This window comes from Escherichia sp. WS1118 (genome assembly GCF_046487695.1).
Lineage (GTDB): Bacteria > Pseudomonadota > Gammaproteobacteria > Enterobacterales > Enterobacteriaceae > Escherichia > Escherichia coli.
This window is the reverse complement of record NZ_JBJQIZ010000003.1, coordinates 344,141-459,483: the sequence shown is the minus strand read 5'-3', so window position 1 is coordinate 459,483 and position 115,343 is coordinate 344,141. Positions and strand designations below refer to the sequence as shown.

General features: G+C 47.7%; 97 protein-coding genes, 1 tRNA gene and 12 pseudogenes (2 of these 110 running past the window's edge). 69 read left to right on the top strand and 41 right to left on the bottom strand.

Annotated features, from left to right (window positions below):
- The 10 genes and pseudogenes from ACJHYO_RS08000 to ACJHYO_RS07955 all read left to right on the top strand — a co-directional run.
- Positions 1 to 1,400: the 3' portion of a type VI secretion system Vgr family protein gene (locus ACJHYO_RS08000; protein WP_410232435.1), read on the top strand. Its footprint begins 832 nt before the window's first position; the window shows 1,400 of its 2,232 coding nt (coding positions 833–2,232); the start codon falls outside the window, past its left edge; its stop codon occupies positions 1,398 to 1,400.
- Between the two features lie 12 nt (positions 1,401 to 1,412).
- Positions 1,413 to 2,177 carry a DUF4123 domain-containing protein gene (locus ACJHYO_RS07995; protein WP_001524065.1) on the top strand — a complete coding sequence of 255 codons (765 nt, stop codon included), beginning with the start codon at positions 1,413 to 1,415 and terminating at the stop codon, positions 2,175 to 2,177.
- Positions 2,178 to 2,615: 438 nt separating this feature from the next.
- Positions 2,616 to 3,169 (top strand): annotated as a pseudogene (locus ACJHYO_RS07990) (DUF3304 domain-containing protein).
- A complete protein-coding gene (locus tag ACJHYO_RS07985) occupies positions 3,154 to 3,708 on the top strand; it encodes a DUF3304 domain-containing protein (RefSeq protein WP_000023344.1) in 555 nt (184 codons plus the stop codon). Before ACJHYO_RS07990 ends, ACJHYO_RS07985 begins: the two are co-directional and overlap by 16 nt.
- The gene (locus ACJHYO_RS07980; protein ID WP_001518352.1) at positions 3,693 to 4,235 is read left to right on the top strand and encodes a DUF3304 domain-containing protein; all 543 of its coding nucleotides are present in this window, start codon (positions 3,693 to 3,695) and stop codon (positions 4,233 to 4,235) included. The genes ACJHYO_RS07985 and ACJHYO_RS07980 overlap by 16 nt, the downstream gene beginning before the upstream one ends.
- On the top strand, positions 4,220 to 6,319 hold the full coding sequence (locus tag ACJHYO_RS07975; protein ID WP_033549822.1) for a phospholipase effector Tle1 domain-containing protein: 2,100 nt from the start codon (positions 4,220 to 4,222) through the stop codon (positions 6,317 to 6,319). Before ACJHYO_RS07980 ends, ACJHYO_RS07975 begins: the two co-directional genes overlap by 16 nt.
- A 275-nt stretch (positions 6,320 to 6,594) precedes the next feature.
- A pseudogene (locus tag ACJHYO_RS07970) lies at positions 6,595 to 7,359 on the top strand (ISAs1 family transposase).
- 228 nt (positions 7,360 to 7,587) lie between these two features.
- Positions 7,588 to 8,091, top strand: coding sequence for a hypothetical protein (locus tag ACJHYO_RS07965; RefSeq protein ID WP_033549824.1), 504 nt, complete (start codon positions 7,588 to 7,590; stop codon positions 8,089 to 8,091).
- Between the two features lie 93 nt (positions 8,092 to 8,184).
- Positions 8,185 to 8,673, top strand: coding sequence for an integrating conjugative element protein (locus ACJHYO_RS07960; protein ID WP_001298174.1), 489 nt, complete (start codon positions 8,185 to 8,187; stop codon positions 8,671 to 8,673).
- Between the two features lie 25 nt (positions 8,674 to 8,698).
- Positions 8,699 to 8,893 (top strand): annotated as a pseudogene (locus ACJHYO_RS07955) (ISAs1 family transposase); the annotation flags it as partial.
- 50 nt (positions 8,894 to 8,943) lie between these two features.
- Here ACJHYO_RS07955 and yafV read toward each other — a convergent pair.
- The gene (gene yafV / locus ACJHYO_RS07950; RefSeq protein WP_001118054.1) at positions 8,944 to 9,714 is read right to left on the bottom strand and encodes a 2-oxoglutaramate amidase; all 771 of its coding nucleotides are present in this window, start codon (positions 9,712 to 9,714) and stop codon (positions 8,944 to 8,946) included.
- A gap of 180 nt (positions 9,715 to 9,894) precedes the next feature.
- On the opposite strand from yafV, the gene ivy reads away from it, so the two are divergent.
- Entirely contained in the window at positions 9,895 to 10,341 is a 447-nt protein-coding gene (gene ivy, locus ACJHYO_RS07945) for an Ivy family C-type lysozyme inhibitor (RefSeq protein ID WP_001308392.1), read from the top strand.
- A 42-nt stretch (positions 10,342 to 10,383) separates the two neighbouring features.
- Here ivy and fadE read toward each other — a convergent pair whose 3' ends face one another.
- Positions 10,384 to 12,828, bottom strand: coding sequence for an acyl-CoA dehydrogenase FadE (fadE, locus tag ACJHYO_RS07940; protein ID WP_000973130.1), 2,445 nt, complete (start codon positions 12,826 to 12,828; stop codon positions 10,384 to 10,386).
- Between the two features lie 239 nt (positions 12,829 to 13,067).
- Between fadE and lpcA the strand changes: the two genes are divergently transcribed.
- Entirely contained in the window at positions 13,068 to 13,646 is a 579-nt protein-coding gene (gene lpcA, locus ACJHYO_RS07935) for a D-sedoheptulose 7-phosphate isomerase (RefSeq protein ID WP_000284050.1), read from the top strand.
- Positions 13,647 to 13,850: 204 nt separating this feature from the next.
- Positions 13,851 to 14,618 carry a class II glutamine amidotransferase gene (locus ACJHYO_RS07930; RefSeq protein WP_001468560.1) on the top strand — a complete coding sequence of 256 codons (768 nt, stop codon included), beginning with the start codon at positions 13,851 to 13,853 and terminating at the stop codon, positions 14,616 to 14,618.
- On the opposite strand, the gene dpaA is transcribed toward ACJHYO_RS07930, so the two are convergent.
- Entirely contained in the window at positions 14,589 to 15,329 is a 741-nt protein-coding gene (gene dpaA, locus ACJHYO_RS07925; RefSeq protein WP_001225679.1) for a peptidoglycan meso-diaminopimelic acid protein amidase, read from the bottom strand. The two genes, ACJHYO_RS07930 and dpaA, sit on opposite strands and share 30 nt — an antisense overlap.
- A 311-nt stretch (positions 15,330 to 15,640) precedes the next feature.
- Here dpaA and ACJHYO_RS07920 point away from each other — a divergent pair, with 311 nt between their 5' ends.
- Both ACJHYO_RS07920 and rayT read left to right on the top strand, forming a co-directional pair.
- Complete coding sequence (locus tag ACJHYO_RS07920; protein WP_000093934.1) at positions 15,641 to 16,390, top strand: C40 family peptidase; 750 nt, start codon at positions 15,641 to 15,643, stop codon at positions 16,388 to 16,390.
- Positions 16,391 to 16,565: 175 nt separating this feature from the next.
- Positions 16,566 to 17,063, top strand: a pseudogene (rayT, locus tag ACJHYO_RS07915) (REP-associated tyrosine transposase RayT).
- Positions 17,064 to 17,244: 181 nt separating this feature from the next.
- Here the strand turns inward: rayT and ACJHYO_RS07910 are convergent.
- On the bottom strand, positions 17,245 to 17,403 hold the full coding sequence (locus tag ACJHYO_RS07910; protein WP_153275555.1) for a hypothetical protein: 159 nt from the start codon (positions 17,401 to 17,403) through the stop codon (positions 17,245 to 17,247).
- Positions 17,404 to 17,481: 78 nt separating this feature from the next.
- A pseudogene (locus ACJHYO_RS07905) lies at positions 17,482 to 19,146 on the bottom strand (flagellar biosynthesis protein FlhA); the annotation flags it as partial.
- On the opposite strand from ACJHYO_RS07905, the gene lafU reads away from it, so the two are divergent.
- The 7 genes from lafU to prfH all read left to right on the top strand — a co-directional run bounded on the left by lafU (position 19,140) and on the right by prfH (position 24,199).
- A complete protein-coding gene (gene lafU, locus ACJHYO_RS07900; protein WP_000207542.1) occupies positions 19,140 to 19,925 on the top strand; it encodes a putative lateral flagellar export/assembly protein LafU in 786 nt (261 codons plus the stop codon). The pseudogene ACJHYO_RS07905 and the gene lafU sit on opposite strands and share 7 nt — an antisense overlap.
- A gap of 70 nt (positions 19,926 to 19,995) precedes the next feature.
- The gene (gene dinB, locus ACJHYO_RS07895) at positions 19,996 to 21,051 is read left to right on the top strand and encodes a DNA polymerase IV (protein WP_001226168.1); all 1,056 of its coding nucleotides are present in this window, start codon (positions 19,996 to 19,998) and stop codon (positions 21,049 to 21,051) included.
- Between the two features lie 51 nt (positions 21,052 to 21,102).
- Complete coding sequence (gene yafN / locus ACJHYO_RS07890; RefSeq protein ID WP_000554758.1) at positions 21,103 to 21,396, top strand: type I toxin-antitoxin system antitoxin YafN; 294 nt, start codon at positions 21,103 to 21,105, stop codon at positions 21,394 to 21,396.
- 2 nt (positions 21,397 to 21,398) lie between these two features.
- Positions 21,399 to 21,797 carry a type II toxin-antitoxin system mRNA interferase toxin YafO gene (yafO, locus tag ACJHYO_RS07885; protein WP_001263500.1) on the top strand — a complete coding sequence of 133 codons (399 nt, stop codon included), beginning with the start codon at positions 21,399 to 21,401 and terminating at the stop codon, positions 21,795 to 21,797.
- Between the two features lie 9 nt (positions 21,798 to 21,806).
- Positions 21,807 to 22,259 carry a GNAT family N-acetyltransferase gene (locus tag ACJHYO_RS07880; RefSeq protein WP_001059895.1) on the top strand — a complete coding sequence of 151 codons (453 nt, stop codon included), beginning with the start codon at positions 21,807 to 21,809 and terminating at the stop codon, positions 22,257 to 22,259.
- A gap of 189 nt (positions 22,260 to 22,448) precedes the next feature.
- The gene (locus ACJHYO_RS07875) at positions 22,449 to 23,588 is read left to right on the top strand and encodes an RNA ligase RtcB family protein (RefSeq protein WP_000521577.1); all 1,140 of its coding nucleotides are present in this window, start codon (positions 22,449 to 22,451) and stop codon (positions 23,586 to 23,588) included.
- Positions 23,585 to 24,199 (top strand): peptide chain release factor H, encoded by a 615-nt coding sequence (gene prfH / locus ACJHYO_RS07870; protein WP_000602123.1) that lies wholly within the window; start codon positions 23,585 to 23,587, stop codon positions 24,197 to 24,199. The genes ACJHYO_RS07875 and prfH overlap by 4 nt, the downstream gene beginning before the upstream one ends.
- Positions 24,200 to 24,255: 56 nt before the next feature.
- Here the strand turns inward: prfH and pepD are convergent, their stop codons facing one another.
- A complete protein-coding gene (gene pepD, locus ACJHYO_RS07865) occupies positions 24,256 to 25,713 on the bottom strand; it encodes a cytosol nonspecific dipeptidase (protein WP_001292999.1) in 1,458 nt (485 codons plus the stop codon).
- Between the two features lie 260 nt (positions 25,714 to 25,973).
- Here pepD and gpt point away from each other — a divergent pair, with 260 nt between their 5' ends.
- From gpt to crl, 3 genes are all read left to right on the top strand, one after another.
- Positions 25,974 to 26,432, top strand: coding sequence for a xanthine phosphoribosyltransferase (gene gpt, locus ACJHYO_RS07860; protein WP_001291991.1), 459 nt, complete (start codon positions 25,974 to 25,976; stop codon positions 26,430 to 26,432).
- A 91-nt stretch (positions 26,433 to 26,523) separates the two neighbouring features.
- On the top strand, positions 26,524 to 27,768 hold the full coding sequence (gene frsA / locus ACJHYO_RS07855) for an esterase FrsA (RefSeq protein WP_000189573.1): 1,245 nt from the start codon (positions 26,524 to 26,526) through the stop codon (positions 27,766 to 27,768).
- Positions 27,769 to 27,825: 57 nt separating this feature from the next.
- Positions 27,826 to 28,227, top strand: a complete 402-nt coding sequence (gene crl / locus ACJHYO_RS07850; RefSeq protein ID WP_000174703.1) for a sigma factor-binding protein Crl — start codon at positions 27,826 to 27,828, stop codon at positions 28,225 to 28,227.
- Positions 28,228 to 28,265: 38 nt separating this feature from the next.
- On the opposite strand, the gene phoE is transcribed toward crl, so the two are convergent.
- The gene (gene phoE / locus ACJHYO_RS07845) at positions 28,266 to 29,321 is read right to left on the bottom strand and encodes a phosphoporin PhoE (protein WP_000749899.1); all 1,056 of its coding nucleotides are present in this window, start codon (positions 29,319 to 29,321) and stop codon (positions 28,266 to 28,268) included.
- 288 nt (positions 29,322 to 29,609) lie between these two features.
- Here phoE and proB point away from each other — a divergent pair, with 288 nt between their 5' ends.
- The 16 genes from proB (at position 29,610) to ACJHYO_RS07765 (ending at position 42,918) form a co-directional block, all read left to right on the top strand.
- Positions 29,610 to 30,713, top strand: coding sequence for a glutamate 5-kinase (gene proB / locus ACJHYO_RS07840; protein WP_001285288.1), 1,104 nt, complete (start codon positions 29,610 to 29,612; stop codon positions 30,711 to 30,713).
- An 11-nt stretch (positions 30,714 to 30,724) separates the two neighbouring features.
- A complete protein-coding gene (gene proA, locus ACJHYO_RS07835; RefSeq protein WP_000893309.1) occupies positions 30,725 to 31,978 on the top strand; it encodes a glutamate-5-semialdehyde dehydrogenase in 1,254 nt (417 codons plus the stop codon).
- 114 nt (positions 31,979 to 32,092) lie between these two features.
- Positions 32,093 to 32,168 (top strand) — tRNA-Thr (locus ACJHYO_RS07830).
- A 605-nt stretch (positions 32,169 to 32,773) separates the two neighbouring features.
- Positions 32,774 to 32,932 carry a hypothetical protein gene (locus tag ACJHYO_RS07825; RefSeq protein ID WP_000788777.1) on the top strand — a complete coding sequence of 53 codons (159 nt, stop codon included), beginning with the start codon at positions 32,774 to 32,776 and terminating at the stop codon, positions 32,930 to 32,932.
- A gap of 2,907 nt (positions 32,933 to 35,839) precedes the next feature.
- Complete coding sequence (locus ACJHYO_RS07820) at positions 35,840 to 36,016, top strand: hypothetical protein (protein WP_410232433.1); 177 nt, start codon at positions 35,840 to 35,842, stop codon at positions 36,014 to 36,016.
- A gap of 22 nt (positions 36,017 to 36,038) precedes the next feature.
- Positions 36,039 to 36,206, top strand: a complete 168-nt coding sequence (locus tag ACJHYO_RS07815; RefSeq protein WP_000005056.1) for a hypothetical protein — start codon at positions 36,039 to 36,041, stop codon at positions 36,204 to 36,206.
- Between the two features lie 51 nt (positions 36,207 to 36,257).
- Complete coding sequence (locus tag ACJHYO_RS07810; RefSeq protein ID WP_094323706.1) at positions 36,258 to 36,914, top strand: transcriptional regulator; 657 nt, start codon at positions 36,258 to 36,260, stop codon at positions 36,912 to 36,914.
- Between the two features lie 11 nt (positions 36,915 to 36,925).
- Positions 36,926 to 37,201: a hypothetical protein gene (locus tag ACJHYO_RS07805; protein ID WP_094323705.1), complete on the top strand. Its 276-nt coding sequence runs from the start codon at positions 36,926 to 36,928 to the stop codon at positions 37,199 to 37,201.
- A 132-nt stretch (positions 37,202 to 37,333) separates the two neighbouring features.
- Positions 37,334 to 37,741, top strand: a complete 408-nt coding sequence (locus ACJHYO_RS07800; RefSeq protein WP_028985909.1) for a hypothetical protein — start codon at positions 37,334 to 37,336, stop codon at positions 37,739 to 37,741.
- Positions 37,716 to 38,078, top strand: a complete 363-nt coding sequence (locus ACJHYO_RS07795; RefSeq protein ID WP_410232432.1) for a hypothetical protein — start codon at positions 37,716 to 37,718, stop codon at positions 38,076 to 38,078. Before ACJHYO_RS07800 ends, ACJHYO_RS07795 begins: the two co-directional genes overlap by 26 nt.
- 335 nt (positions 38,079 to 38,413) lie before the next feature.
- On the top strand, positions 38,414 to 38,626 hold the full coding sequence (locus ACJHYO_RS07790) for a hypothetical protein (protein WP_000898166.1): 213 nt from the start codon (positions 38,414 to 38,416) through the stop codon (positions 38,624 to 38,626).
- Entirely contained in the window at positions 38,623 to 38,985 is a 363-nt protein-coding gene (locus tag ACJHYO_RS07785; protein WP_001570993.1) for a hypothetical protein, read from the top strand. Before ACJHYO_RS07790 ends, ACJHYO_RS07785 begins: the two co-directional genes overlap by 4 nt.
- An 18-nt stretch (positions 38,986 to 39,003) precedes the next feature.
- Positions 39,004 to 40,032 (top strand): major capsid protein, encoded by a 1,029-nt coding sequence (locus ACJHYO_RS07780; RefSeq protein WP_410232431.1) that lies wholly within the window; start codon positions 39,004 to 39,006, stop codon positions 40,030 to 40,032.
- A gap of 86 nt (positions 40,033 to 40,118) precedes the next feature.
- On the top strand, positions 40,119 to 40,322 hold the full coding sequence (locus ACJHYO_RS07775; RefSeq protein WP_410232430.1) for a hypothetical protein: 204 nt from the start codon (positions 40,119 to 40,121) through the stop codon (positions 40,320 to 40,322).
- A 15-nt stretch (positions 40,323 to 40,337) separates the two neighbouring features.
- Complete coding sequence (locus ACJHYO_RS07770) at positions 40,338 to 42,170, top strand: hypothetical protein (RefSeq protein WP_410232429.1); 1,833 nt, start codon at positions 40,338 to 40,340, stop codon at positions 42,168 to 42,170.
- A 34-nt stretch (positions 42,171 to 42,204) separates the two neighbouring features.
- Positions 42,205 to 42,918, top strand: coding sequence for a phage baseplate protein (locus ACJHYO_RS07765; RefSeq protein ID WP_410232428.1), 714 nt, complete (start codon positions 42,205 to 42,207; stop codon positions 42,916 to 42,918).
- An 81-nt stretch (positions 42,919 to 42,999) separates the two neighbouring features.
- On the opposite strand, the gene ACJHYO_RS07760 is transcribed toward ACJHYO_RS07765, so the two are convergent.
- Complete coding sequence (locus tag ACJHYO_RS07760) at positions 43,000 to 44,277, bottom strand: tyrosine-type recombinase/integrase (RefSeq protein ID WP_174221758.1); 1,278 nt, start codon at positions 44,275 to 44,277, stop codon at positions 43,000 to 43,002.
- A gap of 315 nt (positions 44,278 to 44,592) precedes the next feature.
- Between ACJHYO_RS07760 and ACJHYO_RS07755 the strand changes: the two are divergent.
- Positions 44,593 to 44,928, top strand: a pseudogene (locus tag ACJHYO_RS07755) (Arm DNA-binding domain-containing protein); the annotation flags it as partial.
- Positions 44,929 to 45,365: 437 nt separating this feature from the next.
- Here ACJHYO_RS07755 and ACJHYO_RS07750 read toward each other — a convergent pair.
- Both ACJHYO_RS07750 and vat read right to left on the bottom strand, forming a co-directional pair.
- On the bottom strand, positions 45,366 to 45,860 hold the full coding sequence (locus ACJHYO_RS07750) for a MarR family winged helix-turn-helix transcriptional regulator (protein WP_001059463.1): 495 nt from the start codon (positions 45,858 to 45,860) through the stop codon (positions 45,366 to 45,368).
- Between the two features lie 155 nt (positions 45,861 to 46,015).
- Positions 46,016 to 50,146: a vacuolating autotransporter toxin Vat gene (vat, locus tag ACJHYO_RS07745; protein ID WP_001034006.1), complete on the bottom strand. Its 4,131-nt coding sequence runs from the start codon at positions 50,144 to 50,146 to the stop codon at positions 46,016 to 46,018.
- A 592-nt stretch (positions 50,147 to 50,738) separates the two neighbouring features.
- Between vat and ACJHYO_RS07740 the strand changes: the two are divergent.
- Positions 50,739 to 51,432: pseudogene (locus tag ACJHYO_RS07740) on the top strand (IS1 family transposase).
- A gap of 216 nt (positions 51,433 to 51,648) precedes the next feature.
- Here the strand turns inward: ACJHYO_RS07740 and ACJHYO_RS07735 are convergent.
- Positions 51,649 to 51,792, bottom strand: a pseudogene (locus ACJHYO_RS07735) (integrase); the annotation flags it as partial.
- 63 nt (positions 51,793 to 51,855) lie between these two features.
- On the opposite strand from ACJHYO_RS07735, the gene ACJHYO_RS07730 reads away from it, so the two are divergent.
- Together ACJHYO_RS07730 and ACJHYO_RS07725 are read left to right on the top strand one after the other, a co-directional pair.
- Positions 51,856 to 52,041: a hypothetical protein gene (locus ACJHYO_RS07730; RefSeq protein WP_000146243.1), complete on the top strand. Its 186-nt coding sequence runs from the start codon at positions 51,856 to 51,858 to the stop codon at positions 52,039 to 52,041.
- A gap of 214 nt (positions 52,042 to 52,255) precedes the next feature.
- Positions 52,256 to 52,870: a YagU family protein gene (locus tag ACJHYO_RS07725; RefSeq protein ID WP_001019923.1), complete on the top strand. Its 615-nt coding sequence runs from the start codon at positions 52,256 to 52,258 to the stop codon at positions 52,868 to 52,870.
- A gap of 248 nt (positions 52,871 to 53,118) precedes the next feature.
- On the opposite strand, the gene ACJHYO_RS07720 is transcribed toward ACJHYO_RS07725, so the two are convergent.
- The 7 genes from ACJHYO_RS07720 to ecpR form a co-directional block, all read right to left on the bottom strand.
- Positions 53,119 to 53,448 (bottom strand): YkgJ family cysteine cluster protein, encoded by a 330-nt coding sequence (locus tag ACJHYO_RS07720; RefSeq protein WP_001295797.1) that lies wholly within the window; start codon positions 53,446 to 53,448, stop codon positions 53,119 to 53,121.
- Positions 53,449 to 53,754: 306 nt separating this feature from the next.
- Positions 53,755 to 54,465, bottom strand: a complete 711-nt coding sequence (ecpE, locus tag ACJHYO_RS07715) for a fimbrial chaperone EcpE (protein ID WP_001339257.1) — start codon at positions 54,463 to 54,465, stop codon at positions 53,755 to 53,757.
- Positions 54,434 to 56,077 carry a fimbrial adhesin EcpD gene (gene ecpD, locus ACJHYO_RS07710; RefSeq protein ID WP_001265646.1) on the bottom strand — a complete coding sequence of 548 codons (1,644 nt, stop codon included), beginning with the start codon at positions 56,075 to 56,077 and terminating at the stop codon, positions 54,434 to 54,436. Before ecpD ends, ecpE begins: the two co-directional genes overlap by 32 nt.
- Complete coding sequence (ecpC, locus tag ACJHYO_RS07705; protein ID WP_085455204.1) at positions 56,067 to 58,592, bottom strand: fimbrial usher EcpC; 2,526 nt, start codon at positions 58,590 to 58,592, stop codon at positions 56,067 to 56,069. Before ecpC ends, ecpD begins: the two co-directional genes overlap by 11 nt.
- A 25-nt stretch (positions 58,593 to 58,617) precedes the next feature.
- Positions 58,618 to 59,286 carry a fimbrial chaperone EcpB gene (gene ecpB, locus ACJHYO_RS07700; RefSeq protein ID WP_000716404.1) on the bottom strand — a complete coding sequence of 223 codons (669 nt, stop codon included), beginning with the start codon at positions 59,284 to 59,286 and terminating at the stop codon, positions 58,618 to 58,620.
- 56 nt (positions 59,287 to 59,342) lie between these two features.
- Entirely contained in the window at positions 59,343 to 59,930 is a 588-nt protein-coding gene (gene ecpA, locus ACJHYO_RS07695) for a common pilus major fimbrillin subunit EcpA (RefSeq protein ID WP_000730982.1), read from the bottom strand.
- A gap of 73 nt (positions 59,931 to 60,003) precedes the next feature.
- Entirely contained in the window at positions 60,004 to 60,546 is a 543-nt protein-coding gene (ecpR, locus tag ACJHYO_RS07690; RefSeq protein WP_000389022.1) for an ECP biosynthesis operon DNA-binding transcriptional regulator EcpR, read from the bottom strand.
- An 823-nt stretch (positions 60,547 to 61,369) separates the two neighbouring features.
- Between ecpR and ACJHYO_RS07685 the strand changes: the two are divergent.
- A pseudogene (locus tag ACJHYO_RS07685) lies at positions 61,370 to 61,560 on the top strand (hypothetical protein).
- A 69-nt stretch (positions 61,561 to 61,629) separates the two neighbouring features.
- On the opposite strand, the gene ykgO reads toward ACJHYO_RS07685, so the two are convergent.
- From ykgO to ACJHYO_RS07660, 5 genes are all read right to left on the bottom strand, one after another.
- Entirely contained in the window at positions 61,630 to 61,770 is a 141-nt protein-coding gene (gene ykgO / locus ACJHYO_RS07680; protein WP_000866436.1) for a type B 50S ribosomal protein L36, read from the bottom strand.
- On the bottom strand, positions 61,770 to 62,033 hold the full coding sequence (locus tag ACJHYO_RS07675; RefSeq protein ID WP_000803998.1) for a type B 50S ribosomal protein L31: 264 nt from the start codon (positions 62,031 to 62,033) through the stop codon (positions 61,770 to 61,772). Before ACJHYO_RS07675 ends, ykgO begins: the two co-directional genes overlap by 1 nt.
- A gap of 364 nt (positions 62,034 to 62,397) precedes the next feature.
- A complete protein-coding gene (gene ykgR / locus ACJHYO_RS07670) occupies positions 62,398 to 62,499 on the bottom strand; it encodes a small membrane protein YkgR (protein ID WP_000662258.1) in 102 nt (33 codons plus the stop codon).
- A 472-nt stretch (positions 62,500 to 62,971) separates the two neighbouring features.
- A complete protein-coding gene (locus ACJHYO_RS07665) occupies positions 62,972 to 64,114 on the bottom strand; it encodes an NADH-dependent flavin oxidoreductase (RefSeq protein WP_000182341.1) in 1,143 nt (380 codons plus the stop codon).
- A 171-nt stretch (positions 64,115 to 64,285) separates the two neighbouring features.
- Entirely contained in the window at positions 64,286 to 65,206 is a 921-nt protein-coding gene (locus tag ACJHYO_RS07660; RefSeq protein WP_085455205.1) for an alpha/beta hydrolase, read from the bottom strand.
- A gap of 156 nt (positions 65,207 to 65,362) precedes the next feature.
- Between ACJHYO_RS07660 and ACJHYO_RS07655 the strand changes: the two are divergent.
- Together ACJHYO_RS07655 and ACJHYO_RS07650 are read left to right on the top strand one after the other, a co-directional pair.
- Positions 65,363 to 66,288, top strand: a pseudogene (locus ACJHYO_RS07655) (LysR family transcriptional regulator).
- Between the two features lie 199 nt (positions 66,289 to 66,487).
- Entirely contained in the window at positions 66,488 to 67,381 is an 894-nt protein-coding gene (locus ACJHYO_RS07650; RefSeq protein ID WP_000910711.1) for a LysR family transcriptional regulator, read from the top strand.
- 30 nt (positions 67,382 to 67,411) lie between these two features.
- Here the strand turns inward: ACJHYO_RS07650 and ACJHYO_RS07645 are convergent, their stop codons facing one another.
- Positions 67,412 to 68,401 carry an aldo/keto reductase gene (locus ACJHYO_RS07645; protein WP_085455206.1) on the bottom strand — a complete coding sequence of 330 codons (990 nt, stop codon included), beginning with the start codon at positions 68,399 to 68,401 and terminating at the stop codon, positions 67,412 to 67,414.
- Between the two features lie 26 nt (positions 68,402 to 68,427).
- Entirely contained in the window at positions 68,428 to 69,279 is an 852-nt protein-coding gene (locus ACJHYO_RS07640; protein ID WP_001174452.1) for an aldo/keto reductase, read from the bottom strand.
- A 565-nt stretch (positions 69,280 to 69,844) separates the two neighbouring features.
- Between ACJHYO_RS07640 and fdeC the strand changes: the two genes are divergently transcribed.
- Entirely contained in the window at positions 69,845 to 74,095 is a 4,251-nt protein-coding gene (fdeC, locus tag ACJHYO_RS07635; RefSeq protein WP_085455207.1) for an inverse autotransporter adhesin FdeC, read from the top strand.
- A gap of 124 nt (positions 74,096 to 74,219) precedes the next feature.
- Here the strand turns inward: fdeC and ACJHYO_RS07630 are convergent, their stop codons facing one another.
- Positions 74,220 to 75,077, bottom strand: coding sequence for a helix-turn-helix domain-containing protein (locus tag ACJHYO_RS07630; protein WP_000620995.1), 858 nt, complete (start codon positions 75,075 to 75,077; stop codon positions 74,220 to 74,222).
- A gap of 247 nt (positions 75,078 to 75,324) precedes the next feature.
- Between ACJHYO_RS07630 and ACJHYO_RS07625 the strand changes: the two genes are divergently transcribed.
- Positions 75,325 to 76,194, top strand: a complete 870-nt coding sequence (locus tag ACJHYO_RS07625) for an aldo/keto reductase (protein WP_001295799.1) — start codon at positions 75,325 to 75,327, stop codon at positions 76,192 to 76,194.
- A gap of 159 nt (positions 76,195 to 76,353) precedes the next feature.
- Here ACJHYO_RS07625 and rclC read toward each other — a convergent pair whose 3' ends face one another.
- From rclC to rclA, 3 genes are all read right to left on the bottom strand, one after another.
- Positions 76,354 to 76,947 (bottom strand): reactive chlorine species resistance protein RclC, encoded by a 594-nt coding sequence (gene rclC / locus ACJHYO_RS07620; RefSeq protein ID WP_001298546.1) that lies wholly within the window; start codon positions 76,945 to 76,947, stop codon positions 76,354 to 76,356.
- 11 nt (positions 76,948 to 76,958) lie between these two features.
- Positions 76,959 to 77,195, bottom strand: coding sequence for a reactive chlorine resistance periplasmic protein RclB (gene rclB / locus ACJHYO_RS07615; RefSeq protein ID WP_000474088.1), 237 nt, complete (start codon positions 77,193 to 77,195; stop codon positions 76,959 to 76,961).
- Between the two features lie 108 nt (positions 77,196 to 77,303).
- Positions 77,304 to 78,629 carry a reactive chlorine resistance oxidoreductase RclA gene (rclA, locus tag ACJHYO_RS07610; protein ID WP_001046332.1) on the bottom strand — a complete coding sequence of 442 codons (1,326 nt, stop codon included), beginning with the start codon at positions 78,627 to 78,629 and terminating at the stop codon, positions 77,304 to 77,306.
- Positions 78,630 to 78,855: 226 nt separating this feature from the next.
- On the opposite strand from rclA, the gene rclR reads away from it, so the two are divergent.
- From rclR to ACJHYO_RS07590, 4 genes are all read left to right on the top strand, one after another.
- A complete protein-coding gene (gene rclR, locus ACJHYO_RS07605) occupies positions 78,856 to 79,710 on the top strand; it encodes a reactive chlorine-specific transcriptional regulator RclR (RefSeq protein WP_001295801.1) in 855 nt (284 codons plus the stop codon).
- A gap of 526 nt (positions 79,711 to 80,236) precedes the next feature.
- Positions 80,237 to 80,956, top strand: a complete 720-nt coding sequence (locus tag ACJHYO_RS07600; protein ID WP_001102123.1) for a (Fe-S)-binding protein — start codon at positions 80,237 to 80,239, stop codon at positions 80,954 to 80,956.
- A gap of 10 nt (positions 80,957 to 80,966) precedes the next feature.
- A complete protein-coding gene (locus tag ACJHYO_RS07595; protein ID WP_000023913.1) occupies positions 80,967 to 82,394 on the top strand; it encodes a LutB/LldF family L-lactate oxidation iron-sulfur protein in 1,428 nt (475 codons plus the stop codon).
- Complete coding sequence (locus tag ACJHYO_RS07590) at positions 82,387 to 83,082, top strand: lactate utilization protein C (protein ID WP_001298555.1); 696 nt, start codon at positions 82,387 to 82,389, stop codon at positions 83,080 to 83,082. Before ACJHYO_RS07595 ends, ACJHYO_RS07590 begins: the two co-directional genes overlap by 8 nt.
- 242 nt (positions 83,083 to 83,324) lie before the next feature.
- On the opposite strand, the gene ykgH is transcribed toward ACJHYO_RS07590, so the two are convergent.
- The 8 genes from ykgH to betI form a co-directional block, all read right to left on the bottom strand.
- The gene (gene ykgH / locus ACJHYO_RS07585; RefSeq protein ID WP_001005272.1) at positions 83,325 to 83,993 is read right to left on the bottom strand and encodes a protein YkgH; all 669 of its coding nucleotides are present in this window, start codon (positions 83,991 to 83,993) and stop codon (positions 83,325 to 83,327) included.
- Between the two features lie 183 nt (positions 83,994 to 84,176).
- Complete coding sequence (gene hyxB / locus ACJHYO_RS07580; protein WP_000798212.1) at positions 84,177 to 86,474, bottom strand: outer membrane autotransporter HyxB; 2,298 nt, start codon at positions 86,472 to 86,474, stop codon at positions 84,177 to 84,179.
- Between the two features lie 41 nt (positions 86,475 to 86,515).
- On the bottom strand, positions 86,516 to 87,277 hold the full coding sequence (hyxA, locus tag ACJHYO_RS07575; RefSeq protein ID WP_001213046.1) for a protein HyxA: 762 nt from the start codon (positions 87,275 to 87,277) through the stop codon (positions 86,516 to 86,518).
- 153 nt (positions 87,278 to 87,430) lie between these two features.
- Positions 87,431 to 88,225 (bottom strand): LuxR family transcriptional regulator HyxR, encoded by a 795-nt coding sequence (gene hyxR, locus ACJHYO_RS07570; protein ID WP_001304859.1) that lies wholly within the window; start codon positions 88,223 to 88,225, stop codon positions 87,431 to 87,433.
- A gap of 329 nt (positions 88,226 to 88,554) precedes the next feature.
- Positions 88,555 to 89,118, bottom strand: coding sequence for a tyrosine-type DNA invertase IpbA (ipbA, locus tag ACJHYO_RS07565; protein WP_001295805.1), 564 nt, complete (start codon positions 89,116 to 89,118; stop codon positions 88,555 to 88,557).
- A gap of 1,085 nt (positions 89,119 to 90,203) precedes the next feature.
- Entirely contained in the window at positions 90,204 to 91,874 is a 1,671-nt protein-coding gene (gene betA, locus ACJHYO_RS07560) for a choline dehydrogenase (RefSeq protein WP_001159131.1), read from the bottom strand.
- Between the two features lie 13 nt (positions 91,875 to 91,887).
- Complete coding sequence (gene betB, locus ACJHYO_RS07555; protein WP_001443225.1) at positions 91,888 to 93,360, bottom strand: betaine-aldehyde dehydrogenase; 1,473 nt, start codon at positions 93,358 to 93,360, stop codon at positions 91,888 to 91,890.
- Positions 93,361 to 93,373: 13 nt separating this feature from the next.
- A complete protein-coding gene (betI, locus tag ACJHYO_RS07550; protein ID WP_001313612.1) occupies positions 93,374 to 93,961 on the bottom strand; it encodes a transcriptional regulator BetI in 588 nt (195 codons plus the stop codon).
- Positions 93,962 to 94,089: 128 nt separating this feature from the next.
- On the opposite strand from betI, the gene betT reads away from it, so the two are divergent.
- Positions 94,090 to 96,123 carry a choline BCCT transporter BetT gene (betT, locus tag ACJHYO_RS07545; RefSeq protein WP_000131040.1) on the top strand — a complete coding sequence of 678 codons (2,034 nt, stop codon included), beginning with the start codon at positions 94,090 to 94,092 and terminating at the stop codon, positions 96,121 to 96,123.
- 875 nt (positions 96,124 to 96,998) lie between these two features.
- Entirely contained in the window at positions 96,999 to 98,087 is a 1,089-nt protein-coding gene (gene pdeL, locus ACJHYO_RS07540) for a DNA-binding transcriptional activator/c-di-GMP phosphodiesterase PdeL (protein WP_001295808.1), read from the top strand.
- A gap of 41 nt (positions 98,088 to 98,128) precedes the next feature.
- On the opposite strand, the gene ACJHYO_RS07535 is transcribed toward pdeL, so the two are convergent.
- Together ACJHYO_RS07535 and ACJHYO_RS07530 are read right to left on the bottom strand one after the other, a co-directional pair.
- On the bottom strand, positions 98,129 to 99,061 hold the full coding sequence (locus tag ACJHYO_RS07535; RefSeq protein WP_001084388.1) for a LysR substrate-binding domain-containing protein: 933 nt from the start codon (positions 99,059 to 99,061) through the stop codon (positions 98,129 to 98,131).
- A gap of 91 nt (positions 99,062 to 99,152) precedes the next feature.
- Complete coding sequence (locus ACJHYO_RS07530; RefSeq protein ID WP_001013871.1) at positions 99,153 to 99,650, bottom strand: DUF1097 domain-containing protein; 498 nt, start codon at positions 99,648 to 99,650, stop codon at positions 99,153 to 99,155.
- Positions 99,651 to 99,907: 257 nt separating this feature from the next.
- Here ACJHYO_RS07530 and ACJHYO_RS07525 point away from each other — a divergent pair, with 257 nt between their 5' ends.
- The 9 genes and pseudogenes from ACJHYO_RS07525 to yahM all read left to right on the top strand — a co-directional run bounded on the left by ACJHYO_RS07525 (position 99,908) and on the right by yahM (position 109,251).
- Positions 99,908 to 100,513 carry an ankyrin repeat domain-containing protein gene (locus ACJHYO_RS07525; protein ID WP_085455208.1) on the top strand — a complete coding sequence of 202 codons (606 nt, stop codon included), beginning with the start codon at positions 99,908 to 99,910 and terminating at the stop codon, positions 100,511 to 100,513.
- A gap of 39 nt (positions 100,514 to 100,552) precedes the next feature.
- Positions 100,553 to 101,416 (top strand): DUF2877 domain-containing protein, encoded by an 864-nt coding sequence (locus ACJHYO_RS07520; RefSeq protein ID WP_001304856.1) that lies wholly within the window; start codon positions 100,553 to 100,555, stop codon positions 101,414 to 101,416.
- Positions 101,406 to 102,953 (top strand): acyl-CoA synthetase FdrA, encoded by a 1,548-nt coding sequence (fdrA, locus tag ACJHYO_RS07515; RefSeq protein ID WP_000111853.1) that lies wholly within the window; start codon positions 101,406 to 101,408, stop codon positions 102,951 to 102,953. Before ACJHYO_RS07520 ends, fdrA begins: the two co-directional genes overlap by 11 nt.
- Complete coding sequence (locus tag ACJHYO_RS07510; RefSeq protein WP_094259069.1) at positions 102,953 to 104,371, top strand: DUF1116 domain-containing protein; 1,419 nt, start codon at positions 102,953 to 102,955, stop codon at positions 104,369 to 104,371. The genes fdrA and ACJHYO_RS07510 overlap by 1 nt, the downstream gene beginning before the upstream one ends.
- A gap of 246 nt (positions 104,372 to 104,617) precedes the next feature.
- Complete coding sequence (locus ACJHYO_RS07505) at positions 104,618 to 105,568, top strand: carbamate kinase family protein (protein WP_033555987.1); 951 nt, start codon at positions 104,618 to 104,620, stop codon at positions 105,566 to 105,568.
- A gap of 9 nt (positions 105,569 to 105,577) precedes the next feature.
- Positions 105,578 to 106,960: an amidohydrolase family protein gene (locus ACJHYO_RS07500; protein WP_024240629.1), complete on the top strand. Its 1,383-nt coding sequence runs from the start codon at positions 105,578 to 105,580 to the stop codon at positions 106,958 to 106,960.
- A gap of 215 nt (positions 106,961 to 107,175) precedes the next feature.
- Positions 107,176 to 107,250: pseudogene (locus ACJHYO_RS07495) on the top strand (hypothetical protein); the annotation flags it as partial.
- Positions 107,251 to 107,336: 86 nt separating this feature from the next.
- Positions 107,337 to 108,386: an NADPH-dependent aldehyde reductase YahK gene (gene yahK / locus ACJHYO_RS07490; protein WP_000692730.1), complete on the top strand. Its 1,050-nt coding sequence runs from the start codon at positions 107,337 to 107,339 to the stop codon at positions 108,384 to 108,386.
- Positions 108,387 to 109,007: 621 nt separating this feature from the next.
- Positions 109,008 to 109,251: pseudogene (yahM, locus tag ACJHYO_RS07485) on the top strand (protein YahM).
- 16 nt (positions 109,252 to 109,267) lie between these two features.
- On the opposite strand, the gene ACJHYO_RS07480 reads toward yahM, so the two are convergent.
- On the bottom strand, positions 109,268 to 109,939 hold the full coding sequence (locus tag ACJHYO_RS07480; protein WP_085455210.1) for a LysE family transporter: 672 nt from the start codon (positions 109,937 to 109,939) through the stop codon (positions 109,268 to 109,270).
- A 146-nt stretch (positions 109,940 to 110,085) separates the two neighbouring features.
- Between ACJHYO_RS07480 and yahO the strand changes: the two genes are divergently transcribed.
- Positions 110,086 to 110,361 (top strand): DUF1471 family periplasmic protein YahO, encoded by a 276-nt coding sequence (gene yahO, locus ACJHYO_RS07475; protein WP_410232427.1) that lies wholly within the window; start codon positions 110,086 to 110,088, stop codon positions 110,359 to 110,361.
- Between the two features lie 97 nt (positions 110,362 to 110,458).
- Here yahO and prpR read toward each other — a convergent pair whose 3' ends face one another.
- The gene (gene prpR / locus ACJHYO_RS07470) at positions 110,459 to 112,045 is read right to left on the bottom strand and encodes a propionate catabolism operon regulatory protein PrpR (protein ID WP_085455211.1); all 1,587 of its coding nucleotides are present in this window, start codon (positions 112,043 to 112,045) and stop codon (positions 110,459 to 110,461) included.
- Positions 112,046 to 112,283: 238 nt separating this feature from the next.
- Here prpR and prpB point away from each other — a divergent pair, with 238 nt between their 5' ends.
- From prpB to prpD, 3 genes are all read left to right on the top strand, one after another.
- The gene (prpB, locus tag ACJHYO_RS07465; RefSeq protein ID WP_085446377.1) at positions 112,284 to 113,174 is read left to right on the top strand and encodes a methylisocitrate lyase; all 891 of its coding nucleotides are present in this window, start codon (positions 112,284 to 112,286) and stop codon (positions 113,172 to 113,174) included.
- Positions 113,175 to 113,333: 159 nt separating this feature from the next.
- Positions 113,334 to 114,503 (top strand): 2-methylcitrate synthase, encoded by a 1,170-nt coding sequence (gene prpC, locus ACJHYO_RS07460; protein ID WP_021515873.1) that lies wholly within the window; start codon positions 113,334 to 113,336, stop codon positions 114,501 to 114,503.
- A gap of 33 nt (positions 114,504 to 114,536) precedes the next feature.
- On the top strand, positions 114,537 to 115,343 hold the 5' portion of the coding sequence (gene prpD / locus ACJHYO_RS07455; protein WP_001591604.1) for a 2-methylcitrate dehydratase. It continues 645 nt past the right edge of the window; only the first 807 of its 1,452 coding nucleotides appear in the window; the start codon lies at positions 114,537 to 114,539; the stop codon falls past the right edge of the window.

Here is a 115,343-nt window from a genome sequence, read left to right as displayed (position 1 = left end):
TGGAGAGCCTGCGCAGTGATGCGGAAAAGGCCACAGGGCAGAGTAATTCGCCGAAGCTGTGGCCGGGGACGCGGTTTACGCTGACGGGGCATCCGCAGAAGATGCTGAACCGTGAATGGCAGGTGGTACAGAGCATTCTGTCAGGAGACCAGCCGCAGGCGCTTCACGGCAGCCAGGGGAGAGGAACCACGCTGGGAAATCAGTTAGAGGTGATACCGGCAGACCGGACGTGGCGTCCACGGCTGCAAAGCAAACCGAAGGTGGACGGGCCACAGAGCGCCATTGTCACCGGTCCCGCAGGAGAGGAAATCTTCTGCGACGAACACGGACGTGTGCGAGTGCAGTTTCACTGGGACAGGTATAACCCGGCAACGGAGGCGAGTTCGTGCTGGGTGAGGGTGTCACAGGCGTGGGCGGGGCCGGGTTTCGGCAATCTGGCGATACCGCGGGTGGGCCAGGAGGTGATTGTTGATTTCCTGAACGGAGACCCGGACCAGCCGGTGGTCATGGGGCGGACGTACCATGAAGATAACCGCTCCCCGGGTGACCTGCCGGGAACGAAGACGCAGATGACCATCCGGTCAAAAACCTATAAAGGAAGCGGATTTAACGAGCTGCGGTTTGAAGACGCCACCAGTAATGAGCAGGTGTATATCCATGCGCAGAAGAACATGGACACGGAGGTGCTCAACGACCGGACAACGGATGTGAAACATGACCATACGGAAACCATCGGTAACGACCAGAAGATAACGGTGGTGAAGGGGCAGACGGTTCAGGTCGGGACCAGAAAAGAAGGGGGCCACGACCAGAGTATCACGGTGGCGAATGACCGGCGCATAACGGTACGCAACGACCAGACGCTGAAGGTGACGAACGACCGGACGGTGAGCGTGAGTCATGATGACGGCCTGTACGTCAGAAATGACCGTAGGGTGACGGTGAAAGGGAAGCAGGAGCATAAGACGACGGGGAACCATGTCAGCCTGGTGGAGGGAAAGCACAGCCTGGTGGTGAAGGGGGACCTGGCGAGGAAGGTGAGTGGCGCGCTGGGGATAAAGGTGGACGGGGAAATCGTGCTGGAGAGCAGCAGCCGGATAAGCCTGAAAGTGGGTGGTTCGTTTGTGGTCATCCATTCAGGGGGCGTGGACATCGTCGGGCCGAAAATCAATCTCAATAGCGGCGGTAGTCCGGGAACGCCGGTGCCGACGCTGCAACCGACGGTGCTGAAAGCGCTGGCAGATGATAAAAGTTTAGCGGCTGAGCAAAATGATAGTAATGCATCGTCCGATCAGAATGATAACAACGATGAGGGTGAGGAAGCGCCAGAAAAATCGGTGTGTAAGGAGTGCCTGAAAAGGGCGCAGGAAGCCGCCGCCGCTTTTGCGCCTCGTGGATAAGGGAGAAAGACAATGATAACAGTATCGCCACACGCTACCGATCAAGACAAATATATTATCTGGCTGAAGCAGGCTGAATCATTCTGTTCTGCCGCTGGTTTGGATTACATAGATGTGCTTGTTGACCAGGCTGGAACAGACCAACCTTTGCAAAATGATATGCTTCATCTGTGGCCAGCCATTCACTGGTATGCCTTGTTTGAAGGAACGCCTGAAGCTGAGACGATGGAGTATTCCCCTGTAGTGTTACGCCTGTACTTTGCGCTCAGTAGCCATCGCAAATTTCTGGCACAACTGATGGCGTCATTTGCTGATACGCCGCGTCTTACTTTGTTGATATCCCCTCTTACATTCGACCTGCTGGGGCGGCATCTTCAGGTATTGTCACAGGTTCAGTGGGAAGAACAGACCGGATTGCTGCGTTACTATGATAATCGGGTGTTCCCTTTACTGTTCACTCATGTTTTGACCAACGAGCAGCAAGCGACATTTACGGATATTGCATTGTTCTGGAGCTGGTTAGACCGTGATGGAGAGATTAACTGGAAATCAGGAAGTTTTTCACCAGAACGCAGGCTTACTGACAACCCGGAGATGAATCGGGTGGATGATGTACAGGTGGGATTGATGGGCTGTATCTGCGACGCTGAAGCCCTGATGAAGGAGAAAGCAGTCAGTGAACTCAGTCAGGAAAGCTATTTTTCGCACTGTCTTGATATTGCTATCAGGGCCAATGACGCGGGATATTTCGGGGCTTTGCGGGACTTCGAGGGATAATATTGTGGTGATGTACAGGGGTATACACAAAATCATTCAAGTTGCATCAAGGCGGCAAGCGGGCGAATCCCCAGGAGCGTGCATAAGTACGTGACTGGGGTGAGTGAACGCAGCCAACGCAGAGTCAGCTTGAAGGACGATGTGTATATTTATCTTTTTAAAATTCCGTAGCTGTTAATATCAAGAGATAATCGTGAAATAAACGGAAAATCAAGCTCGACATGTAATGGTAGTATCCATCATGTTGCATTTGTGTTCGATCGTAATGTCAGTTCACGTGGTTGCAATATATTTTGCGTAATATCATCAATGCTCTGTCGATATCCCAATGTGTGACAATCGAAAGATATGTGTTTTATTTGCTTCTTTGTCAAAGCTTTGTTGTCGTAGAAATAATACCAATTAATCAAAATCTCGCAAAGTAAAGGAACCAGCAATATGCCCGTCGAAATAAAGAATGGTATTGGTGTGAGAGCGATTTTTAAATATTTTTCGCTAATGGTTTTATTTGCAGTGCCAGGCTGTTCAATGACGAGAAATAGCGGTGATTACACTGCTGGAGATATTAAAGGTATGAACCATACCGATGTTGCTATTAATTATTTCAGTATCAATGGCTATGGCGGGCAAAATATAGTTCCGTTCGGGGAGCGGGGGGGTATTGTTGCGTTATGTTGCCAGATAAGTGGCATTCTGGATTAAAAGCCCGGATTGAGTGGGGAATTACACCAAATACAGTCCCTCTGCCACCACTCTATAAGGATTGGGATAAATATCAGGCCTGGGAGAAAAAACTCAAAGAAAGTTACATTCAACATACCGCAATTGTTGATATCCCGGAATACGGTGCTGAGCGTTGTGGCATGACCGTTCATTTTCTGCCATGCAATCAGATAAAAGTGACAACAGTCTGCCAAGGGTATGGTACACCAAATTATCCCATCAAAGAACCCCGCGAGATGAAGGAACCAGCAACATGTCCATCAAAATAAGGAAAAGTATAAGTATGAGAGCGATTTTCAAATGTTATTCTCTAATGATTTTATTTGCAGTATCAGGCTGTTCAATGGCGAGAAATAGCGGTGATTACACTGCTGTGGATATTAACGGGATAAATCATACGGATAAGGCTATAAATTATATACACATCAATGGTTACGGCGGACCAAATATTGGTCCATTCGGGGACGGTGGAGGATATTGTTGCGTTATGCTGCCAGATAAGTGGCATTCTGGATTAAAAGCCCGAGTTGAGTGGGAGGTTGATCCAAATACAGCTCCTCTGCCTCCAGGCTATAAGGACAGGGAGAAATTTGAAGCATGGAAGAAAGTTGCGCTAAACAGTTTTAGAAAATATTCAACAATTGTTGATATCCCGGAATATGATGCTGAGCTTTGTGGCCTGACCGTTCATTTTCTATCGTGCAATCAGATAAAAGTGACAACCGTCTGCCAGAAATATGGCACACCAAATTATCCTATCAAAGAACCCCGCGAGATGAAGGAACCAGCAACATGTCCAGCAAAATAAGAAATGGAATGAATATAACAAAAGTAGTTAAAGGCTGTCTGGTATTAATTTTGATGGTGATTTCGGGTTGCTCAGCAGCTAATTACGACGATTATACTGCAGGTGATCTCCGGGCAATAAATCATATTAAAGGTATCAGTATTAATTGGTTCACCGTAAATGGTTATCGGGTCCATGGTTTGGGCGGTGGATATTGCTGCATAATGTTACCAGAGAAGTGGCATTCTGGATTAAAAGCCCGGATCGAGTGGGAAGTAGACCCGACCCCCCTTGAACCTATTGCAATGAAAAAAGAAGGTTTTGGCTATGAAGAAGATGCTTATGCTAAACATGCTGCAAATTATCAAAAATATAAAGTAATTGTTGATATCCCGGAATACGGCGCTGAACGTTGTGGCCTGACCGTTCATTTTCTGCCGTGTAATCAGATTAAAGTGACAACCGTCTGCGAGGGCTATGGTACACCGAATTATCCTATCAAAGAACCCCGCGAGATGAAGGAACCTGCAACATGTCCAGCAAAATAAGTGGTCTGGCTTTTCCGTGTTATGCCCCCCCGGTGTTCCCTGAAGATGGGCGATTAATATTATCTGAAGCGCAGGTAAACGCGAACTACCTAAAACAAATCAATAAAACAGAAGAGCACAAAACCAACTGTAGTAAACAGGCTGGATTTAGAATTGGCTTTACGTGTAATCAAAGTCTGCATATTAGTCTGTTTTTTGATGGTACAAATAATAATGAATATAATGACACTCCTGGACACCCAACCAATATTGCCAAACTGTTTCATACGACCTATCAGAACGCAGAAGAACAGGGATATTTTAACTACTATATACCGGGTGTAGGCACACCATTTCCCAAGATAGGTGAAATGGATTACAGCAACAGCGGGCTGGAGTTCGCTACTGGTGGTGAAGATCGAATTAATTGGGCATTATTACGCCTCGTGGATGCCCTGAGCTATTCCATTGACCCTTCCCATAAGCGACTGGATGATAATGTGGCAAAAGAGCACATTCCTCTTATGCGCGCTCCCTGGCCTATGACTGGTGAAGTGAATCGTCGCAATGTGATTAACCCCTACCTGGAAAAATTACAGGGACTGTTAGAGCAAGCCAGTCCGCGCCTGCTAAACGTAAAGCTGTTTATCTACGGATTTTCCCGTGGCGCAGCGGAAGCACGAACTTTTGTTAACTGGTTGACTCAGTTAGCTTGCCCGCAGGAGCAACAGGTGATGCTGGCCGGGTTAGCTGTCAGTATTGAGTTTTTGGGGCTGCTGGATACCGTAGCTTCTGTGGGGGCGGCGCATGTTTTACCGGGCGCTGCCGGTCATATGGGATGGGCCGATAGTACTCAGCAACTCCCTGATGAGAGGCAGTTTCCCGGCCTGATTAAATGCTGCCGCCACTTCGTTGCCGCGCATGAGCAGCGGCTGTGCTTTCCGCTGGATTCAATCCGTCGTCCAGACGGAAATTATCCTTTAAATGCAGAGGAAATTATCTATCCGGGGATGCACTCTGATGTCGGTGGTGGCTATCCCGTTCGCGATCAGGGGAAGTCCTGTGGTGACTCAGGCGACATTCTTTCTCAGATAGCCCTGCATGATATGTATCTTGCTGCATTTGATTCAGGAGCACCACTTGCTGTTTATTCTAAATTTGTTACTCCATTAATAAAAGGTGTGTCGCCTCTGCGAATTATGAGTCCTTCTAGCGTAAAGGAATTTACGATTGCTAATTCATTAACAAAACGCTTCAACATCTGGCGACAAACGCTGCTGAACACCACTTTGCAGGGCACAGAAGAAATGATTGATACGAGGGAAGGTTATCACCCCTATCAACTTGCCCAGGTTCTTGAAAGCGCAATTAGTGACCAGATCGGCTGGATCACCGCCTGGCGTATCGGTCGCTATGCGAATAACAGTCTTCTTGTACAACCTTTTTATATTAAGGCGCCACAACTGGATAAAGATGGACTTGATAAAGAGGCCCAAGCGCGCGAAGAACAAATGGAAAATATCGAAAAAGAGCGGGTGAACAAGCAGAAAGGCAATGGCACACTTGATGAAAGTAATCAGGGCATACCTATCCTTGACCCGACGAACGCTCAGTACCAGTTGCGAGAGGCAGCCCGAGAATTTCAGAGCGATTATAAAGGATGGACGCGCGATATTAACGGCAGCGTCACGGAGAGAGCCATTCAGATTCTTGTGGATGTCATTCCTAAATATCCGGTGTATCTGATTAATGGCGATGATGAAGCAAAAGAATATCAGCAAATTAAGGCTATGGGAGACGGACTCTATCCACAATTTTTTATTGATTCACTGGGAACGGGAACGGGAACGCGAACTCAGCCCTGCGCTGAATTACTGGCTCTCTATGATGACCAGGTTCACGACTCCCGCGCCTGGTTTATGCAAAGTTCGCTGGGTGGACGCGAACCCTGGGGCGGTTATTTTCGCTACCGCATGATTTACTTCGGTGATGAGGCTAATAAAGAGCTGAAGCTAATCTCTGCAGATGGCGAAGTTGTTGGCGATCAGCCCACATCCAACCGGGTCATTTATTGGATGGAATCGAAAACGGTGAGCCGAGGTTAAGTTCATAAGATTGAGGGGTTGGAGACCGGGAAAATGTAGACATGTAGTGCCTAATCACCCCAGTTCAAACCCATCCGCATCCCGCCATGCCGGAAACTTCACTCTGTACTCCCAGGGAAAGGTCAAGTAATCAGGGAAAGATCATCAGGAGTACACTTTTTGTACTAAATAATTCGCATTTTATGTTCAATAATTGAGGTGTTCCTTATTACCTAAAGCTGTTTTTCATTGCTTATGCATGATCAAATACTCATTGCATAATTAAGGGGGGCAAAATGGATCTTAAAAAATTGATGGAACATATTTCTATTATCCCCGATTCCAGGCAAGCCTGGAAAGTGGAACATAAATTGCCAGATATTCTATCTGTTAACTATTTGCGCCGTTATTTTTGGTGCATAAGGCTGGGAAGATATAGAGGATTTGGGAAAACACATCCCGATTTTTTGAAGTGATATGGTGATTTTGAAAATGGTATTCCTGTTCACGATATCATTGCCAGAGTTGTATCCTGTATCAGTCCTGCAAAATTTCATGAGTGCTTTATTAACTGGATGCGTGACTGCCATTCCTCAGATGATAAAGATGTCATGGCAATTGATGGAAAAACGCTTCGGCACTCTTATGACAAGAGTCGCCGCAAGGGAGCGATTTATGTCATTAAAATCCGTCTTCATATTATTTGCGATGTCCCTGATGAACTTATTGATTTCACGTTTGAATGGAAAGAGCTGAAGAAATTATGCATGGCAGTCTCCTTTCGTTCAATAATAACAGAACAAAAGAAAGAGCCAGAAATGACGGACAGATATTATAGCATTTCTGCTGATTTAACCGCAGAGAAGTTCGCCACAGCGAACCGAAATCACTGGTACGTGGAGAATAAGCTGCACTGGCATCTGGATGTGGTAATGAATAAAGACGACTTCAAAATAAGAAGAGGAAATGCAGCATAATTATTTTCAGGGATACGGAAGATCGCTATTAATACTTTAACGAAAGATAAGATACTCAAGGCAGGGGCAAGATGTAAGATGTGAAAAGCAGCTGCGGACAGAGACTACCTCGCGTCAGTCCTTGCGGGGGCGGGCTTTCGTAATCTTGCTCTGCAAGGGATGATAAAAAGTGCAACTTTATTCCACGCAGCTATTTAGACAGCGTACAGTAAACAAATGAAAGTTGTTATTTCAATGGTCAGGGCAAGAGCATGAAGTGTTTACTACACACTATGCTCTTGTCCTGGCGTCAGGTCTTGTTTGGAGGGATAAATGGTAGATATTGTCGAGGCCGATAAAACGGATATTTATTTCATTCAGGAGAGTGTTTATGGCAAAATCGGGTTGCCAGCTTTTGGTAATACAATAGGACCATCCGCACAGCAAGTTGTTAAAAAGGTATTCGCTGTCGTTAAAGAACGAGATAAGACACATGCAAAACAGAGATTATTGTTGGAATATAATGGTAACAAACTCTGGATGAATGCTATTGATGGCAGTGAAGCTATCCTACCAACAGAATTTTCTAAGCGATACGAACTTTCATTATTCAATACTACTAATTTTGGAGAAGATCCTTTTCCTGATGTTAATTTATATAATAATATGAAATCAAGTTTTTTTGTAAGGTTTGGTGGAACATCCCATCCCGAGGCTTGGGCTATTTATAATGCAAGTACGAAAGAGGTTAAATATATAGAAACTGCAAGAGAAATTGATAAAATATTCAGTGATTTTAACTTGCGTGGTACATTGCCAATTCACATTGGTCAATGATTTTTTAAATTGTGTGATTAAATAATTGAACATTAATGATGATTTATAGCATCATTATTATTCTATAACATGAATAAACGGATTGAATGTGTTATGTTAAAAATGAGTTTATACGTAATAATATTGTTATTTTCCCTTCAGTTTAGTGCAGCCATTACTGGCAAGGAAAGTGAGGTTGTTTCACCATTATTAATGGATGTTAATCCTTCACTAACAATGGAAAATATTTCTGAATTATCCACATCATCGGAACCATCGCAACAGGGGGTATTTCCTGTAATATGTACTCGACTTCATCCTGGCTCCGTAATGAAACGTCAGTTATTAACCGGCTGGGGGCCTGTTTTTATAATTGGTGATGATCCTTTTTCTCTGCGCTGGATGAGTGAACATCTGGAGATCCTTAAATCGCTAAATGCCCTTGGTTTGGTTGTTAATGTTGAATCAGTAGAACGAATGGAGGTATTACAGCAGCGGGCTGATGGGTTATTGTTATTGCCAGTTATCTGCGATAATTTTGTGCAAGCTCTGCAATTAAATGCTTATCCGGTATTAATCACAGAGATGGAAATATCACAATGATTAATAACATAATTACTGCTAATAATATGGTGATTTTGAAAATGGTAATCCTGTTCACGACACCATAATCAGAGTTATGTCCTGTATCCGTTCAGTAAAATTTCACGAATGCTTTATTAACCGGATGCGTGAATGTCATTCTTCAGACGACATAGACGTCATTGCGATTGATGGAAAAGCACTTCCACACTCCTGTGATAAAAGTCGTCGCAGGAGAGCGGGCTTTCGTAGTCTTCCCCGACTCTCCCCGGCCCTAAACACAACCCCCACTCACCACAACCTAAACTCATCCGCATCCTGCCATGCCGGAAACTTTTCTCTATATTCCCGCAATGCCATCATCGATAGCTCCGCATCAATGCGCGTTGCCTGATGCGCGTCGGCAGTAGCGATAATCTCGCCTTGTGGATTAATCACCCGGCTGTCACCGCGATAATGGCAGCCGTTGCCATCGCTGCCGACGCGATTACATCCCGCAACATACGCCTGATTCTCAATCGCGCGGGCTGTCAGCAATGCCTGCCAGTGCAGAGAGCGCGGTGCAGGCCAGTTGGCAACGTAGATGGCGAGGTCATAATCGTTGAGATTGCGCGACCACACCGGAAAACGTAAGTCGTAGCACACCAGCGGCAAAATACGCCAGCCGCGCCATTCCACAATCACTCGCTCATTGCCCGCTTTATAATGCAGATGCTCATCTGCCATGCGGAACAGATGACGCTTATCATAAAAATGTACCGTGCCGCCCGGCTCAACCAGCAAAAAGCGGTTAACCGAATCAGACTCCGTTTGTAATGCAACACTGCCTGCAATCAGCGCATTGCACTGCTGCGCTTTAGCGGTCATCCAGCTCACTACGTCATCTTGTGCTAGCGACGAAGCTGCCGCTTCCATGGCAAAGCCGCTGGTAAACATCTCCGGTAGAACGATCACATCGCGCCCGGTAATACCTTCCAGTTGACGATCAAAATGGCGCAGGTTGGCAGGACCATCCATCCACACCAGTGGTTGCTGCAAAAGCGTAATCTTCAAACCAGGCACGGTGTACAACTCCTTTATGCGAAGGGTTTTATAACTCTAACACCTTATCAGGCAGTTGCCTTAGCGCAGAATAAATTGATAACAAATGCTGATATTGGAAATATCTGATTTGCAAATTATCGTGTTATCGCCAGGCTTTAGGGAGTTAATCACATGGGCAGGATAAGCCCGGGAGGAATGATGTTTAAGGCAATAACGACAGTCGCCGCTCTGGTCATCGCCACCAGTGCAATGGCGCAGGATGATTTAACCATTAGCAGTCTTGCAAAGGGCGAAACCACCAAAGCGGCGTTTAATCAGATGGTGCAAGGGCATAAGCTGCCTGCCTGGGTGATGAAAGGCGGTACTTATACTCCCGCACAAACCGTGACATTGGGAGATGAGACGTATCAGGTGATGAGCGCGTGCAAACCGCATGACTGTGGCTCGCAACGTATCGCTGTGATGTGGTCCGAGAAATCTAATCAGATGACGGGGCTGTTCTCGACTATTGATGAGAAAACGTCGCAAGAGAAACTCACCTGGTTGAATGTGAACGATGCGCTTTCGATTGATGGTAAAACGGTGCTGTTCGCGGCGTTGACCGGCAGCCTGGAAAACCATCCGGATGGCTTTAATTTTAAATAATTAGCGGATAAAGAAACGGAGCCTTTCGGCTCCGTTATTCAATTACGCGGCTTCAACTTTCCGCACTTTCTCCGGCAACTTTACCGGCTTCGTCGCCAGCTCTTCCGGATCAAAGTCATCAACGTTAATACTGCGCAGACGGCTTTCTTCAGCTTTCACCAGAATAGCGGCTTCATCTTTATCAATCAGCCCCTTCGCCAGCGCGTTGTGCGCCAGTTCATCCAGACGGGTAAACGGCAGGTTTTTACCCAGCTCTTTACAGATCCGCTGATGAATCGGGTCGGCGGCAATCACATCCACTAGCGCCTCTTCCAGTAAACCAACCGGGTTATGCTCGCTCGGCGTCAGGTACTGACCGCGACCAATGCGGGAACGGGTGGCGTTCGGCACTTGTAAAATCTTCGCCACCTTATGATCCAGCTTGTCAGAAGGTGCCAGATAATGACGTCCGGTCGGGAAGATCACCACATTCAGCAGCCCGGCAACCACGCGGTTCGGGAAGTTTTGCAGTAAATCGTCCATCGCCTGTTCTGCCTGATACAGCGCATCCTGTACGCCCCAGTGCACCAGCGGCAGATCGGCTTCATTACGGCCTTCGTCGTCATAACGCTTCAGAACGGCAGAGGCGAGGTAAAGCTGGCTTAAAATATCCCCCAGACGTGCCGAGATACGCTCGCGACGTTTCAGGCTGCCGCCCAGCACAGCCATCGAGACATCAGAAAGCAGGGCGAGGTTGGCGCTCAGGCGGTTCAGGTGCTGATAGTAGCGTTTAGTGGCATCGCCGGTTGGCGTGCTGCTGGTTAAACCGCGCGTCAGGCCCAGCCAGAAGCTGCGAACTTTGTTGCTACCGACGTGACCGATATGTTTAAACAGGAGTTTATCGAACGCGTTGACGTCATTGTTCTTCGCCGCTTCCATCTCTTCCAGCACGTACGGATGGCAACGAATCGCCCCCTGACCGAAAATCATCATGCTACGGGTCAGAATATTTGCCCCTTCAACGGTGATGGCAATCGGTGCCCCCTGGTAAGCACGGGCCAGGAAGTTGCTTTGCCCGAGCATAATGCCTTTGCCACCAGTGATATCCATCGCATCAATAATCGACTGCTGCCCGCGGTGGGTACAGTGATACTTAACGATAGCCGACAGCACGGCGGGTTTTTCACCGAGCATAATGCCGTAGGTAATCAGCGATGCCGCAGCATCCATTACATAGGCATTACCGGCAATACGCGCCAGCGGCTCTTCAATCCCTTCCATCTTACCAATAGAAATTTTGAACTGACGGCGAATGTGCGCATACGCACCCGTTGCCAGTGCTACCGATTTCACGCCGCCGGTTGAGTTGGAAGGCAGGGTGATGCCGCGGCCTACCGAGAGGCACTCCACCAGCATCCGCCAGCCTTGCCCGGCCATTTTCGGCCCGCCGATGATGTAATCGATCGGCACGAACACATCTTTACCGCGCGTCGGTCCGTTCTGGAACGGTACGTTCAGCGGGAAGTGGCGACGACCAATTTCCACGCCCGGCGTGGTGGTCGGGATCAGCGCACAGGTAATACCTAAATCTTCTGCACCGCCGAGTAATTTCTCCGGGTCGGAGAGTTTAAACGCCAGACCAAGCACGGTCGCAATCGGTGCCAGCGTAATGTAGCGTTTGTTCCAGGTCAGACGCATTCCCAGCACCTGCTGGCCCTGCCATTCGCCCATGCAGACAATCCCGGTATCCGGAATCGCGCCCGCATCGGAACCCGCTTCGGGGCTGGTCAGTGCAAAGCAAGGGATCTCCTGACCACGCGCCAGACGCGGCAGATAGTGATTTTTCTGCTCGTCAGTGCCGTAATGTTGCAGCAGCTCGCCCGGGCCTAATGAGTTCGGCACGCCGACGGTAATCGCCAGGATCCCGCTCACGCCGGAGAGTTTTTGCAGCACGCGAGACTGGGCATAAGCCGAGAACTCCAGCCCGCCGTACTCTTTTTTGATGATCATCGCGAAGAAACGATGCTCTTTAAGGTACGCCCATAACTCCGGCGGCAGGTCCGCCAGCTCATGAGTAATCTGGAAATCATTCGCCATCCGGCAGGCTTCTTCTACCGGACCGTCGAGAAACGCTTGCTCTTCAGCGGTCAGGCGCGGCTGCGGATAGTTATGCAGCTTTTTCCAGTCCGGCTTGCCCTGGAACAAGTCGCCCTCCCACCAGGTGGTGCCCGCATCAATCGCTTCTTTCTCAGTGCGCGACATCGGCGGCATCACCTTACGGAAACCGCGAAATACCGGTGCGGAAATCATCGACTTACGCATAGGCGCAAAGTTAAATGGCACGAGGATAATGGCCAGAGGCACTAGTACCCACGCCGACCACAGACCAGCAACGCCGAGGACGGCTGTCCAGGCGAGCAAAATCAGACTGCTGATAAATAAGCTCACGCGGTGATAGAACAATGCGCCGAGCAGGACAACCGTAGCGAGAATACTCAAAATCATCATAACGAAAAGCCCCTTACTTGTAGGAGGTCTGACCACTTGTGATGATATGGTTGTAGTGGATGTAAAAACATTTAGCAATGTGTTTACAATATAATTACAACAAAGCTCACATTGTTGCTGTTTTTATCCGCACTTCAGGTCAAAAAGTCCTGGTCATAGCACCTGCCCGTACTTCTCGCTTTTGGCGGTATCCGGTACACTGCATTTTGTCTATTACATTTATGCTGAAGGATATCCTCATGTACCAGGATCTTATTCGTAATGAACTGAACGAAGCGGCGGAAACGCTGGCTAACTTTTTAAAAGATGACGCCAATATTCACGCCATTCAGCGCGCGGCGGTCCTGTTAGCAGACAGCTTTAAAGCCGGTGGCAAAGTGCTTTCCTGTGGCAACGGCGGCTCCCATTGCGACGCCATGCACTTTGCCGAAGAGTTGACCGGTCGCTACCGTGAAAACCGTCCGGGCTACCCGGCGATTGCCATTTCTGACGTCAGCCATATTTCCTGCGTCGGTAATGATTTTGGTTTCAATGATATTTTCTCCCGTTACGTTGAAGCGGTAGGTCGCGAAGGCGATGTACTGCTGGGGATCTCCACTTCCGGTAACTCTGCAAACGTGATCAAAGCGATCGCGGCGGCGCGTGAGAAGGGGATGAAAGTGATCACCCTGACCGGTAAAGACGGCGGCAAAATGGCTGGCACGGCGGATATTGAAATTCGCGTTCCGCACTTTGGTTATGCCGACCGCATTCAGGAGATCCACATTAAAGTGATCCATATCCTGATCCAGTTAATTGAAAAAGAGATGGTTAAGTAAGTCTGGCGTAGGCCGGATAAGGCGTTTACGCCGCATCCGGCATTTGTGCTCTGATGCCTGATGCGACGCTGACGCGTCTTATCATGCCTACAATCTGCACCCGAACCGTAGGCCGAATAATGCGTTCACGCCACATCCGACCTGAAAATTCTTAAATCAATCTTCGCCGGGGGCCATGCGCTCCCGCTGTTGTGGAGGTTACCCATGTGCGAATTGCTCGGGATGAGTGCCAACGTCCCTACCGATATCTGCTTTAGTTTCACCGGGCTTGTACAGCGTGGTGGTGGAACCGGGCCACATAAAGATGGCTGGGGCATTACCTTTTACGAAGGTAAAGGCTGTCGCACATTTAAAGATCCGCAACCCAGCTTTAATTCCCCCATCGCCAAACTTGTCCAGGACTACCCGATAAAATCCTGTTCGGTGGTGGCTCATATTCGCCAGGCTAATCGGGGCGAGGTGGCGCTGGAAAATACTCACCCGTTTACCCGCGAGTTATGGGGGCGTAACTGGACTTATGCCCATAATGGACAACTGACGGGCTACAAATCACTGGAAACCGGCAACTTCCGCCCGGTCGGTGAAACCGATAGCGAAAAAGCCTTTTGCTGGCTCCTGCATAAATTAACGCAGCGTTACCCGCGCACACCGGGCAACATGGCGGCAGTGTTTAAATATATCGCCTCACTGGTGGATGAACTGCGGCAGAAGGGCGTTTTCAACATGCTACTTTCGGATGGGCGCTATGTAATGGCGTATTGCTCGACTAATTTACACTGGATCACCCGCCGCGCGCCGTTTGGCGTGGCAACGTTGCTGGATCAGGATGTGGAAATCGACTTCAGCTCGCAGACCACACCGAATGATGTGGTCACGGTGATTGCGACACAGCCGCTGACGGGCAATGAAACCTGGCAAAAGATTATGCCAGGTGAATGGCGCTTATTTTGCCTCGGGGAGCGTGTAGTTTGATGCCAGTTGTGGCTGCACAACTTCGTGGCTTAACGGCTTGCTGACCACGTAACGGCCATTGACCACAGAAACGGTCGGTGGCTTACGGGTTTGCTCAAAGTAGTCGTAGCCTGGCTTCAGTTGCTCCCAGAAGTCCTTAAAGTTGGAATATTTATGGCGCTTCATATTGGCGTCGGTCATACGGAACGGGTAAATACTCACTTGCACGCTCGGCTGACCAAACACCAGCGCACCAGTAACGAACTGGAAGATCTCATCAATACCCTGATTGGTCATCGCGTAGCAGCCGATGGAAACACAATCGCCGTGAATCATCAGGTATTTCCCTTCATAACCATGCGCACGGTCATAGGCGTTTGGGAATCCAATATTAATCGCTTTGTAGTAACGGCTGTCTGGTTTTAACTGATTACGCTGGACGCTATAAAACCCTTCCGGGCTTTTGAAATCGCCCTGACGCTGTTTTGGCCCTAAGCCGCCGGAATATTTACAGATTTTATAGCTGTCGAGCAGTTGATATTGCTCGCCCATTTTGACGTAGAGATCGAGCGTACGTTCTTCCTTGAAGATCTGGATGTAGACAGGGGATCCCATCAACTGCTGCTTATACTCTTTGCTCACTGGCGTGGTCGAGCTACTGCTGCCCAGCAAACCGGCAAACGAAACGCACGGGATCAACAACATCGCAAGAATTAATGCGATTTTACGCATACTGCTTATTCCTTGATAAAACGGTTACACACGCCAGGACGGCAAAATGGATCCCAAATCGGAATAGTCTGGATTGGGAAGGCTCACATTATCACCAAAAGAGTTTTACGCAAGCCTGTCGGCGCAGGGTTTACAAATTTAGCACAGGGGCAGTTTTCAAGAGTCCGAAAAGCGCATGGATTGTAGATTTATTTCTTATTTCCTAAGATTATGAAACCGCAATAGTAATATGCAAATAAGCAATTAATAATCCTGTTTACTCCTCCGGTCTTTTAAAATTCTCACCTTCATTCAGCTGGTTTATGTCCTTCATGTCTTCGTTCTTGCACGGCAGATTTCTGCATCCAGGCGTGTTTTCGTTATGCGTTTTGCTCCCTTTACTCGCCAGCGCCACCACATCACATATCTCTTTTAGCTACGCCGCCCGCCAGCGGATGCAAAACCGTGCGCGTTTATTAAAACAGTACCAAACCCATCTGAAAAAGCAGGCCAGCTATATTGTGGAAGGCAATGCCAAAAGCAGAAGGGCGCTGCGCCAGCATAATCGGGAGCAGATAAAACAGCATCCAGAATGGTTTCCTGCGCCGCTCAAGGCGAGTGACAGACGCTGGCAGGCGTTGGTGGAGAATAATCATTTCTTAAGCAGCGACCATCTACATAACATCACCGAAGTGGCGATTCACCGCCTGGAGCAGCAGCTAGGTAAGCCTTATATCTGGGGGGGCACGCGGCCTGATAAAGGCTTCGACTGTAGCGGGTTGGTTTTTTATGCCTACAACAAGATCCTTGAGGCTAAGCTCCCGCGCACGGCCAATGAGATGTACCACTACCGTCGGGCAACGATTGTGGCAAATAACGACCTGCGCCGGGGAGATTTGCTGTTTTTCCATATCCACAGTCGTGAGATAGCCGACCATATGGGCGTATATCTTGGAGACGGTCAGTTTATCGAGTCACCGCGCACCGGGGAAACCATTCGGGTAAGTCGGTTAGCCGAACCTTTCTGGCAGGACCATTTTTTAGGCGCGCGACGGATTTTGACGGAAGAGACGATTTTGTAGGCCGGATAAGGCGTTCACGCCGCATCCGGCGGTTGTGCGCCGGTGTCTGATGCGACGCTACGCGTCTTATCATGCCTACAAATCTGTGCATTTTTTGCGAGCCGCTTTCCCGATTTAACACAACATCATTGCCGACTTTTCCTTTTCTTCTTACCGTTGAGAAAAAGGAGTCGTTATGTCTGAATATCGTCGTTATTACATCAAGGGGGGAACCTGGTTTTTCACGGTAAATTTACAGAATCGTCGAAACCAACTTTTGACCACCCAGTTTCAGACGCTCCGTAACGCTATTATTAAAGTTAAGCGAGACAGACCTTGTGAAATTAACGCTTAGGTAGTTTTGCCGGAGCATATGCATTGCATATGGACATTACCTGAAGGCGATGATGATTTTTCCTCGCGCTGGCGGGAAATTAAAAAGCAATTTACCCATGCTTGTGGATTGAAAAATATCTGGCAACCACGTTTTTGGGAACATGCTATCCGCAATACCAAAGACTATCGCCATCATGTTGATTATATTTATATAAATCCAGTAAAACATGGTTGGGTAAAACAAGTGAGTGATTGGCCATTCTCAACGTTTCACCGCGATGTTGTGAAAGGGTTATATCCCATCGATTGGGCGGGAGACGTAACGGATTTTAGTGCTGGGGAGCGTATCATTTTATAGCTGTGCGCCGATGCCTGATGCGACGCAGACGCGTCTTATCATGCCTACAAAACCGCGCTCACCCGTAGGCCGGATAAGGCGTTCACGCCGCATCCGGCGGTTGTGCACCGGTGCCAGATGCGCCGCTACGCGTCTTATCATGCCGACAAAACCGCACTCACCCGTAGGCCGGATAAGGCGTTCACGCCGCATCCGGCGGTTGTGCGCCGATGCCTGATGCGACGCAGATGCGTCTTATCATGCCGACAAAACCGCGCTCACCCGTAGGCCGGATAAGGCGTTCACGCCGCATCCGGCGGTTGTGCACCGATGCCAGATGCGACGCCACGCGTCTTATCATGCCGACAAAACCGTGCTCACCCGTAGGCCGGATAAGGCGTTCACGCCGCATCCGGCAATATGCACCGATGCCGGATGCCTACATCAACGCCCCCATTATCTTCAACTCCAGCTCATCCGGCACTTCGTTATACGACAGCACATGCAGCCCCGGTGCAAACAACCTTGCGTAGCGCGCCAGCAAAGGGCGCAGCTGCGGCGGCACCAGCAGCACCGGATCTTTCCCCGCCGCTTTCATCTGCTCCTTCACCTGCGGCATCGTGATCTGAAACTGGTTGAGCATATTCGGGTCCACCGGCACGCTATCAAGCATCACTTTGCCGGCCTGTTGCGCCTGATTCACCACGTTGGTCAGCAGATTTTCCAGCTCATTATTCAGCGTATACACCGTCAGCTCCTGCTTGCGAACGAACGGATGGGTAATGCTGCGCCGCAGCGCCAGACGCACATCGGCCGCCAGCAGAATATGATCTTTAGTCACCGCACTACTGGCGACCAACACGGTGGCGATGGTGACGATATCGCGCAGGGAAACGCCTTCAGTCAGTAGCGCCCGGTACACTTTCAGCAACTGGCTGTAATTGAGCGCCGCGCTCAAATCTTCCGCCAGTCGCGGTGCCATCGACGACAAACGGTTATGCAGCTGAGTAATATCGTCATAGTTAAACAAATCAGGAATATAGCTGCGCACAATCTTATTCACATGGGTGGCAATTACGCTGGCGCTGTCGATCACCTGATACCCCATATTCAGCGCCTTCGCTTTCTGCGCGGGCTGAATCCAGGTGACCGGCATCCCGTACGCCGGGTCGTTCCCCAGCACGCCGTCTATCTCGCCGTAGGTTTCGCTGGAGGGCAGGGCCATCAGTTTATCCGCCGGAATATCCGCTTCATCAGCCTTAATGCCGTTGATGAAAATAGCGTACTGGCTGGGCTTGAGGCGGAAGTTTTCCCGAATACGGATCTCCGGCAGCAGCACGCCGTTGCCGTCGGAAATCACCTGACGTACGCCGCGAATACGCTGGGTGAGCGGGTTGCCCTGCGCTTTATCCACCAGCGCCACCAGTTTGTAGCCGAGGCTTAAACTGATAGGTTCGATCAGCGGAATAGTTTCCCAACTGACCTGTTGCTCGCTGGTTTCTGTCATCGTACGGGTTAGCGTTTCGAGGCTTTTCTCTTCCGCCTCCGCCGCTTGCGGGCGCTTGCTCATCCGCCAGCCGGTAAAACCAAGCAGGGCGCTGAACATCAGGAACGGGAAATGCGGCATTCCCGGCACCACCGCCAGCACGAACATAATTCCAGTGGCGGTGTAGAGAACCGACGGGCTTGCCAGCAACTGATTACGCACGTCATGGGCGATATCACCGTTATCGCTGACGCGGGTGACGATAATCGCCGCCGCGGTGGAGAGCAGCAGGGAAGGGATTTGCGCCACCAGCCCATCGCCGATAGTCATCAGCACATATTGCTGGAAGGCGGCGTCGGCGCTCAGGTTGTATTTGAAGATGCCGATACAGACGCCGCCGATCAGGTTGATCGCCAGAATCATCATCCCGGCGATGGCGTCCCCGCGCACAAATTTTGATGCCCCGTCCATTGCGCCGTAGAAATCGGCCTCGCTGGCGACATCTTTACGCCGGGTCTGCGCCTGCGCCTGATTGATCAACCCGGCGTTAAGGTCGGCGTCAATCGCCATCTGTTTGCCGGGCATCGCGTCCAGGGTAAAGCGGGCACTTGGTGACGACGATAAAGTTGATTGTCAACAGCGTCAGTAAATCCGAGCGTGAAAGCATTATCGCCGCGCTGCACGGGCAGTCGATTTTTAACGGTGGTGGGTTGTCGCCGTTAAATAAAATCAGCCCGTCTCATCTGCCAAAACCTGCCACCGTGGCGGTGCCGGAAGAGACGGAGAAAAAAGCGCGCGACGTCAACGAGAAAACGGCGCTGTTGAAGAAGAAATCCGCCACCGAGCTTGGCGAGCTGGCGACCAGTATCAATACCATCGCCCGTGATGCGCATATGGAAGCGAATCTGGAGATGGAGATTGTTCCCCAGGGATTACGCGTGCTGATTAAAGACGACCAGAACCGCAATATGTTTGAACGCGGCAGCGCGCATATTATGCCGTTCTTTAAAACTTTGCTGGTGGAGCTTGCGCCAGTGTTCGACTCGCTCGATAACAAAATTATTATTACCGGGCATACCGATGCGATGGCCTACAAAAACAATATCTACAACAACTGGAACCTTTCGGGCGATCGCGCGCTTTCGGCTCGTCGGGTGCTGGAAGAGGCCGGAATGCCGGAAAATAAAGTGATGCAGGTAAGCGCAATGGCGGACCAGATGCTGCTGGATGCCAAAAATCCGCAAAGCGCGGGCAACCGGCGCATTGAGATTATGGTGCTGACCAAAAGTGCGTCCGATACGCTGTATCAATACTTTGGTCAGCATGGGGATAAAGTGGTGCAGCCGCTGGTGCAAAAGCTGGATAAGCAGCAGGTGCTTTCGCAGCGAGCGCGTTAAATGCTGAATCTTTACGCATTTCTCAAACCCTGAAATCACTGTATACTTTACCAGTGTTGAGAGGTGAGCAATGCGTAAAATCATTCATGTGGATATGGACTGCTTTTTCGCAGCGGTGGAGATGCGCGACAATCCCGCCCTGCGCGATATCCCTATTGCTATTGGCGGCAGCCGCGAACGACGGGGGGTAATCAGCACCGCCAATTATCCCGCGCGTAAATTTGGCGTACGTAGCGCTATGCCGACAGGGATGGCGCTCAAATTATGCCCGCATCTCACCTTGCTTCCAGGGCGCTTTGACGCCTACAAAGAAGCCTCAAATCATATCCGCGAAATTTTCTCGCGCTATACCTCGCGCATTGAACCGTTATCACTGGATGAAGCCTATCTCGATGTCACCGATAGCGTCCATTGCCACGGTTCTGCGACCCTCATCGCCCAGGAAATCCGCCAGACGATCTTCAACGAGCTGCAACTGACGGCGTCTGCGGGCGTTGCGCCGGTCAAGTTTCTCGCCAAAATCGCCTCCGACATGAATAAACCCAACGGTCAGTTTGTGATTACTCCGGCTGAGGTTCCGGCATTTCTGCAAACCTTACCGCTGGCAAAAATTCCCGGCGTCGGCAAAGTCTCAGCGGCTAAACTGGAAGCGATGGGGCTACGAACCTGCGGTGATGTGCAAAAGTGTGATCTGGTGACTCTGCTCAAACGTTTTGGCAAATTTGGCCGCATTTTGTGGGAGCGTAGTCAGGGCATTGACGAGCGCGACGTTAATAGCGAAAGGTTGCGAAAATCCGTCGGTGTAGAACGTACGATGGCGGAAGATATTCATCACTGGTCTGAATGTGAAGCGATCATCGAGCGGCTTTACCCTGAACTGGAGCGTCGTTTGGCAAAGGTAAAACCTGATTTGCTGATTGCTCGCCAGGGGGTGAAATTAAAGTTCGACGATTTTCAGCAAACCACCCAGGAACACGTCTGGCCGCGGCTGAATAAATCTGATCTAATCGCCACCGCGCGTAAAACCTGGGATGAACGCCGCGGCGGGCGCGGTGTGCGACTGGTGGGGCTGCATGTGACGTTGCTTGACCCGCAAATGGAAAGACAACTGGTGCTGGGATTATGATGTATACTATTTTGTATATTCTGGTGTGCATTATTATGAGGAGATCACTGTATGCATCGAATTCTCGCTGAAAAATCGGTCAATATCACTGAGTTACGTAAAAACCCAGCTAAATACTTTATTGATCAACCTGTTGCGGTTCTTTCTAATAATCGCCCCGCAGGATATCTCTTAAGTGCCAGCGCATTTGAAGCATTAATGGACATGCTTGCAGAACAAGAGGAGAAAAAGCCCATAAAGGCGCGCTTCCGTCCGAGTGCTGCAAGATTAGAGGAAATTACACGCCGCGCTGAACAATATCTTAATGATATGACGGATGATGATTTCAATGACTTTAAGGAATAAGGATGCGGGTATTCAAAACAAAACTTATTCGCCTGCAACTTACAGCAGAGGAACTTGAAGCGTTAACGGCGGATTTTATTTCCTATAAGCGTGACGGTGTTTTGCCAGATATATTTGGTCGTGATGCACTCTACGACGACTCGTTTACCTGGCCATTAATCAAATTTGAGCGAGTTGCTCATATTCATCTGGCAAATGTGAATAATCCATTTCCGCCACAGTTGCGCCAATTCAGCAGAACGAATGACGCAGCGCATTTGGTATATTGTCAGGGCGCGTTTGATGAGCAAGCATGGTTGCTCATTGCCATTCTGAAACCTGAACCTCATAAACTGGCTCGAGATAACAACCAAATGCATAAAATTGGGAAAATGGCAGAAGCGTTTCGCATGCGTTTTTGAATTTATATTATGAATAACATACAAATAAGAAACTATCAGCCTGGTGATTTTCAGCAACTATGCGCTATTTTCCTTCGAGCTGTTACGATGACGGCGAGTCAGCACTATTCTCCACAGCAAATTGCCGCCTGGGCGCAGATTGACGAATCTCGCTGGAAGGAGAAACTCGCGAAATCACAAGTGCGGGTTGCAGTTATTAATGCACAACCGGTTGGTTTTATTACCTGCATTGGACATTATATCGATATGTTATTTGTTGAACCGGAATACACCCGACGCGGGGTTGCCAGCGCTTTGTTAAAACCATTGATTAAGTCTGAATCCGAACTTACGGTGGACGCCAGCATAACCGCAAAACCCTTTTTTGAACGTTATGGTTTTCAGACAGTTAAGCAGCAGCGCGTTGAATGCCGGGGAACGTGGTTTACTAATTTTTATATGCGATATAAACCGCAACATTAAATCCAGCTTGCAATGAAAATAACGCCCGTCTAGTATGTGCGCGTTTTCTTATTCCACAAACTGCAAGGAGGTAAATCATGACAAATCCTTTATCAATGACTCTTTGCAGACCTTTCCAGGATTAATTCTTTTTTCTTGCCCTGGATTCGTCTGCCATTTCCTGATTTTTATTCATAAATGGAATGGTACATGGGCAAATATATTCGTCCCTTATCCGATGCGGTATTTACCATCGCATCTGATGACCTGTGGATCGAAAGTTCAGCGATCCAACAATTACACACCACGGCAAATTTACCCAACATGCAGCGCGTTGTGGGGATGCCAGATTTACATCCCGGACGCGGCTACCCGATTGGCGCAGCGTTCTTCTCTGTTGGTCGTTTTTACCCGGCACTGGTCGGCAATGATATCGGCTGCGGCATGGCGCTATGGCAAACAGATATTCTCGCTCGCAAATACAACGCCGATAAGTTTGAAAAGCGATTATCAGATCTGGATGACGTTGCTGAAGAAAGCTGGCTGGAGGAAAACCTGCCGTCAGCATTTGCACAGCATCCGTGGCGCAACTCGCTTGGCTCCATCGGTGGCGGTAACCACTTCGCAGAACTGCAACAGATTGATCAAATTATCGACGCGGAACTGTTTGCACTGGCTGGTCTGGATGCGCAGCATCTGCAACTGCTGGTTCATAGCGGCTCGAGGGGATTGGGGCAGTCTATTTTACAGCGGCATATTGCCTCGTTTTCGCATCATGGTTTGCCTGAAGGCAGTGACGACGCGCTACGGTATATTGCGGAACATGACGATGCGCTGGCGTTTGCGCGTATTAATCGCCAGCTGATCGCTTTGCGCATAATGCAACAAGTTAAGGCCACCGGAAGTCCGGTTCTGGATGTGGCGCATAACTTTGTTAGCGCGTGCCAAATCGGCGATCAACAGGGCTGGTTGCATCGTAAAGGCGCCACGCCGGATGACAACGGTCTGGTGATTATTCCCGGTTCACGCGGCGATTACTCCTGGCTGGTTAAACCTGTTGCGAACGAAAAAACGCTCCACTCGCTGGCGCATGGGGCGGGGCGTAAATGGGGGCGCACCGAGTGTAAAGGGCGTCTGGCAGCGAAATACACGGCGACGCAACTCTCGCGGACTGAACTTGGCAGTCGGGTAATTTGTCGCGATAAACAACTCATCTTTGAAGAAGCGCCACAAGCCTATAAATCGGCTGAAAGCGTGGTGCAATGTCTGGTGCTGGCTGGGTTAATTATTCCTGTCGCGCGACTGCGCCCGGTGCTGACGCTCAAAAACAGTGGAGGGAAAAAAGGATGATCTTGCTACAACTCTCCTCTGCTCAGGGGCCGGAAGAATGTTGTCTCGCAGTGAAAAAAGCACTGGACAGGCTGATTAAAGAAGCTACCCGACAGGACGTCGCGGTAACGGTGCTGGAAACAGAAACGGGTCGCTACTCTGACACACTGCGTTCGGCGCTGATTTCTCTGGATGGCGATAACGCATGGGCTCTAAGCGAAAGCTGGTGCGGCACTATCCAGTGGATTTGTCCGAGTCCGTATCGGCCTCATCATGGGCGCAAAAACTGGTTTCTGGGCATTGGGCGTTTTACCGCTGATGAGCAGGAACAATCGGATGCAATCCGTTATGAGACGCTGCGTTCGTCGGGGCCGGGCGGTCAACATGTCAATAAAACCGACTCGGCGGTACGCGCCACGCATCTGGCATCCGGTATTAGCGTGAAGGTTCAGTCAGAGCGCAGTCAGCATGCTAACAAACGGCTGGCGCGATTACTGATTGCCTGGAAGCTGGAACAACAGCAACAGGAAAATAGCGCGGCGCTGAAATCGCAGCGGCGAATGTTCCATCACCAGATTGAACGTGGCAACCCGCGACGAACGTTTACAGGGATGGCTTTTATCGAAGGGTAATGAAGGATGAAACTGCCGGAAGGCGATTAAACGCCATCCGGCAGCAAATCAAATAATTACTTCGCCGGAATTTCTTTCAGCAGTTCAGTCAGCAGTGTCCAGTAATGGCCAACGCTTTCGATATGAACTTGCTCATCCGGGGAGTGTGGCCCGGTGATGGTTGGCCCGATAGACACCATGTCCATTTCCGGATACGGTTTTTTGAACAGGCCACATTCGAGGCCCGCGTGGATAATCTGGATGTTCGGCGTTTTGTTGAACAGACGCTGATAGGTTTCACGTACCAGATGCATTACCGGAGAGTTAGCGTCCGGCTGCCAGCCAGGATATGCGCCTTTTGCTTCGGTTTTCGCACCTGCCAGTTTACCCAGCGAATCCAGCATGCTCACTACGTAGTCTTTACCGCTGTCGATCAGAGAACGGATCAGGCAGTGAATTTCTACGTTATTGTCGGTCATGGTCACCACACCGACGTTCAGGGAGGTTTCGACCACACCTTTTGCCACGTCGGAGTTGCGGATCACACCGTTCGGGGTGGCGTTCAGCAGACGAATAAAGGTATCGCGAGATTTCGCAATCAGGGCAGCTTTATCGTTCGCAACAGAGTCCAGCAGCAATGCCAGATTTTTCTCTTTCTCTGCCAGTTCGTTTTTCAGGATCTCCTGATAGGTATCCACCAGAGATTTCAGGGCGTCGACTTTATCAGCTGCGACAGCAATGGTCGCAAAGGCTTCACGCGGGATGGCGTTACGCAGTGTGCCGCCGTTGAAATCAATAAGACGCAGGTCCAGTTCTTCTGCATGACCCGCCAGGAAGCGCACCAACAGTTTGTTGGCATTACCCAGGCCAACGTGGATTTCACCGCCGGAGTGACCGCCTTTCAGACCTTTTAAGGTTAACTTGAAGGTTTCAAAACCAGCTGGAACCGCTTCACGATCTAAATGCAGGTTGGAGGTGAAGTCGATACCTCCCGCACAACCCATGTAGATTTCACCTTCTTCTTCGGAGTCGGTGTTAATCAGAATATCAGCCTGCAACCAGTTGCTCTGTAAGCCAAAAGCACCGTCCATACCGGCTTCTTCGGTCATGGTCAGCAGCACTTCCAGCGGGCCGTGAACCACGTTTTCGTCAGCCAGAACCGCCAGTGCAGAGGCCATACCAATGCCGTTATCCGCACCCAGCGTGGTGCCGCGTGCTTTAACCCATTCGCCATCAATATAAGGCTGGATAGGATCTTTAGTGAAGTCATGCACGGTGTCGTTATTTTTTTGCGGCACCATATCGAGGTGGGCCTGCAAGACGACCGGTTTACGATTTTCCATACCTGCGGTAGCAGGTTTACGAATCAGGATATTACCTACCTGATCGCGTTCGACATGGAAACCTTTCTCTTTTGCCCAACCAACAATGTATTCAGCGAGTTGCTCTTCATGATAGGACGGGTGAGGAATAGAACAGATTTTGGCAAAAATATCCCACAGCGGCTGTGGAGATAATTGAGACAGTTCAGACACGTTAAGTCTCCTTGTCGATCACCCGCAAAACAGTATTGCAGGTCACAGGGTTAGCAGAAAATGTTGTCAACACAAGACAGGCTTGCGAGATATGTTTGAGAATACCACTTTATCCCGCGTCAGGGAGAGGCAGTGCGTAAAAAGACGCGGACTCATGTGAAATACTGGTTTTTAGTGCGCCAGATCTCTATAATCTCGCGCAACCTATTTTCCCCTCGAACACTTTTTAAGCCGTAGATAAACAGGCTGGGACACTTCACATGAGCGAAAAATACATCGTCACCTGGGACATGTTGCAGATCCATGCACGTAAACTCGCAAGCCGACTGATGCCTTCTGAACAATGGAAAGGCATTATTGCCGTAAGCCGTGGCGGTCTGGTACCGGGTGCGTTACTGGCGCGTGAACTGGGTATTCGTCATGTCGATACCGTTTGTATTTCCAGCTACGATCATGACAACCAGCGCGAGCTTAAAGTGCTGAAACGCGCAGAAGGCGATGGCGAAGGCTTCATCGTTATTGATGACCTGGTAGATACCGGTGGTACTGCGGTTGCGATTCGTGAAATGTATCCAAAAGCGCACTTTGTCACCATCTTCGCAAAACCGGCTGGTCGTCCGCTGGTTGATGATTATGTTGTTGATATCCCGCAAAATACCTGGATCGAACAGCCGTGGGATATGGGCGTCGTATTCGTCCCGCCAATCTCCGGTCGCTAATCTTTTCAACGCCTGGCACTGCCGGGCGTTGTTCTTTTTAACTTCAGGCGGGTTACAATAGTTTCCAGTAAGTATTCTGGAGGCTGCATCCATGACACAGGCAAACCTGAGCGAAACCCTGTTCAAACCCCGCTTTAAACATCCTGAAACCTCGACGCTAGTCCGCCGCTTTAGTCACGGCGCACAACTGCCTGTGCAGTCGGCTCTTGATGGTAAAACCATCCCTCACTGGTATCGCATGATTAACCGTCTGATGTGGATCTGGCGCGGCATTGACCCCCGTGAAATCCTCGATGTCCAGGCGCGTATTGTGATGAGCGATGCCGAACGTACCGACGATGATTTATACGATACGGTGATTGGCTACCGCGGCGGCAACTGGATTTATGAGTGGGCTACCCAGGCGATGGTGTGGCAACAAAAAGCCTGTGCGGAAGAAGATCCGCAACTCAGCGGTCGACACTGGCTGCATGCGGCTACGTTGTACAACATTGCTGCCTATCCTCATCTGAAAGGAGATGACCTGGCCGAGCAAGCGCAGGCTTTGTCAAACCGCGCCTATGAAGAGGCCGCTCAGCGTCTGCCGGGCACGATGCGGCAGATGGAGTTTACCGTACCCGGCGGTGCGCCCATCACCGGCTTTTTGCATATGCCGAAAGGCGATGGCCCGTTCCCGACAGTATTAATGTGTGGTGGTCTGGATGCGATGCAGACGGACTATTACAGCCTGTATGAACGTTATTTTGCGCCGCGCGGCATTGCTATGCTGACTATTGATATGCCGTCGGTGGGCTTTTCTTCAAAATGGAAGCTCACCCAGGACTCCAGCCTGTTGCATCAGCACGTTTTAAAGGCGCTGCCTAACGTACCGTGGGTGGATCACACTCGCGTCGCGGCCTTTGGTTTCCGTTTCGGCGCTAACGTTGCCGTGCGTCTGGCATACCTTGAATCGCCGCGTCTGAAAGTGGTTGCCTGTCTTGGTCCGGTAGTTCATACCCTGTTGAGTGATTTTAAGTGCCAGCAACAGGTGCCGGAAATGTATCTTGACGTTCTGGCCAGTCGTTTAGGGATGCATGATGCTTCCGATGAAGCGTTGCGAGTGGAGTTGAATCGCTATTCATTAAAAGTGCAAGGATTGCTGGGACGTCGCTGCCCAACGCCAATGTTATCAGGCTACTGGAAGAACGATCCGTTCAGCCCGGAAGAGGACTCACGCTTAATCACGTCGTCATCTGCTGACGGTAAATTATTAGAGATCCCATTTAACCCGGTGTATCGGAATTTTGACAAAGGCCTTCAGGAAATCACAGACTGGATCGAAAAACGTTTGTGTTAAAAATTTGCTAAATTTTACCAATTTGGTAAAACAGTTGCATCACAACAGGAGATTGCAATGACGTTACCGAGTGGACACCCGAAGAGCAGATTAGTCAAAAAATTTACCGCACTAGGCCCGTATATTCGTGAAGGTAAGTGCGAAGATAATCGATTCTTTTTCGATTGTCTGGCTGTATGCGTCAACGTGAAACCGGCACCGGAAGTGCGTGAGTTCTGGGGCTGGTGGATGGAACTGGAAGCGCAGGAATCCCGTTTTACCTACAGTTACCAGTTTGGTCTGTTCGATAAAGCAGGCGACTGGACGAGTGTTCAGATAAAAGATGCCGAAGTGGTTGAACGACTGGAGCACACCCTGCGTGAATTTCACGAGAAGCTGCGTGAGCTGCTGGCGACGTTGAATCTGAAGCTGGAACCGGCAGATGATTTTCGTGATGAACCGGTGAAGTTAACGGCGTGAATGAAATGTGCCGGATGCATCACATCCGGCAATATCCATTAAAACTGATAGGTCATGCCAACCGCGACAATATCATCATTATTAATATTCAATTTGTTATCGCTATCCAGTTGGTTGATTTTATAATCAACAAACGCTGACATATTTTTGTTGAAATAATACGTAGCACCAACATCGACATAATTGACCAGATCTTCATCACCGATGCCCTCAATATCTTTCCCTTTCGATAAGACATAACCCAGCGATGGACGCAGACCAAAGTCAAACTGGTATTGAGCGACCGCTTCAAAGTTCTGCGTCTTATTGGCAAAGCCGCCAGAGATTGGCGTCATTTTACGTGTTTCAGAATAGAAAGTTGCCAGATAAATATTATTGGCATCGTATTTCAGACCTGTTGCCCATGCTTCTGCACGCTTGCCTGTGCCACGGCTTTGCAGGTTCTGCTCGTTGGTACGATCAGAGTTGGTATAGGCTCCACTGATGGCGAAATCGCTGCCACCAAAGTCATATGTCAATGACGTGCCGAAGCCATCGCCGTTTTGCTTTTTAACGTCGCGGTTTTCGTTTTTCCCTTGATATTGCAGGGTTAAGTTCAGGCCATCGATAACGCCGAAGAAGTCGGTGTTCCGATACGTCGCCAGACCGCTGGCGCGTTTGGTCATAAAGTTGTCGGTCTGCGCCGAGGAGTCGCCACCAAATTCCGGGAACATATCGGTCCAGGCTTCCACGTCATACAACGCGCCCAGGTTACGACCATAATCGAAAGAACCCAAATCTTTATATTTCAACCCGGCAAAAGCGAGACGCGTTTTTTGCTGTGCAGTATCACTCTCCGCTTTATTACCGGCAAACTCAGCTTCCCAACGACCATAACCAGTCAGTTGATCGTTAATTTGTGTTTCGCCTTTAAAACCAAAACGGATATAACTCTGGTCGCCATCTTTACTGTCATTATCACTCATATAATGCATGGCTTTAACTTTGCCATAGACATCCAGTTTATTACCGTCTTTGTTATATATTTCTGCGGCCTGTACGGATACAGATGCCACAATGCCCATCACCACTAATGCCAGAGTGCTCTTTTTCATTTTCATTCCTGATTTTAATTAACGCGCGAATATTCAGCGGGAGAGTCCCGTTGAAAACAGGAAAGTTTTTAACCTGAGATTGTTAAAGATATATTACAGATTAATAATATTCTTAAAATGTGGTAATTTATTAAATCTGTAATAAAAGCGTAAACAACTGCCGCTACGCTTGCTGATCCCGCGCAACAAAACGCCATGCTTTGCTCGCAGATGGTTGGCAACCGACGACAGTCCTGCTAAAACGTTCGTTTGATATCATTTTTTCCTAAAATTGAATGGCAGAGAATCATGAGTGACAGCCAGACGCTGGTGGTAAAACTCGGCACCAGTGTGCTAACAGGCGGATCGCGCCGCCTGAACCGTGCCCATATCGTTGAACTTGTTCGCCAGTGCGCGCAGTTACATGCCGCCGGGCATCGGATTGTTATTGTGACGTCGGGTGCGATTGCCGCCGGACGTGAGCACCTGGGGTACCCGGAATTGCCAGCGACTATCGCTTCAAAACAGCTGCTGGCGGCGGTAGGGCAGAGTCGACTGATTCAACTGTGGGAACAGCTGTTTTCAATTTACGGCATTCATGTCGGGCAGATGTTGCTGACCCGTGCTGATATGGAAGATCGTGAACGCTTCCTGAACGCCCGTGATACCCTGCGTGCGTTGCTCGATAACAATATCGTTCCGGTAATTAATGAGAACGATGCTGTCGCTACGGCAGAGATTAAGGTCGGTGATAACGATAACCTTTCTGCGCTGGCGGCGATTCTGGCGGGTGCCGATAAACTGTTGCTGCTGACCGATCAAAAAGGTTTGTATACCGCTGACCCGCGCAGCAATCCGCAGGCAGAACTGATTAAAGATGTGTACGGCATTGATGACGCACTGCGCGCGATTGCCGGTGATAGCGTTTCAGGCCTCGGAACTGGCGGTATGAGCACCAAATTGCAGGCCGCTGACGTGGCTTGCCGTGCGGGTATCGACACCATTATTGCCGCGGGCAGCAAGCCGGGCGTTATTGGTGATGTGATGGAAGGCATTTCCGTCGGTACGCTGTTCCATGCCCAGGCGACTCCGCTTGAAAACCGTAAACGCTGGATTTTCGGTGCGCCGCCTGCGGGTGAAATCACGGTAGATGAAGGGGCAACTGCCGCCATTCTGGAACGCGGCAGCTCCCTGTTGCCGAAAGGCATTAAAAGCGTGACTGGCAATTTCTCGCGTGGTGAAGTCATCCGTATTTGCAACCTCGAAGGTCGCGATATCGCCCACGGCGTCAGTCGTTACAACAGCGATGCATTACGCCGTATTGCCGGACACCACTCGCAAGAAATTGATGCAATACTGGGATATGAATACGGCCCGGTTGCCGTTCACCGTGATGACATGATTACCCGTTAAGGAGCTGGCCGATGCTGGAACAAATGGGCATTGCCGCGAAGCAAGCCTCGTATAAATTAGCGCAACTCTCCAGCCGCGAAAAAAATCGTGTGCTGGAAAAAATCGCCGATGAACTGGAAGCACAAAGCGAAAGTATCCTCAACGCTAACGCACAGGATGTTGCAGACGCGCGTGCCAATGGCCTTAGCGAAGCGATGCTTGACCGTCTGGCACTGACGCCCGCACGGCTGAAAGGCATTGCCGACGATGTGCGCCAGGTGTGCAATCTCGCCGATCCTGTGGGGCAGGTAATCGATGGCGGCGTACTGGACAGCGGCCTGCGTCTTGAGCGTCGTCGCGTACCGCTGGGGGTGATTGGCGTGATTTATGAAGCGCGCCCGAACGTGACGGTTGATGTTGCTTCCCTGTGCCTGAAAACCGGTAACGCGGTGATCCTGCGCGGCGGCAAAGAAACCTGTCGCACTAACGCTGCAACGGTAGCGGTGATTCAGGACGCCCTGAAATCCTGCGGCTTACCGGCGGGTGCCGTGCAGGCAATTGATAATTCTGACCGTGCGCTGGTCAGTGAAATGCTGCGTATGGATAAATACATCGACATGCTGATCCCGCGCGGTGGGGCTGGTTTGCATAAACTGTGCCGCGAGCAGTCGACAATCCCGGTGATCACAGGCGGTATAGGCGTATGCCATATTTACGTTGATGAAAGTGCAGAGATCGCTGAAGCCCTGAAAGTAATTGTCAACGCGAAAACTCAGCGACCGAGCACATGTAATACGGTAGAAACGTTGCTGGTAAATAAAAACATCGCAGATAGCTTCCTGCCCGCATTAAGCAAACAAATGGCGGAAAGCGGCGTGACGTTACACGCTGATGCAGCCGCGCTGGCGCAGTTGCAGGCAGGCCCCGCGAAGGTGGTGGCTGTTAAAGCCGAAGAGTATGACGATGAGTTTCTGTCATTAGATTTGAACGTCAAAATCGTTAGCGATCTGGATGACGCCATTGCCCATATTCGTGAACACGGCACGCAACACTCCGATGCGATCCTGACCCGCGATATGCGCAACGCCCAGCGTTTTGTTAACGAAGTGGATTCCTCCGCTGTTTACGTTAACGCCTCTACGCGTTTTACCGACGGCGGCCAGTTTGGTCTGGGGGCGGAAGTTGCGGTAAGCACACAAAAACTCCACGCGCGCGGCCCAATGGGGCTGGAAGCTCTGACCACTTACAAGTGGATCGGCATTGGTGATTACACCATTCGTGCGTAAATAAAACCGGGTGATGCAAAAGTAGCCATTTGATTCACAAGGCCATTGACGCATCGCCCGGTTAGTTTTAACCTTGTCCACCGTGATTCACGTTCGTGAACATGTCCTTTCAGGGCCGATATAGCTCAGTTGGTAGAGCAGCGCATTCGTAATGCGAAGGTCGTAGGTTCGACTCCTATTATCGGCACCATCAAGAAAATCAATAACTTAGCTTAACTTCTCTAAGAAATTGTATCTTCTGTTATCACTTACAAACGCCTATACGTTGTTATGGGCTTTGGTAGTGTAACACGTATGGGCGAGTAGTTCCCAGGCTCAACCTCGTAACAAGTTCCTTTGAAGCTGGAAGACGTGCCACCGTCTCTAAACCTTCTACCAAAACTCTTAGCAAGATGTTCCACACCTGGCGCGGTGTCCAATGATGCCACACGTCGTGAGACGTTGCAGAGGATAAACAGGCTAAATGATGGGAAGAGTTTTAAGTGCAATAGTGGATTAAAGCCCACCTCTTCAAAACCTAACTTGATCGGGAAAGAATCAAGCTCTAGCACGGTTTCGTCCACCGGAGTACAACGGGTGCCTGATAAGAGAAGAACTGCTAAGACTTCATAGCTTTTGTGAAAAAGCCCTTTTTAGTGGATACGCCTACGGCGCTTATTTTTTGGTATAACCATCAAAGGCGCTTTATGGCTCCTATTGTCTTGAAAATGTATCTTTACTTGTATTGTGTTTTATGCGTAGTCTCCCTGTGTAGTATGTAACTTGTTAATTTTCATATGAATACAGAGGCACACGATGAAAAACATTGCAGCTATCAAACGTAATAACCGCAAGATTCACGCTCGTAAGTTCCTGTCTACGCCAGAAGGAAAAGCCTGGCTAGAGCGTAAACAGAGAGAGAACGAAGAAAGAAAACTCCTTAGTGAGTTGAAATGGCTTAGAGAGGATTTCTGAAAATCTCCAGAACGCAACAGGACGCATTCTAACGCTGTTTTCATTGCTTGGTATAGGGATGTATAGGTGATGTGTGTTTAATGCGTCTGTGCGCTTGTTTTGTGCCTTATTTTGCATTTTCATAATGCAGAAGAGAACACGAAAAACCTTAAAATTAATTATTGGGGTATTTAAGGCTATTTTCAGGTTATTTAAGGGTATTAAACTTGATTTAATTGTTTAAAATATAAACAGATAGTTCTGTATCTTATTGATTTATAAGGTTATTTTTAAATAAAGGTAAATAAAAAATAAATAGCCATAAATAGCTATAAATACATCTAAATACCTATATCCCTTCCCTTATGGCTAGATTGCGAGAGGTGCTTAACGCGATTTTCAGCGCCCCCCGATCTGGAAAATCCAGAATCCCCAAATATCAGCAAGGAATTTTCTTGCGTAATCAACATCGTTTTTACCTATTAAATCATTACACAGAAAGCCTTTCTGTAATGTCTCTCACTAAACTTTCACTAAACACGAGAATGATCGGTTTTATGTCGGATCAGATGCTAGAAACAGCACCACGTCTCACAAGGGCTGTAAGCGATGAAACCAGTGTTTATGCGGGTACAGGTCAAAATATAGGCCAAAATCCATTTAACATAATAATCGTAATATGCACTAAGGAACACATAGAACGCCTTGAATTGATGTATCAGGGGAAAAGTGATGGATTTTTTACGTAGGAGCACGAGAGGGCTTCTATTGACTTTTGTATACTATGAAATATAATTAAAGGTTTTTTTGTTTTTATTGTGTGATGTAGTGGATTACACAGGGGAATAGATTAAATGGTGTTCTGTTTATACAGGTTTATTTGTTAGATCAACAATTTGGCATTTCTAAACAGATGTTTGAACGTTGCCAAATGTCTTGAAAACACAAGAAAAGGGCTTGCTATGCCACGCATTACACGAAATAAGGCTGTAAAAACAAAATAAATTTTAAAATTTGCACAAACGAGAAACCTCGTTCAGAAACAAGCAGAACAATTTTTAGCCAACAATTTCTGATGGTGCTCTGTAAGCCGCATTACACAAGGGTTTGCGAAAGTGATGTAAAAGTGAAGAAAGTAAGAATTGCACTTTAAGCTACTTTTTTCATTGAATTTTTAGTATGGAATTACACAGGGAATAGAGAGCATTATTCTATGATTTACACAGGGAATATAGGGGATTATGGCACACACATAGAAAGGCATTACACAGAGTGCTATGTGACAAATGGATGTAACGAGAGGTTACATTCAGCTACCCCCACAGAATTCTGTTACCCCTATCAAGTCTGATACCCCTATCAAAACTGATACCCGATAAGTATAAATAACACCTAGGAAATGATTTCCGATCTATTTAGGAAGTAACCTAGGAAGTGGTTTCCTACCTACTTAGGAAATGAGTTCCTACCTACCTAGGAAATGAGTTCCACCAATACTATAATTAAATACTATAATTAAATAATATAAATAATATTCTTTATACTATATAGCTCACAGTGAACTAGGGGTAGGTCATAGTGAACTACCCCCACAGAATTCTGTTAATCTTAACTTTTAAAGAGATTTTTACCCTAACAAAATTCTGTTACCCCACCCTAACAGAATTCTGTTATACACCCCCACAGAAAACTGTTAGACACCCCCACAGAATTCTGTTACCTATTAGATCATTTATTAAATTACTTATTAAATTATAATATTATATATTTATTTATATGATCTTTTTGCCTTCCTGCGTTAGCGTCACTCTCTAGCAAGCAGCCTTACTCCGCTACCTTTCGGGCTTCGTGGCTGGCCCGTTCCGCTCACACCGAAAGCAAAGCGTTACTTTCTTCGTGTAACTATCGTTGGCGGTAACGCCCACGAAGAAATACTATTGCGCTGTGCGCAGAAGAGTAATCACCTAACCAATCATACTGATTGCTTACGTGTTAACTCTCTCTAACTCTTAATTACCCTCCTACATTTAATAACTCTGTTATTCTCTGTAGTTGTGTAATTACTCGAAGAGAGAGCGGCTAAAGCTCAATTACACTCTGCTTTCCTCGTGTAATTTCACTAAGCCTCAATACAATTCCACTTCCTACATTCTGTAGTCGTGTAATTGTTTTCGGTGGAAAAGCCAGAGGCGACACCGAAAGAGAATTCTGATCTTATTAATCTTATCTATCTTAGTTATCTTACTTACTTTATCTACTTTATTATTAATAATAGCTTTATAAGCTCTGTGTAGCTCTTTGACGCAAGAAACAGCATTCAGGAAGGGAATCACCTTAGAAAAGTGTTCTTTGCGTCATAATGTGTTTTATGAAGGATTCAGAGGTGTTTCATAACAAGAGTGTATAGAGGATACTTTAATTAATTAAAAATAAGGGGTCTAAATGCTTCTCTAACAGCATTAAGCAGGGTAGGGAATGGAAACGCATTGCCTACATATAATAAGCTCACTACAGGGCTTTACAGAACGTTTTATAAAGTGACTCTCTATCTTATATCTACCATCACCTTTTCATATGCCTAACAAATACAAAATAAGCCCCTTAAATAAGCCTCTGGCGAGCTAAACAGCCATTAGATAAGGGAATGTATTGCTTTTATCAAAATCTCGTTAGAACGCGTTTTAGAGCGTTTTAGACAATAAGGAGGAATAGCACTACACAGAAGAGCACGAATTGCTAAGAAAAAATGTAAGTGCATGAAAAAGATCAGATTTTTTATGAAAAGGTATTGACAAATGTTTCTTTATATGTAATAATAGGTATTAGAGGGACAGAAAAACATTCTTCTCTAAATAATCAAAATCAATGCACTTTGAAGCCGTCAGGCTTGCAAGGTGTTTTTTCTTTTAACTGAATAAGGAGTTTTTTATGAAATGGTTTACACCGAAACACGTCGTAGAGGCATTTAAAAAAGGTGAGCTTACACGCCACCAAGTAGTAATGAATCGTAATATGGCAAGGAGTCGAGGTTATCCAGAGCGTGAAAAATGTTTTGACGATGCACTGAAAATTATTGATGAACTGCGTAAAGCTGAGAAAGAATAATAGACAAGAGAAGGAGAAAACTATGAGCGAAACTAAGAAACCAATTCCGCGCACTTACCTACACGTTGACCCTGAAATCTTCAAGGTTTTATTTGCTGAAGCCAAGAAAAGGCAAATTATGGTCAGTGATTTGATGTTAGAAATCATTACTGAAGCAGCAGAGAACATCAAACAAAAAAAGGGTAAGTGATCCTCATTCACTTTAGTAGCGCATTAAGCGTGATTTATAAGGAGATTTTTAATGATTAATGAAGAACAATTTGTAAAAGTTCCTATGTGGATTCTAAAAATAAGCCAAGTAAACGGGCATAAATTTACAGATAGTGCTAAAAACCTTTACTGCTATCTGAAAGGGTTTGATCGTGCATTTCCCTCTTACGCTAAGATAGGCGATGTTTTTGGCATAACACCAAGAGCAGCAGAGGAAAGGGTTAAGAAATTGCTCGAAATGGGGTTAATTATAAAAGATGCACGACCAGGAAGTTCTAATGTCTATCAAGTGGTAGATATTCCACAAGAAGAAGCTAGACAAGAAGCCAAGACACAACAAGAAGCTACTGTTAAAGCTGTTCCTGATCAGCTTCCCCCTACGGAAGATAATAAACAGCCTTCTTTTGATGCTCTTGATGATGATTGGGATGCGCCTTTGCCGTGGGAGACGGAAGAAACACCTGTTTCATCAAGTGAAAAGGTAGCTAATGATAATGAGGAGGATGTGTTAGAGAATTTTGCATCTCTTATTATCACGCAGAAGAATACCAGAACAGGAGGGGCATCTTTTATTGAGTTTGCAAATTCACTAGCTTATAGACACGGGCTAAAACGACCAAATGGTATTGAGGCATATTTTTCTAAGCATTACCCAAATGTATACGAAGACTTTGATATTCCATTTTAATAAGGAGGGTTATGATTCAATATTTAGTAAAAAATCAAGTAGACAGAATTCAGTGTAATGACACAGGAAAACGAATCTATGAAACGCTTGCTTACCTCTACAAAGGAAAGCCAACACCGCTAAAATATAGCGATGTGTTACATCGAGCAGGGTGCTCTGAAGATGGTTTAAAATTCTGGCTGAAACAGCTATCAAACTTCGGTGTTATAGAGATTAAAGAATTATCTTTCTCTACATTCAATCTCAAAAGACTAGATAAAGTAGACTTCATCTATTCCACTCTCTAAAATCTCTCTATGTAATTAAAATATAAAAGGAAAACATTATTATGATAGTAGCTATGTATTGGTTATTGTTCTTTCTCACGTTAGAAACATACTTCGGGGTGTTTTCCTTTAAAAGAAAAGGAAAAGTAAATAATGGCAAAAAGAAAAAACAACGTTGTTAAGAAAATCGGTGATTCAGCTTCTCTTCTAAGTAAACCTAAATCTATTCTAAGACGCAAAGACTTTAAAGAGCTAGTTACGCTCACCAAGCAAAATAGCGCCCCTGGCGAATGGAAAACAGAGATCATAGAACATTCTCCCTCTGTGCCTTGTGGAGATGAATTTAACGCATTACAAGAAATCTTATCTTCAACACCTGGCGTATTCTGGAAACCTAGAAAAAGAAAAGAGTATATCGTTGATAGCTCTGATTTACGCAAATACCAGATTTTAGGATTTGAAGATTATAATCACTACGTTGGTTATCTCGCCACAAATGGCCTAAATAACTTAGTTCCTGAATTCCATTTAGATAATGCAGATCACTATGGAGACTTTTAATATGAATAACACGTATGACACAATTTACTCACTAATTAATTATTATGAGGATGATTACCTCCTGCCTTTAAACCGCGCTGAACTTGAAGCATACAAAGAAAACACGCCAGCGGCACTAAATGAGGCGTTTAAACACTGGGATTTAGCTGTGAATGCCTTTGAGCACCTCTCTAAGCGTGTAGAGATGCTCTGTAAGCGTGAGAACGCATATCTGACAGCGGATCAGGTATGGGAGCTATCAAACTGGATAGAAGGTATTGAATCGGACGTTCGCTATGTAGGGGATGGCCTTGTTGAACTAGCTCAACGCTTAGGCGCTACTATCACAGAAGAATAAAAAAAGCAACAAAAAAGTTGTAAAATATCTTGACATTCCATCTATTGTATGTTAATATAATTATATGGGGTGATTATTTTTCCTTTATTGGTTCGATATTAAAAATTCTTCTTGTCGTTAAAGGGGAGTAAAATCTCCGCTCCCCGCCTCCTCCTTAAGTGTCATTATTACCTCTTTCCTTTGTTATGCATACATCTTGGAGTATGCATAACATAGGGTAATTACATAGGTACAAGTTAATAAAAGGCGGCTTTAAATGCTGCCTTTTATTTTGCCCGTTATGCAACTTAAAAGTTGTATTTCTTACTTTAAACAAGGTAACAAGGTTTATATAAATGTTGTTCTTAAATGATAAAGAGCAAATCATCAAGTATCGAGATGAAATGCTGAAAATTAATCCACAAATTACCGAAATGGTAGCTAAATACGCTGGGTGTTCTGTAGAGGAAGTAGAAAGATGTGTTGAAAAATATTTTTCTCCTTCTTCTCCGTCTACACCTTCCCTTAATGAACTAATCAAATTAAAAGCTAAGGAGATTACTAAATGATTATTGATTTAGACACTCTGTTTCCAGTTCGAAAGACTTTCACAGATATTGTAAGTTATTGTACTGATCCGTTTGCCTCTGTAGAAAGCAAGGTTTTTGCTTCTCTTCCTGCTGATGTTGAATGCGGAGACTTGATCACCAGCACGGGCGCTAAATATGAATCAGGAGATGATATCTATGTTGTTATGAGTGAATTTGTAACGGCTGGAGAAAACAAGCCTGTAGATGTTTTACGTAGCAATGCTGGGCTTGTATGCATCAAAGCTGATGCCCTGAATGCTGTAAGTGAAGCAGCAAAAACAGCATTAATTAAAAAAGGCTTCCAGCTTGAAGGGTTCCATTCTGTTTTCACTTCTTAATAAAAGGAATAATAATAAATGATTCTAGGTAATGATTACGTTGATTTAGCTCCTTTGTTCTCTGCGCATAGCACTAGAAACTATCTGCTTTCTACCCTTGATTTTACGGATTCTGTAGGGGTTACATCTCATAAAGTAGCTGTTTCCCAGCTTGTCGAAAGCAACGAATCTCTCTTTAACAAAGAAACCTCTCGTTTCTCTTCTGAGCATAACGTTACTAAGCGAGAACAAGGTAAAGAATGGCTGATCGAGATCCCTTACTTCCTGCGTGAAGATGTGATCCGTCCTTCTGATGTTCAAGGCAAACGTAAACCTGGCACTGATTTTCAGGAAACACTCACTGATATCTACGCGGAATATGTTGCTAAACACAATGTTGCATTCCAGCGTACAAAAGAGAGCGTGTTGGCGGCTTCTTTGTTCTCTGGCAAAACTTACACGCCTAAAACTGATGATGTGTTAATTGAGTGGGGCAAGCTGTTTAACGTATCAGCTATGAAAGCCACTGTGAACGCTTCCAGCACTGACACCACGAAGATTTTTAAAGAATTTGATCAGATTGCTACTGACATTATCGAGAAAGCACAGAGTCAGGCGGCGGCTGTAGAGCGTATTGTTGTTTTCTGTAAGCCGGAAGCCTTCTCTGCAATTCGATTCTCTGCTGGTATGGCAAACGCATTCCAGTATGTAAGCCCACTGGAAGAGGGGAACGTTGTGTATCAGCGTCGTGACCTGCTGCCAGGAGTGACAGCGTTCACTATTCCAGGAACTAACATTGATGTTATTAAACTGGTAGATCCGCTACACCTGGCACATATGACCGCTGACGCTGTAGCTGTGCCTAAATTCGCTAAAGGCTCTAACGTATATCAGAACATCTACGGGGCTGCTTCCAGCACCTTTGAACTGATTAATGCCGCTGCTGCTGAGGTCTATAGCTACAGCTATGAATCTTCTCGTGGTGATGCTGTTAACGTTGTTACAGAGAATAGCCAGATGGTTGTAAACCACGGCGTTGGCTTCTCCGTTCAAATCACTGTTAAATAATATTTAACGTGTAATAGAGGCGTGGCGTGTATTCACGCTTCGCCTTTTTTTATTTATTTTTTTAAATTTTGAGAGGTGATTAAAATATGGAAGTGATTCTGAAATCAAAAGATGGTGTGCACGTTCACTTAGATGCTAATGATTCTAGAGGCTTGTTAAATCTGAAATATCTCTGTTCTCTCTTGGATGTTCCCTATGAAGGCGTAAAATCCCGTATGTTCAGATTAAACGAGAGTATTGATCAGGCTCTACACCATTTCTTAAGTAAAGAAGGTGGTAAGAATGATTAATAAGGGGGATTTTAAATGTTAGAAATTAACACTTCTAAAATTAAGAACACAGTTACATTTAGTGTAGATAAAGACAGCTTGAAAAAAGCGAAAGACTCTATTACAGGCTTAAAGGAATTCACTAATAATATCAAGCCAGCTAAATTACGGTTTGATAGTGTCACTAAAGGCTATAAGAAAGCACAAAGTGAAGTAGATAAGATTGCTCAACAGAAAGCTAAAACCGAAAAACAGAATCAAAGAGCACAAGCTGCCGCAGCAAGAGCACAGGCAAGGCAACAGCAACAAATAGCAGCACGTAAAGAGAAAGCAGAATTAAAACTCCTTGATGTGTCAAGCTCTATCAGTGCAATGCACCGCCTTTCTGTAGCGGAACAATACAAAGCTATCGCACAGGCTAGAGAGATAGCAAAACAATATGAGCAAGGGGCTATCAGCCTGGCACGTATGAATAGCCAGATGAAACGCCTACAACAGCAACAACGTAAGATTAATGGCAACAGAAAAGCTCAATTAGCCCCCGTTAAGGGAGGATCAGGGAATTCCGCCACTATGGGCGCTCTGTTATTTGGAGGCGCTACGGCGGCTGCTGGCGTGATGGCTGTTAGTAAAGCCTCTGAATTTATGGCTAACAGCTTCGCTAATGCTGAAACGCAAGGGGAGCTAATTCAACGCTCAAGGCTGGGCGGTGTAGACGTTAACCAGATGTATAACATTACAGAATGGGCCTATAGAAACGGGATCGATAGCCTCCAGGGTGATCAAGGGGCTAGAAAATACCTGGATCAGATGAAAGATGTTAGGGAACGTGCCGCAAAATCCTACAGTGAAGCTGAATTGGTGAAAGATAAGAAAACCGGAAAATCTGAATGGAAAGGCGGTGATAACGCTATTAATGAACTTCTAAACATCGGAGTTATTAACAAAAGCGACCTTAAAAAATTTGCTGATAATCCAGCCGGATTAATTTCTAAGGCTGTTAATGGAATGATGAAAAAAGGGTTTTCAGACTCCCAAATTGGACAACGTTTAGAAGACCTGGGCGATGATTTGATGCTTACGTCAAAATATTGGCAACGTTCCGTTAAAGATGTACAAGAAAGTATTAATCAGCAAAAAGCCTCTGGAAAATGGCTAACAGAAACACAGCAAGAATCTATTGTTAAATTCAGAGAACTAAACAGACAGCTTTCACAGCTTTCTGATGCAAGACAAGTAGCATTTGTAGACGGCTTTATGAAATCTCTTGATCCAAAAGTAACGGAAGAGTTTATGAAAAACCTTTCTAATCTCACTCCGTATTTTACGAAGCTAGGGGAAGCAACAGGAAGTCTCTTGGAAGCTATTATGAAGATTGTAAACTGGTTTAATCGTAATGATGATAAGACAGATGCTATTCAGAAAAATATGGGTGATGCACCTCCTTTGAGTAATGAAGGAATGAAACAGAATCTTTCTAATCTCGTTCCTGACCAATATAAAGGCGCTGGCACTGCAACAACTACACCTGATAATAGTCATTCTCTCTTTAACACGATTAAGGGATTGCTTTTCGATGATAAGTCTTCTTCTGTGTCAGATGTAAAAATGTCAGTTAGTGAAGCACCGATAACCAATCTCAAACAGGGTGCTTTAAATAATCTTGCAATGACAACTCCGGCTTATAATTTATCTCCTGTGTTTAATCTGAATCCAACGTTTGAAGTGGTAACAGAGGTTCCGCTTACTATTAATTCTGACACATCAAGATTAAGCGATTATGTGGATTTTACAGCGAGAGCAAGTCGGGATAGCTTCTTGAAATCATTAACATTAACCAGCTTATCAGGACAATCCAACGGCGGGTAATTCCCGCCATAACATTACAAGGAAAATTATTATTATGGCGACCGCCGGGATTTTAACCATACGTGCAGCAAATACTCCAGAACAACACGTTCAGGCTGTTTACAAAGCAGAACAAGATATAAACTCTACAAAAAACGAAAATAGCAAAGCCAATAAAACAAAAGGAGAAAATGGTTTTGCTATTGTTACCAGTGGGCTGGCTTCTTCTGGCAATGACGTTTATGAAAATTATATGGCACTGGCCTTTGACAGTGTAGACGATGTGAACGTAAGACGTTCGGCAGATGTCACAAGCTACCCCGTAGAAAATGGTGCTACTGTGTCTGATCACGTTCAAGTGAGGAATAATAAGTTTTCTCTTAAAGGGCGTATCACTGAAACACCGATTAAAAGCGATCCTGGCTTGTTAAAGAGTGCAGGGGTGAACGGGAACAGAAGATCATTAGCTATCGACTACCTGAATCAGATTATGGACAGTAGACAGCCTTTTCTTCTTGTTACAGAAAATAAAACTTTTGAGAACGTTGTTTTAACAGGCATCGAATACACAGAAGAGGCAAGCGAATCCCTGGTATTTGATCTTAGCTTTGAGCAGATCAGGCTCGTTTCGTATGGCACTGTAAACACTGTAGCTATCAAAACACAACCATCTAAGAACATTGGGGCGAATATGAAAAAACGTGTTAACACTGAAAAATCAAGTAGTGAAGGTGAAGACACTATAACTCCTGCCTTTAAACAGGAATAGCCGTAAATGCCTCTAAAACGCTCTGTAACGATGTAATTATAAAAGAGGCTACCAATCTATGTTGAAGCCTCTTTGTTGTGTCTATGGCGTTGTTTTACGCCTTAAATTTGATTTTTTATTGATTGATAAGCCTTTCTCTATTTCAGGGTAGCGTAGAAGCTCAATATATTTTTTAAGCTCTACCGGAGAAGCTGCATTCTTGCTATATGTGCGGAATGTCTCTGTATTGCCGCGTGTATGGCCCAGGAGAAGGGCGATCCTGTCTTCTGGAATTTGATTTCGATCAAGAAGCTGTGCTACTCCGTGTCTCAGAGAATGAAACACCTTCCTTTCTGTTCCCTTTTCCCCTAAAGCCTTTCGTTTAGCTCTTGTAAATCTCTGCGTGTGCCACGTGGAACGCTTGCCGTCTGCACGTTCTGTGATGCTGGCGTGATAGAACAAAAAGCCATTATGAGGCTTTTCACGCAGCGACAACACCAACGGAGTGATAAGGCTATGTACAGGCACAACACGTGCCGCAGCTTTCGTTTTTCCCTGTGTGATTTCAAAACACAGCACACCTTCGATCTCTTTCACATCGTCTATTGTGAGACTTGCTATCTCATTGATCCGCATACCTGTATATAAACCGATAAGACACAAAGCCATCATTTCTTTGTTTTCTGCTGAATTACCGGAAAATACTTGCAACACCTGCAATAGCTCTTTGTTAGAAAATGCCTCGTAGCTCTCTCTACTTTGTGCCACATCAAGCCTATGCCCTCGCCAGGGGGAGAGCGCCCTTTCTGGCGCATCGTGGTAACGTGATGAAGCTAACTCCCATAGCTGGGCCATTGGGCTGATATAATTTGCAATTGATTGTTGTGAAAGGGTTTTTTGCATGTTTTCAATCCAGCCTGTAACAGTGGTGCGGCTCACATCTTGCAATGCAATATCAGGCTTTTTACGGTAGGAGAGAAACATCTCTACCGCTTTTCTTGCCTTAGCTAAAGTGGCTGGCTTCTTCTTCGTGCTGTTAATTGTCAGGTAGATTTCAAGAATTTTAAGCAATGACGGACACGAAGACGCTGTATCTTGCATTCTGGTAGCTGTTTTGGCGTATTTAGCCTTACTGCGTAACAGTTCCAGCGTGTTCTCTATTGTGCTGTTTACAGGGGCGACACTCTCCCGTAGACAATGGTATTCATCTGCAATCTGATCACGCTTTCTACGTGCAACACGAAGACTACTTGTGTGTAGACTTCTGACAAACGTCCTTTTTCCTTCAAAAAAGGGCTGCATATACACAGGCAATGTGATCCTCAAATAGTAGTTACCGTAAGAATCACAGATTATGTATTGATTAGGCTTGTATCTCATAAACTCCCCGGCTAAAGTGTCGGAGCGTTTGTAATGTGAAAATTGATTGTGACGCATAGAAAATGATGATTTTTCTATAAGATTCAATCAATTAGTAATGGTCGTAGGTGATGGCATTAACACGAGATTAATCGAGTGTTTTACTCCTATTATCGGCACCATTCTAACGTCTCCCCAAGTCTACTCAAGTATTTAAAAACCTCTTATAATCAGTATATTAATGCCCCTTTTAGTCTTTTGACGTCTATTTAAGTACCCCAAACTCTACAAGCAATTGAGGGGATTTGCTGTTCAGTTTAGTGGAGATACCCCCAAGTGAAACTCAATGCCCGTCAAATAGACACTGCCAAGCCAAAAGAGAAGGCTTACAAGTTGGCTGATGGTGGTGGTCTGTACCTCCTGGTAAAACCTGGTGGAGGAGAATATTGGCGTCTCAAGTATCGTGTAGCTGGTAAAGAGAAGCTGTTAGCACTAGGTGTGTATCCTGAGGTCACCTTAGCTGATGCTCCTGCAAAACTTGAAGAAGCTAAAAGAGGTATCTCTGGGGGAATCGATCTGATGGAAGTGAAGCGAGAGGAAAAGATTGCCCGGGAAACGCAGTTAAACAACACCTTCAAAGATATTGCCCTTGAGTGGCACAGTAACAAATTATAATCACAATAATAGTGTATATAATTATACATTGTATGCTTGGTAATCATATAATGATAAAAGCTTCCGATAATCAGTATGAGATTTGTCCTTAAACTCCTGGACATGCTTTTCTAAATCTTCCAATGGTATATGTCCATTTATACAAATAAAATTCTAGTGATAAATACCTTCAGGTATGATTAGACAACATCTTTATTCGATGGGGGTTAATCTATATTTGATATCTTTCTTTTAAATAACAACGCCATTAAAAACGCTTTGTTTAATGACGTTTTTTTATTGTTTCCTATATAAAGCCTAACCAGCATAAACATTGGTGGCTCTTATGCTCATTGTAATTAAATGAGAGTGTGATTAATGTCTTTATATATTCTGGTAGTTATTCTCTCCAGAAGAATACATTGTAAGAAGATGACTGTTAGTATGTTTTAACATCAATTAACATTAAGGTTTGATAATAATTTTTTGTTGGCGAGTTCAAATGTTTTCATTTCATCATCTGATAGCCCGCTCCAGATTTTCTTTAGCATTACATTTTGAGTGTTTATTAGTTTTTGAGCAAGTGTAACTCCGTCAGGGGTTAAGCAAATACTTTTGCTTCGACGATCGTTTTTATTATTAATTCTTTTGGCAATATTCTTTTTTTCTAATTTGTCTATGATGTGTGTGATGTTTGTTTTGGAGAATTGTAACTCCTTGTAAATATCAGAAGGGGACTGACAATAATCATCAGACATATATAATGAAACTAACACCATAAATGTTGAAGTGTTTATTCTATACTCGCTCAATTCATTTTCTATAATACTCTGGATTTTGTCATTTACTCTAATATATAAGTGTATTAACAGACTCTCCTGAGCCGGGTATGCCGGATTTTTGATTTTTTTGTAGTTTGTTATAGTTTTTAATAAATCTATATTATTCATAATTCCACCACACGGCAAAAGAAAACTCATGAAGATTACTCAACCTGAGTGTTACATGAAGTATCGTGAACGCCGGAAAATCTAAGTTCCAGCCTGTACCGTAATCAGATAATCGCAGCAAAGGGACAAAGCAATAGTCCCTTTGCTGCACAGCATCAGAATGAATAACGAATATTAGCGTTTATCGCATCATCTGTGTTGTATTTACCGAATGCAGAGCGTTCAACTTCCAGCCCCAGACGCGTATTGTCGCCAAACCGGGCATTTAACCCCACACCGTAAAGCATACGACCGTCTTTTCTGCCATTAATCTGATGTTCTCCCGCTGCATCCTTCAGGTGAACGTCAGCACTGTCCGTCAGATCGAACTCATAATGCAGGCCGGCACGGGCTGTCAGACTCCAGTCCTTACCACTGAAGGTTTTACCGGAAACAACGCCGGTTCTGCCTACCAGAGGATTAACGCTGTTACGACGCATTGAGACATCCATTCCACTGTCGTTCCAGTTAAATGTTTGGCCCTGCAGTCTTCCCCAGACCAGTTCCGCCTGAGGTTCAACAAACGTCGTATCTGTCAGATGATAACGGTATCCGACTTCTGCACCTGCATACAGTGAATGGCTGCGGAAGTTCTGTTTACCAGCTCCGGCAAAGTTCAGGTCATATTTGTTTTCATTGTGAATATATTTGGCAATCAAATCAAAGTAAGCGCCGGACCGGAACAGACCACTGGCATAGAAACCACCACCCCATGATTTTGTTTTACCGCTGTACAGGCCTGCTGACGCATCTGTGTCAGTGTAGGTGGCCATCACGCCGGTAAACAGGTCCATACTTCCCAGTTCGTGCTTACGGTCAGCCCCCATCTGCAGCAGGGTATAGTGGTCAGTGAAACCGCCATCAGCAGAGCCGGAACCGTTCAGCAGACGCACCCACGTACCGGCTTCGCCGTTAATATCCCTCAAATCGCCCATGCGTTTGTTCAGGTTGTTAACTTCAGTGATGAAGTTGTTATAGCTGATGTGCATGAATGTGGCGGCAGCCTTACCCTGGCCGTCGTTACGTGCAACCTGGTAACCATCGAGGACCCACTCTTTTTTCCCGTCCTCTTTTCTGACACTAAGGGTGGGGGTGACATCACTGAATCCCACAACCCGTGTTGATGCCCTGAACAGATTATCAGCTGTCGCTTCAGGTGCGCTGACCAGTGGAATATCAAGCGTGTCCTTGTCAGAGGGTTTTTTCAGGAAGTTAACCCAGATGCTGTTGTCATGACCTGTTGCCGACTTGTTTATCACCAGTTTGTCTGCCTTGTTAAGGTCTGTACGCATGACAAATGCTGACTGAACCGCGTCCAGATTATCTGTTGTCAGTGTCGTGAACGATGATGTTCCCCCGTTAAAACCGACTATTGTCCGGTTAAGTTTCATATTTCCTGCCGTGGAGTTTCCGTTCATCGACCACTGGGTGTCTGTCATGCTGACGGTGGCATCCGGTGCATTCAGGCTCCCGCTCCAGGTATTGCGGTACCCGTTAAACAGGCTGTACAACATCTGATTCTGAAGAGTCAGGTCAGGACTCAGTTCCCCTTCCCCTCCGAGGGTGACAGTCCCTTTATCCTGAACATTGATATTACCTGACAACATACTGTACGGCCCCACGTTCAGGCGGGCATCGTCTCCCTTCAGGTTCCATGAACCGGCATAATCGTATACAGGTAAAAGTGTGTGAGATACCTCATCAGGACGGCTGTTCAGACTCAGGGTGGCATCAGAAATATTCACCGGACCGTCAGAAACAAAACTCTGACTGGCCAGAACATTTGCTCCCTTGTTCAGATTCAGGGCGGTACTGGTCAGCGTTGAGTTCTCCAGAACGGCACTGTCTGAGGAGATATTCACGGTACTGTTGTTCGCCTGTATTCCGCCATTGAATATCTCATTGATATTCAGCACTGACTGATTATCCAGGTTGACGGTGCCGTTGAAGACGCTTTTATCTGCATCTTTAGTTGCAACAGATGTGCCTTCTTCAAGGGTAAATGCTGTTCCCTGGCCATCTTTTTTGTCGATAAATACCCGACTGTCGCCCAGCGTGACGCTGGAGTTATCTGCCTGGATGGTTGTGTTCAGTGTGGCATTGCGGCCCAGACCAAAGTCTGTATCTTTTAACACGAGCGAACCAAAGCTGAACGTCCTGTTCTCCCAGTCATCCTGTGTAAATGAGGTGGGCTGTGTCAGAACGGAATTGTCGCCCAGAGACGAGACTGTATTTGCAATACTCTGAGACGTTGAAGCATGGATAACCGGGTGGCCCTGAATGGTCAGACGACCGTTTTCCTGAGTAAATGTACCGGACATATTCGCTGAGCCGTCCATAACCAATGCGCCGGTTGTACCCGGGGTTGCTTTATTTGAGAAATTAATATTTCCCAGCAACTTGCCATGATACAGATACCCTTTATTATTAATTCTGTTTGCAAGCAGCGCCTGTGCACTGTTCTGGTCATGTCCGACATATTCCCAGTGCTCGTTACTGACCTGACCGGTAGGGAACCAGCCATAACTACTTGTTTTCAGGATAAAATAATCGACGGTATGAGTATAGGGATTATTATAAATATATAATGAACCTACTGTTCCCCTGTTTGATGATGACCATTCATTAACTTTTACGTCTGCCGGACGCGTCTGATAATCCAGAGTGATATTAGCCGTTTTATCACTGCTGTTACCGAGAGTTGCGCCATAATCGGCGGCATTCAGCTTATGAAATGTCAGGTCATTCCCGTTAACATCCAGAACCCCCCCCCGGTAGCCCCAGGATATATTGTCCGGATTAACCTGCTGGTTGTCTGCCAGCACGACTGTCGGGCGGCCGCTGGCAATATTCACGCTACTGAATGCCTGAACGTGTCCTGAACTGTCAGCCTGCTGATTGAGGACAACGGTCCCATCCCCGACTTTCAGGCCGCCCTCATTAACACCGGTTCCCTGTACAACCAGGGTTCCTTCGCCGATTTTATGCAGGTTGTCACCTTTCACACCATTAACCTGCCAGTTTACGGAGGCATCCTTGTCCACAATAATACCGGCCCCGGTCCAGGTACTTCCGTTTGAAGTGGTGACAGTGTAGTCATCAGTAAATGTCAGTGAACCGGCACCCTGCGTGACAGAGTTTTCCAGGTCAATCTGACCATTATGTCCCAGGAATGTCAGATTTTTACCTGCGTTCAGGTCAGAACCTTTTTGCCCGTGCATGGCATATTCATCGGAACCCTGTTTCAGAGAGCCAGTGCCGGTGCTGCTGTCAAATTTCCATTGCAGGGGGGCGCCGGATGAGGCATTAAAAAAGACGGGAGCGTCATTATCCTCTGAATAGATCTGTGAGAGAAAACTCTGAGGAATAAGAGAATATATCAAATTGGTCCCCCCTCCTACTCCCGAGTAAACACCGACCAGTTCCCACTGCCCTTTGGCCGTATTCCAGCCAAATAATGGAGAACCACTGTCGCCGGCCTCTCCAAAAGAGGGCAGGATGCTATGATCATGTATGTTGCCCCCCATATACAGCTGAATGCCGTCTGAGCCGTGATAAAAGAATGATGTCGGGAGTATTCCTCCTGTCAGATAACCATACCCACCTGTTACCCAATGTCGCTTACCCTGACTATCCTGAATATACTGACTTCCCGAACCAGCCCTGTAGAATGCCGAGTATTTTGAAGGGTTCAATATATCAGCTGTTGATGAGCTGGTTACGGTAGCCGGAGCAACCTCAGTTACGAGCTTATCAAGTCTTGGTGTGTGGAGATCAGATGAACTGTGTTCATTACGATCCACAATATGGTAACTGTTCTGACCATCACCGAAGCTGACGCTCTGATATCCTTTATTATGTTTTACACTGGCTATATATTGCGGGTTAATTAATGTTGCAACGCCGGGATTTGAGCTTACATTCACACTGCTAAAATCAACCATGGGCGCTTTATCAAGATGTCCTACTAATTCCCCTTTATTATTAAAAATAGGAATGTTTGTTGCGCCAGCCTGAAACTGCCCTTTGTTTTCTGCAAAGTCGCGGTATGTCTGGTAAGGATTGTTGCCACCAACCGTTGATGCACCAGCAACGGTTGGGAGTAATGCAGATAGTGCCAGAGAGGTAAGTACTGAAAGTCTTTTTCCTCTGCGGGTACTCCCTTTACATACCCTTCGGGCTAGTTCAGAGACAACCTTTACTGTGTTAGTAATATAACAATATTTTAGAGCGTATATTTTATTCATAGTAAATGATTCCGGAACGTATATTCCAAAGTTACATTAATAACCATAGACAATTTCAAACGAAAGCATTGTTGAATTGCGCGCTAATTATTAATTAGCTATATAATTATAAATGTGACATATGTCACATTTATTTTTGCTTAAAACTACAATATTTTGTAGTTGCACGCATTCTTTGTCTGTGGTTTTCATTGGTGGTAATGAAAATGTTGTTTGCTTTTTCTCAGGTGTTTTGACTTATGACTTAAAGTCATAAAATATGCGACGCTAATACAACTACAGAAAAATGGTATATATGGATATCGACGATATTTGTTGATTTTTATTTTAAATTGCGTGGCGGTTCGGAGCGGATATATATATCATCATACCATCATCTGTTTTTCTGAAGTTCAGATTAGTTTTAACACACTGTTTTCCATCTTCGTTGATTACAACAGTCTTTTTAATGTATTTACGAATGGCATCATTCGACGTTCTAACGGATTTAGTCGATGGTGGGGTAATTAATAAAACATTTGCTGTAATCAAAAACGGTAATGTCTTCAATTGATAGAAGTTTCTGGTAATCTACTGGTATTTAAGGTTTTCCATGGCTACCGTTACTGTTCATTGTCCGCGCTGTAATTCCGATAAAGTTTATCGACATGGTCGTAGTTGTTCCCTGCATGAGCGTTTCCGTTGTCGTTCATGTAAACGTGTTTTCCAGCTCACTTACTCTTATGAAGCCAGAAAACCCGGCTTTAAGGAGCTGATCGTTGAAATGGCGCATAATGGCACAGGGGCCGTGATATCGCCAGAACACTGAAAATCAGCATCAATACCGTCATACGGACATTAAAAAGCTCTCGCCCCAGCGGATAACATCTGCGTCAGTCAGCTCACGCTGATGTTGCCCTTATCTGTGAACTTGATGAGCTGTGGAGCTTCGTTGGCAACAAGGCGCAACAACACTGGCTCTGGTATGCGTAGAACACTAAAACTGGCGGTGTGTTGGCTTACACTTTCGGGCCACGGAATGATGAGGCCTGTCGGGAATTGTTAGCCCTGTTGACTCCGTTCTGTATCGGCATGGTGGCCGCGATGACTGGGGCAGCTACGCCAGAGAAGTGCCGAAGGAGAAATACCTGACCGGCAAAATCTTCACGCAACGTATTGAACGTAACAACCTGACCCTCCGCACCCGCATCAAGCGGCTGGTAAGTAAAACAATCTGCTTCTCGCGTTCCGTTGAAATCCACGAAAAAGTCATCGGTTCCTTCATTGAAAAGCACATGTTCTACTGATTGGAAGCACTACCCAACGTTCAACTTATCATCATAAGTATAAAAATCACAAAATGGGAGGTAAGAGTCTTTACCTGGATTGTCTCGAAATGCAAAGTGTGCTTGCTTTACAACTAAATCTGGGGGTATCTAATGATTGCGTAATAGTTTTTTTATATACATATCAATGTCTTGCTTTTTACAATCTGTTTATATTATCCATTTTAAATCAATAGGTTACACATCGTTAATACCTTCCTTATTTTTTGATTGGGACAGATTTGGGACCGATGGGTTCAGGATCGAATCTATTTACCGTGCGTGTTCGGTAAGGTGATTAGGTGCGAGGTGAGCATATCGACGAACCATTTCGAGAGTTTCCTATCCGCTCATTTTTAAGAGCAAGCAGGGAAACACCGGACCAAACCAATCAGCTGTTCGAAAATGGCAAGCGGATTAATATGCCATGGCGGCTTTAAGCCGCACGCATGGGGTGTGGCAAGCCTGATGGATGTTACTGTGCTTGTGGTGGCGTCTTTGCTGGTCTGGTTGTTGGTTAATCGCGAAAATCATTATGCCAGAGGAATACCACAGGACGTTCAGGTTTTGCATAAAAAAGCCCACCATTAAGGTGGGCAAAAGGAATGATTTATATTCTCTGAGAGAAACATTACATTTCTCCTTGTCACTTCTAACATGAAAATATGGAGAAATAATGGAGCTTATATTAATTGGCGATTAGGTAACCATGTGGTTATACAAAACAATACAGTTCTTTACATTTGCCTTGTTTTATGAATACTCCTAAAGAGGTGTATAACATAATGGTACAAGCAGGGTAGATATGAATATATTTGAACAAACTCCACCAAACCGCAGACGTTATGGTCTTGCTGCATTCATTGGGCTGATTGCTGGCGTTGTTTCCGCATTTGTTAAGTGGGGGGCAGAAGTTCCATTGCCACCACGTAGTCCGGTTGATATGTTTAATGCAGCGTGTGGTCCGGAATCATTAATCAGGGCTGCAGGCCAAATTGATTGCTCCCGTAACTTTCTCAATCCTCCGTACATTTTTCTTCGGGATTGGTTGGGACTGACAGATCCAAATTCGGCTGTTTATACCTTCGCCGGGCATGTCTTTAACTGGGTTGGTGTAACGCACATAATCTTTTCGATAGTTTTTGCCGTTGGTTACTGTGTGGTCGCCGAAGTATTTCCGAAAATTAAACTTTGGCAGGGCTTACTGGCAGGTGCTTTAGCGCAACTTTTTGTTCATATGATTTCATTCCCTCTCATGGGACTTACGCCACCTCTCTTTGATCTTCCGTGGTATGAGAATGTCTCTGAAATTTTTGGACATTTAGTCTGGTTCTGGTCTATTGAAATTATTCGCAGAGATTTACGAAACAGAATTACCCATGAGCCAGATCCTGAGATCCCTTTAGGCTCAAATAGATAATGCTTTGAATGATAAAAATGGCGCAAATATAGCGCCATTTTTATAGGTTAAAAACGTTGCTTTTCATATTCTGATGCGGACAGTCAGTGATCATATCGCGCTACTTCAGGATGATGTAGATCCGGAGAACGCTACAGAAAAAGAGGCATTGTTGCTGGAAAATGGAAGAAGTTTCAGGTTTTGTTGTCCCTGAAAAACGAAGCCCCGCTATTACAACTGGCGGGGCAATGCAATTAATTATTGTATATTTATAACGGTGTTAGCCCGTATTTAGCTCTTGCACGATTGCAAGCCTCATTGACTTCTCCGTTCTCACCAGACATGGCGAATTCTCTGCATGTGGACGATCGATTTTCATATATCGTGCAGCAGGCATTTTTGCCCGGTGTTCCTGCAAGGGCAATACATCGGGGATTTTTCTGATTAGTACCGCTCATGCATCGGTGAAAAGGGGATATTTGTTCAGTGAGCCTGGCGGGAATGGTACCGCCAGCATCGTCGGCTTCGGCCCAGTAAAAAGAGACGCGGAAAAATGCACAACAGGCACCACACGTCATGCATGGATTCAGATTGCTCATAATTCACCAGTACAGCTATAAATCGTAAAGAGAACTGCGGTACGTCGTATGCAGGGACGTATCGCGGTTGGCTGGTGTACTTTCGATAGTGTGAGTATTGAATGATTTCCAGCCGTTACCGATTTTACGTCCTAATTAGTGAAGAAACCACTCGTTAGCAGGCCGCCTGGTACCTTTCCGTGTCTCCTGAACACTGTGGTGTGCATATGAGAAAGCTCATCGGTGACATTGACGATCGCTTCCACATCATTTAAACGATTTTTGAGTCTCTGAGGTGGAATTCTTCCCTCGTCCGATGGATAAGTCTTAGTCCGCCGAAGGGGGCTTAGCCGGACAGGAATCGCTAATCTTAATGAATTTGTCGTTATAGACCAGATAGTGATTCCCCGGCTGACGTAACTCAGGCTGATGAACCACGTCTCCCGGACGTAGATACCAGGCATCGCCTTCCTCTTCGGTCGAATCACATCCTGGTTTAATCAGTAGCTTAAACCACGTGTTGCCGGTGTTACTTACCGTTCCGGTCACCTGATCGAAGGACCATTTAAACTGAACCTGACGTGGTCGTACTACCAGAATGGTATCCATCACCACCACCGGCTCCGTGCTGACCTCACCGCCGGTTGGGCTGCGTTTTGTCAGGTTACGAGTGGGGACCTCGCGAAATGAGACCCGGTAGTAGCGCTCGCGGTTATCCCGTGGACCATGATAGTAAAATTTAAAATACTCGCTCTCACCAGCCTGCAACGCCAGCTGGCGGGGGGCGAAAAGTAGTTCACCATCCACCGGTCGGGTGCGCAATTCACTGCTGCCCGGGCTATCAATAGCACTGATGGCAATACGGTATATCCGTGCGCTTTTGTTGTTATTCACGACACGTTTGCTGACAAAGTCAGTCTCGGACGGCAGTGAAAAAGTCAGATTGCCGACCGAAATCGCCTGTGTCAAAGGTGCCGCCAGCATACAGACCACTGTCAGCAGGGCCTTAGTTAATGTTACGCCACGTCGCCTGAACATGAATCTCTCCTGAAGCGCTGACTTCGCCAAACCAGCCGTTATCATCTACCGTACGCAGAGAAATGGCGTTATCCATTGGAATCGAAAATTTGACTGTGGTCTTATCCATCTGCCCCACTTCGCCAGAGATATCAGTCCACGGTGTGGTCAACCACAGCGCATCGGTCATATCCCGCCAGCTATCATCGCACCCGGCATCGTAGGTTTTTGTAGCTCCGTTGCGGGTAATAAAGGAAAGTGTCGCCGGGAACGGTACTTTCGCCTTACCGTCATCGGAGCTGAAGACACAATAGGAGCGCCCGCCAATCACCTGCGCGGGTCCGGTCACCTTGATCAGCACTTCGTCGGCAGCTGTTTTACCGCTGGTGGTTACGATATAGCCGAAATCGAGTGCCGACTCGCCGCTGCCAACATATCCCTCCCGCGACGGTGTCTGAGTATATTCATCGGAGATAATACTGATGCTGAAATCACGGGGTTTGATAATCAGCGTGTTGGAGGTAGAAAATTCATACCAGCCAGACTCCGGTGATGTGGTGTTCTGAAAGCGAAAGTTGAATAGATCTTTGGTGTTGATATCGCTGATCCCGAGGTTCACCATCTGCTTAAAGAAGTTGCTCGAGAAGAAAACATAGATCGAGTCTGCGCTCTTCATCTCGTTGAAGGTGTAGTAATAGGCAGTATTGCTCACCGGTTTCCATGAACTGCCATTCAGACTGAACTGCATATCGTACGCCCCGACGGCCGAGGCTAACGACGAGTTGGCGATCGCCGGGAATATATGGATTGAGGTGTTGCTGAGTCCGTTTGTTTGCAGGGTATAGTTAACCATCTTACAACTTAATCCTGAACGACTGCCGATGGTTTGCGTCCGGCAGTCGGCGTTCCCTTCGCCCAGAGTCGGTACTCCGTCGCTGTTGATAAATACTTCCGCCAGCGAGTGGGTATTTATCAACCGCAGATTTGCTGCTTTCGTATGGGTGACGTTGCGAACATACCAGTTGCCGGAGGCCTGATCCTTACAGCGTGCGCCGCTGCTGGCGTCATAGTTCACAGAGGTCTGGCAGGCATTGATGGTCATTGTAAAGCTGCTGCCGACGGGCATTTGTTGCAGATACTGGTAAAACGCGTCTGACAACATGCCGTGCATCCATTTCGCGCCGCCGCTGGTCACCGTCGCGCCATAAAATCCACTGGCGTCGGTGGTTTGCGGCAGGATAAGACTGGTGGTCATATTACACCCTGCGTACCAGTTGATGCAGCGCAAGCCAGTTAAAGGAGATGAAACTGGTGAATTTTCCAGCCACATATCAAACTTCCAGTTGGTATAAAGGCCGGTGTTGTAACCGTTATCAATGTAGCCGAGGCTTTGCTGATAGATGGTTCCTGAACCATTGTATTTTAAACCGGTCCAGCGGTTGGCACCGGTCAGGCGCGGATCCAGCGCCCCGCCAGGAGTGACGAAAAAGTTGTCGTCTGAGTTGTTTTCGACAAACACAAACTCGCGTGCCGGAGCATCCGCCCAGGTTGTTTTGCTCACTGCCGCTCTGAGCGCGGTTGCAGGCCAGATTAGCGCAAAGATTATCATCGCTATCAGTAGGTTAACTCTCATTCTCTTCTCCTGTCTGCGTCACCGCCGCCCACGATGAGAGGCCGTTGCAGACCACATCACCGACCCAGACGGCACCGCGCGCCTGGTTGAGTTCCAGTGCCACTTCGCAGGTTTTATTGCCACTGTAGCGAAAATCGATAGTGGGGTATTTCTTATCCACGTCCATGACAAACTCGCCGTTTTCATCGGTTCGGGTTCGGCCGATATGGTTGTTAATCCGTGCGTTAGCCAGCAGTGTGCCGTCTTCCGCACGGATACGACCGGAGACGGTAACCATCTGCTTCACCTCTGGCTCAATGACAGCGACATTGCCTGGATAGAGAGTCAGATGACTTTTGCGACCGCTGACGATATCGTAACTGTCGAGTGAGTTTTTGCTGTTCTGCAACTCCACCTCATATCTTCCATAGGGAGAGAGCGGGAGATAGTTACGCTTGCCGTTAAGCGGGAAAATCCGCCCGTTGATTTTGGCGCTGATCTGACCATCGTTCTCCAGGCCAGTGTCGAATATCACCCCAGCGTTGCCATCGGTCCGCCCGCTGGCAGCGATGTTTTTACCCTGCCAGCCGACGCTGCCGTTGGCGGTCAAATTAGTATTGATGTAGCCGTCCGCCGCGCTATTGACGTTCAGCGTTCCGCTGGCGTAACGAGCGTCGAACTGTGCATACGCCCCACCGCTGAGGGTTTTGTCATCACCGGTATCGCCGGAGATGGCTCGTGACAGATTGGCACCAACAGTGCGAATGGTTCCTTCATCAAACTGTTTGCGTGCTGACAGGTTTGCCATGGTGTAGCCGTTTTGATGGGTCATCCCTGCGCTAAACCAGTTGCCCAGTGGTAGCGAGAGATCGAGAGCGATATATTTCCCTGTATTGGCGCTGCTGTCGCCGTTGTTATAGCGCTGAATACCGGCCCGCAGGCCAAGCGAACCAAAGGTACCGCTGTAGACACTTTGATAGTAATCTGCCGTGTAATAATGGCTGTTGTAGCGGCGGTCATCATTGTAGCTGATGCTGAACGTACCCAGCTTCGACCACAGTGAGTTCAGGTTGAGTGTGCCGCCGATTGCACGGTTGTCGGCATCGCTACGTCGCAATTGATTGCCAATGCGGGTTTTTTCCTGGTTAACCCACAGCGAACTGAAGCCTCCAGGTAGAGTGGCGCTGATGCTGGCGATGTTGCTCCATGAGCTGTCACTGGCCAGCATGTTTTGCAGGTTAACGTTGATCGCCCCCCCAAGCGGCAGCGTCAGACGGGTTTCACCCACCGCCTGATTATCGTATCCATATCCTGTTGCCGCCCAGCTAAACGTACTCAGTGAGCCGGAGGTCGAGGCACCTGCCAGCCAACTCTCTTTGGCTGGTCGCGTCTTTTTCCCGTTTTCCGACCAGCGATCCATATGAAAACTGCCGCCCCATATCTGCCACGCCAGCGGTGCACCGACGCCACGCCCCCGGCTAAACAGCTTATTGACCCGCTGGGTGCGTTTGCTGATCACGCGACCGTTAACGATTACCTCAACTTCCACATCGTAAATACCGTACGGTAGACCCCGGGTATCCACTTCATGATTGCCCATGGTGAAGTTCTGAACGCTTAGTAGCCGCCCATCACGGGTGAGATGTACTTCGCCCGCCGCCGGTAAAAAGGCGATCACTGGCGTGGCCGATTGGCTGCTGTCGAAGATGGTGGAGCTGGCCTGGTTTCCCCAGGAAAGGCCGTAAATCTTCCCTGCTGAAATGGCGGTCATCGGCCCTAAGGACTGCAAGTTCCAGGTGTCGAGCATTCCACCGGCAAATCGGTGACCAGCAAAATCGCGTTCATACATCGCTTTATATAATTCACTGTCCTGTTGACCGCTACCAATCCCGTACAGTGAGCCGTCGAGCACCACGTGATGTTCGCGCAGCGCAGTAACGTTATTCAGCGACAGATAGCTGGAGGTGTTGCTCCCGCCGTTACGCAACTGGTTGTTATAGACGCCGAAGTTATAGCTCAGATTACTGCTGAGGGTGTTAACACTGGACTGCCCGATGTCTTCGCTACGTGAGCGTAGTACGGTGCCCAGCGCTTCGCGCTTGACCACCAGCTGCAGCAGCAGTTGGCGCAAGCTGAGATCCAACTGCGCGTTGTCAGTCAGGGGGATGGTAAGGGCCTCATTGAACGGGGCGTTGGCCAGAGTCATCAGTTGCTGTCGAGTTTGTTCGCTGACACTGGCGTTATCTTCACTCTCTTCCAGCTGTATTTTCCGGATGCGTAACTGTCCATCATCCAACCAGATAAAAGCGCTGCCGATTCGCTGATCGTCCTGGCGACCCTGGCTACCGGCGAGATGAATATAGAGCGGGACGCTCATGCCGTCCTGAAGCGCCTGACTGAAGGCCTGCGGAATAATCACCCCACCTATTTGCTGCGCACTTATGTCAGCAGCGCTGGCATCGGGCTGAACGAACAAAAAGACCATGCCGAAGGCAAACTGGGCTTTCAGTCCTGGGGAGAACCGTCGTAAAGGCATTGTCGTTATCCATCTGCACAGCTATCTATTTCACGGGAATGAACTTATCACCCTGCCAAAGTGCAACCCGTCCTTTGTTATCCGCCGTGTCCACGCGGGTAAAACGACGCGACTTGCCCGGCATCAGGTAGTAATTCTCTTTACACTCCTTACCATTGGCGGCTTTCAGGCAGGGGCCGTAGGCGAGGATCCGCAACGTCGCATTTCCTGTATTTGTCAGGGAGCCGTTGGCGTACTGAAAGTGGTAGTTCGCCTGGCGGGGTGCGACGACCAGAATGGTGCCGATGCGGGCGGAAGCAGTGGCCACAGCGCTACGGTTGGCATTATCGCGCTGCGCATCACTGAGGGCCTGATCAAACCAGACAATGCGGTAGTAGCGCTCTTTTTCATCTGCTGGTCCCTTATAGAAGAAGCGGATCACTTCGCTGGCTTGGGCGGGTAGCAGCAAGCTGGCGGGAGTGAGTAGCAACTCATCCGGCTTGTCCATTGCGATAACCTGCCCGTCGTCAAGCGGTGAAGAGAGCCGTTCGAGACGGATATTGATGAGGCGGCCACTGTCGGTACTGTTTTGGATCGTTTTGCTTAGCGTGCTGCTGTCACTGTTCATAAACGATGATATATCGCCGACATCCAGCGCCTGGGCCGGTGATATTCCGGAAAACAGCAGAGCGAGAGGCAGAAGGTGCTTTTTCATAACAATTCCGTCCAGGAATAAAGCAGGGGGGTACCCCTGCTGGTACATCAGAGAGATTAACTGGTCCAGGTAGCGTCGAACTGTACGCTAACGTCGCCGCTCCAGATGCCTTCCGGTAGAGTGCTGTAATCGGTTACTGCGGTGGTACCATTGGTGGTGCCGCTGATGATGGAGAAAGTGAAACCATCCTGTGCGGTGGTACGATTGCTGGCATTGTAACCGTTAGCCAGTGGGCTAAGGTTGCCGCCCAGTACGCCGTTGGCGGTATCGATCATCACGGTATCGCCAGTTTTTTCGACTGCCGCGCCGTTATAATCCACGCCCACATTCAGTGTGGAACCTGAGGTATCCAACTGGGTTAAGGTGTTGGTGATAAGGCGTGAGGTCAGTTTAAAGGCGGTAGCCGTTGAGTCACCCTCGATAGCCACGTCAAATAGACCTTTTTGTGAGTTAAAACCTTTAATGCCTTCGGCATACTGGAACGCCAGGCTACCGAGTGGCGTCACAACCAGCTTACTGGTGGTGTCTTTTTTGGCTGTTGCTGACCAGGTCGCTACAGCCTGAGCTGTTACGTCAGCAGCCTGCGCTACACCTGTACCGGTAAACACCGTTACCAGAGCTATTGCCAGAACCTTTTTTTTCATTGCTTTTCTTCCCGAGTTGAATTGAGGACATGAAGTCCCGGTGAGTCATTTTTAAAACTAACTTGCCTGGAGTTTACTGAACCAACTTATATAATTTTGAGTACAGCTTGGCCTCTGCATTCCGCCGATGGGTATACACTGTCTTCACACTACAATTTTCAATTCTGGCAATCGATTTAGGCAGCATTCCCTGAGCCGTCATGCGGATAATTTCCATTTCCCGGTCAGTGATTTTATCTTTCTTAATATCTTTTCTCAGGAACCTGCCATTAATCACATAGGCCAGTTCTTTTCTAATATCACGACTCAGTCCAGCGTATACCACGCCCCTAATATTGCTGTTGTAATACCAATAATTTGCTAAGGCTTCTGACTTTCTGGCCGCAATCAATACGACCTGTTTCCCCTTTACCGCGGATAACCACTCATTATCACGGTTTATAAACTCAGTTAAAGAATCCGTATTGAGATTGATAAACACGAAATCTTTTCTGATTTTCTCCAGCGATAGATAAATTAATCTGTCGATATCCACAATCAGTTCAGATAGTCCTTTATAGAAGTAGGCGTCATGGGGAGACCAGATGTATTTATCAGAACGGTTTTGACATTCCATATGGTTTTTAACCTCATAGTCCCTGCTGTAATCATTTTGCCATGTCACTACTTTCCAAACCTGTAATTTTTACAGGTACATTCAGTTTCTTTAGTAAATCGGAAGTAAATAAGATACGTAGCACATATCAATATAGGTTAAACGAGATTAAGTTTTAATTATTTCGATTAGGTTTAAATTTATGTTTTTTTCCTGATGAGTGTCAATATGTGAACAGAAAATGAATTCCATGGTTAAGTCAATATTTACAAAAAATGAAAATATTGCTTTTTTGATAAGAAGAAAAAGACATTCAGTTTCATAAGGTTATTGGCAATATAACGTTCAATTCTTACTTGCATTTTATATTAGCCAGGAACTTTGCCCTGAGGTGTTAGGAATAGTCTTAATGTGTTGTGTAATGGACTAGTAAAAAAACAAGTTTAAATGACAAGAAATAGAATATAAAACTATCATAAGTCATAATTAAAGATGATTTGCCAATCAGTAAGGTGTTTTAATGGATTAACATGCCGCACAAAATGGTTATGGGTGTTCATCCCAATAAGTGATGAAAAATTAAACAGGTGTAAGTACGTCATCTGTCCGGTAAGCCCCCCAAGAGCCAAATTAAGTGAAGTTAAACGAAGACTGCCAGTTGTCACAGGAACGATGGCCTCTTTGCCAGGGCACTGCATTCAGTCATCTGTGCGCGTTACTCTAACTGGCACTCGAACGTCGGCGATGGGGTTACCGATGGATCTGGCCGTTCCTGTGGCGTAAACGTTTTTATGTCAGTACCAACAGATTTACCACATTTATCATCTTAACAGTTTGAGTGTAAATGCAGGCTGCGTCGCAAAGGGAGGAAACTGAGTGGCGTGTTCAGTCTAAAATAGAGTTGATGCCAGCATACAGGGCGCAGCTTGTCAACAAGTCAACATTAATATAATGGAATATTCGGAGAGAAACGTCAGGCAGTTGACCTTAAATGAACAGGAAGATACATCCCCAGGAAAATTAATGCTGGTGTAATAAATACACCAACATTAATCCGGTATGATTATTAATCAGACAAATATCGTTAATTCGTCGAATTTTGAATCAACGTTTTTTCTTACGACCCTGAACGGCCTTAAAACGTGGATTAGATTTACAAATCACATACAGCCGTCCTTTTCGCTTCACAATCTGACAGTCTGGATGGCGTTCTTTTGCGGTACGCAGAGAGTTAAGGACTTTCATCATGCCCCCTTTTTCGTGCTAACAAAACGACCAAAACGTTGGGTGAACCGTGCAACATTTCCTTCTGATGCCACTGTTCTCAGCTTCCCTGTATAGAACGGGTGCGATTTCGAAGAGACATCAATTGTTACGTACGGATACGTTACGCCATCCAGCTCAATCTCACGGTCTGTTTTGATAGTCGAGCCGATTTTAAAGTACTCATCAACGCTGGTGTCGTGGAACACCACAGTACGATACTCAGGATGGATATTGGGTTTCATCATTTTTACCTGTTATGTTATAACATAACCGTAAAGATACATGCTCATCCGGATCATTTCAACACCCAATCACTGTGACTATTTGTGGGATGTGGAATTTCCGCAACGGGGAAGTCTGGCATTGTTAGCAGCCATTGGCGACGCTCCCATAAACGCCTGGATGAGTGATTGATGATGGTTTCGCTGAGAGTATGGATTTTTCGAGAATGGAGGCTATCTCCACTTTACTGGCCGATGATTTATTGCAGCATGATTGATTACCTGACAATGTGTATTCCTCTCCCACGGATATAATAATTACTTACAAAAAAGGGAGAGGATGCATATTTTAAATATCACTGAAGTGAACAGTTTATTGCCGTTATTAATAGAAATGGAGAAATAAATAGGCGTATTCTACAATTGCGACAAAAACAACGATATTAATCAGTTTATGACTGATTTGCTGTACTTTATTCTCTTTCATTGGTACTTCCTCGCTTTAAAAAAGAGTGCACTTCGTAAGTGCCCTTATATAAATAACGAGTTTGGTCAACCAATTTTTTGACATGTATCACAAATTTGAATAGATGTATTACATCGGCTATCTTTTATTGCCCCAACGTCATTGATATATGTCGCCTGAAATCAGTTACGGGAATGAGTCTGATCTCAAGACTGGCCCAGTCCTGGCGTTGATTGGCGCTGAGGAGCATATCGCATCTCATCGTAACGTCGTATCTCCTGGGGTGTTATACAAGATATCGTTGTAGGTAACCAGGGAGAGGAATTGAGTCTATTAAACCGTCAACTATGCCGGATACATACTGGATTACACTGCAGGCACGCCTTACGAGAGAACGTGCCGCAGTGACGGGTTAATTATCTGAAAGAATTTGCGAGGCTGTATCGGTTACTCATTGATTTGATAGTTTTACTCTCGGGAGAGTAATCGATATTTAATCCATTAACGGAAACCAGCCAGTTCCTTTCGATGCCTGAATTTGATCCCATAGTTTATCCGGAATGGTTAATTCAGGAACGCGTTGTGGATTAAGGGCTGTTTGAATTTCATGACTTCTACCTGATTCAGCTAAAGTCACCCATTCTGGATTTATCACCAGCCCTTTACCGATCGCAACAAGTGGCAGGCCAGCGGAAATTGCTTCTTGAGCCTGAGACGGTGTGCGTATTTTACCTGCGGCGATTACCGGCACTCTGCCTGCAATATGATTTAAAATCAATTCAATAGTTCGGGGGCCATTTGGCGACTCAACAGGGTAGCTATCGTTAATACTGACCAGCGAGGTATGTATATACGAAATACCGGATGAAATGAGTCGATCAAGGAGTTTATAAGTATCCTCTATCCGCAGCCCCCCTGTTACAGATTCTTCAGGAGATATTCTGTAACCGATAGCAAAGGGCTTTGTCGCATATTCATAGACTACATTTTTTACTTCCTGTAATACGGCCAGCGGGAAGCGCATACGTCCTTCAAGATCTCCTCCCCATCGGTCATTACGCTGGTTAAATAGAGGGGAGAAGAAATTCTGCAGAAGGAATCCGTGCGCACCATGAAGTTCAACGCCATCAAAACCTGCTTTAATCGCCCTTTTTGTGACATCTCCGAATGCTCTAATGGTTTCCTGAATTTCGTTTTCAGTCATTTCCCTGCTTTGTACCACTCTCTTCATAAAGTCACCAGATTTTACGCTTGATGCGCTGGCACTAATAACATCGTTATTTGGCACAAGCTCCGGGATGGCTTTATTACCGGCGTGGAAAATCTGTAAAATAGCCGGAGCACCGCCACTTTTGGCTGCAGCTGCTAACTTTTCAAGGCTGTTAATGAAACGGTCGTCATACGCGGCAAATTCATGAGTAAACCCAATGCCGCTTGGCGTGACATAGGTACATCCTGTTATTACTAAACCAACATTTTGTGAGCGACGTTTATAAAATTCGAGTTCTTGCTCAGAGATGGTTCCATCAGGATTAGCTGACCAGGTTGTCATAGGAGCCATAACGATACGATTACGTAGCTTTATTTTTTCTGTCAGCATAAAAGGAGAAAACAATGATGGGTGTTTATTTGTCATAACAATACCTCAAATGTTTATCTGATTTTAATGCGTATAATCTTAATAAGTTGAGTTGCTACTTTTTGATGCTTTTTTCTTTAATAGAATTCTTTTTGAGTAATTTCATTATTGTCGTGTAGTCAATAAAGGATAAATGTCAGGGAGATAATGAATCTCCCTGCAAAGTTATTACAAATGTGTTTTGTAAAAAGGAATTAATTTATCGAGCGCCTGTTTCACAGATTCTGGCTTATCATACAGGTCGTAATGTGAATAACCTTCAACCACGACCAGTTCTTTATGTTTTGAGGCTGCACGACCAATAATTTCGCAGCCGTCACGATAGGCACCAAAAGCGCCCACTCTATCGCCCACTACAACCATTAGTGGTTGAGTTAACAGGACTTCTGCAAGATGAAAAGCATCCCAGCCCACGGCAACAGTCTGATGTGAAAATAGCGAACGATTTACCCCATTAGGCGCACAGCCTCGTGGCGAACGATAATATTCTGTTGCTTCAAAAAGGTCTATTTCTGTTAATCCCGCTTCAAGAGCTGCTTCCGGAGAAGAAGGGAGCAAATCATCTACGCGAAGTTTTGCGCCGTTAGCTTCGTCTGTTCTTTGTTGCGCCATTGCTTCGAGTGCTCCGATAGGATTAAACGCTGTAAATCCCTCACGCATAAGACGCCCGTAGTTTGCACCCGTGACAGTACCAATGGCTTTAATCCGACGTTCTGTCATTGCGGCATTAATGGCATATCCACCTCCACCACAAATACCCAGTACACCAATACGCCCGGCATCAACGTAAGGTAAGGTGGTAAGGTAATCAACGACAATGCTGAAGTCTTTTACTCGCATTGTTGGATCTTCCAGATAACGCGGTTCTCCACCGCTGCTTCCCTGAAAACTGGCATCAAAAGCAATGACGATAAAGCCAGCTTTTGCCAGGGCGGCACCATACACACTACCCGATGTCTGTTCTTTGCAGCTTCCAATTGGATGGGCACTGATAATGGCAGGATACTTTTTTTCACTATTAAAATCGTCAGGGAAATAGATATCAGCAGCTATATCCCAGTAAGTGTGTTTTATCGAAACAGTTTTCATTTCAAGCTCCAGGGATTTGCCTAAACAGATTTAAATATCATTTCTATTATCCGCAACTGGCATTCGTGTTCATATCGCGAACGGCGTAATAGTATGACTTGTATTGGTTATCATCAATGGTCTAATATCTATCACAGTGTTAAGTTAAGGTTTACAATGATGAAAATAGAGCCTTCAATTTTGCCTTCTCTTGCCTGGTTTGCGCTGATTGTTCGTGCCGGCAGTTTTTCCAGAGCAGCCTCTGAAATGGGTATTACGCGGGCCGCATTGTCCCAGAATTTAAAATCTCTTGAGGAACGTCTTAACACCAAGCTGATATACCGTACGACCCGCAATATGTCGCTTACTGAGGAAGGACAGCATCTGTATGAAGTGCTGGTGTCGGCTTTGGGGCAAATTGATGATGCGTTGAAAGATGTCGGTGACACCCAACTTGAACCTACAGGACTGTTGAGAATAAATTCCTCCCGTGTTGCAGCAAGGATGCTTATTGAGCCTCATATTGGCGAGTTTCTTACTCGTTACCCCAAAACAAAGATAGAACTCATTATGGATGACGGTTTATCTAACATTATTGCGGACGGCTGTGATGTGGGCATACGTCTTGAGCAAGGACTGGATGAGCATATGACTGCCGTTCCTGTTTCTCCGCTTATTAAACTGGTTACTGTGGCATCGCCAGATTATTTAAAAGAACACGGTATTCCTGAAACTCCTCAGGAATTGAGTAACCATAATTGTCTTCGGTTGCGGCATAAAAGTAGCGGTGCACTCTCAGCATGGGAGTTTTCGAATGTTGTGGGGGTAATGAAGAGTTCGAAATAGAGGTGTCAGGTAAGTATATTTCTAATGATGACGAAAGCATGATACGAATGGCGCTGAATGGAACGGGTATCATTCAACATCTGGATTTTGCAATCGCTAAACATATCAATGCGGGCAAGTTACAGCCGATTCTTGAGGATTGGGCCGTTTCATTTCCTGGATTTTATATATATGTTTCATCACGGGTGAGAATGCCCTCTAAAGTTCGTGCTTTTATTGATTTTATGGTGGAGAAAAGAGTAAAAATAGAAAGTTAATGATGTGTGTCAGAATATCGGTAAGAAGAATGGCGCAATCGTGAGGATACGTTTATTCATAATAAATCTCCTGAAAGTTTAGAATTATTTTCGATACAGCCAGATTATCATTGTTACTAATAATGTGGTTAAAATAATAGCATCTATGCCCCCCTTCATGAGTGTGTGTGAAGAGGATGCTTCTACAAGGAAATCGCCAATGCTCAAAGAAAACTTCAACGAACTGCAAATCTTTCTTGTGGTGGCAAGAGAGCGAAGTTTTACCAAAGCAGCGGGCAAACTCGGCGTCTCTCAGTCTGCACTTAGCCATGCAATGAAGGCTCTGGAGGAAAGGCTCAATATCCGCCTCCTGACACGGACTACCCGCAGTGTGGCTCCCACAGAAGCGGGGGAGAGAATCATTGCCTGCCTTGAACCGCGTATTGACGAGCTTGAACAGGAACTGGAATCACTTATTCAATTGAACGGCACGCCCTCCGGGAATATTCGGTTATCTGCCGGGGAACATGCCGCGCGAAGTCTGGTCTGGCCGAAGCTAAAACCTTTTCTCAGAGAGTATCCCGAAATCAATGTCGAACTGGTGGTGGATAACGGTTTTGTCGATATTGTTGAAGGCCGTTTTGATGCCGGGATACGACTGGGTGAAAATGTTGATAAAGATATGGTTGCAGTCAGGATTGGACCAGATATGCGGATGGCTGTGGTGGGAGCTCCGGCGTATTTTGCTGCAAACCCTGCGCCTGAAACGCCTCACGAGCTACAAAATCATCGCTGCATCAACATGCGTTTGCCAACTGCCGGTGGGCTTTACCACTGGGAGTTCGAGCGAGAAGGGAAACCGCTTCGCGTTAAGGTTGATGGGCAACTGACGTGTAGTCCATTGCCAGAAAGAATTGATGCCGCGTTATCAGGGTTTGGGATCGCTTGTGTCCCTGAAGACATGGTTCAGGAGTATATAGAGTCAGGCAAGCTTATTCAGGTGTTACAGGAGTGGTGTCCAACTTTTCCTGGGTATTATCTTTACTACCCCAGCCGCAAGCAGCATCCGCCAGCTTTTGCGTTGTTGATCGATGCGCTTCGCTACACCGAATAACGGGTCCTTTATCCTGGACCCGTTTGGGTATTAGCGGCCTACGCGTGCCTGATGTTCAGGCGAGTAACGTTCACCGACGATTTTAATTGTTTCCAGCGCCTTGCTTATCTGCTGCGTATCTTTCTGCGAAAGAACAATGTCAGCAGCGGCCAGGTTTTCTTCCAGCCGGTGCAGTTTAGTGGTGCCAGGGATGGGAACAATCCACGGCTTTTGTGCTAATAGCCATGCCAGTGCAATTTGTGCAGACGTTACCCCTTTCTCCGCAGCCAGTTCACCTAACAAGGTGACCAGTTTTTCATTGGCTTCAATGGCTTGTGCTGCGAAACGCGGTACGGTGCTGCGGTAATCATCTTTGCCGAAAGTGGTTCCCGGCTTAATCGCCCCTGTCAGGAAACCTTTACCTAGTGGGCTGAAGGGGACAAAACCAATTCCCAGTTCCTCAAGCAACGGCAGAATTTCCTGTTCAGGCTCACGCCACCACATGGAATATTCGCTTTGCAGGGCGGTGACAGGTTGTACCGCATGTGCACGACGAATGGTTTGTGCTCCTGCTTCAGACAGGCCGAAATGTTTGACCTTACCTTCTGCGATGAGGTCTTTCACCGTTCCTGCAACATCTTCAATAGGAACATCTGGATCAACACGGTGTTGATACAGCAGGTCAATAACATCTGTTTTCAGACGACGTAATGATCCTTCAACGGCTTCACGGATATGTTCCGGACGGCTGTTTAAAATCTGCTGCTTATTATCATCGCCGAAGGTAAAACCGAATTTAGTGGCAATTACCACGCGGTCACGAAACGGTTTTAAGGCTTCGCCGACCACTTCTTCATTCAGATACGGACCATACACTTCGGCGGTATCGAAGAAGGTGACACCACGTTCAACCGCAGCACGAATAAGTTCGATAGCCTGACGGGTATCGGTCGCCGGGCCGTAGCCGTGGCTTAAGCCCATGCAACCGAGCCCAAGGGCGGAGACTTCGAGTCCGGATTTACCCAGATAACGTTTTTGCATTGAATGAATACCTCTTTTATCGCGGCTTAAACATCAAGTTTGCGGCCAGTCAGCCATTCCACCATTGCGGGATCGCGGTGAGAGAAGAACGCGCTGGTTGCGGTATCCAGGGCGGTAATTTGCAGCATATCTTCAGGGCTGAGTTCAAAATCGAGAATGTTGATGTTCTCTTCCATGCGTTCTTTTCGCACTGATTTTGCCAGTGAAACAATGCCTCGTTGGTAGATCCAGCGCAGAACAACCTGTCCCACGCTTTTGCCATACTTCTCGCCAATTGCCGTGAGAACAGGATGCTGGAACAGACCATTTTTCCCTTCCGCAAACGGTGCCCAGGCTTCTGGCTGAATGCCACGACTTTGCATCCAGGGAACGGCCTGTAGCTGCTGATTGAAAGGGTTAACTTCAACCTGGTTTACCGCCGGAACGACGTTATTAAAAGCGATAAGGTCTGCCAGTCGGTCAGGATGGAAGTTACTGACGCCAATAGCGCGAATTTTACCGGCCTGTTGCAGCTCTTCCATGGCACGCCAGGCCCCGTGGACATCGCCATATGGCTGGTGAATCAAGTACAGGTCAACGTAATCAAGTTGCAGTCGATTCAGAGAGCGTTCGAACTGGGCTTTGGCCCCTTCGTAACTGGTATCCTGCAACCAGAGTTTCGTGGTGACAAAGAGTTCGTTACGGGCGATACCGCTTTGTTTCAGGGCGTTCCCGACCTGGATTTCATTTTGATAAGAGGCGGCGGTGTCAATCAGTCGATAACCGCTGTTAATAGCGTCAATGACCGCTCTTTCGCATTCGGCGGCATCGGTCATCTGAAATACACCAAAGCCCAACAGGGGCATTTCAATACCGTTGTTCAGTTTTACTTTTTGCATGGTGTTATCCTTCCGTTATCGTTCATGAGAAGCATAACGTAAAGGGAAGAGCTCGATTAGACGGCAGGATTTGTCAGGGGTTATGAACAAAATTCATAAATCTGTTTGAGGGTTGAGATTAGTCGTGCAAGTTCGATATCCCCGGAATTTACAGTCCGATGAATAAAAATGAATGTCCATAAAAAATATATTGGTTTATCCCAGCGTATATACTTACTTCGACGTACTCCCAATAGCAGTTAATTAAAGACGGGTCATTATTATTCACTCTGAATAATGAATTATTCACTGCCCGCAGAGTAAGAAATATAACTTAAGTATCTATTTAATGACTTGCACAAAAAGCTAAATTTTTACCCATAAATAAAAATATAATCCCGCGCCCAACCACCTGATGAGTGGCTACAGACACTGGATATATTAGGTGGCGGTGTACTTTCTTACATAAAGGTATTTCCTTTTCTGTGGAAAAGGAAACCGGGAAATCCCCGGTTTTTCTGACAAGCAGACGCCATTATTTGTGTCTGCCTATGTTCGTTAATTCGTTCATCAGGAAATTATCTCAATGTCACGTTATAAAACAGACAATAAACAGCCACGATTTCGTTATTCAGTTCTGGCCCGCTGCGTGGCGTGGGCAAATATCTCTGTTCAGGTTCTTTTTCCACTCGCAGTCACCTTTACGCCAGTAATGGCAGCACGTGCGCAGCATGCGGTTCAGCCACGGTTGAGCATGGAAAATACTACGGTAACTGCTGATAATAACGTGGAGAAAAATGTCGCGTCGCTTGCCGCTAATGCCGGGACATTTTTAAGCAGTCAGCCAGATAGCGATGCGACACGTAACTTTATTACCGGAATGGCCACCGCTAAAGCTAACCAGGAAATTCAGGAGTGGCTCGGGAAATACGGTACTGCGCGCGTCAAACTGAATGTCGATAAAAATTTCTCGCTGAAGGACTCTTCGCTGGAAATGCTTTATCCGATTTATGATACACCGACAAATATGTTGTTCACTCAGGGGGCAATACATCGTACCGACGATCGTACTCAGTCAAATATTGGTTTTGGCTGGCGTCATTTTTCAGAAAATGACTGGATGGCGGGGGTGAATACTTTTATCGATCATGATTTATCCCGTAGTCATACCCGCATTGGTGTTGGTGCGGAATACTGGCGTGATTATTTGAAACTGAGCGCCAATGGTTATATCCGGGCTTCTGGCTGGAAAAAATCGCCGGATGTTGAGGATTATCAGGAACGCCCGGCGAATGGCTGGGATATTCGTGCTGAGGGCTATTTACCTGCCTGGCCGCAGCTTGGCGCAAGCCTGATGTATGAACAGTATTATGGCGATGAAGTCGGGCTGTTTGGTAAAGATAAACGCCAGAAAGATCCACATGCGATTACCGCTGAAGTGAATTACACGCCAGTGCCTCTTCTGACCCTGAGTGCCGGGCATAAGCAGGGCAAGAGTGGTGAGAATGACACTCGCTTTGGCCTGGAAGTTAATTATCGGATTGGCGAACCTCTGGAAAAACAACTCGATACAGACAGCATTCGCGAGCGTCGAATGCTGGCAGGCAGCCGCTATGACCTGGTTGAGCGTAATAACAATATCGTTCTTGAGTATCGCAAATCTGAAGTGATCCGTATTGCTCTGCCTGAGCGTATTGAAGGCAAGGGCGGCCAGACGGTTTCCCTGGGGCTTGTGGTCAGCAAAGCAACTCACGGTCTGAAAAATGTGCAATGGGAAGCGCCGTCTTTGCTGGCCGCAGGCGGAAAAATTACGGGGCAGGGCAATCAGTGGCAAGTGACGCTCCCGGCTTATCAGGCAGGCAAAGACAATTATTATGCGATTTCAGCGATTGCCTACGATAACAAAGGCAATGCCTCGAAACGTGTGCAGACAGAAGTGGTTATTAGCGGAGCTGGTATGAGCGCCGATCGTACGGCGTTAACGCTTGACGGTCAGAGCCGTATTCAAATGCTTGCTAACGGTAATGAGCAAAAGCCGTTGGTGCTGTCTCTGCGCGACGCCGAGGGGCAGCCAGTCACGGGCATGAAAGATCAGATCAAGACTGAACTAACCTTCAAACCGGCTGGAAATATTGTGACTCGTACCCTGAAGGCCACTAAATCACAGGCAAAGCCAACACTGGGTGAGTTCACCGAAACTGAAGCAGGGGTGTATCAGTCTGTCTTTACTACCGGAACGCAGTCAGGTGAGGCAACGATTACTGTTAGCGTTGATGACATGAGCAAAACTGTCACTGCAGAACTGCGGGCCACGATGATGGATGTGTCAAACTCCACCCTGAGTGCTAACGAGCCGTCAGGTGATGTGGTTGCTGATGGTCAGCAAGCCTACACGCTGACACTGACAGCGGTGGACTCCGAGGGTAATCCGGTGACGGGAGAAGCCAGCCGCCTGCGACTTGTTCCGCAAGACACTAATGGTGTAACCGTTGGTGCCATTTCGGAAATAAAACCAGGGGTTTACAGCGCCACGGTTTCTTCGACCCGTGCCGGAAACGTTGTTGTGCGTGCCTTCAGCGAGCAGTATCAGCTGGGCACATTACAACAAACGCTGAAGTTTGTTGCCGGGCCGCTTGATGCAGCACATTCGTCCATCACACTGAATCCTGATAAACCGGTGGTTGGCGGTACAGTTACGGCAATCTGGACGGCAAAAGATGCTAATGACAACCCTGTAACTGGCCTCAATCCGGATGCACCGTCATTATCGGGCGCAGCTGCTGCTGGTTCTACGGCATCAGGCTGGACGGATAATGGCGACGGGACCTGGACTGCGCAGATTTCTCTCGGCACTACGGCGGGTGAATTAGACGTTATGCCGAAGCTCAATGGGCAGGACGCGGCAGCAAATGCGGCAAAAGTAACCGTGGTGGCTGATGCATTATCTTCAAACCAGTCGAAAGTCTCTGTCGCAGAAGATCACGTAAAAGCCGGTGAAAGCACAACCGTAACGCTGGTGGCGAAAGATGCGCATGGCAACGCTATCAGTGGTCTTTCGTTGTCGGCAAGTTTGACGGGGACCGCCTCTGAAGGGGCGACCGTTTCCAGTTGGACCGAAAAAGGTGACGGTTCCTATGTTGCTACGTTAACTACAGGCAGAAAGACGGGCGAGCTTCGTGTCATGCCGCTCTTCAACGGCCAGCCTGCAGCCACCGAAGCCGCGCAGCTGACTGTTATTGCCGGAGAGATGTCATCAGCGAACTCTACGCTTGTTGCGGACAATAAAACTCCAACGGTTAAAACGACGACGGAACTCACCTTCACCGTGAAGGATGCGTACGGGAATCCGGTCACCGGGCTGAAGCCAGATGCACCAGTGTTTAGTGGTGCCGCCAGCACGGGGAGTGAGCGTCCTTCAGCAGGAAACTGGACAGAGAAAGGTAATGGGGTCTACGTGTCGACCTTAACGCTGGGATCTGCCGCGGGTCAGTTGTCTGTGATGCCGCGAGTGAACGGCCAAAATGCCGTTGCTCAGCCACTGGTGCTGAATGTTGCAGGTGACGCATCTAAGGCTGAGATTCGTGATATGACAGTGAAGGTTAATAACCAACTGGCTAATGGACAGTCTGCTAACCAGATCACCCTGACCGTCGTGGACAGCTATGGTAACCCGTTGCAGGGGCAAGAAGTTACGCTGACTTTACCGCAGGGTGTGACCAGCAAGACGGGGAATACAGTAACAACCAATGCGGCAGGGAAAGTGGACATTGAGCTTATGTCAACGGTTGCAGGGGAACTTGAGATCGAGGCCTCGGTGAAAAACTCTCAGAAGACGGTCAAGGTGAAATTCAAGGCGGATTTCAGTACCGGTCAGGCGAGCCTGGAGGTAGACGCCGCTGCTCAAAAAGTGGCAAACGGCAAAGATGCCTTTACGCTGACGGCAACGGTTAAGGATCAATACGGCAACCTTCTTCCTGGCGCTGTGGTCGTCTTTAATCTGCCTCGGGGCGTCAAACCGCTTGCAGACGGTAATATCATGGTGAACGCCGACAAGGAGGGTAAAGCGGAACTGAAAGTGGTTTCCGTGACTGCCGGAACCTATGAGATCACGGCGTCAGCAGGAAATGACCAGCCTTCGAATGCGCAGTCTGTAACGTTTGTGGCTGATAAGACTACGGCGACCATCTCCAGTATTGAGGTGATTGGCAACCGTGCAGTGGCGGACGGCAAAACCAAACAGACGTATAAAGTTACGGTGACTGATGCCAATAACAACCTGCTGAAAGATAGCGAAGTGACGCTGACTGCCAGCCCGGAAAATTTAGTTCTGACTCCCAATGGGACGGCGACAACGAATGAGCAAGGGCAGGCTATTTTCACCGCCACGACCACTGTCGCAGCGACATATACACTCACGGCGAAAGTGGAACAGGCCGACGGTCAGGAATCGACGAAAACTGCCGAATCTAAATTCGTCGCGGATGATAAAAACGCGGTGCTCGCTGCATCTCCAGAGCGTGTAGATTCTCTGGTGGCGGACGGGAAGACTACTGCAACACTGACGGTTACTCTGATGTCGGGTGTCAACCCCGTAGGAGGAACCATGTGGGTCGACATTGAGGCTCCGGAAGGGGTGACAGAGGCGGATTATCAGTTCCTGCCGTCGAAAAATGACCATTTCGCGAGCGGGAAAATCACGCGTACATTTAGTACCAACAAGCCAGGTACATACACATTCACATTCAACTCTTTGACATATGGAGGGTATGAAATGAAACCAGTGACTGTGACAATTAACGCCGTTCCTGCAGATACTGAAGGCGCTGAGGAGAAATAAAAACGACGATGTAATAAATAATAATGGCGTTGACATGCGCAGCGCCATTATTTACTGAATACCTACCCTGGCACCGATTAGACGGTGGCAGGGTAGGGTAAATCTTATGTGATGGAGTTACAGGCTAAACCGGGCGAACGGGGATAAAAATTTCGCAAACAATGTTATTGCTATCAATTTCGACGAAGTTTTCATTGTAATAAAATCGCTCAATATCACTGCCGTTCACTCTGGCTAACCCCCTGGCAGGTAATTCCATCAGATAGAGGTTTCGCGCCCATTCAGGGTAGTGCTCCCACTCACCTTCATAGCGGAAAGAGGCATACAGTCCTCGGTTAATTGTCCACTCTTTCGGCATCTCTGAATCGGTTTGTTTGCATACCGTACCGGCAAAAGTTTCAACTGTGAGCAAATCGACCGATTTTGTTGATGGTTCGAACGTGGAGACGAAATAGATATCCGTCTTAAAATTCTTCATACATCTGACTAAATGATGACGTCGCAGTTTGACTTCTTCATCCGGTAATTTATTCGACACTTCAATATCATATTTAAATGAATTGCCAAAAATAGGTGTCTCAGGAAAGTTGACTAATCTACACTCCGTCTTTTGCTGTTGACGTATTAAAAAAGAAGGGAAGATATTTGCGAGATCCCAATAATCACGGTGGCGGTATTCACGGGGAGAGCAGCCGAATAACTTTTTAAATTCGCGGCTGAATGACTGCTGTGAATCAAAATGCAAAGAGAGTGCAATATCAAGCATAGATTTCGCGGAGAGCCGGACAAGAATGGCGGCACGACAAAGCCTTCGTTTGCGAATGTATTCTCCCAAAGGCACATGCATGAAATTTCGGAACAGAAGCTGGATGTTGCGTCTGCTGTAGCCAGATTTCTGTGCGATATCTTCGATTGAAATAGGGTGCTCAAGATTGCACTCAATCCACTCCAGGAGCTGCTGTAGAATCTTCTGCCTGATCATCACATACTCCGTTAATTCTTTGTCATATCGCACATTTTCGTTATGTCCTGGGCCCTAAGTGTATCAAAAACAGCAAGTCCCAAGGCAAAAGCACTGATAGCGTCTGCTTCATTGCCCCAAAAATAGAGAGGTTTCAGTCCTACATTATTAATGAATTTTTTGCATAAGTGATATCAAAATCCACATACTAATTTGAGGTTACGTTTTAACGTAGACTCATTGTTCATACCTAATGGAGGGACTGACAGTGGAATTTTCCGTATTAAGTAACAATCTGAAAATGCCGATGATGGGATTTGGTGTTTTTCAGGTTACCGATAAAGACGTGTGCAAACAGTCAGTGTTGAATGCTATCCGCACGGGTTATCGACTCATCGACACTGCAGCGGTATACGGTAATGAAGATGCCGTCGGTGAAGCCGTTCGTGAAGCCATATCTGAAGGTTTATGTACCCGAGAAGAGTTATTTATAACGTCTAAATTGTGGGTGCAGGATATGTTGAATCAGGATATTGCAGCAGCAGGTATTGAAGCATCATTAAAAAAATCGGGGCTAGAATACTTCGATCTCTATTTATTGCACCAGGCCATGCGCGATTATTTTAGTGCGTGGCGTGCACTCGAAGATGCCTATGAAGAGGGCAAATTAAAAGCGATTGGGGTTTCCAATTTCTACCCTCATGTTCTGGCGAACTTTTGTGAAACGGTAAGAGTTAAACCGATGGTCAACCAGGTCGAGTTGCATCCCTATTTTGCCCAACCAGAGGCGCTGGCAACCATGAAGTATTATAACGTGCAGCCTGAAGCATGGGCTCCGTTAGGTGGTGGACGACATAAACCCTTTGAAAATAATCTGCTTCAGAGTATTGCAGATGCCCATCAAAAATCGATTTCTCAGGTCATTCTGCGTTGGAATATTCAACGGGGAGTGGTCGTTATTCCGAAATCGACACATCAACAGCGTATCGAAGAAAATTTTGCTATTTGGGATTTCTCACTGACAGAGAAAGAAATGGCGCAAATTAGTTCGCTTGATTTGGGTTATGTTGGGGAATCGGTAAAACATTTTAATCCTGAGTTTGTTCGTGGTTGTCTTGCTGTAAAAATACATGATTGATATTAATCACTTATTTTACCTGAGACGACAAGAATCTTTTAATAGGGGAGTGATATTGACCTTCACTCTGTCATATCTCCGGTAATATGGCGTCAGGCTTCATCATCAGAAAGGGAGCCTGACGCCTGAAAAAGTGAACAACAGACAGTGTTCGGATTATCAATATTCAGTTTTTAACGTTGAACTGGATTCATTACTGCGTTGTTTAAGAATATCCCGCGCCGAATCTGCCATTATCATGACAGCACCTGCCAGCATCAGAGTATCTTTCAATACCAGACGACCAGCACCGGATAAATAAGGGAAACCATGATGAGCGTCACCCAATGCGGGTACCCATGCCTCCGGGGTGGTGATTAAAAATGAGAGTGTTACCAGCGGCGTGGTAAATGCCATCAGCCCACCCAATAAACCTAACCAGCGATTGACAGGATTAGCCAAAACCAGCAGAGCAATAATCACCTCCACGACGCCAAGACCGTTGGAAAAACCATAGGTATTATTAGCCGTTTGCCATGCTCTTGCTTCTGGTTTGTATTCGCCTTCGTGAGTCAGATGCTGTTTATAGTCTTCCGGGTGTTCATAAAAGAACGACATTAGTGGACTGTTTGCGACGAATGGTGTAATGCTGTCTGCCTCGTAAGGGACAAACTTTAATAACCCAATCCACATAAAAACAATCGCAATACTCAGACGAATCAATGTCAGGCCAATTTTATCTCCCCGACTTAACAGGTGCAGGTATCTTTCCATTGTAAACATCCTTATTTATACAATACTGCTGTTGCGGTTGAATTATTATCAATTCGCATCGATGTAACTTTCCAGGATGAAGCATTATATTTTCTGGCCATATCAGCAATGGCATTCTCAAGAACTGTCGGTGATGCTGATACTGATGAGACGCTGATATGTTTCAGAATTATTTTATCATCTGCATTGGTGGAAAATGCCATAACGCCAGATAATAGTGTTGCAAATAAAACAGATTTTTTAAACATATAAAATACCATCAATGAAGTGATTAAGAAGTTATAAAGTAACAGGGAATTAATAAGATTCTTTTCTCTGAGACGCCAGAATATTTGTTCTGGCGTCTGATTTTGAGTTTATTTGACTAATGAAAATAGATCATTGAGTGATTCGCTCATCGACGGATGAGTAAATATCTGATCGCGTAATATGCTATAAGGCAGCCCGGCATCCATCACCATTTTCACTATATTGATCATCTCGTGGGAGTCAACACACAGCAGTGATGCCCCTAATATACGTTGGGTTTTATTATCAACAATCGCTTTTAATACCCCACGAGTATCATTCATCACTCTGGCACGCGGAATTGCAGCTACAGGCAATGTCACCACCTGAATATCAGCACCACTCTCTCTGGCCTGTTCTTCTGTCATACCAACCCTGGACAGTGGCGGTGTCATGAATACGGAATAAGGCACATTTTTCCGATCATCAGTACTACGTCTGCCTTCTCCCAGCAACTCATCACGCACAATGCGGTAATCATCCAGTGAAATATAAGTAAATTGCAGCCCGCCGGTAACATCTCCCATCGCCCAAATATTGTCTGCGGTGGTATGTAATTGCTTGTCAACGACAATTGCCCCGCGCTCGTTTACTGCGATACCTGCATTTTCTGGATGTAACGAAGCGGTAGCCGGTTGACGACCGGAAGCTATTAACAGTGCATCCACCGCCAGTTGGGCGTGCTCGCTATGCACTTGCACTTGATTTTCATGGTGACTGATTCGCTCCACATGGGCATTGAGGATTATATCGACACCCTGATCGCGTAAAATCGTCGCGATATTATCAGCAATATCCCGATCTTCCCGAGGCAAAAACAGCGAAGCTGCCTCTAAAATGGTTACTTTGCTGCCAAAATTAGCGAACATAGAGGCGAACTCAACGCCAATATATCCGCCGCCCAAAATACCTAAATGCCCAGGCAATTCTTTTAGATTAAGTAATCCGGTGCTGTCATATACACCAGGCGTGGTGGTAATTCCAGGAATTGGCGGAACCACGGCTTGTGCACCGGTATTAATAAAAATTTTCTCGCCATGAATCTCCAGATTTCTCCCAGGCCGATGAACACGCAGGCTATGATTATTGATAAACTCCGCCTGGCCGTCGATCACGTCGATATTGGGCATATCCGCAAGATTATGAAAATTCTTATTACGTAAAAAATTAACCACTTCATTTTTACGCTGTATGGCACGGACAAAATCTGTGTGCTGCTGTGCGTCATGAACCAATGTTTTGGTTGGGATACAGCCGATATTAATACAGGTCCCGCCATACATTGCATTTGATTGTTCGATGAGAGCCACACGCCAACCTGCTTTTGCCAGCGTGACGGCTAATGTTTTTCCAGCCTTGCCAAAACCAATAATAACTGCCTGATATTTATTCATGATGATTTCCTGTCGAAACGCGTTCATTTGACATCATGACTATAGACGCAAAAGAGCAAATAACATTTCTTCACAACGCTTGATATTTTGTCTTATCGTCTGGTATTTTCTTTTTCTTAATCAGAATCACAAAACAAAAATCATGATTAACTATTTGATGGTATTAGATTAATTATTGACTAAGATTGTTGGTGTTTGTAATCAAAAAACCACTCAGGAGTCTGATATGGATGCTCTTAGCCGTTTGTTGATGCTTAACGCTCCACAAGGAACGATCGATAAGAATTGCGTGTTAGGAAGTGACTGGCAACTTCCACATGGTGCCGGGGAATTGTCGGTTATTCGTTGGCATGCGTTAACGCAAGGAGCGGCGAAGCTGGAAATGCCGACGGGAGAGATTTTTACATTACGCCCGGGAAATGTGGTCCTGCTACCACAAAATTCAGCTCATCGCCTGAGTCATGTCGATAATGAATCGACCTGTATTGTCTGTGGCACTCTTCGGCTGCAACATTCGGCGCGTTATTTTTTAACGTCTTTGCCGGAAACGCTGTTTGTAGCACCAGTGAACCATAGCGTGGAATATAACTGGCTGAGGGAGGCGATCCCGTTTTTACAACAGGAATCCAGATCGGCAATGCCGGGAGTGGATGCTCTGTGTAGCCAGATCTGCGCTACATTCTTTACCCTCGCGGTGCGTGAGTGGATTGCACAGGTTAATACAGAGAAAAACATTCTCAGTTTGCTTCTGCATCCACGTCTTGGTGCGGTAATACAGCAAATGATGGAAATGCCTGGACACGCCTGGACCGTCGAATCGCTGGCCAGCATCGCCCACATGTCCCGGGCAAGTTTTGCCCAGCTTTTCCGTGATGTTTCCGGAACCACGCCGCTGGCTGTATTAACAAAGTTGCGTCTACAAATAGCGGCCCAGATGTTTTCCCGGGAAATGCTCCCTGTTGTGGTGATCGCTGAGTCAGTAGGCTATGCCAGCGAATCATCTTTTCACAAGGCGTTTGTCCGCGAGTTTGGTTGTACTCCGGGAGAATATCGGGAAAGGGTCAGACAGCTTGCACCCTGAATAAAACCGCCAGAAATCAGGGCAAAGATAATCCGCATTCCGGGAGTTGTGAGCCTTTCAACTATTTCTATTTCCAACGGTAGTTTTGGGCTTTATATATTTTTTTTGATGGACTCTAGCTCAGTTTTTAAATAAAAATGCAAACTAAATTGCTTCAATTAAATAAAATCCCGACTATTACTTGATACGTGATTATTGTCGGTGATTTTTTTGTGCACCATCAGTGTATATCTCAATAACCCCTGAATAAGTAGCTCTGAATAGGTATAAGGGGTGTAGCCTTTTTAAATGGATTTCTTATGCCAAAAATGATCGTCGATTTCCCCATAAAATGTGAGCGATGCCGAAAGAAATAAAATTAGTTATTGCATTTGAAGTTTAGATGAAAGATTATCATTTGTCATACAAATGAGGGGTGGTATGTTGCTAGCCAATTAAAAAAGAACGCCATATTTATTGATGATTGATCCCCCGGAAGGGGGGAACCATCGGGCATAAATGGGCATGAAGTAATGGAGTATTAGTTGTGAATGTCAATTTCTTTGTCACCTGCATTGGTGACGCCCTGAAATCAAGAATGGCACGAGACTCCGTGCTGCTACTGGAAAAACTCGGCTGTCGCGTAAATTTCCCGGAGAAACAAGGATGCTGCGGTCAGCCTGCGATCAATAGTGGTTATATCAAAGAAGCGATTCCAGGGATGAAAAATCTGATCGCCGCACTGGAGGATAACGACGATCCCATTATTTCACCGGCTGGCTCTTGCACCTATGCCGTAAAAAGTTACCCGACGTATCTGGCGGATGAACCTGAATGGGCATCACGTGCCGAAAAGGTTGCCGCGCGTATGCAGGATCTCACCTCTTTTATTGTTAATACATTAGGGGTAGTCGATGTAGGTGCCAGTTTGCAAGGGAGAGCGGTGTATCACCCATCTTGTAGCCTGGCCCGTAAGCTGGGGGTGAAGGACGAACCACTTACGCTGCTGAAAAATGTGCGTGGACTGGAGCTGTTGACCTTTGCTGAACAGGATACCTGCTGCGGATTTGGCGGCACGTTCTCGGTCAAAATGGCCGAAATATCCGGCGAGATGGTGAAAGAAAAGGTTGCGCACCTGATGGAAGTCCGCCCTGAGTATTTAATTGGTGCTGACGTGAGTTGCCTGCTGAACATCAGTGGACGATTACAACGGGAAGGGCAGAAAGTCAAAGTGATGCATATTGCTGAAGTGCTGATGAGCCGCTGAGGATATAAAGATGTCGATCAAAACCAGTAATACAGATTTTAAGACACGCATTCGTCAGCAAATTGAAGATCCGATCATGCGCAAAGCGGTGGCAAACGCGCAGCAGCGTATTGGGGCAAATCGGCAAAAAATGGTCGATGAATTGGGGCACTGGGAGGAGTGGCGCGATCGGGCCGCCCAGATACGTGATCATGTTCTGAGTAATCTCGACGCTTATCTGTACCAGCTCTCAGAAAAAGTGACGCAAAACGGAGGTCACGTCTATTTTGCAAAAACCAAAGAAGACGCCACCCGCTACATTTTACAGGTTGCCCAACGCAAAAATGCCCGGAAGGTGGTGAAATCTAAATCGATGGTGACCGAAGAGATTGGTGTCAATCATGTGTTGCAGGATGCCGGGATTCAGGTGATTGAAACCGATCTGGGTGAATACATTCTCCAGCTGGATCAAGATCCGCCCTCTCATGTTGTGGTCCCGGCAATTCATAAAGATCGCCATCAGATCCGTCGAGTGCTACACGAACATCTGGGCTATGAGGGGCCGGAAACGCCTGAAGCGATGACCTTATTCATTCGGCAAAAAATCCGCGAAGATTTCCTCAGTGCTGAAATAGGTATTACCGGCTGTAATTTCGCGGTGGCAGAGACCGGTTCGGTATGCCTGGTGACCAATGAAGGTAATGCGCGAATGTGTACCACGCTGCCTAAAACGCATATTGCAGTGATGGGAATGGAGCGTATTGCTCCCACGTTTGCAGAGGTAGATGTATTGATCACCATGCTGGCGCGCAGTGCCGTTGGTGCACGTTTGACGGGATACAACACCTGGCTGACAGGACCGCGCGAAGCGGGGCACGTTGATGGTCCTGAAGAGTTTCATCTGGTTATTGTCGATAACGGGCGTTCTGAGGTGCTGGCCTCTGAATTTCGGGATGTGCTGCGCTGTATTCGTTGCGGGGCTTGTATGAATACTTGTCCGGCATATCGCCATATTGGCGGTCATGGATATGGCTCTATTTATCCAGGGCCAATTGGTGCGGTGATTTCCCCGTTACTTGGCGGCTATAAAGATTTTAAAGATTTACCCTACGCCTGCTCTTTATGCACCGCTTGTGACAGCGTGTGTCCGGTGCGTATTCCGCTGTCAAAACTGATTTTGCGTCATCGTCGGGTGATGGCTGAAAAAGGGATCACCGCAAAAGCAGAGCAACGGGCGATAAAAATGTTCGCTTATGCCAATAGTCATCCAGGATTGTGGAAAGTTGGGATGATGGCTGGTGCTCATGCGGCAAGCTGGTTTATCAATGGCGGCAAAACACCACTCAAATTTGGCGCGATTAGCGACTGGATGGAAGCACGCGATCTTCCTGAAGCTGACGGAGAGAGTTTCCGTAGTTGGTTTAAGAAACATCAGGCGCAGGAGAAAAAGAATGGATAATCGGAGCAAATTTTTGAATAACGTTGCTCAGGCACTGGGGCGCCCGCTGCGACTTGAACCGCAAGCAGAAGATGCGCCGCTTAACAACTATGCTAACGAGCGGCTTACCCAACTTACCCAACAGCAGCGCTGTGACGCGTTTATCCAGTTTGCCAGCGATGTTATGTTGACGCGCTGTGAACTGACCAGCGAGGCGAAGGCGGCAGAAGCTGCAATACGTCTGTGTAAAGAGCTGGGAGATCAGTCGGTCGTGATTAGTGGTGACACGAGGCTGGAGGAATTGGGGATTAGCGAACGTTTGCAGCAGGAATGCAATGCCGTTGTTTGGGATCCGGCGAAAGGTATTGAGAACATATCACAAGCAGAGCAGGCTAAAGTGGGCGTCGTATATGCTGAATATGGTTTAACCGAATCGGGAGGCGTGGTTCTTTTTTCCGCCGCCGGGCGCGGGCGTTCATTGAGCCTGCTCCCGGAATCTTCTCTTTTTATCCTGCGTAAAAGCACAATCCTGCCGCGTGTAGCGCAACTCGCAGAAAAATTGCATCAGAAAGCGCAGGCCGGTGAACGAATGCCGTCATGTATTAACATCATCAGTGGTCCCAGTTCAACGGCGGACATTGAGCTTATCAAAGTCGTCGGGGTTCATGGTCCGGTGAAAGCGGTGTATCTGATTATTGAGGATTGCTGAGAGAGATATGTAGTCTGGACATAAACCTGAAGGCGGTATACGAGGTTGTGAATAGCGTTAAGGACAACCTGACTTAACCCCGTTCCGTCATGGTTATGCAGCTCTTCTGTAAATATCCTGACATTAATAATGCCAGGATATTTACAGTTAAAAAGACAGGAATCCATTCCTGAAGACGGGCTCCCTTCCCGGTCACTGTCACTATAGTTTTATACAGGCACTCTCTGTCAGAATGCTGTTTATTACTGCCCAGAGTTTTGTTGGTATTCATCTACCATTTTTTTGACAAGGCAAAACATCACAGAAATCACAATACTTAGAAAAAATCCCAGAGCCAGGCAAATGGCAGCAGGGTATTTATTTTTTATTTCTGGTGAGCTTATAGTGACACAGCCATCACCGTTCGGATACAGTGACCAGTTCCTGGTCAGGTATATCATTTTTGTATAAAGCTCACTGTTAATTGCTGAAGGCGTTTGTATCTCATCGAGAACTTGCCTGCCATTATGGTATTCTGACGCATACCATTTGATGATAGACGCCTGCACGCGAGATATTTCCGCTTCAGCAGTTGGTAAATCTCTCTTATTTCCTGACCATTCCAGCTTTATTTCTCTGTTCTTGACATCTGGGCTGGTCTGAAAAAATGTAGTAATTCGCTGAATAACATCTTCAGTCATTGTGGTCTGACAGGCAAAGTTATTATTGCTATCACAGCTAACAAGTATGCCTGGTGTTGTCTGGTTTATTTTTAGACTGTAAGTCACTTTTATATTATCTTTATTGATATACAGAAACAACAGCACCATTACCATACAGATAGCTATAATAAAAAGGATAACACGAATCTTTTTCTTCAGATAAAATAAAATCTCAATCAGATCGATATCCTGTTTGATTTGTTCATTCATAATATATCCAGAAAATGAAATCTGTCGCAGATAAGATTGTATTAATAGTCTGTATCAGGAATGTTCAGGGTAAATATCAGCAAAAAGCCAGCATCATGAATACTGGATATTTATAGCCTGCAGGCAGCATACTGCTGCCTGCAGGGGGTATAACAGTCGACAGGGGAACCGACTGCTTTATTCTTACCAGGTCACATTGATACCAACTACACCCTGTAGCGGGTTCTCAATGTCGTCACCTTTGGTGTAGTCAAGGCTTGCATATGCTCCCATGTTTTTGGTGATATCAGCCTGTACACCTGCACCCACGCGGAATGCTGCACCGTCAATGCTGGCATTGACAGACTCATCACCCAGACGGACTTTGTTGCCATCAGAGAATTCGTTCAGTGCGGCCAGATTCAGATAAGGTTTAACGGTCGCGTTGCCCACAGCGAAGTCATAACCCACGCGCGTACCGGCCTCACCCAGCACAGAGTTATAGCTGTCAGAATGAACGTCCACGCCGTTGAGTTGATAATCCACACCTTCCAGAGTCAGAGCAGACAGTTTGGCATATGGCTGAATAAACAGGCCATTACCGTCTTTCCATGTGTAACCGCCTTTAACCATCGCACCAAAACCATTGGTGTTAAAGTCAGCTTTGATGGTACCGCCACCATTCATCAGGCGAACATCTGCCGTGTTGCTGTAGTGACCAAACTGTGCAGCAGTATCAATGAAGATACCGTTGTTATACTGGCGGCTCAGGTAAGCGTGGAAGCTGTAACCTTCAGTGTCACCTTTGCTCTGCATGGTAGTCATGTCACCTTTCGCAGAAGACATCGCCACACCGGCCAGCCAGCTACCATCTTCAGTCATGAAGCGGGTATCACCACCCAGCATTACACCATTTACATCCAGGTCATAGGATGCATTTCCCGCGGTGGTATGTTTCTGTTTACCGCCAAAGTACTGAATCCATACGCCACCCTTGTCATTTTCGCTCAGACGGACAGCATCCTGACGGGCGGAGAGCGTGTCAGCCTGCAGATTAGCGACGTTAGCCGGAGCAGCTGCCATTGCCTGAATCACGGAGCTGGCGTTGGATGCTTTATGCGTGTTTTTTACGAAATAAAAGTTACCATCAGCTCCCTGTGTCAGGTCATATTGATACAGACCACCTTCCGTTGTGCCTGTGGCTTTTAGAGTGCTGTCTTTGCCGGTAGAAATAAATGCCGTTTGTTCATTGATAAGATCCAATGAACCCGCACTGTAAACACGCAAGTCACCGCTCGCTTTACCGCTGATATCCAGAGTGTTTTCAGAAGAGGCATCAACAATCAGAGTGCCGTTTTGAGAAGCAAACGTGCCAGTATTGACTGTAGCCTTCGTGATATTAACCGTACTGTCTTTTACTGCCAGAGCATCAACAGTTGAGGAACCCGTAACATTCCAGACAGACCCGTTTTGCAGAGATACACTGGCATCTCCTGCCCCTGAAACTTTGCCTTTCCAGACTGAACTATCGGAAAGATTTATATCCAGATCACTACCCGCTTTATCGCCGCTATTGAAGGTATAAGCATTACCTTCCCAGTAAGAGCGGGCAACGTTCATATTTACATTTGTTGTGGTACTGGCTGAATTCTCGCTTTCAGAAAGGGCCAGGACATCAGAGTAGATGGTTGAATCAGCAACAGACAAATTTAAATTTTGCGTTGCTGAACCTGCGCCTTGTGCCGAAGCAGAGGCATAAATTGTTTGTTTATTATTAGCCGCCCCAATTACTGAGCCATCCTTAATATTCAGGTTGACTGTATGAATTCCCGTCTTATTCCCGGCAGTAACTATTGTTTCAATCCCGCCATTAATAATATTTGAGTCAGCAAGGGTGATGTTGTCGGTTGCATCACCGTCAAAACCCTGCAACAAATTACCCTTTTGAGCAAAAATTGCCGTAGAGCCGTTGCTGTAACTCTTATTACCTTGAGCATTTATGGTTGTACCATTGAGCGTTAAATTATTTCCCGTGGTCGCTTCCAGAGATATCCCTGTCGCACTACCTTTTTCATTTTTTGCAACGAAATTACCGCCATTAACAACAACATCGCCAGTTGAATCAATGACCATTGCAGTCCGGACATAGGTGCCTTCACCTTGAGCTGTGATGGTGGAGTCTGTAGCATTAATCACAACATTTTTGTTACCACTAACTTTTACACCTTCAACGAAATCTTGGTTTACCGTTGATGCGGCGGTAATATCGTGACCGCCAAAAGTAACATTAAGGTCTTTATCTGAATCTGACGTTTCAATTGTTACGGCTGTAATCTTGTTATCACCGTTAATAACAACATCTTGATCCAGAGTCGTCTTCTCTGTATTCAGCGTAACCGGATCAGTTGATACCGTGCTATCAGTAGCGAATGCTGGTGCAGAAAGAGCCATAACAATAGCTGTCGCTAATGCGCTGCGGTAAAATACCTTACTGTTTTTCATGAAGAAATTCTCCATTCTGGTAACTAATTTCAATTTCCCACTTATTTATATTTATGCAGAGATAAAGCCTGCGTCCCTGCATTTACCACCACGGAATACCTGTTGGTATTTCCGTTTTCACGCAATGTCATGGCATTCGTTGTTTCCAATGCATTTCCATCACCGTGAAAATTATTGCTGCTCAGCAGCAGGGCTTCCCGCAATGACATGCTGTCCGGTATTCCCCAACGCTTTTTTAGCGACTGCTCGGCAAGCCATATCTGTCTTATCCCCGTTTTGAGAAACTGCGCACTGTATTCCCAGCTGTGTCCGGCAAGAAGTAACGACAACACCTTCTTTTGCTTTTCCGGGAAGCGTTCTGACATGACGATTGTCTTTGTGCAGTTATTCACCTCTTTCATAAAGACAGAGTAACTGTCCATAACTGGCAAAATTTCTGCATGCTTCAGCCCTGAAAACCCACCAGAGGCATTTGCAATACTGATGACACGCTCTACTGACATTCCTGGTTTCAGTAACCTCAGGTTTTTGAGAACGCCAGAAATACTCACATCCGGTGGCAGAAAAAAGGGCGCGACGCACAACACCACCACGAATGAGTGATCCCGATAAAATCGGAACCACATTTCAGCGCATTCGGCAGGTCGCCCTGCCGATATCACGACACTCTGTGGCCTGTGCCGCAATTTATTGCGTAACTCCTCTTCTGTTCTGATGCAGGTAACATTGCCGACAGAACCGGTTGATAGAGCTGCGAACTGCGCTGGTACAATTCCTGAGGGACAGAAAAGAACGAAACGCATCCTTCCCTCACAGATGTCAGTACGCCAGCACGCTGTACAGGCTGTACAGCGTGCCTCCCAATCCTGCAGCCCAGAACAGTAGAAATATTTTGGCTCCTACACTGTAGCGAGTCCGTATGCGCCGCAGTGGGTGGTAGTAACAACGCTGCTGTGTCATAACAATCCTGGTCTTTTTTTAGATATATTTTTTCTTTGTCCGGAAAGTACTTTTCCGGAAATGGCGTCAGAATTTATTGATTCACCAACGGCAACTTTCTCTGGATAAAGGATTCCGGATACCATGTTCTGCACATACTGAGTGAGTCGATGAGCGGAATGTTGTCCGATATATTTTGCATGTAGCCGTATATTCCGTTTCACTCTGCTGTCACCGCATCCCGTATAGAGCAGCCTGAAATCGCTCAGTGTTCCCAGTCCAAGTTTCATTAAAGCCCGTGTGGCAATCGCATGCAGGGTCTTTGAACTGCGTTGTTCATAACGGGCAATCTCACTGAAACTCATGCCCTGCATCAGAATCTTAAGCACGCTCAACTCCCGTGCAGTCAGGAGCCAGAAATCGCTCATATCGCCGGGCAAAGGACGTAGTAACCAGCGGATAATTTGATTCTGATAACGACTCGCTGTCAGCATGGTGCCGATGCGTGGGAAGCCGTTATACAGACTTGCAGCAGGAGCATTATCGAACCAGTCGGAGTCACCGGTCAGGCAGACCTGCCATTGCCCGGCATCACTCCGCAAACGGGCGAGACAAGCCAGAAGAACCAACTCCCCCGAAGGAAGCGAAGGGATATCAGCTAACAGGTAGCCACAGGAGGTCTTTAAAACGAATTCAACCTCTGTAGTGACGTTGCTGTACACCCGCACGATATACCTGTCCGTTGGGATGAGAGACTCCAGTGCCAGCCTGGTGAACTGACAGGCACTGATAATAACCAGAGGCTTCTTCATTCAGACTCGTCCACGCCATTGCTACAAAACCTGACATTTTGATTCAAAATGTCAGGTTTGGTTTAATAGTCTGAATATTTAATTTTCTTGGAATATAAATCTAATTTGTTTGGTTTTTATTGTTTTTAATTTTGTGTTATTTAACAATATGGGCGAAAGTTAATCACTGGTATGACCTTTGTGATTAATCATTTTAAATCATGGGGTTATTTTAATTTAGCTAGAAATATCAACATGTTATGTGTTTTATTTAATTGAATGGGCTGTTTTTTTATGGAAGAATTGAGGAAAACGTAGGAATCTGACATTTTGAATCAGAAGGTACTGTTTTAACGAGGCTTTTTTTTCCACACCCCTTTAAAACGAGCAGCATTACTGGCTGTGTATCTGACAGTATGCTGAATATTTCGATGACCCAGATAATCCTGAAGTAGTCGGGTATCGACACCATTGTCAGCCAGAGCAAAACCACAGGCATGACGTAACATATGAGGATGTGCTTTTACAGCTAATCCTGCACGTTTTCCAGCCTCACGAATGATAGAAAAAAAATGTTGTCTGCTGATAGGGCGGCGTTTCCGGGAGAGAAAAAGCCAGTCTCCTTCAACTCCGTTTTCAATTAACTTCCTCTGCTTAAGCCACAACTTGATCAAATTATATTCATCAGGAAGAAGAGGATGTGTTGTCGAGAAACCATTTTTAATACGCCGAATATTAAGTTGTTTTCCAGATGCATCAATATCGGATAAACGTAAATCAAGAAGTTCACTGGCCCTAAAACCGTGAATGAAAGCCATCATAATCAGACAGCGATTTCTTTCAGGAAAGGACATGCTCTGGGCTGCATCCATCAGCCTGTAGACTTCATCCTGTGTGAGATATTTTCTCGTCATACGCCACCGTGTACAGTTGTAAAAAAAAGAGAGGCACACCCAGATAAGTATGCCTGCAATCAGAACGTTATCGATGTAATCTCATTATCTCATTAATAAGATTTTTTGAATAGTAGTTCTACGCAACAGATTAAATATGAACTATTTATTGTGCAGCTTTTCTACAAGTCATTTTTAATGCGTGTTTTTATCTACTATAATGTGAAAAAATAAATATTAAAACTATGAGTGACAGGTCGTGTGGGATGTGTATTACGTCTAACGTTTTAGTAATTTTTTATTAGTTATGAGATATTTAACATCATTTCCTGTGAGATTGTCTTGTTGTGTATCCAATTGATTTTACTTTTGTTTTTTTTGATGCATAAATTTGGAGGATAGAAAGTAAGATTAGCTTAATATCAATGATATGAATTTGTAAATACATATTGTTGCAAGGTGTTCTTTACTTTTTTGGTCGTGAGTAAATCATTGTTAATGGGTTCTACTCATAAATTAAAAATATTCATTTAAATGATTTTTACTTTTTGTATATCTCAATTTGTTTATTTTGCATTCATTTGATGGAGAGTATTCCAACACTTTTTATTTTTCGCAAAAAACTTATTAACAACTTTTTATTATCAATTGAAAATTAATGTAAACTAAAATGTTAGCGAAGCGATAATCTTGTGCTAAAAAATATTTAAGCATGATGATTAATTAAAGAAGAGTAAAAATAAATCACTGCTAATAAATTATACGAATCGTGTTTAAAGCTCCATGTGGTTTTGGTCTGACTTATTTTTGTACTCGTTACAAGAACCCTTTTCGTATATGCTAACCGTGAGCGGGAATGAACAGGTAACCATAGCCAGGAACATTAGCGGCGTAATTCTTAAGCTGAGTGGTATTTCATCTGTAGTTTATCTGTGTATGCATAGCACCTTCATCAGCCAGATTGAGCAAGTCAGCTTAGAATTTGCTGGCGAGATTGTCACGATGAAGCATGAGAGTTACCTCAGTGTTTTATATAAGGATTCGGTCCTCATAGTAGAACGGTAACTCTCAATCTGATCGGTTCCTGAGTCAGTTCACATCACGACTCATTTTTTCGCTCTCACCGGCATCCCATTTGCCACAAAATATCCCGCCGTGCTCCTCGGCAACGCTTCCTTCCCACGAATCATATCCGCTATTTTCTCGCCAATCATAATCGTCGTGGCGTTCAAATTGCCGGTGATAATTTGCGGCATAATTGACGCATCCACCACGCGCAGGCCTTCCAGCCCGTGTACGCGGCCTTCGCCGTCAACCACAGCCATCTCGTCATAACCCATTTTGCAGGTACCGCACGGATGAAACGCGGTTTCGGCGTGGTTACGCACGAACTCATCGAGCTGCTCATCCGTCTGGCATTCGACACCAGGGCTGATTTCGCGGCCACGGTATTGATCCAGCGCGGGTTGATGCATGATCTCGCGGGTGATGCGAATTGCGTCGCGGAACTCCTGCCAGTCCTGCTCGTGCGACATGTAGTTAAACAGAATTCCCGGATGCTGGTGCGGGTCGCGGGATTTAATCCGCACATGCCCACGGCTTGGCGAGCGCATCGATCCGACATGGCATTGGAAGCCGTGCTCTTTCACTGCGTTCGAGCCGTTATAGTTAATCGCCACTGGCAGGAAATGGTACTGAATATTCGGCCACGCAAATTCCTCACGGCTGCGAATAAATCCGCCTGCTTCAAAGTGGTTGCTGGCACCAACGCCGGTGCCGCCAAACAGCCACTCCGCACCGATTCTCGGCTGATTCCACCACTGCAGAGCAGGGTAGAGGGAAACCGGTTCTTTGCACTCGTATTGCAGATACATCTCCAGGTGATCCTGAAGATTTTCGCCGACGCCGGGTAATTCATGCACCAGCGGAATATCAAACTCCGCCAGCAGTTCAGCGTTGCCGACGCCGGAGCGTTGCAGGATCTGCGGTGAAGCAATCGCGCCTGCACATAACAGCACTTCTTTATTCGCCGCCGCGCGGGTCGGAATGGTGCTGTCGCCTTCCAGCCACTCGACGCCCACCGCGCGTTTGCCGTCAAAAATGATGTGATCGGTCATGGCGTGAGTACGAATGGTCAGGTTAGGGCGCGATTTGGCCTGATCGAGATAGCCACGCGCGGTGCTGGCGCGACGGCCATGCGGCGTGACGGTGCGATCCATCGGGCCAAAACCTTCCTGCTGATAGCCGTTGAGATCGTCCGTGCGCGGGTAGCCTGCCTGCATGCCCGCTTCAATCATCGCTTCAAACAGCGGATTGACGCCGGGTTTGGAGGTGGTGACGCTCACCGGGCCATCGCCACCGTGGTAATCGTTCTCGCCCACATCGCGAGTCTCGGCCTTGCGGTAGTAGGGCAGGCAGTCGAGATAACTCCAGTTCTCCAGACCAGGTTCTTGTGCCCAGTTATCGAGATCCAGCGCATTGCCACGGATGTAGCACATACCGTTGATCAGCGATGAACCGCCCAGACCTTTGCCGCGTCCGCACTCCATGCGGCGGTTGTTCATAAACGGTTCGGGTTCCGTCTCATAGGCCCAGTTATAGCGTTTGCCCTGTAGCGGGAACGCCAGCGCGGCGGGCATCTGGGTGCGGAAGTCAAAGCGATAGTCCGGGCCGCCTGCTTCAAGCAGCAGCACGGTTGTGTTCGGATCTTCAGTCAGACGGGTAGCGAGAACGTTGCCGGCTGAGCCGGCACCAATAATGATGTAGTCAAATTGCAAATAAACCTCCTGGTTAGAATATGGACTGGAATTTAGCCATCTCAACCTGGATGGACTTCACCTGGGTGTAACTCTGGAGCGTCATCACGCCGTTCTCGCGACCAATGCCGGAGTGTTTGTAGCCGCCAACGGGTATCTCTGCCGGGGATTCGCCCCAGGTGTTGATCCAGCAAATACCCGCTTCCAGCTGATGAATGACGCGATGCGCGCGGTTCAGGTCCGCCGTCACGATACCCGCCGCCAGACCGTAGTCGGTATCGTTAGCGCGGCGAATGACTTCGTCTTCCGACTCGTAGGTCAGAATGGACATCACCGGCCCGAAAATCTCTTCGCGCACAATGGTCATATCGTCGCTGCAATCGGTGAACACGGTCGGTGCAACCCATGCGCCGTTATCGAAGCTATCCCCCTTCAGTACATTGCCGCCGCACAGTACGCGCGCGCCTTCCTCTTTGCCTTTGGCGATATAGCGCAGCACGTTATCGCGATGCGGGAAGCTGACCAGCGGGCCGAAGTTAGTTTGCGGATCGAAAACGTCGCCCGCGCGAATGCGCTCAACGCGCGCCAGAACCTTTTGTTCAAATGCGGCTTTGCATTTCGTCGGAACGAAGACGCGAGTGCCGTTGGTACACACCTGACCGGAGCTGAAGAAATTCGCCATCATGGCGATATCGGCGGCGAGATCGAGATCCGCATCGTCGAAAACGATCAGCGGTGATTTACCGCCCAGCTCCATGGTCACTTCTTTCAGGGAGGAAGCTGCCGAGTTAGCCATCACTTTTTTGCCGCTGGCGACGCCGCCGGTAAATGACACTTTGGCAATGCCCGGATGATCGGTCAGATATTGCCCGGTCTCCGCGCCCACGCCCGGCAACACGTTAAATACACCGTCCGGCAGGCCCGCTTCGCTGTAAATTTCAGCCAGCTTTAACGCGGTAAGCGGGGTGACTTCGCTCGGTTTGAAGATCATCGCGTTACCCGCCGCCAGCGCGGGGGCGGATTTCCACAAAGCAATCTGGATCGGGTAGTTCCATGCGCCAATCCCCGCCACTACGCCCAGCGGTTCGCGGCGGGTATAAACAAATGACGTCTCACGCAACGGGATCTGGCTGCCTTCCAGCGCCGGGATCAGCCCGGCATAGTACTCCAGCACGTCCGCACCGGTAACGATATCGACGGTTGAGGTTTCCGAATATGCTTTTCCGGTGTCGAGGGTTTCCAGTTTTGCGAGTTCGTCATTGCGTTCACGCAGAATATCAACGGCCCGACGCAGAATACGCGAGCGTTCCATAGCGGTCATCGCCGCCCAGATTTTTTGCCCTTGTTGGGCACTCTTCACGGCGCGATCGACATCCTCACGCCCGGCGGCCTGCACGGTCGCCAGCACGTTACCGTTGGCCGGGTTAATGGTCTCGAAGGTGCGACCGCTGGTGGCGGAGGTATAACCACCATGTATATAAAGCTGCTGTTCTGCCATTCGGGACATCACGTCTCCTCGGTTAATCGGTGGGTAAATGCTGAGTAATAAAGTGACGGGTCAGCGAGTGTGCGAGAGGTTTATCCAGCGGTTTGCCGCTCAGTGCCGCGCGCAGCCATAATCCGTCAATTAGCGCGGCAAGGCCGTAGCCCGCTTCCTGTGCCTGTTGGCGCGGTAACTCGCGGCGAAATTCGCTCACCAGATTCGACAATAAGCGGCGGCTACTGACCTGCTGCAAGCGATAGAGCATCGGCTGATGCATACTGCTGGCCCAGAAGGCCAGCCAGGCTTTCATCGCCGCACTGCTCACCTGGGTTTCATCGAAGTTTCCGCCAACAATCGCCTGTAATCGCCGCTCTGCACTGCCCTGCGGAAGTGCATGTAATCGATTCAAAACCGCGTCACGCAGCTGACTGGTGATATCGCGCATGGTTGCTTCCAGCAGACCATTTTTGTCCCTGAAATAGTGGCTGATGATCCCCGTAGAAACGCCTGCACGGCGGGCGATCTGCGCGATCGTTGCATCGTGCATGCCCACTTCATTTATTGCTTCCAGCGTGGCGTCGATCAGTTGTCTGCGCCGGATCGACTGCATTCCCAATTTGGGCATTTTCGCCACTCCATTCATCAGCGTTGTTTATCTATTAAAGCGGTTATTGATTGGACGTTCAATATAAAATGTGTCTTAATTGTTACTAATTTGATTTTAAATGGTAACAGTAACAGTGGGGATACTGGATGACAGACCTTTCACACAGCAGGGAAAAGGACAAAATCAATCCGGTGGTGTTTTACACTTCCGCCGGACTGATTTTGTTGTTTTCCCTGACAACGATCCTGTTTCGCGACTTCTCGGCCCTGTGGATTGGCCGCACGCTGGACTGGGTTTCTAAAACCTTCGGTTGGTACTATCTGCTGGCGGCAACGCTCTATATTGTCTTTGTGGTCTGTATCGCTTGTTCGCGTTTTGGTTCGGTGAAGCTCGGGCCAGAACAATCAAAACCGGAATTCAGTCTGCTGAGTTGGGCGGCGATGCTGTTTGCTGCCGGGATCGGTATCGACCTGATGTTCTTCTCCGTAGCCGAACCGGTAACGCAGTATATGCAGCCGCCGGAAGGCGCGGGACAGACGATTGAGGCCGCGCGTCAGGCGATGGTCTGGACGCTGTTTCACTACGGCTTAACCGGCTGGTCGATGTATGCGCTGATGGGCATGGCGCTCGGATACTTTAGCTATCGTTATAATTTGCCGCTCACTATCCGCTCGGCGCTGTACCCGATCTTCGGTAAACGGATTAACGGGCCGATAGGTCACTCAGTGGATATTGCTGCGGTGATCGGCACCATCTTCGGTATTGCCACTACGCTCGGTATCGGTGTGGTGCAGCTTAACTATGGCTTGAGCGTGCTGTTTGATATTCCCGATTCGATGGCGGCGAAAGCGGCACTGATCGCCTTGTCGGTGATCATCGCCACTATCTCGGTGACATCCGGTGTTGATAAGGGCATTCGCGTGTTATCGGAACTCAACGTTGCGCTGGCGCTGGGATTGATTCTGTTCGTGTTGTTTATGGGCGACACCTCGTTCCTGCTTAATGCACTGGTGCTGAATGTTGGCGACTATGTGAATCGCTTTATGGGCATGACGCTCAACAGTTTTGCCTTCGACCGTCCGGTTGAGTGGATGAATAACTGGACGCTCTTCTTCTGGGCATGGTGGGTGGCATGGTCGCCGTTTGTCGGCTTGTTCCTGGCGCGTATCTCGCGTGGGCGTACCATTCGCCAGTTCGTGCTGGGCACGTTGATTATTCCGTTTACCTTCACGCTGTTATGGCTCTCGGTATTCGGCAATAGCGCGCTGTATGAAATCATCCACGGCGGCGCGGCATTTGCCGAGGAAGCGATGGTCCATCCGGAGCGCGGCTTCTACAGCCTGCTGGCGCAGTATCCGGCGTTTACCTTTAGCGCCTCCGTCGCCACCATTACTGGCCTGCTATTTTATGTGACCTCGGCGGACTCCGGTGCGCTGGTGCTGGGGAATTTCACCTCGCAGCTTAAAGATATCAACAGCGACGCCCCCGGCTGGCTGCGCGTCTTCTGGTCGGTGGCGATTGGCCTGCTGACGCTAGGCATGCTGATGACCAACGGGATATCCGCGCTGCAAAACACCACGGTGATTATGGGCCTGCCGTTCAGCTTTGTGATCTTCTTCGTGATGGCGGGGTTGTATAAATCTCTGAAGGTAGAAGATTACCGCCGTGAAAGTGCCAACCGCGATACCGCACCGCGACCGCTGGGTCTTCAGGATCGCCTGAGCTGGAAAAAACGTCTCTCGCGCCTGATGAATTATCCGGGCACGCGTTACACTAAACAGATGATGGAGACGGTCTGTTATCCGGCAATGGAAGAAGTGGCGCAGGAACTGCGGTTGCGCGGCGCGTACGTGGAGCTAAAAAACCTGCCGCCGGAAGAGGGACAACAGTTGGGGCATCTGGATTTGTTGGTGCATATGGGCGAAGAGCAGAACTTTGTCTATCAGATTTGGCCGCAGCAATATTCAGTGCCGGGCTTTACCTACCGCGCACGTAGCGGGAAATCGACCTACTACCGGCTGGAAACCTTCCTGTTAGAAGGCAGCCAGGGCAACGACCTGATGGACTACAGCAAAGAGCAGGTGATCACCGATATTCTCGACCAGTACGAGCGGCACCTTAACTTTATCCATCTCCATCGTGAAGCGCCGGGCCATAGCGTGATGTTCCCGGACGCGTGATTGTTATTGCATAAAACCGCGCCATGTCTGCATATGGCGCGGTTTCTCTTACCTCTTGATACGTTATATCTGTACAGTTAAGCCCTTAGTATCGATTGATGATTGCCAGGCAACAGATAATAAAAAAGAAAAGAACTATTGAAGCCCAAAAACTACGTTTGGACTGTTGTGAATGTTCAATAAGCTTAGTCTTATTTAATGTAAATATTGGTGCTAATTTGAAATGACGCTTTATTCATGGGGAACGCGTAGCGCAAATCAACTAAAATCAATGTAACCGTTTGTTGTTTAAGGTTTAATTGTCTGTGTCTGATATTTTATTGATTGTTTTAAATATTGTTTTTATTGTCATTGTTATAATGTTGGCTATCTATTGCTGAATGGATTCAGTCTTAAAAAGCAGGTTGTTAAGGGATAGGCATGGAGTAATGACGTGTATGCATAACCAACATCTTTACTCATTATGTCATTGAATGTTGACGCTATGTGTTTATGAGGTTGAGGTATTTTCAGTTGATCTGGATTGTTAAATTCATATAATGCGCCTTTACTCATGAATGGGCGTCAATACGTAGTGGGAAATTATAAATATCGAAATAGTCCAACTACTTCTTTATTACCAAAAATGAGTATCTGAATTTTAATATTGCATTCTTGCGTGATTATCTCCTGAGTTTGACTTGTGATTACCTTTTTAAGGTATTTAGCGTAACTGTTTTTGAGCGAGCATCAGAGGTAAAGATAATCTTCTTGATAGTGATGTGGGATGTTATACGTATGGCATCGCTAATGTTTATGGTTACCCCTTATGTGTGCTCAGGAATCCACAGGTAATCACTCATACTGAACAGCGATAAAAGATAAAAGGTGTGTTCATGAATTCATGTGATTTTCGTGTTTTTCTGCAAGAGTTCGGTACAACGGTTCATTTGTCATTGCCTGGTAGCGTATCCGAGAAAGAACGACTGCTACTCAAGCTGCTGATGCAGGGAATGTCTGTAACAGAAATATCACAGTACAGAAATCGCAGTGCAAAGACCATTTCACATCAAAAGAAACAGCTCTTTGAGAAACTGGGGATTCAGAGCGATATTACTTTCTGGCGGGATATTTTCTTTCAGTACAATCCGGAGATCATATCCGCCACGGGTAATAATAGTCACAAATATATTAATGATAATCACTATCACCATATCGTCACGCCTGAAGCCATCAGTCTGGCGTTGGAAAACCACGAGTTTAAACCGTGGATCCAACCGGTTTTCTGCGCGCAGACTGGGGTACTGACGGGCTGTGAAGTGCTTGTCCGCTGGGAACATCCACAAACGGGAATGATCCCACCGGATCAGTTTATTCCTCTGGCGGAGTCATCCGGTCTTATTGTCATAATGACTCGCCAGCTGATGAAACAGACTGCGGATATTCTGATGCCGGTAAAACATTTGCTGCCGGACAATTTCCATATTGGTATCAACGTCTCGGCGGGCTGTTTTTTGGCTGCGGGATTTGAAAAAGAGTGTCTGAACCTGGTTAAGAAATTAGGTAACGATAAAATCAAGCTGGTTCTTGAGCTGACGGAACGTAATCCTATTCCGGTAACGCCAGAAGCCAGAGCGATATTTGACAGCCTTCATCAGCACAATATTACTTTTGCGCTGGATGACTTTGGTACGGGTTATGCGACCTATCGTTACTTGCAGGCGTTCCCGGTCGATTTTATTAAAATTGACAAGTCGTTTGTGCAAATGGCGAGTGTCGATGAAATCTCCGGTCATATTGTGGACAATATTGTCGAACTGGCGCGTAAGCCTGGTCTGAGTATCGTGGCGGAAGGGGTAGAAACCCAGGAGCAGGCGGATTTAATGATCGGTAAAGGCGTTCACTTTTTACAGGGCTATTTGTACTCTCCGCCAGTACCGGGTAATAAATTTATCTCTGAATGGGTAATGAAAGCAGGTGGTTGATGTAAACCGCTATTCACAGCGCATCGGGAGGTTGGCAGCGATTAATTCTCCCGATGCAGTAAATCCTGATAGATCCCCGTTAATATGCCATTTGGCGCAAATTGTTTTTTAATCCACTGCGTCACCTGACCGGTGGCAGAGTGCTGGGTTGCGAGTAACATGCGTGAATCCTGGCGCGGGTTATGGATTTGTCGGGTAACCAGCAAGGATTGCGCCATCGCCTCACGGACCATGTAATCCGGCAAAAAACCAATTCCTTCACCTAAAATCTGGCACTGACATTTGGTGTTGAAATCTGGCACCAGAATTGACTCCTGCCCATGCAGCAACCAGCCCACTTTTTTATTAATCGTATGCGCGGTGTCCTCCACCATGATATTAGGGTAGAGACGCAGCTGGCTTTCGGCGATCGGCTCCGGCACAAAGGCTAATGGGTGATCCGGGGCGATGGCAAAAGCCCAGCGAATCGCGCCAATCTCCGTGTAATCAATGCCGCCACCGTCCAGCAGCGTGTCGGGGGCGCCGATAGCGATATTTGCCTGATTATTAATAATCGCATCCCAGACGCCGTTATACACTTCGGTGGTGACGGTAATCTGGCAGGTAGGAAACTGCTTTTTCAGCACCTGTAATAAGCGTGCGGTGTGTTTGGGCGTATAAAGCAGCTGATTAATACAAATGCGCACACGCGCTTCTATGCCCTGCGAAATAGTATCGATACTGCGTTTAATGGCATGAAAATCATTCAGCAGGTCGGTAGCTTTGCGGAAAAAATAACGCCCGGACTCCGTTAACTCAATGCTGCGGGTACTGCGAGTGAACAGCACCACATCCAGCCCCGTCTCCATACGTTTAATGGTGTAGCTAATGGCGGAAGTGGTTAAACCCAACTCTTCTGCGGCTTTACTGAAGCTGCCAAAACGCGCAGCGGTAGTAAATGCCAACAGATTCTCTTCGGTAAAAATTGAGTTCATTGACCCGCTCCCGCCATTTTCGATTCTGAATTTCTCCAGCCATGACTGTAGAGGTATCCATTAAAGATGGATAATCATTTTTGAATAACTTTTAATACCCGTCGCTTTTGGTCGTCGCTTCGCTTAATTTTTGTCCGCCGTATTCTGAAATTATCCCCACGCAGTTACCCGCCAGAAAACCCAGTAATGTCACCGTCCAGTTCATCCCGCTGGCAAAAAATAGCGTCATGCCGAGAAAGCCTCCGGGAATAAAAGACAGTAACCAGAAACGCCCTTGCCAGACCACCACCGCCGAGAAGGGTACAGTCGTAATCACGCTCGCCCAGAACGCGGACAGTCCACTCACCGGGGCCAGCCAACCGGCAGCCAGCGCGGCGAAAAACGCCCACACCATCCCGGAATAATTAACCGCCAGGCTTTTGATAAACCCCGATTTACCGCCGCCTGCGGCATAAAAACTGCAAAAGGCGACGAAGCCAATGGTTCCTAATAATTCCCATCCCTGAGAGAGCCCGACATGTGAAGACACTAACTGCCAAAGCCCTGCACAAATACCGACGGTGACACCCGTTGCCGTGAGTCCGTTCATCTTGTTCCCCTCTGGTTAGACATGGACGAAAGCTACTCTTACATGTGCAGACTATAGAGAAATAAAACCTGATTGAGTGAAAGGGTATCGGGTCAAAGAAACAAATATTGCACTACCGCACACGGCGAAAAGATTGTTGAACATCATTCAACAAAAAGGCGAAATACGGCGAATTAAATTTAAGCGGGTTCTTTTATCAGATTATCGTTGCTATTCTCAATTCATCGAAAACAGCCACAAAAACCAGGGGAATGTGAATGACTATAAAAAATCTACCTGCCGACTATTTATTGGCTGCACAACAGGGCGATATCGATAAAGTAAAAAACTGCCTTGCGCTGGGTGTCGATATTAATACCTGCGATCGCCACGGGAAAACGGCAATTACGCTGGCAAGTTTATATCAGCAATATGCTTGCGTTCAGGCATTAATTGACGCCGGAGCGGATATTAATAAACAAGATCATACCTGTTTAAATCCTTTTTTAATTAGCTGTCTGAACGATGATTTAACGCTACTACGAATTATTTTACCGGCTAAACCCGATCTTAATTGCGTAACCCGTTTTGGCGGTGTCGGCCTGACGCCTGCCTGTGAAAAAGGCCATTTAAGTATTGTAAAAGAGCTTTTGGCAAATACGGAGATTAACGTTAACCAGACTAACCATGTTGGCTGGACACCGTTGCTGGAAGCGATTGTGCTTAACGATGGCGGGATTAAACAGCAGGCGATTGTCCAGTTATTGCTGGAACACGGTGCCAGCCCGAATCTGACCGATAAATATGGCAAAACGCCGCTGGAACTGGCGCGGGAACGGGGCTTTGAAGAGATTGCGCAGTTGCTGATCGCCGCAGGTGCATAAACCGGGAGGCTTGTTATCAACACACCAGAAAAACGGTGTGTGTGGGCGCTAACTGCGGATGCTGATTTTCTGGCGCAGCGGGGGCAAGGACAGGTTGAACAGGTCTTTGCCAGAGCGGTAAATATCGTACTCCCGGCTCGCCAGCAGTTGCTGACGCTGCTTTGTGAAGAGTACGACAATGCGCCTAACAGTTGTCGGTTGGCACTCACTCACTTTAATGGTCTGTTCCGGCATGGTGATAAGGTTCAGTTTGACGATCAAGGCATTACGATTGGTCAACATCATCATATAGAGATGAGTCATTGCCAGCGTTGGCTGTCCCCAACCATGCAAATGACCGCTCTGAATTTTCACCTTATCGCCTGGCAACAGTGGCACGACATTATTCATCAGCACCTGGGGGAAAATGAAACCCTGTTTAATTATCGCGGCGATAATCCGTTTTATCAGGCGTTAAATAAAGAACTACATATTAAACGTCGGGCAGTTATTCAGGCCGTAAACGATAAACAAAATATCGCCGTAGCGGTCGCCAGTATGATGGGCTTAGGGATTGGCCTTACGCCATCAGCCGATGATTATCTGACCGGACTGGTACTTATTTTATTTATTTCCGGACATCCGGCGGAAAAATACAAAGAGGAATTTTATCTCGGTTTGCAACGCGGCAGAAATAATACCACGTTATTAAGTGCCATCACGCTGGAAGCCGCATTACAACAACGCTGCCGGGAAAATATTCATCGTTTTATTCACAACATTATTTATGACATCCCTGGGAACGCAACTCAGGCAATAGAAAAAATTAAACATATTGGCTCCAGTTCCGGCTGCGACATGCTGTATGGCATGGCCGATGGTTGTGCGCTGAGCCAAACTTACGGAGGGAATTATGTCAGTTAAAATAGTCATTAAACCGAATACCTATTTTGATTCTGTCTCGCTGATGTCTATCTCCACGCGTGCAAATAAACTCGACGGCGTCGAGCAGGCATTTGTGGCGATGGCGACCGAAATGAACAAAGGCGTGTTGAAGAATTTAGGACTGCTGACGCCGGAGCTGGAGCAGGCGAAAAACGGCGACCTGATGATTGTCATCAATGGTAAATCGGGTGTGGACAACGAGCAGTTGCTGGCGGAGATTGAAGAACTGTTCAACACCAAAGCGCAAAGCGGCTCGCACGAGGCGCGTTACGCCACTATTGCCAGCGCCAAAAAGTATATCCCGGAAAGTAACCTGGCAGTGATTTCGGTCAACGGTCTGTTTGCCGCTCGCGAAGCGCGTCAGGCGCTGCAAAATGACCTCAACGTGATGCTGTTTTCCGATAATGTCTCAGTTGAAGATGAACTGGCGCTCAAACAGTTGGCCCATGAAAAAGGGCTGCTGATGATGGGGCCAGACTGCGGCACGGCGATTATCAACGGCGCGGCGCTCTGCTTTGGTAACGCCGTGCGTCGCGGCAACATCGGTATTGTTGGCGCATCTGGCACCGGCAGCCAGGAATTGAGCGTCCGTATCCATGAATTTGGTGGCGGCGTTTCACAACTGATCGGCACCGGCGGGCGCGACCTGAGCGAGAAAATCGGTGGCCTGATGATGCTCGATGCCATCGGGATGCTGGAAAACGATCCGCAAACTGAAATCATTGTGCTTATCTCCAAACCGCCTGCGCCTGCGGTGGCTCGCAAAGTGCTGGAACGCGCACGCGCCTGCCGCAAGCCAGTGGTGGCCTGCTTCCTCGGTCGTGGCGAAACGTCAGTGGATGAGCAGGGGCTACAGTTTGCTCGCGGCAGCAAAGAGGCGGCATTGAAAGCGGTGATGCTCTCCGGCGTGAAACAAGAACATCTCGACCTGCATACGCTTAACCAGCCGTTGATTGCGGATGTGCGGGCGCGTCTGCAACCGCAGCAGAAATACATTCGTGGTCTGTTCTGCGGCGGTACGCTGTGTGACGAAACCCTGTTCGCGGTGATGGAAAAACATGGCGATGTCTACAGCAATATCCAGCCCGATCCTGAATTCCGCCTGCAAGATATCAACCGCAGCATCAAACACACCTTCCTCGACTTTGGCGATGATGACTTCACCAACGGCAAGCCGCATCCAATGATTGACCCGACCAACCGTATCAGCCGCTTGATCGAAGAAGCGCGCGATCCAGAAGTGGCGGTGATCGTGATGGATTTTGTGCTCGGATTTGGATCGCATGAAGATCCGGTCGGTTCCACCATCGAGGCGATCAAAGAAGCGAAAGCGATCGCCGCTGCCGAAGGACGCGAGTTGATCATTCTCGCCTATGTGCTGGGCACCGATCTCGATACGCCATCATTAGAACAACAAAGCCAGATGCTGCTTGATGCCGGAGTGATTCTGGCGAGCAGCAGCACCAATACCGGATTGCTGGCGCGTGAATTTATCTGCAAAGGGGAGGAAGCCTGATGAGCCAGTCACTGTTTAGCCAACCGTTGAATGTTATTAACGTCGGTATCGCCATGTTTAGCGATGATCTGAAAAAGCAGCATGTAGAAGTGACCCAACTCGACTGGACGCCGCCGGGGCAGGGCAATATGCAGGTGGTGCAGGCGCTGGATAACATTGCCGATTCGCCGCTGGCAGACAAAATCGCCGCCGCTAACCAGCAGGCGCTGGAGCGCATTATCCAGTCGCATCCGGTGCTAATCGGCTTTGATCAGGCGATTAACGTGGTGCCGGGCATGACGGCGAAAACCATTCTTCACGCCGGGCCACCGGTCACCTGGGAAAAAATGTGCGGCGCGATGAAAGGCGCGGTCACCGGGGCGCTGGTGTTCGAAGGGCTGGCGAAAGATCTCGATGAGGCGGCTGAACTGGCGGCCTCCGGGGAGATCACCTTCTCGCCGTGCCACGAGCACGACTGCGTGGGTTCGATGGCGGGTGTTACCTCGGCCTCGATGTTTATGCACATCGTGAAAAACAAAACCTACGGCAACATCGCTTATACCAACATGAGCGAGCAGATGGCGAAGATTTTGCGTATGGGCGCCAACGACCAGAGCGTGATCGACCGCCTCAACTGGATGCGCGATGTTCAGGGGCCAATGCTGCGCGACGCGATGAAAATTATCGGCGAGATCGATCTGCGCTTAATGCTGGCGCAGGCGCTGCATATGGGCGATGAGTGCCATAACCGCAATAACGCCGGGACGACGTTGCTGATTCAGGCGCTGACGCCGGGAATTATTCAGGCAGGTTATTCCGTCGAGCAACAGCGCGAAGTGTTCGAGTTTGTTGCCAGCAGCGACTACTTCTCCGGCCCGACGTGGATGGCGATGTGTAAAGCGGCGATGGATGCGGTGCACGGCATCGAATACAGCACTGTGGTGACCACCATGGCGCGTAACGGCGTCGAGTTCGGCCTGCGGGTCAGCGGCCTGCCGGGGCAATGGTTTACCGGCCCGGCGCAGCAGGTGATCGGCCCGATGTTTGCCGGTTATAAGCCGGAAGATTCGGGGCTGGATATTGGCGACAGCGCCATCACCGAAACCTACGGTATTGGCGGATTTGCGATGGCGACCGCGCCTGCAATCGTCGCGCTGGTGGGCGGTACGGTGGAAGAGGCTATCGATTTCTCCCGCCAGATGCGTGAAATCACTCTCGGTGAAAACCCCAACGTCACCATTCCGCTGCTCGGTTTTATGGGCGTGCCGTCGGCAATCGACATCACCCGCGTGGGCAGCAGCGGCATTCTGCCGGTGATCAACACCGCCATTGCCCATAAAGATGCGGGCGTCGGCATGATTGGCGCGGGCATTGTGCATCCACCCTTCGCCTGCTTCGAGAAAGCCATTTTTGGCTGGTGCGAACGTTACGGCGTCTGATCTGTAAAGTGCGCGTTGTTTCTGCCGGATGCGGCGTGAACGCCTTATCCGGCCTACGAATGGCGCAAGAATCTGTAGGCCTGATAAGCGTAGCGCATCAGGCATTGGTCACCACAGCCGGATGCGGCGTGAACGCCTTATCCGGCCTACGAATGGCACGGGAATCTGTAGGCCTGATAAGCATAGCGCATCAGGCAGTCTGGCGTTGGTCATAACCCCATCACCCTCTGTCGCGGACATAACAACATGAAAGAACTTGTGGTCGTTGCCATTGGTGGCAACAGCATTATCAAAGATAACGCCAGCCAGTCGATTGAGCATCAGGCGGAGGCGGTGAAAGCCGTGGCCGATACGGTGCTGGAAATGCTGGCTTCCGATTACGACATTGTGCTGACCCACGGCAACGGGCCGCAGGTCGGGCTGGATTTACGCCGCGCGGAGATTGCCCACGAGCGCGAAGGGCTGCCCTTAACGCCGCTGGCGAACTGTGTGGCGGATACGCAAGGTGGCATTGGCTATCTGATCCAGCAGGCGCTGAACAACCGACTGGCGCGTCACGGCGAGAAAAAAGCCGTCACCGTGGTGACTCAGGTGGAAGTGGATAAAAACGATCCGGGGTTTGCCCATCCCATCAAGCCCATCGGCGCATTCTTTAGTGAAAGCCAGCGTGACGAACTACAAAAGGCAAACCCTGACTGGCGTTTTGTTGAAGATGCAGGACGGGGCTATCGCCGCGTGGTCGCCTCGCCGGAACCGAAACGTATTGTCGAAGCACCTGCCATTAAGGCGCTGATCCAACAAGGCTTTGTGGTGATTGGCGCGGGCGGCGGTGGAATTCCTGTGGTGCGCACCGAAGCGGGAGATTATCAAAGCGTGGACGCGGTTATCGACAAAGATCTCTCTACCGCGCTACTGGCCCGTGAAATTCACGCCGACATTCTGGTGATCACCACTGGCGTTGAAAAAGTGTGTATTCACTTTGGCAAACCGCAGCAGCAGGCGCTCGATCGCGTAGATATTGCCACCATGACCCGCTATATGCAGGAAGGGCATTTCCCACCTGGCAGCATGTTGCCAAAAATCATCGCCAGCCTGACGTTCCTGGAACAGGGCGGCAAAGAAGTGATTATCACCACGCCGGAATGCTTGCCTGCGGCGCTACGCGGCGAAACGGGCACCCATATTATTAAAACCTAAGGACGTAAGATGAAAGAAAACAATAGCCGCCGTGAATTTCTGAGCCAGAGCGGTAAGATGGTTACCGCCGCCGCGCTGTTTGGTCCCTCAGTGCCGCTCGCCCATGCGGGGGGAGCTGGCACCCTAAACTGCGAAGCGAACAACACCATGAAAATCACTGACCCGCATTACTATCTCGATAACGTGCTGCTGGAAACCGGTTTTGACTACGAAAATGGCGTGGCGGTGCAGACCCGCACGGCGCGCCAGACTGTGGAAATTCAGAACGGTAAAATTGTTGCCCTGCGCGAGAACAAGCAGCATCCGGACGCCACGCTGCCGCACTATGACGCTGGCGGTAAGCTGATGCTGCCCACCACCCGCGACATGCATATTCATCTCGACAAAACCTTCTACGGCGGGCCGTGGCGCTCGCTCAATCGTCCGGCAGGCACCACTATCCAGGACATGATCAAACTCGAGCAGAAAATGCTGCCGGAACTGCAACCGTACACGCAGGAACGGGCGGAAAAACTGATCGATTTATTGCAGTCGAAAGGCACCACCATTGCCCGCAGCCACTGCAATATCGAACCGGTTTCCGGCCTGAAAAATCTGCAAAATTTGCAGGCGGTGCTGGCGCGACGTCAGGCGGGCTTCAAGTGTGAAATCGTCGCCTTTCCGCAGCACGGTTTGCTGCTGTCGAAATCGGAATCCTTAATGCGCGAAGCGATGCAGGCGGGGGCGCATTATGTCGGCGGGCTGGACCCGACCAGTGTCGATGGCGCGATGGAAAAATCCCTCGACACCATGTTCCAGATTGCGCTGGACTATGACAAAGGCGTCGATATTCACCTGCACGAAACCACGCCGGCAGGCGTGGCAGCCATCAATTATATGGTTGAAACAGTGGAGAAAACGCCGCAGCTAAAAGGCAAGCTGACCATCAGTCACGCCTTTGCGCTGGCAACGCTCAACGAACAACAGGTAGATGAACTGGCGCACCGGATGGTGGCGCAGCAAATTTCTATCGCCTCGACGGTGCCGATTGGCACGTTGCATATGCCGCTCAAACAGCTGCACGACAAAGGCGTAAAAGTGATGACCGGCACCGACAGCGTTATCGACCACTGGTCACCCTACGGCCTGGGCGACATGCTGGAAAAAGCCAATCTGTACGCGCAGCTCTATATTCGCCCTAACGAACAGAATTTATCCCGCTCGCTGTTTTTAGCCACCGGTGATGTATTGCCGCTAAATGAAAAAGGCGAGCACGTGTGGCCAAAAGCGCAGGATGACGCCAGTTTTGTGCTGGTGGACGCTTCCTGTTCCGCCGAGGCGGTGGCGCGTATCTCGCCGAGAACCGCAACGTTCCATAAAGGGCAACTGGTGTGGGGGAGTGTGGCAGGTTGATGCGCATTTGAAACGCCTGCAACGGTGAACAGTAAGAGATTTAAGCCCCAGGGAGTGGGGCGGCCTGAGTATGAGTGTGTTGGCAGAAATGGACATTATCTTTGAAGAATATGCCCTTATTGACGTTGTGTAGATAACTATTTGTCTACGTGAAAATATCATCAGTTTTGCCGATTTTTGTCTTTTACGGATAGCAAATATCACACTTATAGGCGCTCGCCTTATGGGGAACGTTGCTGCTCTGTTTCATTCAGGCTCGCGGCATGTTAGGGCTGGATCGGGTGGTTTAAATATTGGCTATATTCAATGGACGCGTTTTGCCGCGATGACATATCAGGCATCGCCAAATACACATAGCTAATCAGGAGTAAACACAATGAAGATCAAAGCTGTTGGTGCATATTCCGCTAAACAACCGCTTGAACCGATGGATATCACCCGGCGTGAACCGGGACCGCATGATGTCAAAATCGAAATCGCTTACTGTGGCGTCTGCCATTCCGATCTCCACCAGGTCCGTTCGGAGTGGGCGGGGACGGTTTACCCCTGCGTGCCGGGTCATGAAATTGTGGGGCGCGTGGTAGCCGTTGGTGATCAGGTAGAAAAACATGCGCCGGGCGATCTGGTTGGTGTCGGCTGCATTGTCGACAGTTGTAAACATTGCGAAGAGTGTGAAGATGGGCTGGAAAACTACTGTGATCACATGACCGGAACCTATAACTCGCCGACGCCGGATGAACCGGGCCATACTCTGGGCGGCTACTCACAACAGATCGTCGTTCATGAGCGATATGTTCTGCGTATTCGTCACCCGCAAGAGCAGTTGGCGGCGGTGGCTCCTTTATTGTGTGCAGGAATCACCACGTACTCGCCGCTACGCCACTGGCAGGCCGGGCCGGGTAAAAAAGTGGGCGTGGTCGGCATCGGCGGTCTGGGACATATGGGGATTAAACTGGCCCACGCGATGGGGGCGCATGTGGTGGCATTTACCACTTCTGAGTCAAAACGCGAAGCGGCAAAAGCCCTGGGGGCCGATGAAGTTGTTAACTCACGCAATGCCGATGAGATGGTGGCTCATGTGAAGAGTTTCGATTTCATTTTGAATACAGTAGCTGCGCCACATAATCTCGACGATTTTACCACCTTGCTGAAGCGCGATGGCACCATAACGCTGGTTGGTGCGCCTGCGACACCGCATAAATCGCCGGAAGTTTTCAACCTGATCATGAAACGCCGCGCGATAGCTGGTTCTATGATTGGCGGCATTCCAGAAACTCAGGAGATGCTCGATTTTTGCGCCGAACATGGCATCGTGGCTGATATAGAGATGATTCGGGCCGATCAAATTAATGAAGCCTATGAGCGAATGCTGCGTGGTGATGTGAAATATCGTTTTGTTATCGATAATCGCACACTAACAGACTGAAAAAATTAATAAACATCCTGTGGTTTAACATATTAACTTCGCTCCACTTAACTTTTTAGTTAAGGAGAGCGAAATAATATCAAAGTAGTGGTAAACCTATAGCGTAAATTCAGATTGTTAAATTAACTCCACTACTTTACACGTTAGTTATGAGCGATTTCTGATAGTGTATGGTTTAATCAGAGCTTTATTATCTGCGACGTTTATTTTTATTTAAGAGAGCCACCTGCAAGTTGTTATTCCACCAGAGAGTGAATCGCAAAGCAGGTCATCATTTCATCTGTATATCTGTATGCCAAATGGCATTCCCCCTCCTTTTTCGCCGATATTTTGTTGTGAACGGCGGAGTTTCGCTTAAAAAAGCACCAGTAGTGGTTTCGCAGCTATATGGTGTATAAAAAATGTTCTCATACAGATGTTTTGTGAATGTGTGGGTTGACATTCATATGAAAAAAATCATAATTCCATCATGTTTGTGTGGGGTCTTTTCTGTATCTTACGCATCGCACTCAAGCCTGACAGAAAATATGTTGTAAGGCTCATATCAAAAACCGCCATTAGCTCATCAGGAAGAGCAGACGACAACCAGGATTGTTGTATGGTACGGGGTTCGAGGCCTCGATGGCGGTCCAACTTTTCAAAACTTTTCTGAATCAGATCCCCTTATTATCATCCCTGCAAAGTGGAACATTGCCATTGTTTGGCTATTCAGGACGGGTCAGACCAATGAAAAAGCCCACACAGGGGAGAGTGGCTGAAATGGGAAGCTAAAGACTCAAGTAAACTTATCGGAAATAAGGACCACGCATTACGGGGGCTATCGTCGCCGATGGTCGGGATCCGGCAAATCAGGTTGATTACGTAGAGAGTAAATTATCTGCTCACCGCTGCGTCACCCCTTCGTAAATCAGGCGTAGCGCGAATACACCAATAATTGCACCAATAACCCGACTGGCAACGCGTTGCATACGCCCATAAGCACGACGCACTGCGGGCAAAGAAAACGCCTGACTAAGAAAGACTCGCCAGATAATTGATGCGAGCACAATCCCCGCCCAGGCCATTAATCGTGCCCATGTTGGTGTTTCGGCATGTAATGTTACTGAGAAAATACTGATAAAAAATAAAACGGTTTGCGGGTTAGAGAGATCGGTAATTAATCCACGGCGGAAAAAGACATACCAGGGGGCGCTAATCGGTTGTTGTAGTGTGCTCATTTGCGGTGTTGACAGGCGGTGCATGCTACACCATGCAAACCATAAGAGATAAGCGCCGCCGACGATTCTGATAAGCGAAAAAATCTCCTCACACTGCGTAATTAGCGTTGCAAGACCAAACAAACCCAACCCGGAATAAAATGCATCGCCCAGCGCCACGCCCAGCCCGGTCAACACCCCTGCGCGTCGACCGGAAGCCAGGCTGGTTTGTTCTACCACAAAGAGATTGGCTCCCGGATTAAAAAAAGTAATCACGAACAATCCTACGGTCAGGTAAACGGCGTGCAAAGGATCCATAGTGATTTCATCCATAAATAAGTGAAGTAACTTCATCATATTTCTACCAAAAATAATCGGGTGCGAGAGAGATCACAAAGTGTCTTATTTCCGGTTACTGGCGTTTATGCCCTGACTGAACTAATTATTAATCAACCCAATAATGTGGGTGGGTGATAGTGTGATAACAACTCTGGAGCCGTAATATGAAAATAATCTCTAAAATGTTAGTCGGTGCGTTAGCGTTTGCCGTTACCAATGTCTATGCCGCAGAATTAATGACCAAAGCGGAATTTGAAAAGGTTGCATCGCAATATGAAAAAATAGATGATATTTCAACCAGTAATGAAATGTCGACCGCAGATGCGAAAGAAGATTTGATCAAAAAAGCCGATGAAAAAGGGGCTGATGTGTTGGTGCTGACCTCTGGTCAAACTGACAATAAGATTCACGGCACGGCAAATATTTATAAGAAGAAGTAATTCTGAAACCTATGTAAACATCCCCGATGCGTAAGTTTATCGGTGATCATCTATTGAAATTTATGCCGGATAAAGCGTTCGCGCTGCATTCGGCAGTTCAGTTTTTCAGCCGCCGCCAGAACGTCGTCCGGCTTATGCCTAAATAATTCGCCGCTGCTGTTTTATCGCCTTTAAATTTCTCCAGTGCCTGTTGTGGTGTCAGTAAGCGTGGAGCGGGAATTTTCGCCGACTCGCGCGCCAGCTCCGGCAGTAGCAGCTGCAAAAACTGCGGCGTTAAATCCGGCGTCGGTTCCACACTTAAAAACAGCGCCAGTCGCTCCATCATATTGCGCAGTTCTCGAATATTGCCCGGCCAGTCGTAGTGCACCAGCACGGTTTCGCTTGCCTGTAATCCCTGGCGTAATGCGGAAGAAAACGGGGCAGCAAGTGCAGCCAGAGACACTTTCAAAAAACTTTCCGCCAGCGGCAGAATATCCGTCACCCGCTCGCGCAGTGGTGGCAATTGCAGACGCAAAATACTCAGCCGATAAAACAGATCACGGCGAAACTGCCCTTGCCGCATATCTTCTTCCAGATTGCAGTGAGTGGCGCTAATGACTCGCACATCCACCGGAACAGGCTGATGCCCGCCGACGCGGGTGACCTCTTTTTCTTCCAGCATCCGCAGCAGCCGAGTCTGCAACGGCAGCGGCATTTCGCCTATCTCGTCAAGAAACAGCGTGCCACCGTGGGCGATTTCGAACAGCCCGGCGCGACCTCCGCGTCGCGAGCCGGTAAACGCCCCTTCCTCATAGCCAAACAGCTCCGCTTCCAGCAGCGATTCGGCAATCGCTCCGCAGTTGACGGCAACAAACGGATGCGACTTTTTGCCCTGTCGCGCATCGTGGCGGGCAAAATATTCTCGATGAATCGCCTGGGCCGCCAGCTCTTTGCCCGTCCCCGTTTCCCCTTCAATCAACACTGCCGCACTGGAGCGGGCATACAGCAAAATAGTCTGCCGCACCTGTTCCATCTGTGGTGATTGACCGAGCATATCGCCCAGCACGTAACGAGTACGCAGGGCGTTGCGGGTGGCATCGTGAGTGTTATGGCGTAACGACATGCGCGTCATATCCAGCGCATCGCTGAACGCCTGGCGTACGGTGGCGGCGGAATAAATAAAAATTCCGGTCATTCCGGCTTCTTCTGCCAGATCGGTAATCAGCCCCGCGCCGACCACCGCTTCGGTGCCGTTAGCTTTCAGCTCGTTAATCTGCCCGCGCGCGTCTTCTTCGGTAATGTAGCTACGTTGGTCGAGGCGCAAATTAAAGGTTTTTTGAAACGCCACCAGCGCCGGAATAGTTTCCTGATAAGTGACAACGCCGATAGAAGAGGTGAGTTTTCCGGCTTTTGCCAGTGCCTGTAACACATCGTAGCCGCTCGGTTTAATCAAAATAACTGGCACTGACAGGCGGCTTTTAAGATATGCGCCGTTAGAGCCAGCAGCGATGATGGCGTCACAGCGTTCGCTTGCCAGTTTCTTGCGGATGTAGGTCACCGCTTTTTCAAAGCCAAGCTGGATAGGGGTAATGTTCGCCAGATGATCAAACTCGAGGCTGATATCGCGAAACAGCTCGAACAGCCGCGTTACAGATACCGTCCAGATAACCGGTTTGTCGTCATTCAGCCGTGGTGGATGTGCCATAGCGCACCGCAAAGTTAAGAAACCGAATATTGGGTTTAGTCTTGTTTCATAATTGTTGCAATGAAACGCGGTGAAACATTGCCTGAAACGTTAACTGAAACGCATATTTGCGGATTACTTCATGACTTTATCTTTAACTCATTGAAATTAAATATTTAATTTTATTAAGGCAATTGTGGCACACCCATTGCTTTGTCTTTATCAACGCAAATAACAAGTTGATAACAAAGGATGGGCTATGTCTCTACACTCTCCAGGTAAAGCGTTTCGCGCTGCACTTAGCAAAGAAACCCCGTTGCAAATTGTTGGCACCATCAACGCTAACCATGCGCTGCTGGCGCAGCGTGCCGGATATCAGGCGATTTATCTCTCCGGCGGTGGCGTGGCGGCAGGATCGCTGGGGCTGCCCGATCTCGGTATTTCTACTCTTGATGATGTGCTGACTGACATTCGCCGTATTACCGACGTTTGTTCGCTGCCGCTGCTGGTGGATGCGGATATCGGTTTTGGTTCTTCAGCCTTTAACGTGGCGCGTACGGTGAAATCAATGATTAAAGCCGGTGCGGCAGGATTGCATATTGAAGATCAGGTTGGTGCGAAACGCTGCGGTCATCGTCCGAATAAAGCGATCGTCTCGAAAGAAGAGATGGTGGATCGGATCCGCGCGGCGGTGGATGCGAAAACCGATCCTGATTTTGTGATCATGGCGCGTACCGATGCGCTGGCGGTAGAGGGGCTGGATGCGGCGATCGAGCGTGCGCAGGCCTATGTTGAAGCGGGTGCCGAAATGCTGTTCCCGGAGGCGATTACCGAACTCGCCATGTATCGCCAGTTTGCCGATGCGGTGCAGGTGCCGATCCTCGCCAACATTACCGAATTTGGCGCAACACCGCTGTTTACCACCGACGAATTACGCTGCGCCCATGTCGCAATGGCGCTCTACCCGCTTTCAGCGTTTCGCGCCATGAACCGCGCCGCTGAACATGTCTACAACATCCTGCGTCAGGAAGGCACACAGAAAAGCGTCATCGACACCATGCAGACCCGCAACGAGCTGTACGAAAGCATCAACTACTACCAGTACGAAGAGAAGCTCGACGACCTGTTTGCCCGTGGTCAGGTGAAATAAAAACGCCCGTTGGTTGTATTCGACAACCGATGCCTGATGCGCCGCTGACGCGACTTATCAGGCCTACGAGGTGAACTGAACTGTAGGTCGGATAAGACGCATAGCGTCGCATCCGACAACAATCTCGACCCTACAAATGATAACAATGACGAGGACAATATGAGCGACACAACGATCCTGCAAAACAGTACCCATGTCATTAAACCGAAAAAATCGGTGGCACTTTCCGGCGTTCCGGCGGGCAATACGGCGCTCTGCACCGTGGGTAAAAGCGGCAACGACCTGCATTACCGTGGCTACGATATTCTTGATCTGGCGGAACATTGTGAATTTGAAGAAGTGGCGCACCTGCTGATCCACGGCAAACTGCCAACCCGTGACGAACTCGCCGCCTACAAAACGAAACTGAAAGCCCTGCGTGGTCTACCGGCTAACGTGCGTACCGTGCTGGAAGCCTTACCGGCGGCGTCACACCCGATGGATGTTATGCGCACCGGCGTTTCCGCGCTCGGCTGCACGCTGCCAGAAAAAGAGGGGCACACTGTTTCTGGTGCGCGGGATATTGCCGACAAACTGCTGGCGTCACTTAGTTCGATTCTTCTCTACTGGTATCACTACAGCCACAACGGCGAACGCATCCAGCCGGAAACTGATGACGACTCTATCGGCGGTCACTTCCTGCATCTGCTGCACGGCGAAAAGCCGTCGCAAAGCTGGGAAAAGGCGATGCATATCTCGCTGGTGCTGTACGCCGAACACGAGTTTAACGCTTCCACCTTTACCGGCCGGGTGATTGCGGGCACTGGCTCTGATATGTATTCCGCCATTATTGGCGCGATTGGCGCACTGCGCGGGCCGAAACACGGCGGGGCGAATGAAGTGTCGCTGGAGATCCAGCAACGCTACGAAACGCCGGACGAAGCCGAAGCTGATATCCGTAAGCGGGTGGAAAACAAAGAAGTGGTCATTGGTTTTGGGCATCCGGTTTATACCATCGCCGACCCGCGCCACCAAGTGATCAAACGCGTGGCAAAGCAGCTCTCGCAGGAAGGCGGCTCGCTGAAGATGTACAACATCGCCGATCGCCTGGAAACAGTGATGTGGGAGAGCAAAAAGATGTTCCCCAATCTCGACTGGTTCTCCGCTGTTTCCTACAACATGATGGGTGTTCCCACCGAGATGTTCACACCACTGTTTGTTATCGCCCGCGTCACTGGCTGGGCGGCGCACATTATCGAACAACGTCAGGACAACAAAATTATCCGTCCTTCCGCCAATTACGTTGGACCGGAAGACCGCCAGTTTGTCGCGCTGGATAAGCGCCAGTAAACCTCTACGAATAACAATAAGGAAACGTACCCAATGTCAGCTCAAATCAACAACATTCGCCCGGAATTTGATCGTGAAATCGTTGATATCGTCGATTACGTGATGAACTACGAAATCAGCTCCAGAGTAGCCTACGACACCGCACATTACTGCCTGCTCGACACGCTCGGCTGTGGTCTGGAAGCTCTCGAATATCCGGCCTGTAAAAAACTGCTGGGGCCAATTGTCCCCGGCACCGTCGTACCCAACGGCGTGCGCGTTCCCGGAACTCAGTTTCAGCTCGACCCCGTCCAGGCGGCATTTAACATTGGCGCGATGATCCGTTGGCTCGATTTCAACGATACCTGGCTGGCGGCGGAGTGGGGGCATCCTTCCGATAACCTCGGCGGCATTCTGGCAACGGCGGACTGGCTTTCGCGCAACGCGGTCGCCAGCGGCAAAGCGCCGTTGACCATGAAACAGGTGCTGACCGGAATGATCAAAGCCCATGAAATTCAGGGCTGCATCGCGCTGGAAAACTCCTTTAACCGCGTTGGTCTCGACCACGTTCTGTTAGTGAAAGTGGCTTCCACCGCCGTGGTCGCCGAAATGCTCGGCCTGACCCGCGAGGAAATTCTCAACGCCGTTTCACTGGCGTGGGTGGACGGTCAGTCGCTGCGCACCTATCGCCATGCGCCGAACACCGGCACGCGTAAATCCTGGGCGGCGGGCGATGCCACTTCCCGCGCGGTACGTCTGGCACTGATGGCGAAAACCGGCGAAATGGGTTATCCGTCAGCCCTGACTGCGCCTGTGTGGGGCTTCTACGACGTCTCCTTTAAAGGCGAATCGTTCCGCTTC

Excerpts from the sequence above, each read along its gene's own strand:
- ACJHYO_RS07995 (WP_001524065.1), top strand. The coding sequence starts at position 1,413 with ATGATAACAGTATCGCCACACGCTACCGATCAAGACAAATATATTATC.
- ACJHYO_RS07985 (WP_000023344.1), top strand. The coding sequence starts at position 3,154 with ATGTCCATCAAAATAAGGAAAAGTATAAGTATGAGAGCGATTTTCAAA.
- ACJHYO_RS07980 (WP_001518352.1), top strand. The coding sequence starts at position 3,693 with ATGTCCAGCAAAATAAGAAATGGAATGAATATAACAAAAGTAGTTAAA.
- ACJHYO_RS07975 (WP_033549822.1), top strand. The coding sequence starts at position 4,220 with ATGTCCAGCAAAATAAGTGGTCTGGCTTTTCCGTGTTATGCCCCCCCG.
- ACJHYO_RS07965 (WP_033549824.1), top strand. The coding sequence starts at position 7,588 with ATGGTAGATATTGTCGAGGCCGATAAAACGGATATTTATTTCATTCAG.
- ACJHYO_RS07960 (WP_001298174.1), top strand. The coding sequence starts at position 8,185 with ATGTTAAAAATGAGTTTATACGTAATAATATTGTTATTTTCCCTTCAG.
- ivy (WP_001308392.1), top strand. The coding sequence starts at position 9,895 with ATGTTTAAGGCAATAACGACAGTCGCCGCTCTGGTCATCGCCACCAGT.
- fadE (WP_000973130.1), bottom strand. The coding sequence starts at position 12,828 with ATGATGATTTTGAGTATTCTCGCTACGGTTGTCCTGCTCGGCGCATTG.
- lpcA (WP_000284050.1), top strand. The coding sequence starts at position 13,068 with ATGTACCAGGATCTTATTCGTAATGAACTGAACGAAGCGGCGGAAACG.
- ACJHYO_RS07930 (WP_001468560.1), top strand. The coding sequence starts at position 13,851 with ATGTGCGAATTGCTCGGGATGAGTGCCAACGTCCCTACCGATATCTGC.
- dpaA (WP_001225679.1), bottom strand. The coding sequence starts at position 15,329 with ATGCGTAAAATCGCATTAATTCTTGCGATGTTGTTGATCCCGTGCGTT.
- ACJHYO_RS07920 (WP_000093934.1), top strand. The coding sequence starts at position 15,641 with ATGTCTTCGTTCTTGCACGGCAGATTTCTGCATCCAGGCGTGTTTTCG.
- ACJHYO_RS07910 (WP_153275555.1), bottom strand. The coding sequence starts at position 17,403 with ATGATAAGACGCGTGGCGTCGCATCTGGCATCGGTGCACAACCGCCGG.
- dinB (WP_001226168.1), top strand. The coding sequence starts at position 19,996 with ATGCGTAAAATCATTCATGTGGATATGGACTGCTTTTTCGCAGCGGTG.
- yafN (WP_000554758.1), top strand. The coding sequence starts at position 21,103 with ATGCATCGAATTCTCGCTGAAAAATCGGTCAATATCACTGAGTTACGT.
- yafO (WP_001263500.1), top strand. The coding sequence starts at position 21,399 with ATGCGGGTATTCAAAACAAAACTTATTCGCCTGCAACTTACAGCAGAG.
- ACJHYO_RS07880 (WP_001059895.1), top strand. The coding sequence starts at position 21,807 with ATGAATAACATACAAATAAGAAACTATCAGCCTGGTGATTTTCAGCAA.
- ACJHYO_RS07875 (WP_000521577.1), top strand. The coding sequence starts at position 22,449 with ATGGGCAAATATATTCGTCCCTTATCCGATGCGGTATTTACCATCGCA.
- prfH (WP_000602123.1), top strand. The coding sequence starts at position 23,585 with ATGATCTTGCTACAACTCTCCTCTGCTCAGGGGCCGGAAGAATGTTGT.
- gpt (WP_001291991.1), top strand. The coding sequence starts at position 25,974 with ATGAGCGAAAAATACATCGTCACCTGGGACATGTTGCAGATCCATGCA.
- frsA (WP_000189573.1), top strand. The coding sequence starts at position 26,524 with ATGACACAGGCAAACCTGAGCGAAACCCTGTTCAAACCCCGCTTTAAA.
- crl (WP_000174703.1), top strand. The coding sequence starts at position 27,826 with ATGACGTTACCGAGTGGACACCCGAAGAGCAGATTAGTCAAAAAATTT.
- phoE (WP_000749899.1), bottom strand. The coding sequence starts at position 29,321 with ATGAAAAAGAGCACTCTGGCATTAGTGGTGATGGGCATTGTGGCATCT.
- proB (WP_001285288.1), top strand. The coding sequence starts at position 29,610 with ATGAGTGACAGCCAGACGCTGGTGGTAAAACTCGGCACCAGTGTGCTA.
- proA (WP_000893309.1), top strand. The coding sequence starts at position 30,725 with ATGCTGGAACAAATGGGCATTGCCGCGAAGCAAGCCTCGTATAAATTA.
- ACJHYO_RS07825 (WP_000788777.1), top strand. The coding sequence starts at position 32,774 with ATGAAAAACATTGCAGCTATCAAACGTAATAACCGCAAGATTCACGCT.
- ACJHYO_RS07820 (WP_410232433.1), top strand. The coding sequence starts at position 35,840 with ATGAAATGGTTTACACCGAAACACGTCGTAGAGGCATTTAAAAAAGGT.
- ACJHYO_RS07815 (WP_000005056.1), top strand. The coding sequence starts at position 36,039 with ATGAGCGAAACTAAGAAACCAATTCCGCGCACTTACCTACACGTTGAC.
- ACJHYO_RS07810 (WP_094323706.1), top strand. The coding sequence starts at position 36,258 with ATGATTAATGAAGAACAATTTGTAAAAGTTCCTATGTGGATTCTAAAA.
- ACJHYO_RS07805 (WP_094323705.1), top strand. The coding sequence starts at position 36,926 with ATGATTCAATATTTAGTAAAAAATCAAGTAGACAGAATTCAGTGTAAT.
- ACJHYO_RS07800 (WP_028985909.1), top strand. The coding sequence starts at position 37,334 with ATGGCAAAAAGAAAAAACAACGTTGTTAAGAAAATCGGTGATTCAGCT.
- ACJHYO_RS07795 (WP_410232432.1), top strand. The coding sequence starts at position 37,716 with ATGCAGATCACTATGGAGACTTTTAATATGAATAACACGTATGACACA.
- ACJHYO_RS07790 (WP_000898166.1), top strand. The coding sequence starts at position 38,414 with ATGTTGTTCTTAAATGATAAAGAGCAAATCATCAAGTATCGAGATGAA.
- ACJHYO_RS07785 (WP_001570993.1), top strand. The coding sequence starts at position 38,623 with ATGATTATTGATTTAGACACTCTGTTTCCAGTTCGAAAGACTTTCACA.
- ACJHYO_RS07780 (WP_410232431.1), top strand. The coding sequence starts at position 39,004 with ATGATTCTAGGTAATGATTACGTTGATTTAGCTCCTTTGTTCTCTGCG.
- ACJHYO_RS07775 (WP_410232430.1), top strand. The coding sequence starts at position 40,119 with ATGGAAGTGATTCTGAAATCAAAAGATGGTGTGCACGTTCACTTAGAT.
- ACJHYO_RS07770 (WP_410232429.1), top strand. The coding sequence starts at position 40,338 with ATGTTAGAAATTAACACTTCTAAAATTAAGAACACAGTTACATTTAGT.
- ACJHYO_RS07765 (WP_410232428.1), top strand. The coding sequence starts at position 42,205 with ATGGCGACCGCCGGGATTTTAACCATACGTGCAGCAAATACTCCAGAA.
- ACJHYO_RS07760 (WP_174221758.1), bottom strand. The coding sequence starts at position 44,277 with ATGAGATACAAGCCTAATCAATACATAATCTGTGATTCTTACGGTAAC.
- ACJHYO_RS07750 (WP_001059463.1), bottom strand. The coding sequence starts at position 45,860 with ATGAATAATATAGATTTATTAAAAACTATAACAAACTACAAAAAAATC.
- vat (WP_001034006.1), bottom strand. The coding sequence starts at position 50,146 with ATGAATAAAATATACGCTCTAAAATATTGTTATATTACTAACACAGTA.
- ACJHYO_RS07730 (WP_000146243.1), top strand. The coding sequence starts at position 51,856 with ATGGCAAGCGGATTAATATGCCATGGCGGCTTTAAGCCGCACGCATGG.
- ACJHYO_RS07725 (WP_001019923.1), top strand. The coding sequence starts at position 52,256 with ATGAATATATTTGAACAAACTCCACCAAACCGCAGACGTTATGGTCTT.
- ACJHYO_RS07720 (WP_001295797.1), bottom strand. The coding sequence starts at position 53,448 with ATGAGCAATCTGAATCCATGCATGACGTGTGGTGCCTGTTGTGCATTT.
- ecpE (WP_001339257.1), bottom strand. The coding sequence starts at position 54,465 with ATGTTCAGGCGACGTGGCGTAACATTAACTAAGGCCCTGCTGACAGTG.
- ecpD (WP_001265646.1), bottom strand. The coding sequence starts at position 56,077 with ATGAGAGTTAACCTACTGATAGCGATGATAATCTTTGCGCTAATCTGG.
- ecpC (WP_085455204.1), bottom strand. The coding sequence starts at position 58,592 with ATGCCTTTACGACGGTTCTCCCCAGGACTGAAAGCCCAGTTTGCCTTC.
- ecpB (WP_000716404.1), bottom strand. The coding sequence starts at position 59,286 with ATGAAAAAGCACCTTCTGCCTCTCGCTCTGCTGTTTTCCGGAATATCA.
- ecpA (WP_000730982.1), bottom strand. The coding sequence starts at position 59,930 with ATGAAAAAAAAGGTTCTGGCAATAGCTCTGGTAACGGTGTTTACCGGT.
- ecpR (WP_000389022.1), bottom strand. The coding sequence starts at position 60,546 with ATGGAATGTCAAAACCGTTCTGATAAATACATCTGGTCTCCCCATGAC.
- ykgO (WP_000866436.1), bottom strand. The coding sequence starts at position 61,770 with ATGAAAGTCCTTAACTCTCTGCGTACCGCAAAAGAACGCCATCCAGAC.
- ACJHYO_RS07675 (WP_000803998.1), bottom strand. The coding sequence starts at position 62,033 with ATGAAACCCAATATCCATCCTGAGTATCGTACTGTGGTGTTCCACGAC.
- ykgR (WP_000662258.1), bottom strand. The coding sequence starts at position 62,499 with ATGAAAGAGAATAAAGTACAGCAAATCAGTCATAAACTGATTAATATC.
- ACJHYO_RS07665 (WP_000182341.1), bottom strand. The coding sequence starts at position 64,114 with ATGACAAATAAACACCCATCATTGTTTTCTCCTTTTATGCTGACAGAA.
- ACJHYO_RS07660 (WP_085455205.1), bottom strand. The coding sequence starts at position 65,206 with ATGAAAACTGTTTCGATAAAACACACTTACTGGGATATAGCTGCTGAT.
- ACJHYO_RS07650 (WP_000910711.1), top strand. The coding sequence starts at position 66,488 with ATGCTCAAAGAAAACTTCAACGAACTGCAAATCTTTCTTGTGGTGGCA.
- ACJHYO_RS07645 (WP_085455206.1), bottom strand. The coding sequence starts at position 68,401 with ATGCAAAAACGTTATCTGGGTAAATCCGGACTCGAAGTCTCCGCCCTT.
- ACJHYO_RS07640 (WP_001174452.1), bottom strand. The coding sequence starts at position 69,279 with ATGCAAAAAGTAAAACTGAACAACGGTATTGAAATGCCCCTGTTGGGC.
- fdeC (WP_085455207.1), top strand. The coding sequence starts at position 69,845 with ATGTCACGTTATAAAACAGACAATAAACAGCCACGATTTCGTTATTCA.
- ACJHYO_RS07630 (WP_000620995.1), bottom strand. The coding sequence starts at position 75,077 with ATGATCAGGCAGAAGATTCTACAGCAGCTCCTGGAGTGGATTGAGTGC.
- rclC (WP_001298546.1), bottom strand. The coding sequence starts at position 76,947 with ATGGAAAGATACCTGCACCTGTTAAGTCGGGGAGATAAAATTGGCCTG.
- rclB (WP_000474088.1), bottom strand. The coding sequence starts at position 77,195 with ATGTTTAAAAAATCTGTTTTATTTGCAACACTATTATCTGGCGTTATG.
- rclA (WP_001046332.1), bottom strand. The coding sequence starts at position 78,629 with ATGAATAAATATCAGGCAGTTATTATTGGTTTTGGCAAGGCTGGAAAA.
- rclR (WP_001295801.1), top strand. The coding sequence starts at position 78,856 with ATGGATGCTCTTAGCCGTTTGTTGATGCTTAACGCTCCACAAGGAACG.
- ACJHYO_RS07595 (WP_000023913.1), top strand. The coding sequence starts at position 80,967 with ATGTCGATCAAAACCAGTAATACAGATTTTAAGACACGCATTCGTCAG.
- ACJHYO_RS07590 (WP_001298555.1), top strand. The coding sequence starts at position 82,387 with ATGGATAATCGGAGCAAATTTTTGAATAACGTTGCTCAGGCACTGGGG.
- ykgH (WP_001005272.1), bottom strand. The coding sequence starts at position 83,993 with ATGAATGAACAAATCAAACAGGATATCGATCTGATTGAGATTTTATTT.
- hyxB (WP_000798212.1), bottom strand. The coding sequence starts at position 86,474 with ATGAAAAACAGTAAGGTATTTTACCGCAGCGCATTAGCGACAGCTATT.
- hyxA (WP_001213046.1), bottom strand. The coding sequence starts at position 87,277 with ATGCGTTTCGTTCTTTTCTGTCCCTCAGGAATTGTACCAGCGCAGTTC.
- hyxR (WP_001304859.1), bottom strand. The coding sequence starts at position 88,225 with ATGAAGAAGCCTCTGGTTATTATCAGTGCCTGTCAGTTCACCAGGCTG.
- ipbA (WP_001295805.1), bottom strand. The coding sequence starts at position 89,118 with ATGACGAGAAAATATCTCACACAGGATGAAGTCTACAGGCTGATGGAT.
- betB (WP_001443225.1), bottom strand. The coding sequence starts at position 93,360 with ATGTCCCGAATGGCAGAACAGCAGCTTTATATACATGGTGGTTATACC.
- betI (WP_001313612.1), bottom strand. The coding sequence starts at position 93,961 with ATGCCCAAATTGGGAATGCAGTCGATCCGGCGCAGACAACTGATCGAC.
- betT (WP_000131040.1), top strand. The coding sequence starts at position 94,090 with ATGACAGACCTTTCACACAGCAGGGAAAAGGACAAAATCAATCCGGTG.
- pdeL (WP_001295808.1), top strand. The coding sequence starts at position 96,999 with ATGAATTCATGTGATTTTCGTGTTTTTCTGCAAGAGTTCGGTACAACG.
- ACJHYO_RS07535 (WP_001084388.1), bottom strand. The coding sequence starts at position 99,061 with ATGAACTCAATTTTTACCGAAGAGAATCTGTTGGCATTTACTACCGCT.
- ACJHYO_RS07530 (WP_001013871.1), bottom strand. The coding sequence starts at position 99,650 with ATGAACGGACTCACGGCAACGGGTGTCACCGTCGGTATTTGTGCAGGG.
- ACJHYO_RS07525 (WP_085455208.1), top strand. The coding sequence starts at position 99,908 with ATGACTATAAAAAATCTACCTGCCGACTATTTATTGGCTGCACAACAG.
- fdrA (WP_000111853.1), top strand. The coding sequence starts at position 101,406 with ATGTCAGTTAAAATAGTCATTAAACCGAATACCTATTTTGATTCTGTC.
- ACJHYO_RS07510 (WP_094259069.1), top strand. The coding sequence starts at position 102,953 with ATGAGCCAGTCACTGTTTAGCCAACCGTTGAATGTTATTAACGTCGGT.
- ACJHYO_RS07505 (WP_033555987.1), top strand. The coding sequence starts at position 104,618 with ATGAAAGAACTTGTGGTCGTTGCCATTGGTGGCAACAGCATTATCAAA.
- ACJHYO_RS07500 (WP_024240629.1), top strand. The coding sequence starts at position 105,578 with ATGAAAGAAAACAATAGCCGCCGTGAATTTCTGAGCCAGAGCGGTAAG.
- yahK (WP_000692730.1), top strand. The coding sequence starts at position 107,337 with ATGAAGATCAAAGCTGTTGGTGCATATTCCGCTAAACAACCGCTTGAA.
- ACJHYO_RS07480 (WP_085455210.1), bottom strand. The coding sequence starts at position 109,939 with ATGATGAAGTTACTTCACTTATTTATGGATGAAATCACTATGGATCCT.
- yahO (WP_410232427.1), top strand. The coding sequence starts at position 110,086 with ATGAAAATAATCTCTAAAATGTTAGTCGGTGCGTTAGCGTTTGCCGTT.
- prpR (WP_085455211.1), bottom strand. The coding sequence starts at position 112,045 with ATGGCACATCCACCACGGCTGAATGACGACAAACCGGTTATCTGGACG.
- prpB (WP_085446377.1), top strand. The coding sequence starts at position 112,284 with ATGTCTCTACACTCTCCAGGTAAAGCGTTTCGCGCTGCACTTAGCAAA.
- prpC (WP_021515873.1), top strand. The coding sequence starts at position 113,334 with ATGAGCGACACAACGATCCTGCAAAACAGTACCCATGTCATTAAACCG.